The organism is Loktanella sp. 3ANDIMAR09 (assembly GCF_001420005.1).
GTDB lineage: Bacteria > Pseudomonadota > Alphaproteobacteria > Rhodobacterales > Rhodobacteraceae > Loktanella.
Genome location: NZ_LJAK01000013.1, coordinates 1 through 93,208 on the forward strand (window position 1 = coordinate 1; position 93,208 = coordinate 93,208).

Consider the following 93,208-nt stretch of genomic DNA (forward strand, 5'->3'; position numbering starts at 1 on the left):
CGGGCTGATCACCATGGGCTGACACCCACGCTGAGGCCTCGTAGTTTCGGAATTGGTCAAATATTTGGCAATTTGTAATCAATATGGACATATGCCAAAGCGCCGCCAGCGGCTGATCTTGCGGGCAATAACCGAAAAATCGCCGATTTGACCTGCGCTCTGCGATACTTTTTCGCCTGTGCTGAGGCTGAACAGCACGCAGGGTGACAATCTATTTGTGAACCTGCGTCACATTGGTCCGGCACATCGAATGGGTTTCCATGCGCGTGCCTCCGGTCAACCACCCACGCCCCCAACGACAACTCAACTTTAACAAAAGCATATTTCACCAAGCGCTGCGCCGGTTCCGAGGGCGGTTTCATGCACGCAGCTGCTTCTGTGACGCGGTGCACCCAATGTCCGGTTTGCCAAGGCCGAGGGCCGTCATTCCCACGGACGCTGTCACGTCATCAAATTGAATGACCCGCCATGCACGGGCGCCCGGCAACAGCGCTCAGGACGATCGTCGTGCCCACACGCGTGACCGGCTGGACCGGATTGATCTGGGTTTCGATGATGTGGTTCAGCTCATCAATCCCCGACGCAGGGATCTTGAGCAGGTAGCAATCGTCTCCCGCGATCTTGTGCAGCTCCTCCAACCCAGTCACGCCGGACAGGGCAGCGGCAGCGTCAAAACCGAGGCTTGGCTTGGCGTCCGTGACCAAGACAAACGCCAGCAGTGGTTTCCCAAGCGCATGGGCGTTCAGCCGCACTTCGTAACCCCGGATGACGCCGTCAGCTTCCAGCCTGCGCACGCGTTCTGAAATCGCCGAGGGGGCCAGACCGACCTGTCGGGCGATATCTGCCTTGGAAATCGCGGCATCGTGCAGAAGAAGCGACAGTATTTGTTTATCTCTTGCGTCGATCATGCGGAAATATTGTCATGACACTAACGAAGCATCTGCGATTTAGATCAATTGGATACGAAAAGCCTGTCAGGGGACCAAAAAATGGACTCGGGGACGCTTGATCTGAACTTTGCAGAGGGCACGGTCCATTTGGCCTATCGGCATCGCGCAGGAACCCGGCCGCCATTGGTATGCCTGCACGGCTTCGGCTCGACCAAGGAAGACTACGCCGATCTGTCGATGCGCCCGAATTTCGGGACCGCAGCCTGATCTTTTGGAATGCGCCGGGGTGCGGTGCGTCTCGGGTCAGCTCGCCTCAGGCGCTGTCGATCCCGTTTCTGGTCAAGGTTGCGCTGACTGCCTGCGATACCTCTGGCATCGCACGTTTCCACTTGTCCGGGCATGCGATGGGGGGGCCTCACCGCGCTTTTGCTGACGCATGAACAGCCGGATCGGATCCTGAGGTCCATTAATATCGAGAGGAATATCGCGCCAGAAGATTGTTTTCTGTCGCGCCAGATCATCGCGCACCCGGCCGACACGCCCGCAGGTTTTGTCAAAGCGTTCATCGACCGGGTGCGCCATCGCGCGGAATATGGCTTTGGCCTTTATGCGGCGGCCTTGCCCGCCAAAGTGCGCGACATGTCGTATCAACCGATCTTTACCTCCATGTTGGGCCTGTCCGGCGATGCACCACTGATGAAGATGTTCACGGGTTTGTCCTGTCCGCGCGCCTTCATCCATGGCGCACAAAACCGCCATCTTTCGTAGCTCGGGGATCTGCCTGCGACAGGTGTCAACGTGATCGCGATCCTGCATTCAGGGCATTTCCCGATGTAGTCCAACCCGCCCGCGCTTTGGACTGCGATGGCGGATTTCCTTGAAAGGCATGATCCCCGCCCATGACCCCAACTGATTTTGCAGCCTTTCCGACGGGCAATCTGTGCAATGCCGATCCGCGCGTGCGCGCCATTGCGTCCGCGATCAGGCCGTTGATCCCCGGCAATCGCATCGCGGGCCGGGCCTGCACCGCGCGGATCACACCGGGCCAGAATGGCGCGATCCGCCGCGCGGTCCATCACGCCGCAGCCGGGGATATCTTCGTCGTGGATGGCGGCGGGGCAGAGCGTTTCGGCCCCTTCGGAGACCTGCTTGCCGATGGCTGTCTGGCCAAGGTCATGGTCGGCGCCGTCTTTGATTGCACGATCCGCAACAGCGCCGTTATCGCGGCGCTGGGTTTCCAGGTGTTCTGCCGGGGTTTTCATCCCGAAGCGACCGCCAAGACGGACCGCGGTGACGCGGCTGGACGGCAATCCGCAAGCACGGCTTTTCGCCGCCATACAGCTTCGCACCACCGATGCACCATACAAAAAGGGCCCCCGCAGGAGGCCCTTTGCGCATCACCCGATCAGGCCGCGTTAGCTGTTGGCGTAGGCGGCCATGACCTCGTCGCTGGCGTCGACGTTGGTGGTGACATTCTGCACGTCGTCGTCGTCTTCCAGTGTCTCGACCAGGCGCATCAGCTTGGTCAGGCCTTCCAGGTCCAACTCGGTCTGCATGTTCGGCTTCCAGATCAGCTTGGTGGATTCCGCATCGCCCAATGCGGCCTCCAATGCCGTGGACACGTCGTTCAGATCGGTCCCTTCGCACAGGATGACGTGGTTTTCGTCGTCCGACTGCACGTCCTCTGCACCCGCTTCGAGTGCGGCCATCATGACCGTGTCCTCGTCACCGACAGACGCGGGATAGACGATCTGACCCTTGCGGTCGAACATGTAGCCGACGCTGCCGGTTTCGCCCAGGTTTCCGCCGCTCTTGGCAAATGTCGAACGGACCGACGACGCGGTGCGGTTGCGGTTGTCGGTCATCGCCTCGACGATGACGGCCACACCGCCGGGGCCGTAGCCTTCGTAGCGGATCTCGTCATAGTTTTCGGCATCGCCGCCCACGGCCTTGTTGATCGCGCGCTCGATCACGTCCTTTGGCACGGATGACGATTTCGCCTCCTTGACGGCCAGACGCAGGCGCGGATTCTTGTCGGGATCAGGGTCGCCCATCTTGGCGGCGACGGTGATTTCCTTGCTCAGCTTGGAAAACAGCTTGGCCCGGATCTTGTCCTGACGACCCTTGCGATGCTGGATGTTCGCCCATTTGGAATGTCCGGCCATGGCGGGAATCCTTTTGCAGAAATTTGTGTCAGCGGGCTATAGCGCAGCCCGCCCCTGCCCCGCAAGCATCACAGCGGGTAGATCATCGGGATCGCGATGGAACAGATGACCGCAAGGCTCAGGTTCAGCGGCACACCGACCCGCAAAAAGTCGGTAAACTTGTACCCGCCGGGACCGTAAACCAGCGTGTTGGTCTGATAGCCGATGGGCGTGGAAAAACTGGCCGAGGCCGCCATCATCACCGCAATCACCAGTGGTCGCGGATCAAGCCCCAGCGCGCTTGCCAGACCGATTGCAATCGGCGTAATGACGACGGCCACGGCGTTGTTCGACACCAGTTCCGTCAACACCATTGACAGCGCGTAGACACAGAAAATCACGACGAACGGCGGCATGGTCTGCAAGGTCGGCGCGATGGCATTGGCAATGATTTCCACCGCGCCCGAGGATTCCAGTGCGGCCCCGACCGCCAGCATCCCGAAAATCAGCGCCAACAGCGGCCCGTCCACGCTGGCAAAGGCCTCGTCCGCGTCGATACAGCCCGTCATCAGCACGATGACGACACCCAGAAACGCCAGATGCAGGATGGGCGCCACACCCAGTGCGGCCAGCACGACGATCCCCAGCATGGTCGCAATGGCGATGGGCGCGTGACTGCGGCGGTAGGCGCGTTCGGACGGTTTGGACACATCCGCCAGCTTCATTTCCAGTGCCAGTCGCTGAATATCCTCTGGCGCGCCTTCCAGCAGCAGGGTGTCACCGACCTTGACCACCACGTCCTGCAACTGGCGAATGTTCTTGTCCCGCCGGTGCACGGCGAGGACATAGACACCGTAACGCCGCCGCAAACGCATCGCCCCCAGCGACCGACCCACCATCTTGCAATCGGGGGAAATCAGCACCTCGACCGTGGTGGTTTCCACCGCCGACAACTGGTCAACGCGGCGCAGCTCCTTGTTTGCCTGCAACGACAGGATTTCCGACATGGCGGTGCGCAACACCACGCGGTCACCGACCTGCAATTCGACGGTCTCCAGATCGTGACGCAGGGACGCATCGCCGCGCACCACGTCGATCAGGCGCACGCCGTCGCGCTTGAACAACTGCACGCCCGAGACCTCGCGCCCGATCAGGTTGCTCTCGGGGGGGATCACGGCCTCGGTGAAAAACCGCATCTTGGACCGGTCCGATAACATGGCGGCCATGCTGGTCCGGTCCGGCAGCAGCCGGTTGCCGAATATCACCAGATACAGCATCGCCCAGACGGCAATTACCAGCCCGATCGGCGTGACCTCGAAAATCCCAAAAGGCTCCATCCCCGACTGGCGCGCGACACCGTCCACAACCAGGTTGGTCGAGGTGCCGATCAGCGTCAGCGTGCCGCCGACGATGGACCCGTAGGACAGCGGGATCAGCAGCTTGGACGCTGCGATTTTCATGGTGCGGGCCATCTGGATGAACACCGGCAGCATGACGACCACGACCGGCGTGTTGTTCACGAAGGCAGAGGCCGAGATCACGAACCCCATCACGCCGCCCATGGCCTGCCGCGGGTTACGCCGCGCCGCGCGTTCGGCGGCCTGCGTGACATAGTTCAGTGCCCCGGTCCGCACCAGCGCGCCCATGACGATGAACATCATCGCAATGGTCCAGGGTGCCGCGTTTGACAAAACGGCAACCGCATCCTCATAGGGCAGGATGCCCGTGAACAGCAGCACCCCTGCCCCGGCCATCGCGACCACCTCGGTCGGGTAAATCTCGCGCAGGAACAGCACGAACATGACGCCCAGAACGCCCAGCGTCACCGCCGCCTGATGGTCATTCAGAAATTCCGCGGGAATCATGGTCATCGCCTTAAAAGTTGCCTCAGCATCATCGCCCGGCCGTCAGTGCTCTGCAATGGGTGGCACGACGGGTCAGACGGGCCCCGATTGTTGCAACCGCCCGCCCTGGCGCACCATATGGGTCTGCGTGGCGCGGCCTGTGCGGTCGTCGGTTTCGACATAGAGCCCCGACAGCGTGGCGTCTTCTTCAGCAGGCTGGAACCGGCCCTTGGGCATCCCCGTAATGAACCGGCGCAGGGGTTCGTCCTTTTGCATGCCGATCACGGAGTTATAGTCGCCGCACATGCCCGCATCCGACAGATAGGCCGTGCCCCCCGGCAGGATCATCGCATCCGCCGTCGGCACATGGGTATGGGTGCCGACCACGATACTGGCACGCCCGTCGCAATAATGGCCCACGGCCATCTTCTCGGATGTCGCCTCGCAGTGAATATCCACCAGCGACGCGGCCAGCTGCCCGCCCATCGGGTATTGTTTCAACACAGCATCAAGCGCCGAAAACGGATCGTCGAACGGGCGTTTCATGAACACCTGCCCCAGCACCTGCGCCACCAGCACCTTGCGACCACGCGCATCGGTGAACACACGCGCACCCACGCCGGGGGCCGACTTGGCAAAGTTGATGGGCCGCAGGACGCGCGGCTCCTTTTCGATGAACGCCATCATGTCGCGCTGGTCAAAGGCGTGATCGCCCAGCGTGACGACATCGGCCCCTGCATCCAGGATCAGCCGCGCATGGTCGGGTGACAGTCCCGCACCATTCGTCGCGTTCTCGCCGTTGACGACGACGAAATCCAATTTCCAGTCGCGGCGCAGACGCGGCAGGTGGTCAGTGATGGCGCGACGGCCGGCGCGTCCCATGACGTCGCCCAAGAACATGATTTTCATAGGCTCGGTGTTAGGCCCCTGCCCGACCTGCCGCAAGGGGAACCGGACGTCGTGTCGTGAACTTACCCGCCCCGGACCTCCAGGATCGCGCGTTCCGTCACGATCAGGTCCAGCGGCTGATCCGTCGGTTCCAGCGGCAGATCCTCTGCCTCTTGCGCCCCATAGGCAAAGCCCACGGCCAGCACCGGTCCATGGGCGCGCAGCTGTTCCAGCGTGCGGTCGTAAAACCCACCGCCATAGCCCAGCCGCCCGCCGCACCTGTCGAATGCGACCAGCGGCACGATGACGATCTGCGGGATGATCCAATCGCCCGCCGCCGGCACCAGCGCGCCAAAGTCACCCGGCACCATCGCACAACCCGGCGTCCAGGCGCGGAATTGCAGCGGTTGATCCTTGGCCATCACCACCGGCATGGCAACCGGTCCGTGCGCGGCTGCCTCCGCAATTGCGGGCAGCGGGTCGATTTCGCTGCGCATCGCGGCATAGCCCGCCAGTGGCACGCCACGGTGGCCTGCCAGGAATTCCGACAGTTTGCCCGCCGGGGCCTTGGTCATCGCATGCGCCGCCGCCCGCCGGGCAAAGGCATCGGCCCGCGCCTGCGCCTTGGTCACAGCAGCCACAGTGCCGCCAGCCCCAGAAAGGCAAAGAAACCGACGATATCCGTCACCGTCGTCACAAATGCACCCGACGCCAGCGCGGGGTCGATGTTCAACCGGTCCAGGATGATCGGCACCCCCGTGCCCGCCAGCCCCGCCACCACGAGGTTGATCACCATCGCCACCGCGATCACGACACCCAGCATGGGTGAGCCAAACCACACAAGCCCGACAACCCCCATCACCACGGCGAACAACAACCCGTTGATCAGGCCCACCAGCACCTCGCGCCGGATGACCCGCCAGACGTTGGACCCGGTCAGATCGCGCGTCGCAAGCGCACGCACCGCCACGGTCAGTGACTGCGTGCCGGCGTTTCCGCCCATCGACGCAACAATCGGCATCAACACGGCGAGTGCCACCAGCGACGAAATCGTGCCCTCGAACAGTGAAATCACCAGTGACGCCAGGATCGCCGTCGCCAGATTCACCGCAAGCCAGGGCGCGCGCTGTTTCGTCGTTTCGATGACCCGGTCCGACAGGCTGCCCTCGCCCACACCAGCCAGACGCAGCAGGTCTTCTTCGGCTTCTTCTTCGAGGAACGCCATGGCGTCGTCGATGGTGATGACCCCCACGATCCGGCCGTCGTCATCCACCACGGGGGCCGTGATCATGTGATAGTGGTTGATCGCCTGCGCGACCTCCTCGACGTCCTGCGACACGTTGAACGTTCGGAACGTGTCCTCGACCAGATCGCGCAAAGGCGTCGCGCGCGGATGCGACAGCACCCGCCCAAGAGTCACATAGCCAACCGCCTTGAGCCGCGGATCAACCAGAATGATGTGATAGAACTGGTCCGGCAGCGTCACGTCCGACCGCAGGAAATCGATCGTATCGCCAACGGTCCAGTGTTCCGGCGCGCGTACCAGTTCGACCTGCATGTGGCGACCGGCGGATTCCTCGGGGTAGGTCAGTGATTTCTCGACCACCACGCGGTCCGTGGGCGACAGGGCATCCAGCACCAGATCCTGCTGTTCGGGATCCAGATATTCGACCAGATCGACGACGTCGTCGCTGTCCAGATCGCGCATCGCCTCGACCAGCTCTGCCGGCTGCATCAGGTCGATGATTTCCTCGCGCAGGTTCTCGTCGAGTTCCGACAGCACCTCGCCGTCGATGCCCTTCCACAGCTCCATCAGCTCGCGCCGGGGACGTGCGTCGATCACCTCGATCAGATGGGCGATGTCGGCGGGGTGCAGCGGTTCCAGCAGCGCCGCGATATCCTCGGCGTTGCGGGCGTCGATCGCCGCAATCACATCGGACACCACCCGGTCGGTGATGCCGAAGGCTTCTTCGTTGTCGTCCTCCGGGACCTCCGGTTCGATCTGCGCGTCTGACATGGCGGTCCCCTTGGCTGGCTTGCCCTCAGCATAGCTTGCGCGGACGTGGCGACAACAGCGCATCGGGGTGATTGTGCCTGCCTGGGCCGCCACATAGGGTGCGGACATGACAGAACATCTTCTTCTGGGGCAAACCCTGCAATTCACCGGTGACGCGCTGGCCGACTGGCAGGCGGCCACCCGGCACCACAGCGCAGGGGCGGTCCTGATCCGCGACGGGCGTATTCGGGATGTGGGCCCCGCCGAATCTCTGCGCGCCGTCCACCCAGATGCCACCGTCACCGACTACGGCGACGCGCTGATCTGCGCGGGGTTCGTTGATGCGCACATGCACTACCCGCAGACCGCCATGATCGCGAGCTGGGGCAAACGCCTGATCGACTGGCTGAACACCTATACCTTCCCAGAGGAAGCCAAGTTCAGCGATCCCACCTATGCCGACATGATCGCAGGCCGGACGCTGGACCTCGCCCTTGCGCATGGCACAACCACGCTGACCAGTTTCTGCACGATCCACCCCGCCTCGGTGAACGCGTGGTTTCAGGCGGCAGCGGCCCGCGGCATGGCCGTCGTCGGCGGCAAGACCTGCATGGACCGCAATGCGCCCGACAACCTGCGCGACACCGCGCAAACGGCCTATGACGACAGCAAGGTTCTGCTGGATCGCTGGCACGGACAGGGCCGCGCCACCTATGCCATTACGCCACGGTTTTCACCCACCTCGACGCCGGATCAAATGTCGGCGCTTGGCGCGCTCTGGGCCGAACACCCCGATTGCCTGATGCAGACCCACCTGTCCGAACAAGTGGACGAGATCGCATGGGTCCGCGACCTCTACCCCGACGCCCGCGACTACCTTGATACCTACGAGGCGCACGGCCTGCTCGGCGCGCGCGGCCTATACGGCCACGCAATCCATCTTGAACCACGCGAGGTTGACCGCCTGGCAGAGGTCGGCGCCGCCGTCATCCATTGCCCGACCTCCAACACGTTTATCGGGTCCGGGCTGTTCGACATGATGGGGCTGGCAAGGGCGGGCCTACGCATCGGGCTGGCCACGGACACCGGCGGCGGGTCCAGTTTTTCCATGCTGCGCGTCATGGCCGCCACCTATGAGATCGGCCAGTTGCGCGGCACGCCATTGCACCCGGCCCAACTGATGTGGCTGGCGACCGAAGGGGCCGCGCGGGCGCTGCACATGGGCGGCCAGATCGGTCACCTGGGTGCCGGGGCCATGGCCGACCTCTGCGTGATCGACCTCGCCTCGACCCCCGCCATCGCCCAGCGCCACGCCTGCGCCGACGACATCTGGGAGGCGCTCTTTCCCACGATCATGATGGGTGACGACCGCGCCATCCGCGACGTCTGGGTGGCCGGGCGGCGGGTTGCCGCAGGGTAGGAACTGAACAGATCGCCTCGTCCGACTACGCCGATCAGCTCTTACCGCCAACCGAAACAGCCACACTCTAGCAGGGCAGCAGCATTACCATGACCCAATAGCCGTCGGCGGTGCCGATCCCGTAGTTAGTATAGGTCGCGTTCAGCATGTTGCGGCGATGCGCAGGTGAGGCCATCCAACCCGCAAAGGCCTGATCGGAGGTGCCGTAGCCCTGTGCGATATTTTCGCCGACACCGCAGGCCGCAACCCCGGCACGACGCGCGCGGGCCATGGCGTTGCCGCCGTTCCTGTCGCGGTGCGTGAGCGCCCGACGCGCCGCCAGCTCACCGGCAAAATCCGCCGCCACCCGGTCCAGTGCCGCATTGGACACCAACGGCGCACGCCCGGCCTGCGTGCGTGCCGCGTTCAGCTGACGGTCAAATCCGGCAAAGGCGGGTGGGTTGCCAGCCAATGCCTGCCGTGGCGCACCGTCCGACACGGTGATGACAGGCACCGGAACGGGCACGCAGGCGGACACCGCAAGGGCCAGGAGCAGGGCGAATATTTTCATGGCGGTTCAATTGCCACGAAGCAGGCGTTCCGCATAGCCCTGCCGCGATCTTGCGCTGATTTTTGCCAGCCGCGGACAGGTTTGCGCCGATCAAGCCCTTTCGGCCAACCTTGCCGCGAGCGCGTTCTGCCGCGCGATCACGGCCGCGCTATCGACCGTCGTGACACGTCCGTCGCGCACCAAGGCGCGGCCCTCGACAAACAGATCCCGCACGCGTGTTGGTCCCGCGAGGACCAGCGCCGCCGCATCCCAACTGCCAGCGGCCGCGATCCCGGAAACATCCCAGACCGCAAGGTCGGCCCGCATGCCGGGCACGATCTGGCCCACGTCATCGCGGCCCAATACCGCTGCGCCGCCACGGGTCGCCAGCCGCAGGGCTGTGCGTGCGCTCATTGCATCGGCACCGCGGCTGACGCGCTGCAACAGCATCGCCTGTCGCGCCTCGCCGATCAGATTGGCCGCGTCGTTGCTGGCCGATCCGTCCACACCCAGCCCCACGTTCACGCCCGCATCCAGCATCGCGCGCACCGGCGCGATCCCGGACCCCAGGCGGCAGTTGGAACAGGGACAATGTGCAACGCCGGTCCCGGTACGGGCGAACAAGTCAATCTCGGTTGCGTCCAGCTTTACGCAATGTGCGTGCCAGACATCGGGACCGGTCCAGCCCAGATCCTGCGCGTATTCCCCGGGGCGACACCCGAACTTTGCCAGCGAATAGGCCACATCTTCGTCGTTTTCGGCCAGATGCGTGTGCAGCATCACGCCCTTGTCCCGCGCCAGCAGCGCCGCATCCCGCATCAGGTCACGACTGACCGAAAACGGCGAACAAGGTGCCACGCCCACCCGCACCATGGCCCCCGGCCTGGGGTCGTGAAAGGCGTCGATGACGCGGATGCAATCCTCCAGGATCGCAGCCTCGCGTTCCACCAGCACATCGGGCGGCAACCCGCCATCACTGACACCAATGCTCATGGCGCCGCGCGTGGGATGAAACCGCAAACCGACCTCTGCGGCGGCGGCAATGGTGTCATCCAGCCGCGCCCCGTTGGGAAACAGATACAGGTGATCCGCCGTCGTGGTGCAGCCCGACAATGCCAGCTCGATCAGCCCGGTCTGGGTGGAGACGAACATGTCCTCGGGCCCGAACCGCGCCCAGATGGGATAGAGCGTCTGCAACCAGCCGAACAACAGCGCATCCTGTCCCCCCGGCACGGCACGCGTCAGCGATTGATACAGGTGATGGTGCGTGTTGATCAGCCCCGGCGTGACCACGCATCCCGTCACGTCCACCACGTCACCACGGGTCGTCAGGCCCCGCCCGATCCCGGCAATCACGCCGTCACGGATCAGTATGTCACATGCCGCGTGTTCACTGCCCTTGTCATCCATCGTCACGACGCATTGCGCGCCGCGCAACAGACGTTCAGTCATGCAGCGCATCCTGCAGGATCGAAAGCGCGACCGCATGCACATCGGCATTGGCCGCCGCAATGACCTGACCACCGCTGTAGGCCGCACCACCCTGCCAGTTGGACACGATGCCGCCGGCGGCCTGGATCACGCTGATCGGGGCCTGAATGTCATAGGCATTCAACCCGGCCTCGACGACCAGATCTACCTGCCCTGCCGCCAGCAGCGCATAACCATAGCAATCCATCCCGTAGCGCGTCAGCCGCACCCGTTCGGACAGGGCACGAAACGCGCGATATTCCGTCTTGGTCCCGACCTCGGGAAAGGTGCTGAGCAGCGTCGCTGCTTCGAGCGCGCGGCTCGACCGGGTGCGCAGGGGATGGGTGCCATGCGGTCCGCGCACCTCGGCCACGCCGAAGCCGCCGATGAACCGTTCCTTGATGAACGGTTGGTCGATGATACCGAAAACCGGTCCGCCGATGGTGGCCACCGAAATCAGCGTCCCCCAGGTCGGGGTGCCGCTGATGAACCCGCGCGTGCCGTCGATCGGGTCCAGCACCCAGATCAACCCGCTACGCCCCGTGACGGTCGGCAATTCCTCTCCCAGTATGCCGTCGTCCGGGCGCGCCTGCTGAATCACGGCACGCATCGCCAGTTCGGCCTCGCGGTCCGCGCGGGTCACGGGATCGAACCCGTCGGCGTCCTTGTTTTCAGCCTCAAGCGTCGGGGACCGGAAATAGGACAGTGTCACGTCACGCGCGGCATCGGCGGCCGCAAGGGCAACCTTTTGCAGGTCGGATTTCAGTTCGTCAGTCAGCAGTATCATGAAGCCTCGACAGCATAATTCTTGGCTGTGGACCTACTTCGCTTGCCGCTGACTTGCCATCGCGAACCGCAAAAGGTCTCAAACCCGGCTCAGGCTGCGTCGCTCAGGACACGCGCAAGGTCGAACAGGCGGCGGCGCTGGTTTTCGGGGATCGCGTAATAGGACCGCAGCAGGTCCAGCGCTTCCTTGTCGGACAACAGGTCGCCGGGCGTCCCTTTCTGGTTGTCCTGCTCCTCCAGGTCGATCCCCTCGAAAAAGAATGCAACCGGCACCTCGAGCACCTTGGAGATATCCCACAGGCGCGAGGCGCTGACACGGTTCATGCCGGTCTCGTATTTCTGGATCTGCTGGAACTTGATCCCAACAGCCTCGGCCAGCTGCTGCTGCGTCGTGCCCAGCATCCAGCGCCGGTGGCGAATACGTTTTCCCACATGCACATCAACTTCGTGTTTCATTCTCTTCCCTCAATCGTCAATAAAATGACCCGGCCAATTCGCGCTGGACCATCCGCAAAGCCCGGGCCTGGCACACAAACCCCTGGCCACACCAAACAAGTCATGGTTGCAGCCAGCGACGACAGATTACCCGCGCACAACCATGGGGCAAGTTGGCTAAAAGGTCATGTCACCCATCCAAACGGATAGGTGCCCGCATATTGACACCAAACCGAATAGGCGGTCCGCTGGCCGCAACAGCAGACCAAAAGGTGACCTTGTGCGCGCATTCCAGATCCAGACCTTTGACGCCCCGCCAGCCCTGGCAGAGGTCGAAACCCCCTCTCCCGCCGCGGGTGAGGTCGCAGTCAAGATTGCCGCCTGCGGTCTGAATTTCGCGGATATGCTGATGGCCAAGGGCACCTATCAGGACACGCCGGAACCGCCCTTTATCCTCGGGATGGAGGTTTGCGGCACCGTGATCGCCCATGGTCCGGGCGTGGACGGCCCCGCCATCGGCACCCGCGTGGCCGTGTTCGGCGGTCAGGGCGGCCTTGCTGACGTTGCGACCTTTCCGGCCGCCCTGTGCCGCCCGGTGCCGGACGCGATGCCAGATACTGTCGCCGCCGGGTTTCAGGTGGCCTATGGCACGTCGCATCTGGCGCTGACGCGCCGCGCGCGCCTGCAACCGGGGGAAACCCTGCTGGTGCTGGGTGCCGCAGGCGGTGTGGGCCTGACGGCGGTGGAAATCGGCAAGGCGCTGGGCGCGCGGGTCATCGCCGTCGCACGCGGCGCGGACAAGCTGGCGGTCGCCCGCGAGGCCGGCGCCGATCACCTGATCGACAGCACCGACGGCGACCTGAAATCGCAGATCAGGGCGCTGGGCGGTGTCGATGTGGTCTATGACCCCGTGGGCGGCGACGCCTTCAAGGCGGCCCTGTCGGCCTGCAACCGCGAGGCGCGGGTCATCGCCATCGGCTTTGCCAGCGGTGACGTGCCGCAGATCCCCGCGAACATCCTGCTGGTGAAAAACATCACCGTCATCGGATTCTACTGGGGCGGCTATCTGAAATTTGCGCCCGACGCGCTGACTGACAGCCTGTCGGACCTGATGGACCTCTATGCGCAGGGCAAACTGCGTCCGCACATCAGCCATACATTGCCGCTGGACCGCGCGGGCGAGGGCCTGGACCTGCTGGCCAGCCGTCAGGCCACCGGCAAGGTCGTGATCACGCCATAGCCAGTTCGCGCTGGCCGTAGGCCGCGCGCACCAGTTCCGACAGGCGCGTCAGCACCGGCGCGTCACCCCCTTGGGCATACATCGCGATCTTGGTCCGGCCCAGATCGGGCAAGGCCCCGCCGTGGGCGATTTCCTCGTGCTGGCGGGAAATGTCGGTCCTGATGACCGCCTGCACCGCCAGATCGGCACTGACAGCGGCGTTGACCGCGCTGTCACCGTCCGATTCGACGACCAGTTCCCATGCGATTTCGGCCTGTTCCAGCGCCCGGATCACCCCGGGCCGAAAGACGCAATTGCTGCAATAGGCCAACCGCAGGGGCCGCGTGCGCCAGGCCGTACCCCCGATCGCCCCGACCCAGGCCAAGGGGATCTCGGTCAGGGTTTCGGCCTCGGGACCGGGGGTGGCCTCGGTTGTGATGATCACGTCACATGCGCCCCGGTCGAACATGTCGCGCAACTGCAAGGTGGGGGCCGATATCAACTGCACCCGCACCCGCGGAAATTCAGTCGAAAACGCCCGCAAGACCCGCGGCACATAGGGATCAACGATGTCATGCGGCACGCCCAGACGGATTTCGCCGGAAAATTCCTGCGCGGTCAGCCGGGCGAACACCTCGTCGTTCAGCGCCAGCATCCGGTGCCCGTATCCCAGCAGTTGTTCGCCCGCCGCCGTCAATCCGATGGTCCGCCCCGACCGGTCCATCAGGGTCAGACCCAGCGAATCCTCCAGCCGGCGCAACTGCATCGACACCGCCGATTGCGTCAGGTTCAGGATGCCCGCCGCGCGGGTGACGCCACCGCAATCCGCCACCGCGACAAAGGATCGCAAGGCCGTCATGTCGATGTTTCGGGGCATATCACAATCCTTGATACAACAGTTCAGACATATTCGTTTGAACTATGGATAAACCGCGCCCAGATATCAAGCATCCAGATAGATTGACCAATTCACTTCACACAGGATGATATCATGACGACCCTGACCCAACGGCATCTGCACGCCGAAACGCCGCGACCTGGCCTGTTTGCGCGCCTGATTGCCGCCGACCGGGCATTTCGCCAGCGCCGCGCGATGCACCGGCTGACCGACGCGCAGTTGCGCGACATCGGATTGACCCGCGCCCAGATCGCAGCCGACACTGCACGCCCCGTCTGGGACTCTCCGCGTCACTGGCGCACCTGAGGGTTTCGGGCTTGCCGATCACTCCGATTTCAGGTCCATACCACTTGAAATAAGGGGGCAACCTGCCAATATCGGGCACGAGCGTCGAAAAATCCGGCGCAACGTTTTTGCAGGAGGTCTCAATGGCACAATACCAGACGATCCCCCGCGCGGGCACCTCCCGCACGGCTATGATCGACGAAGGGCTGCGCGCCCACATGAACAAGGTCTACGGCATCATGTCCGTCGGCATGCTGATCACCGCACTTGCCGCCTGGGCCATTTCGGGTCTGGCGATTTCGACCGAACCGACAGCCTACCAGATCGGGTCCAGCACCTATCTGACCGAATTCGGCGCGACGCTGTGGGCCAGCCCGCTGAAATGGGTCGTGATGTTTGCCCCCCTCGTCATGGTGTTCGCCTTTGGCGCGATGATCAACAAACTGTCGGCCGCCGGCGCGCAGACGTTCTTTTACGCCTTTGCCGCGCTGATGGGTATTTCGCTGTCGTGGATCTTTGCGGTCTACACCGGCGTGTCGATCATTCAGGTGTTCCTGATCACCGCGATCGCATTCGCGTCGCTGTCGATGTATGGCTACACGACCAAGCGTGACATCTCGGCCTGGGGCAGCTTCCTCATCATGGGTGTTGTGGGCCTGATCATCGCCAGCATCGTGAACATCTTCCTCGGGTCTGGCGTTGTCCAGCTGGCGATTTCCGTTCTGGGTGTCCTGATCTTTGCGGGCCTCACCGCCTATGACACGCAAAAGATCAAGAACGACTACATCGCACACGCACAGCATGGCGACAGCGAGTGGCTGGCGAAATCGGCGATCATGGGTGCGCTGAACCTGTATCTCGATTTCATCAACATGTTCATGTTCCTGCTGCAGTTGTTCGGCAACCGCGAATAAACAGCACGACAGATCCATGACCAAAGGCCGGTCCGCGTGACCGGCCTTTTTTGTTGCCCGGTCGCAGGCTAGGCTGATCCTGCCCCGCATCAGGATCGCCCCATGACAGCCATTGCCACCGCCCGCCGTGCCGACCTGATCGGCAGCGCCTACATGGTCTGCGCGATGGCGTTCTTTGCGGTCGAGGATGCGTTCATCAAGGCTGCGGCCACCACCCTGCCGCTGGGTCAGATCCTCATCATCTTTGGGGTGGGCGGTGCCGCCGTCTTTGCCCTGCGGGCGCGACGGATGGGCCAACCGCTGTTCGTGCCGGACGTGCTGTCGCGACCCATGCGTATCCGCGTCCTGTTCGAAATCACGGGCCGGTTGTTCTACGGGTTGGCGATCGCGCTGATCCCGCTGTCTGCCGCCACGGTCATATTGCAAGCCACCCCGCTGGTCGTCGTCGCGGGGGCTGCGCTGTTGTTTGGCGAAACCGTCGGCTGGCGGCGCTGGACCGCGATTTTCATCGGCCTGATCGGCGTCGTCATCATCATCCGGCCCGGCACGGACGGGTTCAGCGCCCTGTCGCTGCTGGCGGTCATCGGCATGGCCGGGTTTGCCGGGCGCGATCTGGCAAGCCGTGCCGCCCCGCTGACGGTCAGCACCACGCTGCTGGGGTTCTACGGGTTCTCTGCCCTGGTCATCGCGGGCGCGCTTTACACGGTCTGGGATGGCTTTGCGTTGCGTGCGGTGACGGCACCAACAGCCCTGTGGCTGGCGGGCACCATCGCAGCCGGAGTTGTCGCCTATAGCTGCCTGATGCGCGCGATGCGCACGGGTGACGTGTCGGCGGTGACGCCATTCCGCTACAGCCGCCTGCTGTTCGGGATCGCACTTGGCGTTGTCCTGTTCGGGGAACGCCCGGATGCAGCCACATGGATCGGGTCCGGTCTGATCGTGCTGGCGGGTCTGTTCATCATGTGGCGGGGCAAGGGTGCCTGAAACGCAAAAGGCCCCGCAATTGCGAGGCCCAGCGTAACCGTCAGAGGCGGATCAATTACTTGATCTTGCCTTCCTTGTATTCCACGTGCTTGCGCACAACGGGGTCGTACTTCTTGATGACCATCTTTTCGGTCATCGTACGGGCGTTTTTCTTGGTGACGTAGAAATGGCCTGTGCCCGCGGTGGAGTTCAGGCGGATCTTGATCGTGGTTGGCTTCGCCATGGTGTCTCTCCTGTTCGCGGCGCAGACGCTTCGCGCGCGCGGATCATATCTCTTGAAGTCCGCCTTCTAACTGGCGCGGGGGCCGAGTCAACCGCAAAAGCTGCGGATTACAGATCAAACCCGACACGGAACATGGTTCCCCCCTCGGGAATGGCGACCCAGTCCAGTGCGCCGCCGATCTTGGCCGCCATGGATTGCACCACCATCATGCCCATGCCCGCGCCGTCCGGCGTGAAATCCGCCGCCAGACCGCAGCCGTTGTCGCGCACGCACAGCGCAAGGCTGTTGTCGGACGGCTGTAGCAGATCGACACCGATCAGACCGTCAAGCCCCAGTTCGGCATGGCGCAAGGCATTGCCGGTCAGTTCCGCCACGATCAATCCCAGGGCAAGGCTGACCTCGGACTTTACCCGCAGGTCCGGGCCCAGCCCCGCATAGTCCAGCCTGACGGTTCCGCCGATGCTCTGCTGGATATCCGCACAGAGCGATGACAGATATTCGTCCAGCCCCACCTCGTCCGACATGGCGCGGTGCAGCTTGTCATGCACCGACGCGATAGTGCGCACCCGCATGGCGGCGTCAGCCAGTGCTTCACGCACATTTTCATCGTCGGACGCGCGGGCCCGCATGTTCAGCATGCTCGACACCAGGCTCAGGCTGTTCTTGACGCGATGATCGACCTCGCGGCGCAACATCTCGCTTTCGGCAAGGGCCGCCTCCAACGCGGTCTGACGATCCACAAGGGTCGTCACATCCCGCGACACCGCCAGCACCCTGCCGACCGTGCCATCCGCCTCGAGAACCGGTGACACCGTCACCGCCCACCAGCGCGGCGTGCCCTTGGCCGTGGGGCAGAACGATACGAATTCCGACGTCTCACCGCCTGCCGCCGCCTGCACTGCGTCCCGCAGTCGGTCGGTTTCGGCCTCGGGCCAGAGGGCCCACCAGTCCTGTCCCAGAATCACATCGACGTCGTCGATTTCCATCGCACCCTGTCCGGCGTAGCTCATGAATATGAGGTTGCCGTCCAGGTTCAGCAATTTCACGCAGTCGGGTGAACTGGCAAGCAGTGACAGTGTCAGGGACTGATTTTGCGGCATGACACCGGTCAAGGCCGCATCATCGCGGTCGATTGCGTCAGCGGTGCACCCTGTCCGAGTCGTTTGGCCGAGACGCGTCATACTTAGCCCCCCAAAGACAAGTTTGACCCTTAAATTACCTGCACCCTGACCATCGGTCAATTCTGCTTTGGTTTAGGGTGGGCGCATGGCGCGCAATGACACGGATGGCCTATAAGCCGGATTTTGTCCCCCGCATTACTGCGGTTGGATGATCATTCGTCTAAAGCCGTCGTTACCGACGACCCTCTGGCTGCCAACCCGGGCCTCTCGGGTCAGGCGTCCCTGCCGGATCGCTCCGGCACGAGGCCCCTATTTGGCATTGCTCCCGGTGGGGCTTGCCGTGCCGCTTCTGTTGCCAGTCGCGCGGTGGGCTCTTACCCCACCGTTTCACCGTGACCACGCATGCGTGGCCGTCTGTTCTCTGTGGCGCTTTCCCTGGGGTTGCCCCCGCCGGGCGTTACCCGGCACCGTGCCTTGTGGAGTCCGGACTTTCCTCGACCGCTTGCGCGGCCGCGATCACCCGGCCATCCGTGTCGGGTTTGCGTTACTGGGGCGAACCCCTTGCGTCAACGCCAAACCGCGCCGCCAGATCGGCGGCAAGCGCGCGGTCGGTGTCGTCCAGCGGCCCGGTGTGGCGCGGTCTGAACCGCAGGCGGAACGCCGCCAGCAGCGTGTCGTCGTCCACATCCGCCGTATAGCCGAACCGCGAGAGGTCCGCGCGGAAATCCCCCGGCGTGGCCAGCGCGGGCCAGACCGACACCCCCTCGCGCGCCAGTCTGCGCCAGTCGAACCGCGCGCCGGGGTCGATCTTGCGCCCCGGGGCCATGTCCGAATGGCCGATGACGCGGTGTGCGGGGATATGCCAGCGGGCCATGATGCTGGCCACCAGATCACACAGCGCATCCATCTGCGCCGCGGCAAAGGGACAGGTGCCGATGTTGGACAGCTCGATCCCGATGGACCGGCTGTTCACATCCGTCACACAGCCCCAGCGCCCGGCACCCGCGTGCCAGGCACGCTGGTCCTCTGGCACGAGGGCAAGAACCTCGCCGTCGGTGCCGATCAGGTAATGGGCCGACACCTCTCGTGCGGGGTCGCACAGGACGCGGGCGGCGGCGGCGTGGTCTGCCATCGCGGTGTAATGCAGCACGATGATATCGGGCACAGCCCCATCACGCCGCGGCCCGCAGTTGGGGGACGGATGCCGGATCGGGGTCAGTTGCCGGTCGCCACAAGGCGGAACGGTGCCGGGTCCCAGCCACAGGCAAAACCGTCGCCGTCGGGATCAAGCCCGCGCGCATTGCGCTCAGGCCCGCCACGCGCCAGAAAATCACGCTGCGCCGCATCGGGCGAGTTATATTCGGCGCAATTGCGTTCAAAGGTGCGCTGGCTGGCAAAGATCGACCGCGAATACCATTCCTGACCTTTGCGATTGGGCGCAGACAGGGCGTATTCGACGATATTCGGCCCGGTATCGGCTGGCCGCTGCGGCACTGCGGTCGGCATCACGATCTGGCGCTGTGCGGCCAGCTGCGCCCGGCGCTGCGCGTCGGATTCGATCGTCTCGCGCGAGGCGACGGCGTCAAAGTTGTTTTCATCCGAAATGCCGGGGTTGCTGGTGGCCACGGGGGCCGCGGCGATCGCCGACAATGGCGGGCCGACAGGGTCCGCCGTCCCTGCCCCGCCGATGCCCAGCGCCGCAAGTTCAGAGGATGCCACCACCTGATTGTCAGCGCCCAAGGGGGCAGCGGCCACCGGGGCCGGTGCACCAAAGCTGACAGGAGCCTGCGCCGCAGCAGCCTGCTGAGCGGCACGCTGGCTTGCCATCACGGCAGCAGCACCGCTGTCGGGCACACGCGGCGCACAGGCGGCAGTAGCAACCAGGGCCGTCAGACACAGAACAGAACGGATCACGTCACGCCTCCTTGAACGAATGACCCAGCCTACCACCACTTGGCGGGCTTGGCGTTGAAACCTGCGCTGCGTTCCAGCGCATAGGCGACATTCAGCAGATCGCCCTCTTCCCACGGACGACCGATCAGTTGCAGACCCAGCGGCAGACCCTTGGCGTCCAGCCCGGCCGGCACGCTGATGCCCGGCAGACCCGCAAGGTTGACCGTCACGGTGAACACGTCGTTGAGGTACATCTGAATAGGGTCGGCGTTCTTCATCTCGCCCAGACCAAACGCGGCAGACGGCGTCGCAGGCGTCAGGATCGCATCGACACCATCCGCAAACACCTGATCAAAGTCACGCTTGATCAGCGCGCGAACCCGGCGCGCACGGTTGTAATAGGCATCGTAGAAACCCGCGGACAGCACATAGGTGCCGACCATGACACGGCGCTGCACCTCTGCCCCGAAGCCTTCGGCGCGGGTCTTTTCGTACATCTCGGTGATGCCGTCGCCCGCGTCCAGCTTGGCCCGGTGGCCGAACCGCACACCGTCGTAGCGGGCCAGATTCGATGACGCCTCGGCGGGGGCGATCACATAATAGGCGGGCAGCGCGTATTTCGTATGCGGCAGGCTGATGTCACGCACCTCTGCGCCCGCATCACGCAGCATAGCGGTGCCGTCTTCCCACAGCTTTTGGATCTCGGCGGGCATGCCGTCCATCCGGTATTCCTTTGGAATACCGATGACCTTGCCGCGGATATCACCGGTCAGCGCGGCCTCGAAATCGGGCACGGGAATATTGGCCGACGTGCTGTCCTTGGCGTCGAAACCCGACATGGCCTGCAGCATGATGGCGCTGTCGCGCACGTCCTTGGTCATCGGACCCGCCTGATCCAGCGACGAGGCAAAGGCCACGACGCCCCAGCGGCTGACGCGTCCGTAGGTCGGCTTGATCCCCGTGATGCCGGTAAAGGCGGCAGGCTGGCGGATCGACCCGCCGGTATCGGTGCCGGTGGCCCCGAGGCACAGATCGGCGGCAACAGCAGCAGCAGACCCGCCGGATGACCCGCCCGGCGTCAACTGACGGTCGTCGACCTTCCACGGGTTGACGGCATCGCCGTAGACGGATGTTTCGTTGCTGCTGCCCATGGCGAATTCGTCCATGTTCAGCTTGCCCAGCATCACCGCGCCTGCGTCGAACAGCTGGGTCGTGACGGTGGATTCGTATTCCGGCTTGAACCCTTCGAGGATGCGACTGGCCGCCTGAGAGGCCACGCCCTTGGTGCAAAACAGGTCCTTGATCCCCAGCGGGATACCGCACAAATCTGGCGCCTCACCCGCCTGGATGCGCTGATCCGCGCTCTTGGCTTGGCTTTCTGCAACTTCCGGCGTTTTGTGGACAAAGGCGTTCAGCGTGTCGGCCGCGTCGATCGCCGTCAGGCAGGCGCTGGTCAGTTCGACACTGGTCACCTCGCCCTTGCGCAGGGCGTCACGGGCGGCGGCGATGGTCAGTTTGGTCAGATCGGACATTATTCCACCACCTTGGGTACGGCAAAGAAACCTTCGCGGGCGTCGGGCGCATTGGCCAGGACACGGTCCTGCTGACCGCCATCGGTCACCACGTCATCGCGGCGATACAGGCGCTGCGGCGTGACGGATGTCATCGGTTCCACCCCGTCCACATCAACCTCGTTGAGCTGCTCGATAAAGCCCAGGATCGCGCTGAATTCCTGCGCAAGCGCGGGCAATGCGTCGTCTTCGACCTTGATGCGCGCCAGTTTGGCCACGCGGCGGGCGGTGTCGGTATCGATGGACATCGGGGCCTCGTTTTTACGGTTCAGCCTGCGTTTACCCGCCCCGGCGATGCGCTGCAAGCGTGGCTACATTGCCAGGCGGGGTGCGCAGGCTACCATGAGGGCATCGCACAAGAAGGATTGACCAAGATGAATATCACATGGCTGGGCCACGCCAGTTTTCGCATCGAAATCGCGGGGGCGGTGCTCCTGATCGACCCCTGGCTGAACGGCAACCCGTCGTTTCCCGATGACCAGCGCGACGCCGCCATCGCAGGAACGACACATATTCTGCTGACCCACGGACACGGCGACCACGCAAGCGAGGTCCAACAGATCGCACGGGACACGGGCGCACCGGTTTACGGCATCGTGGAACTGATGGGCGCCATCGCGGACAACGGCATCGAAACGGTGGGTTTCAACAAGGGCGGCACCGTCGATCTGAACGGCGCGCATGTCACGATGGTCAACGCGGTGCATTCATCGTCCTTTGACGGGCCGGACGGCACGCGGGTCGCGGGCACCGAATGCGGCTTCATGATCGCAGGCGAAGGCAAAACGATCTATTTCAGCGGCGACACGGATATCATGGCCGACATGGACTGGATGGGCGACTTGCACAAACCCGACATCGGCATCCTCTGCGCGGGTGGATTTTACACGATGGACATGGGCCGCGCCGCCTACGCCGCGAAACGGTATTTCAATTTTTCAACCGTGATCCCCTGCCACTATGGCACATTCGATGCACTGGCCCAGGATGCGCAGGTGATGCGCGACGCCCTGCCCGGCGTCGATGTTCTGACCCCTGCCGTCATGGAAACCACCACGCTCTAGCCCTGCCCCACCCCGATTGCCAATTGGCAATCGGGGTGAAAAGCGCCCCGGGTCAGATGGTTCGATCTGCGGGCGGTGGGGTTTCTTATTGGTGAATTTTCAGCCCGCGCGACGCATCTTTTGCGGGATGTCGTGACACGGTGACACAATCGTGATTACCCTGCGCGCGATCAGCAAAAGGGAGATCACACATGGGACTTTTCAGCTTTGTCAAAGATGCCGGCAAGAAACTGTTCGGCAAGGACGACGCCCCTGAATCCACGCAAGAGGCACTGAACGCCGAACTGAAGGATCTGGGTCTGGACGCATCCGACGTGCAGGTCACGGTCGCTGGCGACAAGGTCATGATCAAGGGCAAGGCCCCGACGCAGGAACAGCGCGAAAAGATCATCCTGGCGGCAGGCAACGTCGATGGCGTGGCCGAAGTCGAAGAAGAAATCGAAGTTGCGGACGCGGCCGCAGAGCCGGTTTTCTACACCGTCAAAAAGGGCGACACCCTGTCGGCCATCGCCCAGGCGACCATGGGCAAAGCCAGCAAATACCACGCCATTTTCGAGGCGAACAAGCCGATGCTGTCCCACCCCGACAAGATCTACCCCGGTCAGAACCTGCGCATCCCGCAGGAATGACCTAGCGTTTCGACGCGAAAAAGCGGCGCAGCAGGTCTTCGGATTGCTGCGCCGCGATGCCGTCATAGACCTGTGGCGCGTGATGGCATTGCGGGTGGCTGAACACCCGCGGCCCCTGGGCCACACCCCCCGATTTCGGATCAGACGCCCCGTAATAGAGCCGCGCCAGCCGCGCGTTGCTGATGGCGGCGGCGCACATCGGGCAAGGTTCCAGCGTCACATATAGATCGTATCCCGCCAGCCGTTCCTGCCCCAGGGCCGCACAGGCCGCGCGGATCGCCAGCACCTCGGCGTGGGCGGTGGGGTCGTTCAGTTCCCGCGTGCGGTTTCCGGCCTGCGCCAGCACGCCCTGCGGCCCCGCGATCACGGCCCCCACCGGCACCTCGTCCCGGTCGGCCGCGGCGCGGGCCTCGGTCAATGCCAGGTCCATGTAGCTGCGAAATGTCATGCCCTGTCATGCCCGCAGGTGGGACACTCTGGCAAGCCCCACGGATTCGAGGTATCGCGGATGGATGACAGAGAATACTCCAGACGGCGACCGCATCGCCAAGGTCCTTTCGCGCAGCGGCGTGGCGTCGCGCCGCGAGGCCGAGCGCATGATCGAGGCCGGGCGCGTCAGCGTCAACGGCAAGACGATCACCAGCCCCGCGCTGAACGTGACCGACCGCGACCGCATCGTGGTCGACGGCAAGCCCGTGGGCAAGCCAGAGGCCCCGCGGCTGTGGCTGTATCACAAGCCCGCAGGCCTTGTGACCACGGCGAGCGACGATCAGGGTCGGGAAACGGTGTTCGACAAACTGCCAGAGGATCTGCCGCGCGTCATGAGCGTGGGCCGTCTGGACATCAATTCCGAAGGTCTGCTGCTGCTGACCAACGACGGCGGCATCAAGCGCCGGCTGGAACTGCCCAGCACCGGCTGGCTGCGCCGCTACCGCGTGCGCATCAAGGGATCGGTGTCAGAGGCGAAACTGGACGAATTGCGCGCGGGCATCACCGTCGAAGGCGTCAGCTATCAACCGATGATCGTGACCTTCGACCGCCAGCAGGGTGCAAACGCCTGGCTGACGATCAGCATCCGCGAAGGCAAGAACCGCGAGATTCGCCGCGCGATGGAGGCCGTGGGCACCATCGTGAACCGACTGATCCGTGTCAGCTATGGCCCGTTCCAACTGGGCAATCTGGCCGCCGGAGCTGTCGAAGAAGTCAAGGGGCGCGTGCTGCGCGACCAGCTGGGCATGGCCGCCCCCGAACCCGCGACCCGCGCGCGCAAACCGGTGCAGCGGCCACGCAAACCCGGCAGTGATGGTCCCAGACCGCAGCGCGGCACCCCAAAGCGCAGATAGGGTGCAAAAATCCTCGCAAATCGGCCGGCCCACCACTACCTAAGTGTCCTATGACCCTAACCGGACCGGTCGCTGATGCTGCGTATTGTCCTCATTTTGCTGCTGATTGCGGGCGCGGCCTTTGCCGTGGGGACCGTGGCGTCGGCAGTGCGCGCCATGACCAGTGATCCCCTCACGTCGGAGTCCCCGATGCCGAAACCCTTTCGCCTGATTTCTTTTGTTCTGCTGTTTCTGCTGCTGCTGGGCGTCAGCACCGGCTGGCTGGGGGCTGCCTGATGGCCCAGCGGTTCGGCGGAAAATTCAGCCCCGGTGGCGGGACCGCAGCCCCGGTGGACCGGGTGGCGGTGCATCCGGTGGGGGCGCGCGCGAACCTGATGTTCGCGCCCCCCATCGCACTGGTGTTTGCCTCGCTCAACAACGGGCCATTCGTAATGGTGACCGCATTGATCGCGGCGGGGCTGATGACGGCGGGGGCCTGGCTGCTGCGCGACGGTCTGCGGGCGCAGGCCGCCTATGATGCGCGCGAGGTGGCCCGCCGCCCCGCCCTGCCGCGCAAGATCATCGCGGCCATCCTGGCGGGGGTTGGTCTGGGCCTTGCGGCCGTGACCGGCGACACGGGCGTGGCCGGGTCCGTCGTCTACGGCATTGCCGCGACCGGCCTGCACCTGGCGGCCTTTGGCATTGATCCGCTGCGCGACAAACGCCTGTCGGGCGTCGATACGTTCCAGCAGGACCGTGTCGCCCGCGTGGTAGACGAGGCCGAGGCCTATCTGACCGACATGACCGACCAGATCGCGCGTCTGCGTGACCGCGCACTGACAGCGCGGGTGGCGGCGTTCCAGACCAGCGCGCGGCGCATGATCCGGGCCGTCGAACAGGACCCGCGCGACCTGACGGCGGCGCGCAAGTATCTGGGTGTCTATCTGCTGGGCGCACGTGATGCGACGGCGCAGTTCGCGGACCTTGCCGCGCGCGGCCCGCAACCTGCGGCGCAGGCGGATTACACCGCGCTGCTGGATGATCTGGAACAGAATTTCACCAGCCGCACCGAGAAATTGTTAGCCGACGATCGCAATGCTATGGATATCGAGATCAAGGTGCTGCGCGACCGGCTGTCGCGCGAAAGATAGGAAAAGACCATGTCAGACAACACCCGCACGGCGGCGACCGCCCGCACCTCGGACATCGAAAAAGTCACGGCCGTCGTCCTGCCGGAACCCGCAGGCGCGCTGGTGCCGCTGGAACAGGCGGACCCCGTGACCTCTGACGCGATCCGGTCGCGCATGGATGAAATCGACCTGAACGATACCGGGTCGATCGTGTCGTTCGGATCGGCCGCACAGGCCGAACTGCAGGCGATCAGCCAGTCGATGCTGGCCGGGGTGCGCAACAAGGACGTGGGTCCGGCAGGTGATTCCTTACGTGAAATCGTCAGCACGATCCGCGGTTTTTCGGTCAGCGAACTGGATGTGGGCCGCAAGCAATCATGGTGGGACCGGTTGCTGGGCCGCGCGACGCCGATGGCGAAATTCGTGGCCCGGTTCGAGGATGTGCAGACCCAGATCGACCGCGTCACCGAGGACCTGCTGCGTCACGAGACGACGCTGCTCAAGGATATCGAATCGCTCGATCAGCTCTATGAGAAAACGCTCGCCTTTTATGACGAGCTGGGCCTGTACATCACCGCAGGCGAGGCCCGTCTGGCACAGATCGACAGTGACGAAATTCCCGCCAAGGAGGCAGACGTCAAGGGCGCCCCCGACGAACAGGGTGTCATGGCCGCACAGGAATTGCGCGATCTGCGCGCCGCGCGTGACGATCTGGAACGCCGGGTGCATGACCTGAAACTGACGCGGCAGGTGACGATGCAATCGCTGCCGTCAATCCGTCTGGTGCAGGAAAACGACAAAAGCCTCGTGACCAAGATCAATTCGACGCTCGTGAACACGGTGCCGCTGTGGGAAACGCAGCTGGCGCAGGCGGTGACGATCCAGCGGTCGTCGCAAGCGGCACAGGCCGTGCGCGAGGCAAACGACCTGACCAATGAATTGCTGACCGCCAATGCCAAGAACCTGCGCGACGCCAACAAGGTGATCCGCACCGAGATGGAACGCGGCGTGTTCGATATCGAGGCCGTCAAACAGGCCAACACCGACCTGATCGCCACCATCGAGGAAAGCCTGCAGATCGCGGACGAAGGCAAGGCTCGTCGCGCCACCGCCGAAGCCGACCTGCAAAAGATGGAAGGCGATCTGAAAAACACGCTCGCCTCGGCCAGTGCCATGCGGCCCCGCGCAACCGGCGCTGCGGAGGCCTGAATGATCCCACTGCGCAATCTGGCAGCGGCGGTGGTGCTGGGTGGGCTTGGCGCCTGTGCGGCACCGGTCGAGACGGCCGCCCCCGATCAGGTTGCGCGCCCGGTCGAACGTGTGCCGCCGGTCGTGCCGGAACCCGCACCGCCTGCCCCCGCAGTCAGCCCCGAGAGCATGGCGCTGGCGACCTACTACCGGCGTTTGCAGAACGATCTGCTGGCGCAGGGGTTGTTGCGGGGCGACGGTGGCGGGGCGGATACGCCGTTCACCGATACGATGCTGGCGCGCAATTTCATCCGGATTGCGCTGTACGATGAATATGTCACCGACGGCGAGGTGCTGCGCGCGCAGGCCACGCAATCGCGCCTGCGGCGCTGGGATCAGCCGATCCGCATGAGCGTGGAATTCGGACCATCCGTCCCCGACGGTCAGCGCGCGCGCGACCGCACCGGGGTGGCGGCCTATGCGGCGCGGCTGTCGCGGGTCAGTGGCGTGCCGATCCGGATGACCGAAACCGACCCGAATTTTCACGTGCTGTTTTTGTCAGAGGACGACCGTGCCGGCTATGCGGATCGTCTGCGCCAGATCGTGCCGGGGATCGGGCCCGGCAGCCTGCGTGCGATCATGAACCTGCCGCGTGATCAGCTGTGCATCGTCATCGCGTTTTCCGAAGGCGGGTCCAGCAGCTATGCCAAGGCGGTTGCCGTGATCCGCGCCGAACACCCCGAACTGTTGCGCACGTCTTGCGTGCACGAAGAGGTGGCGCAGGGTCTGGGGCTGGCCAACGACAGCCCGCAGGCGCGCCCGTCGATTTTCAACGACGACGAGGAATTCGGGTTGCTGACGACCCATGACGAGTTGCTGCTGAAAATGCTGTATGACCCCCGTTTCACCACCGGCATGTCCATCATGGAAGCCGCCCCCATCGCCCGCCAGATCGCCACCGAATTGACTGGCAGCGGTGGCAGCTAAGGAGACCGCAGATGTCCATTTTTGATTTTCTCTCGGGTCAGTTCATTGATGTCATTCACTGGACCGACGACACCCGTGACACGATGGTGTCCCGGTTCGAACGGCAGGGTCACGAGATCAAATACGGGGCCAAGCTGACGGTCCGCGAAGGACAGGCGGCGGTGTTCGTGCACGAGGGGCAGCTGGCGGATGTGTTTACGCCCGGTCTCTACATGCTTGAAACCAACAACATGCCGATCATGACGACGCTCCAGCACTGGGACCACGGGTTCCGGTCGCCGTTCAAGTCCGAGATCTACTTCGTCAACACAACGCGGTTTACCGACCTCAAGTGGGGCACGAAAAACCCGATCATGCTGCGCGACCCGGAGTTCGGGCCGATCCGGCTGCGCGCATTCGGCACCTATACGATCAAGGTGGCGGACCCTGCGCTGTTCCTGCGCGAGATCGTGGGTACCGACGGCGATTTCACCGCCGATGAGGTGACGTTCCAGATCCGCAACATCATCGTGCAGGAGGTCAGCCGCGCGCTGGCCGCCAGCGGTATCCCCGCCCTCGACATGGCGGCGAACACCAAGGATCTGGGCGATCTGGTCGCCAAGGCGATCGACGGCACTGTGGCGCAATACGGCCTGACCATCCCAGAGCTGTACATCGAGAACATCAGCCTGCCGCCCGCGGTGGAAAAGGCGCTGGACGAACGCACCAGCCGCGGGATCGCGGGCAACCTGGACGACCACATGAAATGGAAGGCCGCAGAGGCCATGTCACAGCCCGGATCGGCCGCGGGCCAAGCGATGGGTATGGGCATGGGGGCCGGTCTGGGGATGCAGATGGGCAACATGATGCAGACGGGCCCATGGGGTGCAGCGCCCCAGCCCGCCGCCGCTGCGCCGCCACCCCCGCCCCCGCCGCCCGTCGAACACGTCTGGCACATCGCGCAGGCAGGCCAGACCAGCGGCCCGTTTTCGAAGGCCGCGATGGGACGCAAGGTGACCGAAGGCGCGCTGACGCGGGAAACCATGGTCTGGACTCAGGGCCAGGACGGCTGGATGACCGCCGAGGATACGGAACTGGCGCAATTGTTCACCGTGATGCCGCCGCCCCCACCGGGGGCGTGAGGACGAAACTTTTGCGCGACGGGCACCGTGGCTGAGGCATGAGTGTTGCACCTGATCCTAGCCCGGCCCGGCCCGACTGGCCTGCCCGCATCCGCGCGGCCATGCCGGTGCGGCGTACCTTGGTGAAATGGACGCATCTGGCGATGATCCCGATGTTCGTCTGGTTCCTGTTCGTCACCCCGGCCGTGGTGGTGCCCTTTGGTCCGGCGGCATTTCAGGCCCATTCGACGCTGGCGCTGGTGTTCGTGACCCTGACGCTGGTCTGGTATGCGGATTATCTGCGGCGCGGGTTGGTCGGACGACCCGGCCCCAAACTGTCGCCACGCGCCAAGGTCATCCACCAATGGCTGCACAAGACGCTGATCTGGGGCCTGTTTGGCGTGGCGCTGACCGGGTTTCTGCTGGGCCTGACCTCTGACAGGTTGCTCAAGGCCGGTGGTTTTCTGCCCTTTGCGCCGCCACTCGACATGAAGGCCGCGAACGAGATCATCGGCAAGATCCATATCTACGAATACTATCTGCTGGCGGTCATCGCGGTCGGGCATGCGGGGTTCCACATCTGGCGCCATGTCAAGCTGCGCGACAACGCGCTGCGCATCATGGCCCCGAAACGCTGGCACCGTTATCTGTGAATTCGCACTGGCAACGCCGGGAATTCATGCCATCTTGGCCCCCAGATGACCGGAGCCAGCATGCCCCCCGAAACCGCGCCAATCACCGCCCACCGTTTTCCCTGTGATGCCTGCGGGTCCGACCTGAGGTTCGACCCCGCCAGCGGCGATCTGGTCTGCGATCATTGCGGCAACGTGCAGGCCATCGGCAGCAGCGCCAGCCCCTTTGTGCAGGTCCGCGAACTGGATTTCGCAGCCGCCCTCAACGCGCAATTGCCCGAGGCCGAAATCGAGGAAACCCGCGTGTCGCAATGCCCCAATTGCGGGGCACAGGTCGAATTCGACCCCGATATCCACGCCACCGAATGCCCGTTCTGCGCCACCCCCGTGGTCACGGGCACAGGCACCCATCGCCACATCAAACCCCGCGGCCTGCTGCCGTTTTCCGTGGATGACAGCCAGGTGCATCAGGCGATGATGGACTGGCTGGGCGGGCTGTGGTTCGCCCCCAACGGGCTCAAGGACTACGCCCGCAAGGGCCGGCGCATGGACGGCATCTATGTCCCCTACTGGACCTTTGATGCGCAGACCCAGTCCGACTATGTCGGGCAGCGCGGCGACGATTACTTTGTCAGCAAACGCGTGATGCGCGACGGCAAGATGCAGACCGTTCAGGTACGCAAAACGCGCTGGCGGCGGGCCACGGGCCGGGTCGCACGGTTTTTCGATGATGTGCTGGTGCTGGCCTCGACGTCATTGCCCAAGACCCACACCGATGCGCTGGAACCCTGGGATCTGTCGGGGCTGGAACCCTATCAGCCTGATTATCTCGCCGGATTTCGCGCCGAGGCCTATCAGGTGGAATTGCAGGACGGCTTTGCGCAGGCGCGCAGCTACATGGATGCGATGATCCTGCGGGACGTGAAATTCGACATCGGCGGCGACCGTCAGCAGGTCTCGGACGTGCAGACCCGGATTTCGGACGTCACGTTCAAGCATATCCTGCTGCCGGTCTGGGTTGCGGCCTACAAATACAACGGCCAGTCCTACCGGTTTGTCGTGAACGGCAGGACCGGACGGGTGCAGGGCGAACGGCCCTATTCCGCGTGGAAGATCGCCTTTGCCGTGATCGTCGGGCTGGTGGTGGCGCTAACAGTCGGCTACCTATACGCGATGAACGCGTAAAAAGGACCGACCGATGATCCTCTGTTGTGGCGAAGCCCTGATCGACATGCTGCCCCGAGACACCACTGGCGGCGAGGCCGCATTCGCGCCCTATGCAGGCGGTGCGGTGTTCAATACCGCGATTGCGCTGGGACGGCTGGGATCGCAGGTGCAGTTCTTTTCGGGCCTGTCATCGGACCTGTTCGGCCAGCAATTGGTGAATGTGCTGCACGAGTCCCGCGTTGATACGGCACCCTGCCACATCAGCGACCGGCCCACGACGCTGGCCTTTGTCCGGCTGGTGGACGGCCATGCGACCTATGCGTTCTACGACGAAAACACCGCCGGTCGGATGCTGACGGCGGATGTGCTGCCGCAGGTGACGGCGGATGCGCTGTTTTTTGGCGGAATCTCGCTGGTGGTCGAACCCTGCGGCGATGCCTATCGCACCCTGATGCAGCGCAACGCGGATCAAAAGCTGATCATGATCGACCCCAACATCCGCCCCGGTTTCATCACCGATGAGGCCGCCTATCGTGCGCGGTTGGCCGATATGCTGGGCATGTCCGACATCATCAAGATCTCGGACGAGGATCTGGCGTGGTTGCAGGGCAAGACCGATCCTGCCGCCCTGCTGACAGACGGCGGCCCGCAGGTCGTCTTGTTGACGCGGGGGGCCGACGGGGTGACGATCTACACGCGCTACGGGGCCTTTGACGTTGCAGCCCAGCGCGCCGAGGTGGTCGACACCGTGGGGGCGGGTGACACGTTCAACGCCGGGTTCCTGGCTGGCCTCGACCGGGCCGGGCTGCTGTCCAAGGACGGCGTGCGCCAGGCCAGCGCCGATGACCTGCGGGCCGCAGCCACGCTGGGGGCACAGGCGGCGGCGATCACGGTCAGCCGCGCGGGTGCGAACCCGCCCTGGTCACACGAACTTTGATCCATGCGCGCACTGATCCAACGGGTAAGCGAGGCGGCGGTCCGCGTTGACGGTGACGTGATCGGGGCCACAGGTCCGGGCCTGCTGATCCTGATCTGCGCGATGGAAGGCGACACGCCCGACGCGCCGGACCGGATGGCGGCCAAGATCGCGAAACTGCGCATCTTCAAGGATGACACGGGCAAGATGAACCGGTCCTTGCTGGACACCGGCGGGTCTGCCCTGATCGTCAGCCAGTTCACGCTTGCCGGCGACACCAGCCGTGGCAACAGGCCCGGATTTTCAACCGCGGCGCGCCCCGATGCGGGCCGGGCTGCCTATCTGCGTTTCATCGATGCCGTGCAGGCCCTGGGCATTCCCACCGCGACCGGCACATTCGGCGCGGACATGGCGGTCAGCCTGACCAACGACGGTCCCGTCACGCTGTGGATCGATCTCTGACGCGGATTGCAAACCGCCCGGACACGCCCTTAGACTGCAACGGAATATCTGGGGGGCCACATGACGACAATCACGACAATCGACGACCTCAAGGCGATCTACAAACGTCGTGTGCCGCGCATGTTCTACGACTACACCGAAAGCGGCAGCTGGACCGAACAGACGTTCCGCGACAACACGTCGGATTTCGACCTGATCCGCCTGCGTCAGCGCATTGCCGTGGACATGTCGGACCGCAGGCTGTCCAGCACCATGGCAGGCCAGGAGGTGGCGATGCCGGTGGCCCTGGCCCCCGTCGGGTTTACCGGCATGCAATCGGCCGACGGTGAAATCAAGGCCGCCCGCGCGGCAGAAGCCTTTGGCGTGCCCTATACCCTGTCCACCATGTCGATCTGTTCGATCGAGGATGTTGCAGCCCACACCAGCGAACCGTTCTGGTTCCAGCTCTATGTCATGCGCGACGAGGAATTCGTCGACAACATCATCGCGCGGGCGAAAAATGCGGGCGTATCCGCGCTGGTGCTGACGCTGGACCTGCAGGTGCTGGGCCAACGGCACAAGGACCTGAAAAACGGTTTGTCCGCGCCGCCGAAACTGACGCCTTCCACGATCGCCAATCTGGCGACGAAATGGCGCTGGGGGTTCGAGATGCTGCAAACCAGACGGCACAGTTTCGGCAATATCGTGGGCCATGCGAAAAACGTCGAAAACATGGGGTCGCTGTCGTCCTGGACGGCGGAACAATTCGACCCCAAGCTTGACTGGGACACCATTGCCCGGCTCAAGGAAAAATGGGGCGGCAAACTGATCCTCAAGGGTATTCTGGACCCCGACGACGCCGTGCGGGCCGCCGATCTGGGCTGTGACGCCATCGTTGTCAGCAACCACGGCGGTCGCCAGCTGGACGGGGCCCTGTCGTCGATCCGCATGTTGCCCAGCATCCTGGCGGCCGTCGGCGACCGGGTCGAGGTCTGGCTCGACAGCGGCATCCGGTCCGGTCAGGACGTGCTCAAGGCGCGGGCGATGGGGGCGCATGGCGTGATGATCGGGCGGGCCTACATCTATGGTCTGGGTGCCATGGGTCAGGCCGGTGTGACCAAATCCCTCGAGGTCATCATGCGCGAACTCGACCTGACCATGGCGCTGTGCGGCAAGCGCGACATCAACACGGTCGATCGCGATATCCTGCTGATCCCCAAGGATTTCGAGGGCGAGTGGGCCTAGCATCATCTTGCCAGAAATACTCCCGCCGGAGGCATCCGTCACCGGCCAACATCACACCACCCCGAACGGAGCGTCCCCATGTCAGCCACACCGCGTCGCGGCGTCACGAATGACGAAATCTTTGCGCTGCGCTGGGACCGTGGTCAGCGAGACCTGATCGGGCCGCTGCACCGGCTTTACGGTGGCGATACGCTGGCGTTGATGGACCGCCTGCGGGATCTGCTGAAAAAACACTGGCGCGCCCGGCCCGGCGATCTGCGCCGTCTGGATCTGGTGCGCGATCTGAACCCCGACTGGTTCCTGTCCGAGGACATGGTCGCCTATGTGTTCTACATCGACCGGTTTGCGGGTGATCTGAAACACCTGCCGTCGCGGATTCCCTACCTGCAGGACATGGGTGTCACCTATGCCCATATGATGCCATGCCTGATGCCGCGCCCCGGTGCCAATGACGGCGGCTATGCGGTCATGGATTACACCGCGATCAATCCAGACCTCGGCACGATGGCGGATTTCCAGCAGTCGAACCTGCAACTGCGCGCCGCGGGCATCAGTCCCGTCATCGACATGGTGCTGAACCACACCGCCAAGGAACACGCATGGGCCGCCCGGGCGCGGGCGGGTGATCCGTTCTATCAGGCGTTCTACCGGATGTTCGATGATGACACCCTGCCGAAACAATACGAGGAAACACTGGTCGAAATCTTTCCCGATCAGGCCCCCGGAAATTTCACCTATTACGACGATATGGGCAAATGGGTCTGGACGACCTTCAACGAATACCAGTGGGACCTGAACTGGGAAAACCCGGAGGTGTTTCTGGCTGTCCTCGACACGATCCTGTTTCTCGCCAACCGCGGGGTCGAGGTGTTCCGGCTGGATGCGGTGGCGTTCATGTGGAAACAGATGGGCACGTCCTGCCAGAACCTGCCCCAGGTGCACGACATCCTGCAGGCGCTGACGCAGGCCACGCGCGTCTGCGCACCAGCCGTCATCCACAAGGCCGAGGCCATCGTCGGACCGCAGGATCTGGTGCCCTATCTGGGCACCGGCAGTCACGCGGGCCGCGAGAGCCAGCTTGCCTATCACAACAATCTGATGGTGCAATTCTGGTCCACATTGGCCAGCGGCGACAGCCGGCTGATAACATACGTGTTGAAAACGCATTTCCCCGAAAGTTTTCGACGTGCGTCATTCGCCCCCTATATCCGCTGCCATGACGACATCGGCTGGGCGATCACGCCAGAGGACACGGTGCATATCCCCCATATGGACGCCAAGGCGCACCGCAATTTCCTGTCCGATTTCTACAACGGCAGTCACCCCGGCAGTTTCGCGCGCGGGGCCGATTTCCAGGTGAACGCGGAAACCGGCGACCGGCGCACCAACGGCACCTTTGCCAGCCTCGCGGGGCTGGAGGCCGCGTCGACCCCGGCCGAGGTCGACACGGCGATCGCCCGCATCAAACTGGGCCATGCGCTGATTGCCAGCTATGGCGGGATTCCCCTGATCTACATGGGCGATGAAATCGGGATGCTGAACGATCATTCCTATCTGGACGATCCCGCCCGCGCTGACGACGGCCGCTGGATGCAGCGCCCCATGATGGATTGGGACGCCGCGGCGCAAACCGATGGGCCATCCGCCCGGATCAGGGCGGATCTGCGCCACATCATCCAGACCCGCAAGGCCACGCCGCAATTCGCAGGCACGGTGCCGACACGGGTGCTGGATACCGGACATCGCGCCCTGTTCGTCTATCAGCGCCTGGGCGATGACCGCGAGGTGACATGCATCGTCAATTTCACCGGTGACACGCAAAACCTCTGGGCCGAGGATGCGATGCTGCGTGACCTGCCCCATGCCGATTTGCTGACCGGAACACCGCTGACGCCGACCCACGGGCAAATCACGCTGGCCCCCTATCAGTCGATGTGGCTGCGACCGGTCTGAAACCCACGCTGGCTGTGCAGAATCCACCTTTTCAAGCGGGACGCGACATCCTATAGGGGCGGCTCACCCGGCGCCATGCACCCTTGGAGGATGGCGCCCCTTTATTATTTGGAGATACCACATGGCTGACAAGATCCCTGATCTGCACGCCGAGGTTCGCGCGGGGACAGGCAAGGGGGCCGCCCGCCAAGCTCGTCGCGACGGACAAGTTCCCGGAATCGTTTATGGTGGCGGCGCTGACCCGTTGTCGATCAACCTCGATTTCAACAAGCTGCTGACGCGCCTGCGCAAGGGCCGTTTCATGTCCACGCTGTTCAACCTCAAGGTTGAAGGCCACGACGACGTCCGCGTCATCTGCCGCGGTGTCCAGCGCCATGTGGTCAAGGATCTGCCGATCCACATCGACCTGATGCGCCTCAAGCGCACCAGCCGCGTCAACATCTTTATTCCGGTCACCTTCCTGAACGAAGACACCAGCCGCGGCCTGAAGGCTGGCGGTGTGCTGGGCGTGGTCCGCAACGAAGTCGAGATGAACGTGCTGGCCGGTGATATCCCCGACGAGCTGACGGTCGATCTGGCTGACGCACAGATCGGTGACACCATCCACTTTAGCGATCTGACCGTCCCCGAGGGCGCAAACCCGGTCATCAGCGACCGCGATTTCGTCATCGCAACCATCAGCGCACCGCGCGCGCTGGCCGCCGATGACGGCGACGACGATGTCGCAGCGGACGAGGTCCCCGCGACCGAAATGGGCGACGCTGAATAAGCAAGCCTGCTGAAGCAGTCTGAAACGGGGCCCATTGCGGGCCCCGTTTTGCATTTGACGCCTCTTTTCGTTTCTGCACACGACACCTATGGTGACCCCATGAAACTGATCACCGGCCTTGGCAATCCTGGCGCGCAATACGCGGGCCATCGACACAACATCGGCTTTATGGCGCTGGACCGTATTGCTGACGATCACGGGTTTTCGCCCTGGCGGTCGAAATTCAACGGGCTGGTGTCCGAAGGACGGTTCGGACCCGACAAGGTCGTGCTGCTGAAACCGCAGACCTTCATGAACGATTCAGGCCGGTCCGTGCAGGCCGCAAGCGCGTTCCACAAGATCGACGTGGCCGATGTGATCGTGTTCCACGACGAACTGGACCTGGCCCCCGGCAAGGTGCGGCTGAAAACCGGTGGCGGTCACGCAGGGCACAACGGGTTGCGGTCGATCCACGCGCATCTGTCGCCCGAATACGACCGCGTGCGGTTGGGGATCGGCCATCCCGGCCACAAGGACCGGGTGGCCGGATACGTGCTGCATGATTTCGCCAAGGCCGATCAGGACTGGCTGGACGACGTGCTGCGCGGCATTTCCGACGGTATCGCAGAGCTGGTTGCAGGCCACGGCGACCGGTTCCTGAACGCGATCGCACAGCGGGTGGCCCCGCCGCGATCCTCGACCACGGCACCCAAACCGAAACCCGCCCCGACACCACCGGATAACGCCGAGGACACCCGCAGCGCGATGCAAAAGCTGATGGACCGTTTCAAGTGATGCCTGCGCGCATCAGGGAGGCCTTTGTCACACAGGCCGCCCATTGCGCAGCACTTGGGTCACCTTTCATGGAACGGTTGTGCGGGCTGCTGGCGGTGCGCGACTGGCCCGAGGGTGACATCCGGGATCGCATTTTCGATTGGCCGGGCGATCCGTCGAGCGGCGGGAGTTCCGTACCATTGCGATTGGCCGGGGCGTTGCATGCGCTGAAACTGACCGGCGATCCGGTGCTGACACCCGCCTACCCGCCGCATCAGGTCAGCGATGACGCATTATGGGATGCGGTCTGCGCCAGTCTGGTGGGTCAGGCGACGTTTATTGACGATTTCATCGACAGCCCGCCACAGACAAACGAGGTGCGCCGCGCGGCTGCGATCATTGCCGCCGCCCATTACGTCGGTGCGTTGCACCCCCTCCCCCTGCGGGTGTCGGAACTGGGGGCCAGCGGCGGGTTGAACCTGATGTTCGACCGCTTTGCGCTGGCCTTGCCCGGGGCGACCCTTGGACCACCGGCGCCCGCGCTGACGCTGACCCCGGATTGGTCAGGGGCCTTGCCGCCGCTGGATGCGCCGCAGGTGGTGGCGCGCGGCGGCGTCGATCTGCGCCCCGTTGATCCGCACACAAGCGCGGGATCAGCGCGGTTGCAGGCCTACCTCTGGGCGGACCAGCCCGACCGGTTGACGCTGACGCAGGCTGCGATTGTCGCAGCGGGCCCCGCCCCGGCGCAGGGGGATGCAATCGACTGGCTGGCCCCACGACTGGCCCATGTGCCGGGACAGACGCATCTGATCTATCACACGATTGCCTGGCAGTATTTTCCCACGCCCGTGCAGGATCGTGGCCGGTCCCTGATCGAGGCCGCTGGCGCGCTGGCGACGCAACACAACCCGCTGGCCTGGGTCGCGATGGAGGCCGACACCAACGCAGGCGGTGCCGCGCTGACATTGCGGCTGTGGCCCGGTGAGCTGACCATTCCGCTGGGCCGCGTCGATTTTCACGGGCGCTGGATCGACTGGACGGCACCGGTGCCTGTGCTACTTTAATCCCATGCAAAAAGATCCCTCATTCAACGTCCTTGGTGGCCCACTTGCGCCCTGTTCAACCGACCCCATGACCGGATTTTTCCGCACCGGGTCCTGCGATACCTGTGCGCAGGATCAGGGCAGCCACACCGTCTGTGCTGTGCTGACGGCGGAATTTCTGGCCTATTCGAAATATGTCGGCAACGATCTGTCCACGCCGCGCCCGGAATACGGGTTTCCGGGGCTGAAACCCGGCGACAGCTGGTGTCTTTGTGCGGGACGGTTCATGCAGGCCCACGCCGAAGGCTGCGCGCCACAGGTCGATCTGGCCGCAACCCACGTCCGGGCGACCGAAATCGTTCCGGTGGACGTGCTGCGTTTGTACGACAAGGACGCATGATGCTGCGGAATGCGGTCTGCCTTGCGCTGCTGGCCTCGCCCCTTGCGGCACAGGACATGGTACGCCCTGCCGATCAGGTGCGGCTGGACGCGCTGGATGCGGCCGCAGGATCAGCACTGCTGACGGCACTGGCGGGCGGCGGGCGCGGCGACGTGGACCTGCTGCAAGAGGTGATGGAAGGTGCGCCACTGGCCCCGATCCAGACCACATTGCCCGGTGACTGGCAGTGCCGCACGCTGAAACTGGGCGGTGATGCCGCATTGGTCGTCTATGCGCCATTCGATTGCACGATCACGGCTGACGGCGACGGTTTCATCCTGACCAAGACCACGGGATCGCAACGCCTGACGGGGCGCATCACACTGGCACCCGAGGGCATGGTGCTGACCGCGACAGGCCATGTCGCAGAGGTCGCACCGGTTCCCTATGCCGATCTGGCGGATGATTTCGAAACCGACGGCACCCTGTGGCCCATCGTGGGGCGTGTGGAACAACCCGCGCCCGACCGCGCGCGCATCCTGATGCCATTACCCGCGCTCGAGTCCGAGTTCGACGTGCTCTCCTTGCGGCGGTGACGGCGCGGCGGTGCCCAGCGGCCCGGACATCAGGTCGTCGATAAACAGGCTCAGCAGCTGGGGCCGCCCGCTGACCCCGGCCTTGCGATAGATCGCGTTGGTCTGTGCCTTCACCGTGCCCTCGCTGGTCTGGCGCAGGGTAGCGATTTCATTGGTGGACATGCCCTTGATCGCGAACAGCGCCACGTCGCGTTCCGCCGGGGTCAGTCCCCAATCGGCAAAACGATCCTCGAGCAATTCCATGAAGGCCCCCGATGCGATGCGCAACTGATCCTCGATCCGGTGGGTGCGCTGCATGACCCGCACGAACACGACGGCCCCCAGAACAACCCCCAAGAGCAAGCCCACGGCCGCACCCAGTTCGATCAGTTCGTGCACCATCCATGTGAACGCGAACAAACCCGTCACCGTCGAGATGATGTTGATGACGAAAAGCACAGCGCTGATGGCCTGAAAGACCACCACTGCGAAAATCAGGATGCTGCGCTTTTTCATCGGCTCATGCGGGTCCGGTTTCAGTCGTCATCATCGTCGTCATCATCGTCGTCATCGCCACCACGGCCCCGTCCCCGACCGCGTCCCCGTCCCTTGTCGTCATCGTCATCGTCATCGTCACGGTCGGCAGATCGTTTGCGGTCGTCGTCGCGGTCGTCAGATCGTTTGCGATCATCATCACGGTCGTCGTCGCGATCCCGGTCATCATCGTCATCGTCGCGGTCCCGGTTGGAAAAGGGCTGTGCGACGCGCGGCACGGTGGTCCCGCTTGACCGGCGGGTCCAGCTGTCACGCAGGATTTCACCCGTCGCGGGGTTAAAGATCATTTCACGGTCCAGCGTCGGCGACAGCGCCCGCAACTGGACGCGGCCCAGCAGGGTCCTGTTCATCTCGATCTGGGTGAACCCCTGTGCCCGAAGCTGCGTGACGATCTGATCCTCGACCGATTGCGCCGACACCCATGCGGGGGCGCAGATCAGGGCCAGTATGAGCAGCAGTCGTTTCATTGCGGCATTTCCAATCATCATGCGCCCCCGCAACGGGACGGGGGCGCTTTCAACTCTATCGTTCCGGCTGATCCTGTGAAGGAAAATCAGTCGTCATCATCGTCGTCGTCGTCGCGGTCGCGGCGGTCGTCGTCGCGGTCACGGCGGTCGTCGTCGCGGTCGCGTTTCTTGCGATCATCATCGTCGTCATCGTCATCACGCCCGCCACGACCACGGCCACGGCCCCGGTCATCATCATCGTCATCGTCATGGGCCCCATCACGACCGCCACGGCCGCGACCGCGCCCGCGGTCATCATCGTCGTCATCGTCGGACATCCGGCGCCCATTGCCGCCCAGACCACGATCATCATCGTCGTTGTTGCGGGCCGACACGAAATCACGGCGTTCGTCGCGCACTTCGATGCCCGTAGCGTTCCGGTCGCGGCTGTCCGCGACGTTGACCTCTTGCTTGAGGATGGCGCCCGTGCGCTTGTCATAGACCACTTCCAGCTCTCGGTTGCCGCGGATGGCTTCGACCTTGACCTGGCTGATGCCGTTCTTGACCTCGATCCGGCTGTAGCCCTGATCGCGCAGCGACGAGATCACCTGATCGGAAATGGATTGCGCCATGGCCGTCGATCCGACCGTTGTCGTTCCCAACGCCAGAACCGCCGTCATCCAAAAATGTTTCATGTCTTGTTCCTTTCACCAGTCTGCACGTCCCGTCATGGTGACGTGTCTGGTGACGACAAAGACCCACATCGGCCACCCCCTGCTATTCGCACGGGGTTTAGGAGCCGTGCCATAAACCATCAGTCGAGGACACTAAACTTTGGTTTAGGCGGTCTGAAACGACAAACGCCGCCCGGTTGGGGGCGGCGTTTGCGCGTCTTTTCAGGGTGTTGGGGTCAGCCCGGGACCTTCATCTCGAAACCAAGGTGTTTGGCCACGGTAAAGATATCCTTGTCGCCGCGACCGCACATATTCATCACCAGCAGGTGGTCCTTTGGCAGCGTAGGCGCGATTTTCATCACATGGGCCAGCGCGTGGGAGGGTTCGAGCGCGGGAATGATTCCCTCCAGCGCGCAGGACAGCTGGAACGCCTCAAGCGCCTCTTTGTCCGTGATCGACACATATTGCGCGCGACCGATATCGTGCAGCCAGGCGTGTTCGGGGCCAATGCCGGGATAATCGAGACCCGCCGAGATGCTGAACCCTTCGAGGATCTGGCCGTCGTCGTCCTGCAACAGGTAGGTGCGGTTGCCATGCAGCACGCCGGGACGCCCGCCGGTCAGCGAGGCGCAGTGTTCCATTTTCTGATCGACACCCTTGCCGCCGGCCTCGACCCCGATGATGTTGACGTCCTTATCGTCAAGGAACGGGTAGAACAGGCCCATGGCGTTGGACCCGCCGCCGATGGCCGCGATCAGCGTGTCGGGCAGGCGCCCCTCGGCCGCCTGCATCTGTTCGCGGGTTTCCTTGCCGATGATCGACTGGAAATCGCGGACCATCGCAGGATAGGGGTGCGGCCCGGCCACGGTGCCGATGCAATAGAATGTGTCGCGCACGTTGGTCACCCAATCGCGCAGCGCGTCGTTCATCGCGTCCTTGAGCGTGCCACGGCCAGAGGTGACGGGCACGACCTCTGCGCCCAAAAGGCGCATCCGGAACACATTGGGGGCCTGACGTTCCACGTCATGCGCGCCCATGTAGACAACGCATTTCAGTCCGAATTTCGCACAGACCGTCGCCGTGGCGACCCCGTGCTGGCCCGCGCCGGTTTCGGCGATGATGCGCGATTTGCCCATGCGACGTGCGAGGATGATCTGACCCAACACGTTGTTGATCTTGTGCGCGCCGGTGTGGTTCAGCTCGTCACGCTTGAGATAGATCTTGGCGCCGCCCAGATGGTCCGTCAGACGTTCTGCAAAATACAGCGGGCTGGGGCGGCCCACGTAATGCGTCCACAGATCGTGCATTTCGGCCCAGAAACTGTCGTCAGTCTTGGCGTTTTCATACTGTTCCTCGAGTTCGAGGATCAGCGGCATCAGCGTTTCAGACACGAAACGCCCTCCAAATTCGCCAAAGCGGCCCTTTTCGTCAGGGCCGTTCATGAAGCTGTTGAAAAGATCGTCCGGCATGGGCCCATCCTTGCGTAAAATTGCCTGTCAGCAGTATCGCCCCCGCGCCCCATGGGCAAGCGGTCGCAGTGTCGCGTCAAATGCCACGCACCGCCGCGCAAAAGTCGCGTATGGCGTCGGGGTTCTTGACCCCGGGTGCACGTTCGACGCCCGATGACACATCCACCATCGGCGCGCCGGTCTGGCGGATCGCGTCAGCCACGTTGGACGGGCGCAAACCGCCCGCCAGCATCCAGGGCACCGTCCAGTTGACGCAGCCCAACACCGACCAGTCGAAGGTGTGGCCGTTGCCGCCGGGCAGGTCCGCATCCTTGGGGGCCTTGGCGTCCACGAGGATCTGTTCGCAGACAGCCATGTATTCATCGAGCCCGGCAAGGTCATCCGCCGTGGCCACGCCGATGGCCTTCATCACGGGCAGGCCGCTGCGGGCGCGGATGTCGGCCACGCGTTCAGGTGTTTCCGATCCATGCAGTTGCAGCATGTCCAGCGGCACCCGGGCCAGCAGATCATCAAGGGCTGCGTCATCCATGTTGACCACCAGCCCGACCTTGCGCACGCCCAAGGGCACTGTCAGGGCCAGTTCGGCGGCCGCGTCCAAGTCAAGATTGCGGGGCGATTTCGGGAAAAACACCAGTCCGATATCATCAGCACCGCAGGCCACGGCGGCAGCGACGTCCTGCGCGGTGCGCAGGCCGCATATCTTGATTCTGGTCGCCATCAGCCTGCTTTTTTGCGGGGTGCATCCAGCAGCGCGATGACGTCATCGCCCTGTTCGGGATGACCGGTTGTCATGCGCAGGTCGGCCACTTCCTTGCGCAGGCGTGTCAGTTCCTTTTCCTTGGCGCGGGCGTCAAGGCGTTCGGGATATTCGCGGATCCATTCCCAGATCAGTCCGACCAGCAGGCCGATCCCGGCGGCCAGAAAGATCACGACGAACAGGGGCAGCGTGATGTTGGGGGAAATGCCCAGCAGGTCGGCAAAGGGCGTCGGCATGGCCTGAAGCGTCGTGGCATCACGATTGGCCAGACCAACGAGGATCAGCACGACGGCAACGATCGCCCAAAAGACGTATTTCAGTGTTTTCATCGTGTCGGTCCCTTTGATTTTCGCCCGAGGGTCAGGCCCCGTTCAGGCGGTCACGCAGCAGTTTGCCTGTCTTGAAGAATGGCACATGCTTCTCTGAGACTTCAACCGCTTCTCCGGTGCGTGGGTTCCGTCCAATACGACCATCACGCTTTTTCACCGAGAACGCGCCGAAACCGCGCAGTTCCACCCGTTCGCCCCGCACGAGGGCATCGGTGATCTGATCAAAGATGGTGGTGACAATTCGTTCGACGTCGCGCTGATAGAGATGAGGGTTTTCATCGGCAATTTTCTGAATCAGCTCCGAACGGATCATCATGTCCTCCACAACATATTATGAACGCCAGAGCAGACTGACGCCGCGGTTGGCGCAACCCTATTACTTTCGTCTGTCTCAAGGGAACAGTTCACACGCATTCAGGTGCCGAAAATCGCCGCTGTGCACGGTTTGGGCACAGTTCGGGGGTGAGTTGTCTCGGAATATGAAACAAACAGAGGGGTTTGGGCGAAAATTGGCGCAAACCGGCAAAGCGATTCGCCGCTGAAACGAAAACGGCCCCGCCAGATGTTTCTGGCGGGGCCGCGTGTCAGTCGATCAAATCTGGATCAATCGTCGCCCTTGAGCGCCGCACCCAGGATGTCGCCCAGCGATGCGCCAGAGTCGGAAGAACCATACTGTTCGACGGCTTCTTTTTCTTCTGCGATCTCGCGGGCCTTGATGGACAGACCCAGCTTGCGGGTCTTGGAGTCGATGTTGGTCACGCGCACGTCAACCTTGTCACCGACGCCGAAACGCTCGGGGCGCTGTTCGGCACGGTCACGCGACAGGTCGGAACGACGGATGAAGGATTTCATGCCTTCATAGTCGACCTCGATGCCGCCGTCTTCGATCTTGGTCACCTCGACGGTGATGATCGAACCGCGCTTGGTGCCGCCGATGGTTTCAGCAAAGGGATCGCCTTCCATCGCCTTGATCGAGAGCGAAATGCGCTCTTTCTCGACGTCGACTTCTGCAACCTTGGCCTTGACCATGTCGCCCTTGCGGAAATCGCCGATGACGTCTTCGCCACGGCCATCCCATGTCAGGTCAGACAGGTGGACCATGCCGTCGATGTCGCCCTCGAGGCCAACGAACAGACCGAATTCGGTGATGTTCTTGACTTCGCCTTCGACTTCGGTGCCCTCGGGGTGCGTTTCAGCAAACACTTCCCACGGGTTGCGCTGCGTCTGCTTCAGACCCAGGGACACGCGACGCTTGGCGCTGTCGATTTCCAGCACCATGACTTCGACTTCCTGAGAGGTCGAAACGATCTTGCCGGGGTGCACGTTCTTCTTGGTCCAGGACATCTCGGAGACGTGGACCAGACCTTCGACGCCGGGCTCGAGTTCAACGAATGCACCGTAGTCGGTGATGTTGGTCACGCGGCCGGTGTGGACGGATTCCAGCGAGTATTTCGCCTCGACCGCATCCCAAGGATCGTCCTGAAGCTGCTTCATGCCGAGGCTGATGCGGTGGGTTTCCTTGTTGATCTTGATGACCTGCACCTTGATCGTCTCGCCGATCGTCAGGATCTCGGACGGGTGGTTCACACGGCGCCACGCCATGTCGGTCACGTGCAGCAGGCCGTCAACACCGCCCAGGTCAACGAACGCACCGTATTCGGTGATGTTCTTGACGACGCCGTCGACTTCCTGGCCTTCGTGCAGGTTGCCGATGACTTCGGCGCGCTGCTCGGCACGGGATTCTTCGAGGATGGCACGACGGGACACAACGATGTTGCCACGGCGACGGTCCATTTTCAGGATCTGGAACGGCTGCTTCAGACCCATCAGCGGGCCGGCGTCGCGCACGGGGCGCACGTCAACCTGGCTACCGGGCAGGAACGCAACAGCGCCACCCAGATCGACGGTGAAACCGCCTTTGACGCGGCCAAAGATGGCACCATCGACGCGCAGTTCGTCGGCATATGCCTTTTCCAGACGGTCCCAGGCTTCTTCGCGGCGGGCCATTTCGCGGCTGATGACGGCTTCGCCACGCGCGTTTTCGACCTGACGCAGGAACACTTCAACCTCGTCACCGACGGACAGGTTGGGCTCTTCACCGGGTTCTGCAAATTCCTTGAGATCGATGCGGCCTTCCATCTTGTAGCCGACGTCGATGATGGCCTGGCCTGCTTCGATTGCGATGACCTTGCCTTTGACGACCGAACCCTCGGAGGGGGTGTCGATCTCGAAGCTCTCGTTCAACAGGGCTTCGAATTCTTCCATGCTTGTGTTGCTTGCCATGTGGCGTTTGTTTCCTAATCTGACGTTTTATACGGGCCGTGCGGTTGTCTCCGCCGGTCTTTGGGTTGCAGTTGGCCGGACACCGATACGAACATAAAACAACAGGGCCGGTACAATACCGACCCTGCTCGAGTCTCATGCCCGCACCTGTCTCGATGCTTCGGCCCGCGTGTCATACAGCGCGGACCGATTTATCGCAAGCCCCGAGGGGTCAGTCGATGCGTGTAAACAGGATGTCGCGGTCGCGGCGCACCTTTGGCGCATTCACCAGCCAGTCGTTTTCCGCGTCACGGTAGCCCAGCGGCAGGATAACACAGGTTTTCAGACCTTTTTCACGCAGGCCGAGGATCTCGTCGAACTTGGCGGGATCGAATCCTTCCATCGGGGTGGCGTCGACCTCTTGTTCGGCTGCGGCCAGCATGGCGACGCCCAGCGCGATATAGGCCTGTTTCGCGGCGTGCTGGAAATTCACATCAGCGTCGCGACCGACCAGCATCCCCTTGAGGTTTTCATAATAGTCGCGGACCTGGTCCGTCACACCGCCACGGGCGTTTCCGGTTTCGTCGCGTACCATGTCAATGCGTTCGTCGGTATAGTCATCCCAGGCCGCAAACACGAGCACATGGCTGCCGTCCACCAGCTGCTGCTGGCCGAATGCGGCCTCTGACAGTTTGGCGCGGATGTCCTTGTTGGTGACGACCATCACCTCGAACGGCTGCGTCCCGCTGGAGGTCGGCGCAAGCCGCAGCGCGTCGAGGATCGCGGTGACTTTTTCTTCGGGGACGGATTTGGTCGGGTCCATCTTCTTGGTGGCGTAGCGCCAGTTCAGCAGATCGTTCAGCATGGTCTATCACTTTCAATCGGGAGGCATCCCGCCGCGGGATGTTCCGCCAAGAGATAGTCAAAACGCAGCAGCGCAAAACCGTGCAAATTGCACAAGCGATTGTGCGGTCCTGCGCGGATCAGTTCAGCAGCGTCTCGATCCGCGCGGTCAGTTGCCGCGATGTGGGGCGTGTCTGCGCACGCCATGTCCCGGCGATCTGCCCCTGCCCGTCCAGAAGCACCTTGTTGAAATTCCAGTTCGGGACGAACCCGGTTTCGGTTTCCACCCATTTGTAGAACGGATGCGCCTGCGCGCCCCGCACGCGGGTGATCGTGGTCATCGGCAGGTTCAGGCCATAGGTCATTTCGCAGTATTCCCGGGCCTCCTGGGCGGTGTCCAGTTCCTGGTTGAAATCATCCGACGGCACCGCCACGACCACCAGCCCCGCATCAAGGTAGGTTTCGTGCAGCGTCTGCATTTCGGTCAATTGACCTGCAAAACCACACAGCGAGGCGGTGTTGACCACCAGAACCGGTTGTCCTGCAAAATCGTCCAGCGCCAGATCGCCCCCGTCGATCGACGCAAAGGTCATGCGCGGATCGGCGGCCTGCGCGATCGTGGCGGTCAGGGTCAACAACAGGGCAAGGAGGTATCGCATGAGTCTGATCCGGTGGCTGTGCATGTGTTAAGTAACACGCACGGGCGGTCAGACCAGTTTCAGCCCTGCGGCATTCTTTCGCTGATGATGGCGATGGCGCGGGCGCGGGCCTGATCGGCCGTCAGGTCGGATGTATCCAGCAAAACCGCATCATCGGCCGGGCGCAGCGGGGCGGTGGCGCGATTTGCATCGCGGTCGTCGCGGGCGCGCACCTCTGACAGAATGGCCGCACGGTCGGCGGCTTGCCCTGCATTCACCAGTTCCAGATAGCGGCGTTCGGCGCGGGTTTCGGCGCTGGCGGTGACGAAGAGTTTCACCGTCGCATCCGGGCAGATCACCGTGCCGATATCGCGCCCGTCCAGCACGGCACCGCCGTCGCGCGCGGCGAAATCCCGCTGGAAATCGACCAGCGCCTGCCGCACCTCGGCGATGACGGCGATCTGGCTTGCGGCCTCTGCCACGGCCTGCGTGCGCAGGGCCGGGTTGTCCAGCGCCGCAGGTTCCAGCGTTTGGGCGACAGTGATCGGATCGCCCCCGGCCAGCACCCCCGCCCCGACGGCACGGTAGAGCAGCCCGGTATCAAGGTGCGCAAAGCCGAAATGCGCCGCAAGCGCCTTGGACAGCGTGCCCTTGCCTGCGGCGGCCGGACCGTCGACGGCGACCGTCATTTTCATGCGTTCGACCGCACGATCTGCGCACCCAGTTCGGCCATCAGCGGCTCGAATATCGGAAATGACGTTGTGATTGGACGGCCATCGTCAACGCTGACCGGCTTTTGCGCCGCCATGCCCATCACGATGAAGGCCATTGCGATCCGGTGGTCCAGACGGCTTGCCACGGTGGCGCCGCCGGGCACATTGCCAGCGCCCAGACCTATAACCTGCCACCAGTCGTCACCCTCGGCCACGTCAACACCACAGGCGCGCAGCCCTTGGGCCATGGCGTCGATGCGGTCGCTTTCCTTGACCCGCAACTCCTTGACCCCCTGCATGTCGGTGACACCGGTGGCAAAGGCCGCGACGACCGACAGCACCGGGTATTCGTCGATCATGCTGGCCGCACGGGCGGGTGGCACGGCGATGCCATGCATGTCCGGCGAATAGCGGGCGCGCAGGTCGGCCACGGGCTCGCCGCCCTCGATCCGTTCGTTTTCGTAGGTCAGATCGGCCCCCATTTCGCGCAGCGTCGTGAACAGGCCCGCGCGGGTCGGGTTCAGCCCGATCCCCGGCACCAGCACGTCGGACCCCGGCACGATCAGCGCCGCACAGACCGGAAAGGCGGCAGAGCTGGGATCGCGCGGCACGACGATATCCTGTGCTGTCAGCTCCGGCTGGCCCTGCAGGGTGATGACCCGGCCTTCGTCGGTGTCCTCGACCTCGATGTCTGCACCAAAGCCCGCAAGCATCCGTTCGGTGTGATCGCGGGTCGCTTCCTGCTCAATCACGACGGTTTCGCCCGGCGCATTCAGCGCGGCCAGCAGGACGGCGGATTTGACCTGCGCGGATGGCACGGGGACGGTGTAGCGGACAGGCAGCGGGTCACGCGCGCCTGCGATCGTCATGGGCAGGCGCCCCCCCGCGCGGCCGGTGGCACGCGCGCCGAACAGGGCCAGCGGGTCGGTGACGCGTCCCATGGGACGACCGTTCAGAGAGGCATCCCCGGTGAATGTCGCGGTGATCGGGCTGGTGGCCATGGCCCCCATGATCAGCCGCACGCCGGTGCCGGAATTGCCGCAGTCGATGACGTTTTCCGGTTCTGCAAAACCGCCGACGCCGACGCCCTGCACCGACCAGTTGCCCTCGCCGTGATCGGTGACCGTCGCGCCAAAGGCGCGCATCGCCCGCGCGGTGTCCAGCACGTCGTCACCTTCGAGCAGGCCGGTCACGCGGGTGGTACCCACGCTCAGCGCACCCAGGATCAGGGAACGGTGCGAAATCGATTTGTCGCCCGGAACATGCGCGGACCCTGTCAGGGGGCCACAGGGGCGGGATGTCATCGGGATCGGGGTGCCGTGGCCGGACATAGCGGTCTTCCTTTGCTGCGCGCCAGATCCCTACCCCACTGCGCGGCAGGGGAAAAGCCCACACGGGTCGGTGGGCGGGGCGATCCGCGGCGTCAGCCCGCGGGAGCGGCGTCCCCGTCCCGCCGGAACGTCAGATAATGCGGGGTGCGATCCTCGCGGATCGCCTTTTGTTCATAGCGGGTACTGATCCAGTCATCCCACGGCTGTCGCCAGTCTGCCGGGCGTTCTGCCGTCCAGGTAAACCCGGCCTTTGGGACCTCTTCCAGCGTCTGGCGCACATAGCTTTCGATATCTGTCGCCACGCGGAACTCGGCCCCCGGCTTCATCACCCGCGCCAGCGGCAGCAGGTGTTCGGGCGTGACAAACCGCCTGCGGTGATGCCGCGCTTTGGGCCAGGGGTCGGGATAGTTCAAAAACGCCTTGGACACGCAGGCATCGGGCAACACGTCGAACAGATCGCGCACGTCGCCGGGATGGACGGCCAGATTATCCACATCCGCCTGACGCACCTTGCCCAGCAGCATCGCCACCCCGTTGATGAACGGCTCGCAGCCGATGATCCCGATCTGCGGGTTGGCCTGTGCCATGCCGATCAGATGTTCGCCGCCACCGAACCCGATTTCCAGCCACAGCGGTCTGCCATCGAAAATGGCCTGCGGATCCAGCGGGTTGCGGTCGGGGTTCACGTCCCAGCCGATAGGTCCGGGCGATAGATCATCCAGATCGTTTTCCAGATAGTCCTTCTGGCTCGCGCGGATGGTCTTGCCCTTGAAGCGGCCGTAAAAATTGCGCCACGGGGCGCCGGAGGGGTGTCGATCTTGGCTCATGCCGGTCCTTTAGACCGATGACACCCCCCGGCGCAAGTTTACAGCTGTTCGGACAAAAAGGCGCGCAGCCCTTCCCATGATCCCTGATCCGCCGTCAGATCATAGTCGTCCGATCCGAACACGGTAAAGCTGTGCAGCGCACCGCCAAAGACCTGCGCGCCATGTGTGACGCCGGCCGCGTTCAGGTCGGTCAGCAGGGCTGCCAGTTCATCCATGCCGGACACCGGGTCGGCCGATCCGTGAAACAGCATCACGGGTGCCTGCACATTGCTGTAATCCTGCCCCTCGGGCAGGCCCAACCCGCCGTGAAAGCTGACAAAGCCGTCAATCTCGGCACCGGCGCGCGCAGCCTCCAGTGCCGCGGCACCGCCAAAGCAGTAGCCCATCATCACGATGTTTTCGGTCCCGCCGGTGATGTTCGGCACCTCGGCGATAGCCCCCAGCAGGCGCGCGCGGAACGTGTCGCGGTCGGCATACATGGCACCGGACAGGGCGCGGTATTCCTCGAACCCCTGCGGGTCGGTATCGGCCCCGTAAACGTCGATGGCAAAAGCGGTATAGCCCTGTGCCGCCAGCATGTCGGCGCGGCGTTCCTCGTAGTCGGTCATGCCGTCCCAGTCGTGCACGATCAGCACGGTGCCGCGCGGCGTGTCCAGATCGGTGTTGGTCGCGACGTAGCCTTCGAAGGTGACGCCGTCGATGTCATAGCTGTGATATTCGCCCACGATTTCGGCCTGTGCGGCACTGGCGATCATGGCGGCGGCAGCGGTCATTGCGATGGTTTTCATGGTTGTCTCCCTGCGGTGGTCTGATGTGAGGGATGTAGGGCGACGCAGGGTAAAGTCGCCTGACGAAAGGATGCATGATTTCGCGGCAAGTTGCCGCAGCGCACAGGACAGGACGTCGGCCACGTTTCTGTCTGTGCGCCACGATCGGGGATGGTCCCCACCAGCGCAGGGATGGGCCGCGCGCAACACCCGTCGGTGTGACCGTGACTGCCTGTTGCGGCGGCAGGCCGTGACCCCGCCGATCCACGGTGTCCACTACCGGAAACGCGCATCGCGCGTGGCGCGTATCTCTTCCTTGACGACGATCAATTCGGCGGCGAGGCGGCGAAATTCGGCGGCGGTGGGTGACGACCGGCGCCAGTGCAACGCGATCGGATGAACGGCCTCCGGGTGGACCAGCTTGCGCACCTTGAAACCGGGATCGCGGACCGCTTCTCCCAAGGCATAGAGCGAGGGCAGGATGGCCACCCCCGCGCCCATGACCGCCATCTGCCGCACGGCATCCAGGCTGCCGCCCTGATAGTCGCGACTGAGGTATGTGCCTGCCGCGCGCGCCAGGCGTTCGACGATATCATGCATGCTGAACCCCGCGCTGAGCGACAACAGCGGACTGTTCGCCAGATCCGCGAGGGTAACGGGACCATCCCCCCGAGAGATCGGATCATCGCTGGCCGCGCAAACCCAAAGTGCCTCTTCAAACAGGAATGCACTGTCAAAGTCGGGTTCGTTCGTTGGTGACCCGATGACCGCATCGACCGTGCCGACCTTGAGCAGGTCAAGCAGCTGGCGCGTCGTGCCTTCCTGAACAAACAGGCGAAGTTCGGGAAAGAGATCGTGCAGCCTTCGGTTCGCGATGGGCATGAAATAGGCCCCCACCGACGGAAGCACGCCAATCGATAGTCGTCCTGCAAACAGGCCCATGGCGCCGCGCGCAACGGCCTTGAAATCACGCACCTCATGCAGGATCAGTCTGGCCCGCGCCAGAACGGCCCGGCCGGTCGGTGTCAGCGCCACGCGCCGCGAGGTGCGTTCAAAAAGACGGACCCCCAGCTCTTCTTCCATGGTGCTAAGCTGTTTGGACAGGCTGGGCTGACTGACGGCCAGCGCCTCTGCGGCGGTGCCGAATGCGCCGTGATCGGCGACGGCCACGAAATATTCGATCTGCCTCAACGTCGGTCGCATGACATCCCCTCGCATCCATTCCCTGTAGCTATTGAAAGCCGGAAAACATTCAATTGGTAGTATGAAAATAGCTGCCCATATCTCGGTCACCACCCCAACCAACCACGCAAAGGAAGACTGACATGACACATCCCAGAACGCTTGCAGCAGCTACGGTCATTGCGTTTGCCGCCTCCAGCGGCACCGTTTTTGCGGCCGACCAGTCCGGTTTGACGCTTGAACAGATCACCGCCGCCCAGACGGCATGGGGCGAGGGCATCGTGAACATCGGCCAGATCCACACCGACGGCGGCGACTACCGTGCGGCGGCGACGGATCACATCAATACCTTCTACGCCTACGAAGAAGGTGAGGTGCTGTTCAAACCGACACTTGCCGCCGAGGACCAGTTCCGCGGTTCATTCGACGAGGCGCTGTCCTATTTTGTCGGCGGTGACATCGCCGAGGACGGTGGATTCGCGATTGCGCCCTACACCAATGTCCGCTGGGAAAACGAAGGCACGATCATCAGCGGCGATACCGCCATGGCGATGGGCAATTATTTCTTTACCACGACCGACGGATCAGAAGTGAAGGTTGAATACACCTTCGGCTACGAGCTGATGGAAAACGGCGAGCCAAAGATCGTGCTGCACCACTCATCCCTGCCGTATTCGCCCAGCTAAGTACTGATCTGGGCCAGGGTTCGGCCCGGCCCGGTTTCCAGTCCCATGGAACCTGAGGTGCCAGCGGCCAGACAGCAAAAAGGGCGGACAATTGTCCGCCCTTTTCACCATGATCGAGGCAGATCAGACCGCGCGCTTCAGCGCCTCGGCCAGATCAGTGCGTTCCCAGCTGAAACCGCCATCGTCCTGGGGCGCACGACCGAAATGGCCGTAGGCCGCCGTGCGGGCATAGATCGCGCGGTTCAGGCCCAGATGCGTGCGGATCCCCTGCGGGGTCAGGTCCATCACCTGCGGAATGATCCGTTCGATCGCAGCCTCGTCGACCTCGCCCGTGCCGTGCAGATCGACGTAGATCGACAGCGGTTTCGCGATACCGATGGCATAGGACAATTGCAGGGTGCAGCGCGACGCCATGCCGGCCGCCACGATGTTTTTCGCCAGATAGCGCGCTGCATAGGCGGCTGAACGGTCAACCTTGGTCGGGTCCTTGCCGGAAAACGCGCCGCCGCCGTGGGGGGCCGCACCGCCGTAGGTGTCCACGATGATCTTGCGGCCCGTCAGGCCCGCATCGCCGTCGGGTCCGCCGATGACGAATGTGCCGGTGGGGTTCACCCACCATTCGGTCGCATCGGTGATGAAACCCTCGGGCAGCGTTTCGCGGATATAGGGTTCCACGATGGCGCGAATGTCGGCCTGGCTTTGCGCCTCGCTCTCGTGCTGGGTGGACAGCACGATCTGGGTGACCTCGACGGGTTTCCCGTTTGCGTAACGCAGGCTGATCTGGCTCTTGGCGTCGGGACGCAGCAGCGGTTCAGCACCGGATTTGCGCACCTCGGCCAGACGGCGCAGGATCGCATGGGCATACTGGATCGGTGCGGGCATCAGATCGGGCGTTTCCGTGCAGGCGTAGCCGAACATGATGCCCTGATCGCCGGCACCCTCGTCCTTGCCTTCGGCGCTGTCGACACCTTGGGCGATATGCGCGGACTGGTTGTGCAGCAGGTTCGTGATTTCCACCGTTTCATGGTGGAACTTGTCCTGCTCGTAGCCGATGTCCTTGATGCAGGCGCGGGCGATCTCGGGCACGCTGTCCTTGAATGTCGCGAGACGCGATTTGTCGGACAGGCCAACCTCGCCGCCGATGACGACGCGGTTGGTCGTGGCAAAGGTTTCACAGGCAACGCGCGCCTCTGGTTCTTCGGCGAGAAAGGCGTCGAGGACGGCATCGGAAATGCGGTCGCAGACCTTGTCAGGGTGACCCTCAGAGACGGACTCCGAGGTGAAAATGTAGTCTTGACGTGCCATGAAAGTGCTCCGGTATGTTGATCCCACCCCGTCAGGAAGCCGTTGGAATGGTGAATGGATGCGGCCTATGCGCTGGCCCTAAGGGGGTCAAGCGTCAAGATTATGGCGGCGCTTTGTTGTGATGAGTGTGACCGCAAGACCGAGCAGGACCAACAGCAGCACAGGCCAGTCTCCGGCGCGGGCATAGACCGTGACGGGATCTGCTGGCGGCAGGGGGGCGTCGATATGTCCCGCCTCGCCCAGCGGCAGCGATGCAAGCACCCTGCCCTGCGCGTCGATCATCGCGCTGATACCCGTGTTGGCCGACCGCACCATCGGCAGGCCCTGTTCGATCGCCCGCAGGCGGGCCTGCGCCAGATGCTGTTGCGGTCCCGCCGCACGGCCAAACCAGGCGTCGTTGGTAATCATCACCAGCAGGCGGGGCCGCGCACCGGGAACCGCCACCTCTTCGGCAAATATGCCCTCGTAGCAGATCAGGGCGCGCGCCGCGCCAATGCCGGGCAGGTCGATCAGGGATTGGCGCGGCACCCCCTTGGCAAAGCCGCCACCGTCGGACGGGGCCAGCCCGCGCACCCCCATGGATTTGAGCAGATCGCCAAAGGGGACATATTCACCAAAGGGCACGAGATGGGATTTATCGTAAATATCCATGACCTGCGCACCGCGCCCCAGCACGATCAGGCTGTTGTAATACTGATCGTCCTGCACCCGGTTGATACCGGTGATCAAAGGCGCGCCGCGTGCGGCCTCTGACATGATTTCCAGCTCGGGCCAGGCGAAATCCAGCCGGACGGGGATCGCGGTTTCCGGCCAGACGATCAGGTCCGGCACCGGGTCAACACGGGTCGCAGCCATCATCCGGTCAAAGAACACGGCGTTGCGTGCGGGGTCCCATTTTTCGTCCTGTGGCGCATTGGGCTGGACGATGCGCACCAGCGGACCATCCGTTGCAGGTGCGGGGCCCGGTGCCAGCAGTGGCCATGCGCAGGCGGCAACGATGAACGGCACGCCTCCCCACCAGCGGCGCTGGCTCAGGCAAACAAGGCCCGCCGCCACGGTCAGGATGACCAAGGTCAGCAAATGCGGCCCGCCCAGCGCGGCAAGCTGTGCCATCGGCGTCGGGATCAGCGCGTGACCGATCAGGCCCCAGGGAAAACCGGTGAACAGATAGCCGCGCAACGCCTCAGTCAGGGTCAGGCAAAGCACCAGCGCAGGCAACCGCCCGGCCCCGATCCAGCGTGCGACCGCGACGCCTGCGACCCAGAAAAGCGTCTCGCGCAGGGCCATGAGGCTGACGCCAAAGGGTGCGGCCCAGCCCCATGTGGCCGCGTCCACCAGAAACGGTTCGATCAACCAGCGCAGCGTGAACCCGAAATAGCCCAGCCCCACGGCCAGCACGGCCGTCAGTGCAAGTCGCAGTGTCGGGGCGCACGACAGCACCCAGAGGATCGCAGCCCAGCCGATCACCGCGGCAGGCCACAGATCGAACGGCGCATGGGTCAGCGCGGTGAAAACACCCAGCCCCGCCAGCGCCCCGAACCGCAAAAGCCCGTGGACGGACCAAAGGCGTGCGCCGGTCATGGCGGATCAGTCCTTGGGCATCCGCACACGCAGGCGCTTGATGCGGCGCGGATCGGCGTCGACCACCTCGAATTCGGGACCGTCAGGATGCTGGATGACCTCGCCGCGCACGGGGACATGACCGGTCAGCATGAAGACCAGACCGCCAAGGCTGTCGATTTCCTCTTCGTCGATCTCTTCGTGTTCGGTCAGGTTCATGCCGATTTCGGCTTCGAATTCCTCGAGCCCGGTTTTCGCCTGCACGAGGTAGACACCCGGTGCCTCTTCGGTCCAGCTTTCGGCCTCGTCGACGTCGTGTTCGTCCTCGATCGCACCGACGACCTGTTCGATCAGATCCTCGATCGTCACCAGACCATCCGTGCCGCCGTATTCGTCGATCACCAGCGCCATATGGATGCGTTCGGTCTGCATTTTCGCAAGCAGGATGCCCAGATGCATCGACGGCGGCACATAGAGAAGCGGACGCAGCAAGGCGCGCAGATCGAATGCGGACGCTTCACCATTGAAACCATATTGCAGGGCAAAATCCTTGAGGTTCACAAACCCCATCGGTGTATCCAGCGTGCCGTCGAACACAGGCAGGCGCGTCAGACCGCTTTGGCGGAACACCTCGACCAGTTCATCCTTGGACGTGGTGACGGGCGTGGCCTTGATGTCGGCCTTGGGCACGGCGACGTCCTCGACCTTGAGCCTGCGCAAGTTGAGCATCCCCAGCATCGGTGCTGCGGCCCCGGTGGCCCGCAGGTTTTCCGGGGTCAGGTCGCTGGTGTCATCGTTCGGGCTGAGAGCCTCGAACAGGCGTGCAAAAAATCCGCGACTGGCGTCGTCGCTCTGGTCATCGCGGTCGGCATGACTGCCAGACCTGTCATCGTTGTCGTTCATTGGCCCTCTGCCTGATCCCGCCCCGTGGCGTCATCGCTATATGGGTCTGCATGCCCCATGGATACAAGTATCTGCGACTCGAGTCCTTGCATCAAGTCCGCATCCGCGTCGCGTTCGTGGTCGAACCCCAGCAGATGCAGCGTGGCATGGACCAGCAGATGGGTGGCATGTGCAGTGATGGTTTTACCTGCCGCCGCAGCCTCGCGGGCGCAGGTATCATAGGCGATGGCGATGTCACCCAGCTCGGGGTCCACCGGATCGGGCGGCAGCGGCATTTCGCCGTCGATCCCCGCAGCGCGTTCATCCGATGGCCAGGACAGCACGTTGGTCGGCGCAGGCTTGCCCCGGAAATCGGCGTTCAGGGCCGCGATGCGGGCGTCATCGCACCCCAGCAGGCTGATGTCCCATTGCGCGGGGTCCAGCCCCAGCTCGGCCAGGGCTGCCGCCGTTGCGGCCTCGGCCAGTGCCGCAAGGTCCAGCGCATCCCAGCGTGGGTCCTCTGTATTGAGGTCGACCGTCACGGCATCACCCTTTTGCAGCGTCCTCGGCCTCGTAGGCCTCGATGATGGCGGCGACCAGCGGGTGACGCACCACGTCCTTGGACGTAAAATAGTTAAAGCTGATCTTGGGGATGTTTTTCAGCAGGCGTTCTGCGTCCCACAGACCCGAACTGACGCCGCGCGGCAGGTCGATCTGGGTGCGGTCACCGGTGATGGTCATGCGCGACCCCTCGCCCAGACGGGTCAGAAACATTTTCATCTGCATCGACGTGGCGTTCTGCGCCTCGTCCAGAACGACGGCTGCACGGGCCAGCGTGCGCCCCCGCATAAAGGCCAGCGGCGCGATCTCGATCCGCTTTTCTTCGATCAGTTTGGCGACTTGCTTGGCCGGGAAAAAGTCGTTCAGCGCATCATAGAGGGGCTGCATGTAGGGATCGACCTTGTCCTTCATGTCGCCGGGCAGATAGCCCAGTTTTTCGCCCGCTTCGACGGCGGGGCGTGACAGGATGATCTTGTCCACGTTGCCGCTGATGAAATGGTTCACCGCGACAGCCACGGCCAGATAGGTCTTGCCCGTGCCCGCAGGGCCGATGCCGAACGACAGTTCGTTTTCGAACAGCGACCGCACATAGGCCTTTTGCGCCTCGGTGCGGGGTTCGACCAGTTTCTTGCGCGTCTTGATTTCCACGCGGTCCGCTGGCGTCCCTTTGAACATTTCCTTTTGGTCACCGGGTTCGGGCGGGCCGGGATCAATGCCCAGCCGCATCGCGCTGGTCACATCCCCCGGTTCCAGACTGCGACCGGACTCGAGCCGTTCATAAAGGCCGATCAGCACCTTGCGGGCGTTCTGACGCGCATCCTCGTCGCCCATCACCTCGAGCTGGTTGCCACGGCGCAGGATCTGCACGCCCAGCGTGCTTTCGATTGCGGCGAGGTTGCTGTCGTATTCGCCGCACAGGTCGATCAGCAGAAAGTTGTCGGGGAATTCCAGCGGTGCGTCTGGTGCTGCGGTCAGGGTGCTATCGGGCAATCAAGCCTCCGGTGTTCAAGCGTGTCCTATGATGGTGGCCGCCGCGTGTGACAAGTTCAAGTCACGAGATGCAAACGAGCGCAATTGACGCAAAGAAAAAAGGCCGCAGATGGGATCTGCGACCTTTTTGGTCATTAGCGAAAGTTGCTTGCGCGAACCGGATCCGGGATTGCGCCACCGGACTTGAACGGTCCCACCGCCGTAGATGGCGGGGCAACACCGGAACAGACCGGGCGTCCGTCGGGGGTCATACGTTCCGACAAATACCCTTCGACGCCGTCATCGATGATCCAGTGGTCGCAGCCGTTCGGATCGACCCAGATGCCGGCAACCAGTGTCGACAGGTGTTTGGAGTCGATGCCACGGTCGACGCTCTTGTCACCGGGTGTTGCCGCCAGATCGAGGTCGGCGCAGGCCGTCAGCGCCGCACCAGCGAGGATCAGGCCAATCAGTTTCATGCTCTTCATGTCCATTCCCCTTTAGCGGATGCAGTAAATTTCGACGCGGCGGTTTTGCTGCATGCCAGCGTGGGTGTCGTTCGTGGCGCGCGGCTGACGTTCGCCGAAACCCTTGACGTCGACGACGCGTGCACCCAGGCCCTGCGCCACGGAAGCAACCGCGCCGGCGCGGTTGTTGGACAGGCGGATGTTGTATTCATCTGACGCGCGGCTGTCGGTGTGACCGTAGATCATGAAACCGAATGCATTGGCCGTGCGAAAGAATTCCTCGAGCTGGGCACGGGCATGTGCCGTGATGTGCCAGCGGTCGGTTGCGAACAGCGTGTCCGTCGGGATCACGCCGCAGATTTCAGACCGGTGACAGACCGGACGTCCGTCACGCGTGCGATGCGGTGACATGTAACCTTCTGCGCCGTCATCCATGGCCCAGTGTTCGCACCCGTCGGGGTCGATCCAGATCGTGGGCTGATAAATCTCGCCGCGCTGCTGGGCGGCAGCACTGCTGCCGATCATGGTCGCCGCCAATGCGGCAGCCATCCCGACCTTCAGAATTTCGTTAAATTTGAATGCCACGTCGGAATCCCCTCAAAAATCGCCACCCACAACCAAATGTAGGACAAGGCAGCATTAACACATAATCGCCACGATTCTAGCAAGTATGGTGAGTTCGCCAAGCATTTTTTCCACATATTGTGTCGCAAACGGCAACAATGGTGGAGTTTTGTGCAGATTTGAGATAGTTCAGGCGGGACGTGTGGTGTCAGTCCACCAGCACGCCCCCCAAGGAATTCGGACCAGCCGTTTCGATCCTGACTCGGCGAACCTGACCGATGGCCGTCTCTGGCGCATCCGCATAGACCGCATGCAGATAGTCGGATTTGCCGATCAGCTGACCGTCGATGCGGCCTTTCTTTTCGAACAGAACCCCCACCTCGCGGCCAACCATGGTGTTTTGGATCGCGCGTTGCTGTTCGGTCAGCAGCGCCTGAAGCCGTTGCAGGCGGTCGTTCATCACGTCCTCTGGCAGTTGCGGTTTTTCGGCCGCCGGCGTGCCCGGACGGGTGGAATATTTGAACGAATAGGCCTGCCCGTAGTTCACGGTCCGGATCAGGTCCATCGTCGCCTCGAAATCGTCTTCGGTCTCGCCGGGGAAACCGACGATGAAATCACCCGACAACAGGATGTCGGGGCGCGCGGCACGGATGCGCTCGATCAGGCGGATATAGCCCTGGGCCGTGTGCTTGCGGTTCATCGCCTTGAGGATCCGGTCCGACCCGGACTGCACCGGCAGGTGCAGATAGGGCATCAGCTTGGCGCATTCCCCGTGGGCGGCGATCAGGGCGTCGTCCATGTCATTGGGATGGCTGGTGGTGAACCTGATGCGTTCCAGCCCGTCGATTTCGGCCAGATCCCAGATCAACCCCGCCAGACCGCCGTCATGGCCGTGATAGGCATTCACGTTCTGACCCAGCAACGTCAGTTCGGCCACACCGGAATCGACCAGTTCGCGTGCCTCCTGGATGACGCGGGACGCGGGGCGGCTGACCTCTGCGCCGCGGGTATAGGGCACCACGCAGAAGGCGCAGAATTTGTCGCAGCCTTCTTGTACGGTCAGGAACGCGGACGGGGCGCGCTTTGCCTTGCTGCGCGATTTCAGCGTGTCGAATTTGTCGTCATCGGGAAAATCGGTGTCCAGCGCGCGCTGACCACTGCGGACCGCGTCGTCCATCGCAGGCAGGCGGTGATAGCTTTGCGGCCCGACGACCAGATCTACGACCGGTGCGCGGCGCATGATCTCTTCGCCCTCGGCCTGTGCCACGCAGCCTGCCACCCCGATTTTCAGATCCGGGTTCGCATCCTTGAGAGGCCGCAGGCGGCCCAGTTCGGAATACACCTTTTCCGCCGCCTTTTCGCGAATGTGGCAGGTGTTCAGCAGGATCATGTCCGCATCTTCGGGGGTGTCGGTCGTGACATAGCCCTGCCCGCCCAGCTGTTCGGCCATGCGTTCGCTGTCATAGACGTTCATCTGACAGCCGTAGGTTTTCACAAAAAGCTTGCGGGGTGCGGACATCGGGTTCACTCGCTTGCAGGGGTCGGGGCGCACGATCCCTAACGCCTGCTGCTGTGTCTTGCAATGCGGTGCAAATTCACCGAGTCTGCGCCCAGTCCCAAAAGACCGTGATGCCAGCCATGATTTATGACAGCCTGTCCGCCTTTCTGACCGCCAGCAAGGGCGGCCTCGGCAAGGGACCGATCGCGCTGATCCTGCTGGAGGACGACACAGAGGTCGACAGCACCCTGCGCCACCATCTGGAATGCGGGTTCCGCAAGGTCGTGGCATTCGGCATGCCCGATATCGTGGTGGCCGAAGATGTGGCCGACAAGGTAACGCGCGTGCACATGGACGTGCTTGCCAAAGGGGCCCTTGAAACCATCGTCAACGCGGTGATCGGCATCGCGGACGGGGCATGGATTTTCTACTGCTACAATGCGGAATACCTGTTTTTCCCGTTCTGCGAGACACGCAGCGTCGGCGAGATGATCGCCTTTTCGCTGGAGGAACGCCGCCACACGATCCTGACCTTTGTCGTGGATATCTACGCCGACGATCTGACCGCGCACCCCGATGCCGTCAGCATGGAAAATGCCCATCTGGATCGGTCCGGCTATTATGCGCTGGCGCGACAGGATGCGTGGAACAACGACATCGACCGCCAATACGATTTTTACGGCGGCCTGCGCTGGAGGTTCGAGGAACATGTGCCCAAGCCGCGTCGCCGGATCGACCGCACATCGCTGTTCATGGCGAAAAGAGGTCTGGCGCTGCGGGACGATCACACCACGAACGACCCCGAATACAACACCTATGCCTGCCCCTGGCACAACAGCCTGACCGCGACGGTGGTGTCGTTCCGCACGGCCAAGGCATTGGTCCGCAATCCGGGATCCGCCCCGCATATCCAGACCTTTCGCTGGCACAACTCTGCCCCGTTCAAATGGCATTCCCAGCAGTTGCTTGAACTGGGGCTGATGGAACCGGGGCAATGGTTCTGACCGGCTGACAGCCCCCACAACAGCCATCAGCGATATTCTGACGCGCCTGCGTGATGCGGGGCGGCACCGCGTTGACATGCCGATCGAACTGCGCAAACGTCCGACCACGCCAGGGGCGCCGCAAGGCTGAGATGCACCCTTTGAACCTGAACCAGATAATGCTGGCGGAGGGAGGTCGTGACCGAACCACGGGGTTCGGCCCGTCTCTTTGTCCGTCCGCAGACGGAGAGACCGAATGAAACCAAGTGTAGCCTGTCAGGCGATGCGGGACCGCGTGCCACTGGTGCATTGCATCACCAACTACGTCGCAATGAACATCGCCGCGAATGTGACGCTGGCTGCAGGTGCGTCCCCGGCCATGCTGCACACCCCCGAAGAGGTGGCCGATTTCACGCCCCTCGCAGGGGCATTGACCATCAATATTGGCACCTTGTCGCCACATTGGGTCACGGGCATGCTTGCGGCCGCCGCGGCTGCGAAATCGCACGGCGTGCCCTGGGTTCTGGACCCGGTCGCACATTTCATCACCCCCTACCGGGCCAATGCGACCAATGATCTGCTGGCGCAGCAACCGGACATCATACGTGGCAATGCGTCAGAGGTCATTGCGCTGTCAGGCCAGGCCGCGTCGGGCAAGGGTGCGGACAGCGGCGATGAGGTGGCGCAGGCGCAGGATATTGCCATCCGCATGGCAAGCCAGCGCAGCTGCGTCGTGGCCGTCACTGGCCCGGTGGATTTCGTCACCGATGGCACGCGCCACCTGATGGTGCATGGCGGGTCCGACCTGATGCCCAAGGTGACCGCGATGGGGTGTTCCCTGACGGCCGTCATCGGGGCCTATGCAGCGGTTGCACCCGCCTTTGACGCGACGGTCGCCGCCCTGTCGCATTTTGCCGTGGCAGGGGCGCGTGCAGGCGCGGACTGCCCCGGGCCGGGTCATTTCCAAGTCCGGTTTCTGGACCAGTTGCATGCCCTGCAACCGGCCGATCTGGACGCGGCGCGGCTGACATGGCTCTGATCCGCGCGCAATTGCGCCTCTATCTCGTGACCGATCCGCTGCTGTGTGCGCGGATGGGGCTGATCGAAACCGTCACGGCAGCCGTGCGGGGGGGCGTCACCTGTGTGCAGCTGCGCGACAAGTCGGCCACCACCCACGCGCGCATCGACGCAGCCCGCGCGGTGAAATCCGCGCTTGCAGGTTCGGGTGTGCCGCTGCTCATCAACGATGACTTGGATGCGGCTGTCGCCGCCGGGGTTGACGGTGTGCATCTGGGTCAGGATGACGTGCAGGTCGCCACGGCGCGGGCCCGTCTGGGCCCAGAGGCGATCATCGGGCTGTCATGCGAAACCCCGCAGGATGTGCGTGCCGCCGATATCGCAACCGTCGATTACCTCGGCCTTGGTACGGTGTTTCCCACGGCAACCAAGGACGACCACAAACCCAGTATCGGTCTGGACGGACTAGCCAGGCTGGCAGGTCTGACCGACCTGCCCTGCGTGGCGATCGGCGGCCTGAAACACGCGCATGCCGGGGCGGTGCTGGCCGCAGGCTGCGACGGCATTGCCGTCGTTTCGGCCATTTGCGGCCAGCCTGACCCGGAAACCGCAGCCCGCATACTCAGACAAGCCATGACCCCCACCGCAGGAGAAAACACATGATCCACAACGTCCTGAGCATTGCAGGGTCCGACCCGTCAGGTGGTGCGGGAATACAGGCCGATCTGAAAACCTTTGCGGCGAACGGCACCTATGGCATGGCCGTTCTGACCGCGCTCACCGCGCAGAACACCCGCGGCGTCAGCGGCGTCGAGACGGTTTCGCCCGCATTTGTGCAGGCGCAGATTGCCGCCGTTTTCGACGACATCCGGGTCGATGCGGTCAAGATCGGGATGATCGCGACCGCCGATATCGCGATCGCCGTGGCAGAGGTTTTGTCGCGCCACCCCGGCGTGCCCATCGTCCTGGACCCGGTCATGGTTGCCAAGGGCGGTGCCACCCTGCTGGCCGAGGATGCCATTGCCGCCGTCAGATCCGCCCTGCTGCCGCTCGCGGCCGTCGTGACGCCGAACCTGGCCGAGGCTGCCAGATTACTGGACCAGCCGCAGGCAACCGATCGCAGCGGCATGGCAAGACAGGCCGCCGCCCTGGTCGAGCTCGGCCCGCGTGCCGCATTGGTCAAGGGTGGCCATCTGGATGGATCGGACAGTCCGGACGTGCTGCACAGCATGGGTGATGTTCACTGGCTGGAGGCCATTCGGACGCCCGGTCGCAACACGCATGGCACCGGATGCACCCTGTCGTCCGCGCTGGCCGCACATTTGGCACGGGGTGCCTCCCCCCATGACGCGGCAATTTCTGCGAAACGCTATGTCACCGGGGCCATTGCGGCGGCGGACACCCTGTCTGTCGGCCACGGCCACGGCCCCGTGCATCATTTTCACGCCCTCTGGAGAGACTGACATGACCACAGCCATCAACGCACAAACCGTTCTCGTGACGGGCGCAGGACGCGGCCTGGGGGCCGCGATCGCCACGGCCTTTGCCCGCGAGGGCGCACAGGTCATCATCAACTATCGCAACAGCCGCACGGCGGCCGAGGCATTGGCAGACAGGCTGGGCGAGCGCGCCGTCGCATTGCAGGCCGATGTGACAGACGCTGATGCAGTCGCCCGGATGGTCGATATTGCCACCGCCCGGTTTGGCCCGATCACGACGGTCGTGCACAACGCGCTGGCTGATTTCAGCTTTAACGGCGATGCGCGGGAGGATCTGACCACCCTTGCTCCGGCGCACATCACGGCACAGCACGACACCGCCGTACGGGGTGCGCTGCATGTGGTTCAGGCAACGATACCAGCCATGAAGACAGCGAGTTTTGGTCGGATCATCACGATCGGTTCAAACCTTCTTCAAAACCCGGTGGTGCCTTATCACGCCTATATCATGTCAAAGGGTTCGTTGTTGGGTCTGACGCGCAGTTTTGGCCGCGAATTGGGGGAATTCGGCATCACCGCGAACATGGTTTCGGGTGGATTGCTGCGTCAGACAGATGCGAGTTCTGCCACACCGGAAGCGGTTTTCGACCTGATTGCGCAAAGCACGGCATTGGGGTCGGTGACGACACCGGCAGAGGTTGCGGATGCGGTTTTGTTTTTCGCAAGTCCATGGTCGCGCGCGGTGACGGGTCAGAACCTGATCGTCGATGGTGGTCTCGTTTACGGATAAGACGGGGCCACCGCGCGATGCGTCTTTCGGCCATTGGGCCCGGTTCGCAACCGGGCGATGGCCGCACAGAACACAGGTCCAATGATGACCCGCTGCGACGGTGGATATTGTGGGGGCCGTCATGTCTTGGCCCCTTTTAGCCGTGCGTGCTGTTTTGGCTGCGGGGTATTGGCGCGTTGGTCGGAGGTCACAATAGAACCTACAGCCCGCACGCAATTTGCCATCCCGAGGCAGCTGCTAACGTTCAGATATTTCTGTATTATTTTGGTTTCGGGAGGGCGATTTGGACACTGTTTACAAGATATTGCTCACGCTACGATCCGACGATGAAAGTGCTCGCCACCATCGGCCCAATGCCGCCGTTCGCCGCCCGGTTCATCGCTGCGGCGCGGCTTCAGCGAAGCAGACCTTCGCGCTACGCGAAGTCAGACCGCCTGGACACCTTGATAGACCGGCGATCTTTTGAGACGCTTCCAGCTTCCTCAAGTTTGATTTTCGCGCAGCGCCTGAGGAGTCACGCCTGTCCATTTCCGGAAAGCGCGCTGGAAGGCAGTCGGATCGCGATATCCGACCAGGTGCGCGATCTGCTGGTTGTTGAGGTTGCTCTTGACCAGATAGCGGATCGCCAGGTCCTTTCGCGTCTCGTCCAGCAGGGACTGGAACGTGACGCCTTCGTCACCCAGACGGCGCAGAAGTGTGCTTCGGCTGAGTTTCAGGCGCCCGCAGACATGGGCGATGGTCGGTTCGGTGATTGAAAACGCCTCGAGCATGGTCGCCCGGACCCGGTCCGACAGGGGCAGACCCTTGGACTGGATCATCGCCTGGGCCTGAAGGTCCGCCTCGGTGGCCCGCCAAAGCTCGGGGTTGTCCGAAATGAAAGGTGTGTCCGCATCGGCGCGGGAATAAGTGAGCGCAGCGTCACCATGTTCAGGGATCAGGCCGAAGGTGTCTTCCAGACGCGCGCGTTCGTCCTGCGGCAGCGGCAGGCATACCCGCAGCGGGCGGATCGCATGGCGCGCCAGCGCATTGGCCTGTGCGTGCAGATAGATGATCTGGGGGCTGCTGAACGATGCAGGCAGCGGTGCGGTAGCAACATCCGGCGCGACGCGGACGGTGAACGCGGTCGCACTGCGCGACAGGATGAACTGCATCGGCCCGAACAGGCTCTTGAACGCGGCCATGCGCGTGACGCCCGTCTCAAAGTCAGGGGCTGTGGAAAGTGCAAAAAGAACCGGAATCGCGGGACCGCCCGCCATCCGAAGCCCCAGCAGTTTCGAGACATCCTGCGCGCCGGACAGGTCAATCAGCGCCGACCAGAGGCGCAGGTATTCGTCGGCCGAAACCAGAAATGCGTGGTCATTGCGTTCGGTTGCGACGATCCCCGCGCGGATCAAAGCCTCGCTCCAATCGACGCCAAGCATCCTGCAGATCGGACCCGACAGGACCGCAGAGGTGTAGATCGGGTTATGCGGTGACGTCTGCATGACGGCGGCCTTTCCAGAGAGCTTTGCCTTGCCTCGCACCAGACCTTTTTTCTGCATTCGCCGCAATGAGGCTGAGCCGATCTGCAAGTCGATGGAACAATCGGCAAGTCCTATCTTGTGGAATCCGGGCCGCGACCGGGCTTAACCTTTCTGCAAGACACGCCACATGCCGGGGTCCTCGGGTCCGGTTGCGGCATGTTCTGCACATGGAGGAGCCAGCGCAATGCCATCCGATCCTTATCGCGACCGTGTCAACGCGCTGGCCGTCGTCACCTCTGCTGCGTTCTTCGGGGCCAATGCATTCATCGGGCTGTCGATGGGGGCTTTCTGGCTGGGCTTGCCTGCGACCGATTTCGTCGCTCAGTTCTTTCCGCAGTTCAGCACTTTTCTCTACACGATCATGCCGCTGTTCCTGGCCATGCTGGTGGGCTTGTTCCTTTCGGCGCGACTGGACCGCGATATGCCGGAGGCACGGCGCAACTGGCGGATTGCGCTATGGCTGTATCTTGTCCTGTCGCTGATCACGGTCCTGTTCCACATGCCGCTTAACGTGCGGCTGGCGGCGGCGGTCGGGTCGCCTGTCGGCGATGCGCTGGATTTCTACAAAGCCATCGCTGTGGTCGGCCCGGTGACAGAGGAAAACGCGGCAACGATCCGCGCGGTCTGGCTGCTGGGTCACATCCCGCGGGTTCTGATCACCTTTGCCATTCCCGTCTATGCGCTGCGCGCCATGGCCGTCGGACCCGCCCATTCAAACTGATTTGCCCCAACCTGAAAAAGGCTGCCAACGATGCAACACGATAAAACCCACCTTCTGTCGCTTGCAGTTACCGCCGTCGTTCTGATGTCGACGTTTGGCCTGCCAGCCCTGGCACAACAGGCGCAGGAACCCGACGCACAGGTCCGTGTTCCGGCCGATCAGGTCGCTTTCGCCCCATTCCCGGCCCCTGGCGTTCGCAGTGTTGCACTTTTTGGCGGCGTCGGGACCGGGGAGCCCACGGCGATGACATCGCTGCTTGACCCGGCCACCTACGCCGTGCTGCCGCATACCCACACGCACGGCTATTGGGCGATGGTCGTCAAGGGCCGGATGCAGCATTGGCAACTGTCCGAGCCGGACCGGGGGCCAGATCTGCTGCCAGGCGCCTACTGGTTCCAGCCCGGCGGCGTGCCCCATGCGGAGGATTGTCTGGGGCCAGAGGTCTGCCAGGTCTTCGTCGTCTTCGGCGCGTCCGCAGATTTCACGCCGGTTCAATAGGCCATGACCGATGCCACAGGAGTTCTTATGACACCGCGCATCCGATGGGCCATCGCCGTGCTGATGGGGGTCACGATCTTTCGCGCCCAAACGATCCTATTCCTGCCGCAGCTGGAAATGTTCGGCGGCCCCGCACCCGATGGCTGGTTTGGCCCCTGGCTGAGCGACACGATCATCGGCTTTGCCCTGCCCGTGATGCTTTATCTGTTCTGGACCCGGCGTAGTGCGGCGATCTGGGGCGTGCTTGTCGCCTATAACGCCGTCGGGGCCTTCGATTATTCGCAAGGCCTGATCACCCAGGTGATCAGCCCGATGCCGGCCGAAATGGCCTCGGCCACCACGGTCTATCTGGGGATCGGCCTGTTCATGACGGCCCAGATCGCGGCACTGGGGCTGTTGTTCCGCCGCGACGTCATCGCCGCATTCACGGGGCGGGGCTGATACCCATGCGCCCCTGTCACGCGTCTAACCGATACCCTCTGCCCGAAAGATTTTCTCATGACCACTGAACCGCAAGCAGACGTAACAATCGCAGTGTTCGGCGCGACCGGCCAGACCGGACGGCATGTCCTGAACCATGCCCTTGCGCAAGGTCATGCAGTTCGGGCCTTGGTGCGCGACCCTAGCAAGCTGCGCATCGCGGCAGAAGGGCTGACGGTTATCGCAGGCGATTTCGACAATGTCGCGGCCCTGCAGGAAACGGTCAGCGGCGCCACCCATGTGATCTGCTGCGCGGGCGGAACCTACGGCAAAGGCTACGACAAGGGCATGATGACGCGCTTCATCGCGCGGCTTTGGCCTATCCTCAATGCAGAGGCATCAGTCAGAACCTTCCTGTTCCAATCGGTTTTCTTTGCGCCTGAACCCGACGGGTCCAATCCCCTGATCCTCAAGCTGCTTGCGCCCGTGGCTGCCTATTTTACGGGTGCGACCGAAATGTTGCGGGATAACACGGCTGTCACAACATTCATCGCAGCACATCGCGATGTTTCATTCGACACCATCGTCACCCGCCCCGGCAAGATCGTGGACAAGCCGCGCGGCACCCCGCTGGTCGCCAGCCGGACGCCCAGCTTCGCCGCCATCACCTTTGCCGATCTCGGTGCCTTCACAGTGGGCGCGGTGCAGGACGCAACGCTGCATGGCACCTATCCCTTTGTTGCCCCCAAGTCTTGAGAATGCACCCATGACTGACGTCACTCTCGAAATCGCATCACTCTTGGAACGTAAACGAACCTTCATCGACGAAACAGAAACAAACTGCGGAGGACTACACCGATGACACTCGAAGCCCTGAGTATCGTCATTTATGCCATTCTGATCTTTGGTGCCGTTGCGGTGCAAGCAAGCTATGCCGCGCTCACGGCAGGTTTGGCCTTCGGGTTCTCCAATCGTGAAACCACGCAGCCGGGCCTTGGCCCTGCTGGCGCACGGATCGACAAGGCCTTGGGCAATCTCAAGGAGGGGGCGGTCATGTATTTGCCGCTCGCGCTTTTGGCTGTCAGCCTTGATATTTCGAACAGTTGGACGTGGGGCGCGGCACTTGTCACAATTCTGTCCCGGTTGGTCTATGTGCCTGTCTTCTATTTTGGCATACCGGTTATGCGCACCTTGGTCTGGGTTCCGAGCTTTGCTGCTATTCCGGCGCTTGCGGTCGGAATTGTGATGGGGGCGCCCTGATGAGATGCCGCTGCAACTTTTCAGGCAGGCGTGCCTCTGGCTACCATACCCCGGGGCAAACCCCAGTTGGAGACCCTGCGCCACACTTCCCCCGACATCTAGCCGGCCTTTCCCCTCTGTCGCATCAATGCCTCTCGAAAGACGAGGGGCGCTTGTCCCGTCCACCGCCGGAAGCTGCGCGAAAAGCTGTTGGCGTCACGGTAGCCGAGGACCTTGGCGATCGCATCGGCGCGCAGGGTCGTCTTGGTCAGATACCGGATCGCGATGTCGCGCCGCGTGGCATCCAGCACGTCCTGATACGACGTGCCTTCGGCGCGCAAACGTCGTTGCAAGGTGCTGCGGCTGATGTCGAGCGCGAGGGCCACATCCTCGGCACCCGTGCGCCCTGCGGGCATCAGATCGACCAACGCGCCCCGCACCCGGTCCACCACGGGCCATCGATCATTTTGCGCGACCAGCTGAAGCTTCAGGTCGGCCTCGATATCGGCCCACAGCGCCGGGTTTTCGGAAATGAACGGGCGCCTGGCATCCTCGGGCGAGAAGGTCACATAGGCCGCATGCGACCGCTCCGGCATGACGCCAAGATGTCCCGCGACCATGCGCCGGTCTTCCTGGGATCCGTCGAAACCGGCGGCTACGGCGCAGACCGGATGGGCGGTGGCACCGCGCATGTTCTCGACCGCGACCACAAGTTGCAGGGCACCAAGGCTGGGTGGCATGGGAACGCGGGGATCGACGCTGTCGTATTCCAATCGCAACAATCCGTCGTCCCGGAACACCCGCATCACCGTCGGGCCAAGCAGCGATTTGAACTGCGCCAGACGCATCAGCCCGGTTTCCATGTCGGGCGCGCAGGACAGCGTGAAAAAGACCGGAATGACCGGCCCGCGCGAGATCGCGACACCAAGGTGAGGCACGTAGTCGGGGCGCGGCGACAACACCTCCATCGTGTTCCAGCAGTCGAAATACTGCTGGGCCGTCCCGCGCAAGTCGGTTTGCCCCTGAGCCAGCGTGCCAAGACCCGCGGTCTTGAGCATCAGTTGCGAATCGACGCCAAGGATACGGCACGCCACGTCGGTCGCCATGAACAGGGAATATGTCTGTGATCTGTCCACGCTTGCATCCTTTGGTGACACTGCCTCTCTGCCACGCGCGGTTTGGCCGGACCAGCCTTGGGATACCCGCTGACCCGATCTGCATCCATCTGACCGGATATGCATATCGCTGCACCATCTTGGTGCGCCTAACCTAGTAACATCGGCAGCCAAAGGCCCTGCCCACCAGCCCACCCGGAGAAAGTCATGAACCTTACGATAAACGGCACCAGCCACACCGTGAACCTGCCAGACGACATGCCCCTGCTGTGGGTGCTGCGGGACGGCCTGAACATCACCGGCGTCAAATACGGCTGCGGCATCGCGCAATGCGGGGCCTGCACCGTGCATATCGACGGCGTGGCGGTGCGGTCCTGTCAGGTGGCGCTGGCGGATGTCTGGGGCGAGATCACGACGATCGAGGGGCTGGGCGCGCCCGACGCCCTGCACGCAGTGCAAACGGCCTGGATCGAACACCAGGTGGCGCAATGCGGCTACTGCCAGTCCGGCCAGATCATGCAGGCGGCCGACCTTCTGGCCCGCAACCCGGAGCCTACGGATGCGGACGTCGATGCCGCGATGTCAGGCAACCTGTGCCGCTGCGGGACCTATCCCCGCATTCGTGCCGCCGTCCACGCTGCCGCCAGCGCGATGAAGGAGGCGTAAGATGAGCCGTTTGGGAACATACACGCGACGCGGCTTCCTCGTCGCTTCGGCTGCGGTGGCGGGCGGCGTGGTTTTCGGGGTCCGCGCCTACAACGCAAGGCTGGAAAATCCCCTGACCGCAGGGCTTGCCCCCGGTGAGGCAGCGCTGACGCCTTACGTCAAGATCAACGGCGACGGCATCACGATCATAACCCCGCGCGCCGAGATGGGTCAGGGCATCCACACGACGCTGGCAGCGCTGGTGGCGGAGGAGCTGGACGTGGATCTGGACCAGATCGGGATCGAACACGGGCCGCCATCGTCGGCCTATTTCAACGGCGGCGTGGTCGAGGAAGGCTATCCCTTCCCCGCCACCGACAACGGGGCCATCGCAGAGTTTGCCCGCGCGCAACGCGACATTCCGGCGGTGTTCCTGAGCTACCAGATCACGGGCGGATCGACGTCGACCCATGACGCCTACGACAAGATGCGCCGCGCGGGGGCCGTGGCCCGCGAAACCCTCAAAGCTGCCGCTGCCGCCCGGACAGGTATCCCGGCCACGCAGTTGGCGACGCAAGCGGGTGCGGTCGTGCTGCCGGACGGCACCCACATTCCCTATACCGATCTGGCGGCAGAGGCCGCTGCCACCGACCTTGCCGATGCCCCCGCGCTGCGGCCCCGCAGCGCATGGCGCATCCTGGGCAAGTCGCAGGACCGGCTTGACGTCGTCGACAAATCGACGGGCCGCGCGGTCTATGCCAGCGACATCAGGCTTCCCGGTATGCGCTTTGGCGCGCTGCGGCGCAGCCCCCATCCGGGTGGCACGCTTGCGGGCTTCGATGCAAGCGATGCCCTTGCCATGCCGGGCGTCGATGCGGTGATTGATGTCGGGACCGGCGTCGTGGCCGTGGCACGGGACACTTGGACGGCGATGCGCGCGCTTGATGCCGTGACCTGCGACTGGGCACCGCCCGCCTATCCCGTGGACACCGCCGGACACTTTGACGCCATCGCTGCCGCGTTCAACCCGGATCAGCGCGACAGCCGCCAGCGCGATGACGGCGACGTGGAAACGGCGCTATCAGGTGGCACAGTCATCAGTGGGGAATACCGCGCCCCATACCTCGCACATGCCACGATGGAACCGATGAGCGCCGCCGCGCTGATGCAGGATGGCAAACTGCAAGTCTGGGCAGGCACGCAAGGCCCGACCGTGGCCCGGCGCGAAGCCGCCCTCGCGGCGGGCATCGCACAGGACGCGGTGACGATCACCACCACCCTTCTGGGCGGCGCGTTCGGGCGGCGCGGCGAAATGGACTTTGTCCAGATCGCGGCGCGGGTCGCGGTCCAGATGCAGGGCACGCCGGTCCTGCTGACCTATTCGCGCGAAGAAGACATGTCGCGCGGCCCCTATCGCCCCGCCGCGATCGGCCGGTTCCGTGCAACGGTCGCCGACGGCGTGCCGGTCGCCGTCGACATCGAAACCGCTTCGCCCTCAATCATGGCCGGCATCGACGCACGGGGCGGCTCTCCCGCGCCAATCCCCGGTTTCGTGTCGGATTTCACGCTGAACCAGGCGTTATGGGATCAGCCCTACGGGATCGAAAACTACCGTGTGAGCGGATACAAGACCACGCCGCTGCTGCCGGTCGGCTTCTGGCGCTCTGTCGGTGCGTCGCAGAACAGCTTTTTCCACGAATGCATGATGGACGAACTGGCCCTTGCCGCAGACCGCGACCCGGTCGAGATGCGCCTTGCGATCATGACCGACGCGCCAAGCCGCGCCGTGCTCGAGGCGGTGGCCGAGATGGCAGGCTGGGGGGCTGCGCCCGCAGCCGGGCGGGCGCGGGGCGTGGCCTTTGCGCTGGCCTTCGGCGTGCCGACGGCCCAGATCGTCGAAATCGAACAGACCGACGGCGGCATCATGGTGCGCGATGTCTGGGTCGCCGCCGATGTCGGCGTGGCGCTCGACCCGCGCAACCTCGATGCGCAGCTTATCTCGGGCGTGAACTATGGCCTCAGCGCCGCCATCGGTGAGGAGATCACCCTGACGGGTGCTGCGGTGGACCAGTCCAACTTCCACGACTACCCGGTGTTGCGGATGTATCAGTCCCCGCGGATTCACACCCGCATCCTCGAAAACCAGCGGCACATCCGCGGCATCGGCGAGCCGGGCACACCGGCCGCCGCGCCGGCACTCGCGAACGCAGTCTTCGCCCTGACCGGGCAACGCCTGCGAGAGCTTCCCCTTGGCAAGAAGGTCGCATTCGCATGACAAGCAGCATTCGCATCGCCGTCATCGCTGCGGCCTGTTTCGGTCTCGCGTCATTAACCTTTGCCGAAGGTGAGCATGCCCTTGATCTGTCCGCCCTGCCGGAGGCTGGCAGTATCGCGCCCGCAGAAGGACTGGCGGCCTGGGACAGCATCCATGCCGTCCTGTCCCACCCGCGCTGCCTGAATTGCCATGTGGGCGACGACAACGTGCCGCTGTGGGGCACGGTCGCGGCCCCCGACCGCATTCACGGCATGGCGATCAATGCCGGCGCCAGCCGGATCGGTGCCGAAGGCCTGTCCTGCAATGCTTGTCACCAGACCTCGACGCGGCCCAATACGGTGCCGCACGCACCGCCGCACACCGGCATGGATTGGCGGCTTGCCCCGGTCGCATTCCAGTGGACGGACCGCACGAGCGCCGAAATCTGCGCCCAACTGCGCGACCCCGACCGCAACGGCGGCCGCGACGCGGCCGGACTGATCGACCACATCCTGCACGATGCGGAGTTGATCGGTTTCATCACATGGAGCTTCGATCCCGGCGCAGGCCGCGATCCGGCACCCGGCAACATGCAGGCACATCTGGAGGATATGGCGATCTGGACGGCGGCAGGCATGCCGTGCCCGGAACCATGACGACCGCAGGTGCCACCCCGGACCATGCGCCGTCTTCCGATCTGGCGCAGCCTTCTTTCCTCAACCCACCTGAAAGGACGGACCAATGACCGCGACCACCTACCCCCAGGGCGCAACCGCGCTTTTGTGCATCGACCCCTACAATGACTTTCTCGCCGAAGGCGGCAAGATGTGGTCGGCTTTGAGCGAGGTCGCCACATCGGTCGGCCTTCATGACAACCTCGCCAGGATAAGGGCGACAGCGCGCGGGGCGGGCCTGCCGATCTTCATCCTGCCGCACCACCGGCACGAGGCCACGGATTTCGCGGGATGGGCGCACCTGACACCTTCGCAGGCCGCCGCACATGAATACCAGTTGTTTGCCGAAGGCAGTTGGGGCGGCGAATGGTATGACGGCTTCGGCCCGGATGAAGGCGACATCATCGTCAAGGAACACTGGGGGGCGTCCAGCTTTGCCAATACCGACCTTGACGTGCAACTGCGCCAGCGCGGGATCACGCATGTGATCTTCATCGGACTGATCGCCAATACCTGTGTGGAAACGTCGGCGCGTCAGGCCGCCGAACTTGGCTATCACGTGACACTGGTCCGCGATGCGACGGCGGCCATGTCGGCTGAGGCGATGCACGCCGCCCACGAGATCAACGGCCCGACCTATGCCCACGCCATCCTGACAACGGCGGAGGTAATGGCGCAACTTGGCACACAGGACGCGGCATGATCCTCGGGCATGCGGCGACGACGCTGGTCGCAAAGCGCGCGGCACCCGACATGCCTTGGTGGCTTCTCTTGGTCAGTGCCTTCCTGATCGACATCGCAATGTTCACTTTCGTCGGGCTCGGCATCGAAACGATGGAGCCGACGGGCGGAAGACCGAGCCTGTCAAACGCCATCGTCGACATGACGTTCAGCCACGATCTTGTCCCCCAGATCGGCTGGACGCTGCTGGCGGGGGCAATCGCCTTCGTGGTTTCGGGGCGGCGCCTGTTCGCGCTGATCGCCATGGCTTTGTCATTGGGCCACTGGCTGGGCGACCTCGTGGCGGGCTACGGTCATTTCGTGTTCGGCCCCGACAGTCATCCGATCGGGACGGACTGGTACCACCTGAACCTGGCCGCGGCACTGACATTCGAGGCTGCCCTCGGTGTCCTTTGCGTCTTTCTTTTCACGCGCGGTAAATCCTACTCGCCAAGCGCGCAGATAGGGCTCTACGGGCTTTTCGGGGTCTTGCCCTTTGCTTTCCTTGTCATCTGACTGCAACGCTTGCACCATTCAGCGCAGCATCGGCGGGTCTGACCGTATCACCCGCGAGGTCCGCCGTTCGCAACTTACCGGACCAGATCGCACGAAAAATGACCGGAGACCCCATGACCGAAGCCCGCGCCGTTTTCCTCGAGGGCAACCTCTTTCGCCACATCACGGTGATGGCGCTGACCTCGTCAGTGGGACTGATGGCGGTCTTCGCGGTCGACTTCATCGACATGGTCTTCATCGCGATGCTGGGGAATGCGGAACTGGCCGCGGCGGTCGGCTATGCGGGCGCGATCCTGTTTTTTACCACATCTTTCGGTATCGGCATGGCGATTGCGGCGGGCGCACTGGTGGCCCGGGCGCTGGGACAGGGCGACGGGGACCTGGCCCGCGCACAGGCCGCAGCAGCGCTTGTCTGGGGTGTCGTCTTTGGCAGCATCTTCGCGGCTGCCGTCTGGTTCAACCTTGTGCCGCTTGCGGCGCTCATGGGGGCCACGGGCGAGACTTTGGACCTTGCAGTGCGCTACCTGCAGATCATCGTGCCCAGCCTGCCCTTCCTGATCGTCGGGATGGTGGGTGGCGCAATCCTGCGCGCGCACGGCGACGCACGCCGCGCAATGATGGCGACGGTCTGGGGCGCGCTGGTCAACGCAATCCTCGACCCGATCCTGATCTTCGGACTGGGACTCGACCTCACGGGTGCGGCACTGGCCAGCGTGGCGGCGCGGCTGGTGATCGCGGGCACGGCGCTGATCCCGATTTTCCGCCACCACGGCGGGCTGGTGCGGCCAGGAGTGTCAGAAATGCGGGTCGCCTTCGTGCCCATCCTGACCATCGCCGGGCCCGCGATCCTGACCCAACTGGCCACACCGTTGGGACAGGCCGTCGTGACCCGCGCCATGGCCGGTTTCGGCGAGGCGGCGGTTGCGGGCATGGCCATTGTCAGCCGGATGACACCGGTGGCCTTCGGCGTCATCTTCGCCCTTTCGGGGGCCATCGGACCGGTCATCGGCCAGAACTTCGGCGCGGGGCGCATGGACCGGGTCCGGCAAGCATACCGCGACGGCCTGATCTTCTGCGGGCTGTTCACCGTGGCAATGACCGCGATCCTCTTTGTCCTGCGGGGGCCCATCATCGCGTTGTTCGGGGCCGAGGGGGTGACGCGCGACCTGATCGTGCTGTTCTGCGGTCCACTGGCGCTGGCGTTCTTCTTCAACGGCGTGATTTTCGTCGCCAACGCGGCCTTCAACAACATGGGCCATCCTTTCAGGTCTACCTGGATCAATTGGGGGCGGCATACGCTGGGAACCGTGCCGTTCGTTCTGGCGGGCGGCGCGATGTTCGGTGCGGCTGGGGTGCTGATCGGGCAAGCGGCGGGCGGCGTGATCTTTGCCGGCGTCGCCGCCGTGATGGTGCGGCGCATGATGAATGGTGATACCGGCGCGCCCGTTCAGGAGGGGCCATTCGACCGCCAGGCGCGGCTGATGAGCCTGATGCACCGTCGCCGCTGATCCGGCCTACAAGGCGTCGAACGGCCGATCTCTGCCGTGACAGCGTCCTGTTTGAACTCGTCCGTAAACCGTATTTCCTTACTCATATCCGTCTCTCCTTGGTTCCGAAATTACCAAGCAAAACGTCTACAAATCCAGGGGCACCTCACTCGGCAATTATGCTGGGGCGATCAACAAACACGAGCTTGATTGGCGATATCGGTAGGTGTTTTTGTTGAGGCGGCTTCAGAAATCTGTCTGAGAACGTCTCTCAATTTCGTGGATGGCCTCATTCCTTCACCCTCGCTCCATACTGGCACAGGATCATTGTCCGACAGAACAAATTCAAATAGCTTGATGTGAAGGGGAGGACATCATGAATATCACACGACGCAGCATCTTAAAGGCCGCCGCCTGCATGCCGATCTCGGCCTTAGCTTGGCCGAATTCAGCGATCGCACAGATTCAAATCGGTCAGGCAACTTTAACGACGGCAAGTGACGGACATCTGATCCTCCCGAGAGGTTTTGTCTTTGACGCGATGCCACAGGAAAATCTGGCAGAGGTGCTTTCGGATTTCAGCCTTGGTGCCGAGCAGCTGGAACCTGAGTGCAATCTGACCCTCTATCAAGACGGCACCAGAACGGTCCTGTTCGATGCGGGCTCCGGGCCCGATTTCATGCCGACCGCAGGAACGATCCAAAATAGCCTGTCAGCAATGGGGATCGCGCCAGAGGATATCACGCATCTGGTTTTCACCCATGCACACCCTGACCATATCTGGGGGACATTGGATGATTTTGGCGACCCACTCTTTGCCAATGCCTCACACATGATGGGTCGGGCGGAATGGGATTATTGGTGGGACCCGCAAACCGTGGATACCATCGGGACAGCGCGCCAGACCTTTGCCGTTGGTGCGAAAAACCGGATGTCCGTCTTGCAGGATCGGTTTGAGTTCTTTGAGGATGGTCAAGAAATCTTGCCGGGTATTCAGGCTGTCTCGAGTCCCGGTCATACACCGGGACACATGAGTTTCGAGATCCGTCAGGGCACGCAGGCCGTCCTCGTGACCGGCGATGCCATCGGCAATCATCATGTCGCATTTCGCAGGCCGATGTGGCCCAGCGGATCGGACCAGGATGCAAAACTGGCGATCGCGACCCGCCAGCGGCTGTTTGACCGGATTATGACAGACGATCTGGCCATCGCAGGATTTCATCTGCCAAATGGCGGCATGGGCCGGGTCGATGTCATAGGCGACGGTTACGAATTCGTGCAGGATCCGACATGAAACGGTTTTTCGCACTCGCGCTGATCGCGTCGCCGGCGTTTGCCAGCGAGGATATCGCAGACCAATATCCCGCATCGCCGCTGTATTCCAAACCGGTCGAGGTCATCCCGAACGTCTGGTCGGCAATCGGGGCCACCGCACCGCCCACCTACGACAACGCTGGCCACAACAATAACCTCAGCTTTGTTGTGACCGGCGATGGCGTGATCGTGGTGAATGGCGGCGCGTCTTATCAATTGGCAGAGGCGTTGCACGCCGAAATCCGCGTGGTCACAGACCAGCCTGTCAAGCTGGTGATCAACGAGAACGGTCAGGGCCATGCCATGCTGGGCAATGCCTATTGGGCGACGCAAGACGTGCCGATTCTCGCCCATGTTGACGCGGCCGCCCATTTTGAACGCGACGGCGCACAAACACTTCAGCAGCATCAGACGGTGCTGAAAGAGCGTGCAGACGGAACCGTCCTGACGCCACCGACAGAGACCTTTGACAACAACCGCACCATCGAGATGGGCGATATGACGATCGAGGTCCTGCACCTTGGTCCAGCGCACGGTCCAGGTGATACGCAGGTTTGGCTACCGGATCAGGGCCTTGTCATTGCTGGGGACATTGCTTTCCACGAACGCATGCTGCCGATCTTTGCCGATACGAATACGCGCGACTGGGTCGAAACCTGGGAAACCGCGTTCGAGCCGTTGGGGGCAACCTATGTCATCCCGGGCCACGGGCATCCCACAAACATGGATCAGGTCCGGCGATATACGCATGACTACCTTGTCTATCTGCGCGCCCGTATCGCGGAACATATCGACGCGGGCGGTGATCTGGCGGGTGCATACTATGTCGATCAGTCGCCTTACGTTGGACTGGATACGTTCGAGGAATTGGCAACCAAGAACGCTGGTCGGGTTTACGAACAGATGGAGTTTGAATTTTGAGGCGCATCGCGGCGTTGCTGGCTTGCGCCTGTCCCGTCTCGGTCGCTGCAGACGCGCTGCAAGAGGCACTGCAGGACTATTCGGAATTTGCCCCGTATGACGCCGGTATCATCTTGCCATAGCAGTTGACCAAAGACGTCTGGGCGGACGTTCATTTCATCGACGTGCGCCGGGCCGAGGATTTCGCGACCGCCACGATCCCCAGCGCAACCCACATTGAATGGCGCGACATTTTCGGACAGGCGGCCCGACTGGCGACGAATGAAAAAGTCGTGCTGTTCTGCAATACCGGTGCGCTGTCAGCACAGGCGGCTTTTGGGCTGCGGGCCTTGGGGCAGATAACGTGCTGGTGTCGCAGACAGGGTTTGATGGCTGGCAGCAGACAGCTGCATACCGACCATAGGTTATTGCGCGGCGACGCTGACCCGCGCCAGATTGCACTGTGTCCACAAATCCTCCAGCGCGTCCACAAGGCGGTCAATATCGCCCGGCGTGTGAACCGGTGACGGTGTGATCCGCAGACGCTCTGTGCCTTTTGGCACGGTCGGGTAATTGATCGGCTGGATATAGATTCCGTGGTCGTGCATCAGCAGATCGCTGATGTATTTGCACTTGTTCGCATCACCGACCATGACCGGGATGATATGGCTGGGGTTGTCGATATGCGGCAGACCAATCGCGTCCAACCGTGCCCGCACCTCGGCGACATTGGCCTGATGCCGGGCACGTTCCACACCACTGACCTTGAGGTGTTTGATGGACGCCGTGGCGCCCGCCGCGACGGCAGGTGGCAGGGCTGTCGTAAAGATAAAGCCGCTGGCAAAGGACCGGACGAAATCACATAGTTCTGCACTGGCGGCGATATAGCCGCCCATCACGCCGAATGCCTTGCCCAAGGTGCCTTCGATCACCGTGATCCGGTCCATCAGACCTTCACGTTCGGCCACACCGCCGCCGCGTGGACCATAAAGCCCGACGCCATGCACCTCATCCAGATAGGTCATGGCACCATAGCGGTCGGCAAGGTCACAGATGTCGGCGATGGGTGCGATGTCGCCGTCCATCGAATAGACGGATTCAAAGGCAATCAGCTTTGGCGTGTCCGCCGGAAGTGCTGCGAGTTTCTGTTCCAGATCAGCGACATCATTGTGCTTCCAGATCATCTTGGCCGCGCCGGAATGACGAATGCCCTCGATCATCGACGCATGGTTCAGCGCATCCGATAGCACCACGCAGCCGGGAATGCGCGCGGCAAGGGTGCCAAGGGCCGCCCAATTTGACACATAACCAGACGTGAACAGCAACGCGTCCGCCTTGCCGTGCAGATCGGCAAGCTCGGCCTCCAGCGCCACATGGGCGTGGGTGGTGCCCGAAATATTGCGCGTGCCCCCTGCCCCTGCGCCGGTGCTATCAAGGGTGTCATGCATGGCGGCAAGCACCTTGGGGTGCTGCCCCATGCCAAGGTAGTCATTGGAACACCAGATGGTCACCTGCTCCGGGCCGGTATGACAGCGTGCTTGCGGGAAATTGCCCCGCTGACGTTCCAGTTCGGCAAACGTGCGATAGTTGCCCTGATCGCGCAGACGGTCGAGTTCGGATCGAAAGTAGCCGTCGTAATCCATCAGAAAGCCGTCGCCTCGGTCACGATCTCGGACAAAAGGGTCTGCACCGCCTGCATCGGACCCTCGGGATAGCTGCGGTGCCCGATGGTCACGTCACCGCCCTGATCCGCGACAAAGATGCCGTAGGGACAATGGACGATATTCATCGGGTCCGCTTCCATCACCTGACGACTGACCACGGCAGAGCAAAAGACAAAGATCTCGGCCGCGTCAAAGATCATCGTGTCGCTGCCAACGTCACCACCGGTGCGGTTCAGCATCTCACCCACATGACTGACGTAGTCGATTACAAGACCCTTGTTCACGATGGCATTTTCAACGGCAAATGTGGCGTCGTCGAAACTGCCGTCGAAAGGCGTCGTCACGACCTCTTGCGCTGTTGCGACGCTCGCCAACGGCAAAGCCGCCGCGACCGATAATATTTTCAGGATACGCATGATGTATCTTCCGTTTTAAGCGGATGCCCCGGCCCATGATTGGGCCGAGGCAGATCAGTCAGGCTTGGCCGAACATGTCTTCGGTGATGGCCTGATACCAGCCAACGGATTCGTCATAGGTTTCTTCGCGCACCTCTGCCGTCTCATTCGTCTGACTGACAAAGGTGTCGAGTGCGACGATTTCCGTCTCACCTGCCTCGTAGGTCGCGCCGACCTTGACGCCATCGTCGGTATCGATCAGCGACCAACAGGTGTTCGAGAAGCGCGCCGGGAACACGGTCGACCCCGTCAGGGCACCGCGCACCGCATTGGCACAGACCTTGGCCTGGCTGTTGGCGGCAAAGCCCGATTTCGGCATGGCACCCTGTGCGGCCGCGTCGCCCAGAACGTGAATGTTTTCGTCCATGGTCGACGACAGATCCGTCGGGTTGACCGGTGCCCAGTTCCCCTCTGTCAGGCCCGCAGCTTCTGCGATCAGACCTGCTTTTTGGGCGGGGATGACGTTGCAGACATCGACTTTTTGCACATCGCCGTCGATATCGACCGTCATTTCATCGGGGTTGACGCTGACGTTGCCGCCACCGAAATCAGGCCCGATCCGTTCGATCATGCCGGGGTAATGCTTTTGCCAACCTTCGACAAACAGCGCCTGCTTGGAAAACCCTTCCTTGGGATCAAGGATCAGGATCTTGGCTGTCGGGTTTTCCGCTTTCAGCTTGTGCGCCACCATCGACACCCGTTCATACGGGCCCGGCGGACAGCGATACGGGTTCGGCGGGGCGATCATGGCAAACGTCCCGCCCTGCGGCATCGCTTCGACCTGGGCCTTGAGCAATTCGGTCTGGCTGCCGCCCTTGTAGGCGTGCGGCATGGCATTCTGGGACGCGACCGACCAGCCAGGAACGGCGTCGTCGATAAAGTCGATGCCGGGCGACAGGATCAAACGGTCGTAGGGCAACGATCCACCTGACGCGAGCGCCACCGTCTTGGCATCGCGGTCCACACCGATCACCCAATCATGGACGACATTGATACCGAATGCAGAGGCCAGCGTGCCGTAGCTGTGTGCGATGCTTTGCAGATCGCGGAGCCCGCCGATGTAGAGGTTCGAGAAAAAGCACGTGTAGTAGGTCCGCGAAGGTTCGATCAGCGTGACGTCAATGGCGCCATCACTGTCCTTGGCGATATAGCGCGCGGCGGTTGCACCGCCTGCGCCGCCGCCGACCACGACGACCCGCGGTTTGCCTTGTGCGCGCACCATGGGGGCTGCCAGGGCCCCTGCCGCCGCGATGGATGAGCCCAGAAACAGGCGTCTGTTAAGTGTCATCTCTCTCTCCCTTTGGTATGCATTGGTTACTCAGCATTCTCGAAATAGGCGGCCAAGGCAGCGATCTCTTCGTTCGAGAGGCGACTGGCCATCATGGTCATGACGGGATGGGTAATGGCCCCTTGCTTGTAGGCCTGCATGACGGTGACAAAGGCGTCACGCGAACGTCCCGTGATCGCAGGTATGCCCTCCCCCGCGTCACGCGCGTGGCACGCGGTGCAATCACCCGACAGATATTCGCCGTAGGCCGGATCACCCTTTAGCGCGAGTATTTCGGCGTCGACGGCAAACCCGACATTTGCGGACTGGCTTGTCAGAAAAGCGATCAACGTCGCCCGTTCCTGCGGATCCGCCATCCCGCCATATCCCATGGATGTGCGCGGGACTGTGCCGGACGGATCGGTCAAAAACGCATCGAGCGTTTCCGTGGTCCAGACCAACCCGTCCGCGCCCGCAGCGTCCATCGCAGGCGAATAGAGGTAGCCATCCAGCCCCGCCGCCTGCCGCCCGATCAAATCGTTCAGATGTGGGCCCACGAGATTGTCCGCGTCGGGTCCCAACTGGTGGCAGGCAATGCATTGCTGATACAGCCCCTCGCCATCCGATTCCTGGGCCAGGACGGGTTCGGCCAGCAATGAACCAGCCAGAACCGTAAGTGGGATCGCCTTATTCGGCACTCGCATCCTCCAAATACGCAATGACAGCATCGATATCCGCGGGATCCTGAATGCCGCGATAGCTCATCTTGGTACCGGGCATCGCCTCGCGCGGGTTGGCAAGGAACGCCGTCAGGGCCTCCATCGTCCAGACCTCTCCTGCCGTATGCGCCTCGTCAAAGATGCGCGAATAGCGGAAGCCTTCGACGCTGCCGATCGGCCGGTCGAGGATGTTGTTGAGCTGCGGCCCGGACTTGTTTGCGGCCCCGTCGCCGACGGCATGACAGGCCTTGCAGGCGCGGAAAACACCCTCACCCGCCGCGATCAGTTCGGGATCGGCGGCGGCCACGACAGCCGCGTCCTCTACGGCGGTCTCTTGGGCCATGCCGGCATCGGCGACCTGCGCTGGCATGTCATCATTTGCCCCTGCAGTCCCGTCGGCCATCCCGGCCTCTGTCACGTCGCCATCGGACAGCGCGATCTCCGCCGCCGCTTCAGCGACCGCTTCGGTCGGCTCTGCTTCATCGCTGTCCGGGGTGACATCCAGCACCGCGGCACGCATCACGATTTCGACGCTGTCCTTGCAGTTTTCCATGCAGACGTCGCCGGAAAAGACCGCCAGTTCCGTTTCGGGCCGATCATCGGGCATGAACCCACCGGCATTTGGCATCTCGACATCGAGAAACGTTTCGTTCGAGAGTTCAAAGTCATCTTCGACGATGTTGTTGAGATACAGAAGGTAGGCCGTGATCGCGTAGATTTCGTCGGGTTCAAGTGACTGCGCGTTGCCAAACGGCATGGCGCGGTTGATGTAGTCGTAGACCGTCGACAGATAAGGCCAATATGACCCGATCGTTTTGACGGGGTCCTCGCGCTCGAGGGTGTTCCAGCCGCCTGCCAGCACCGGCCAACGGCCAACGGCTTCACCGAAATCACCGTGGCACATCGCGCAGTTTTCGACATAGACTTCTTCGCCAGTCCAGACATCGCCGGACCCGACGGGCAGCCCCTGCCCATCGGGACGGATGTCGATGTCCCACGCCGCTACTTCCGCCTCGAGTGCCGGGCGGCCCAGACCAAATCTCGTTCCCGCTGCGGGCGTGGATGCAGCCATTTCCTCGGCACTCGCCATCTGAACGGATGCGTCATTCGTGGCAGGGGCCTGCGCCGTTGCCTCATCAGCGGGGGCTTCGGTCGTTGTCTGCGCCTGCGCCGTGCCGATCGCAAAGGTGTCACGGACCGGGGCCGGCATATCGATGACCAACTGGTCGGCCAACACATAGGCCATTGTCAGCATCCCGGCGGTCCCGCCCAGCGCGGGTGCCAATATTTTAAGATACTTCGACATTTTCGGCGCTCCCGTCTTCGGCGACATACCAGGTCTGGATGCCATTATTGTGGTAGATTGAATTTTCGCCGCGCACTTCGCGCAGCATGTCCTTGGTCGGCTGCACGTAGCCGGTGCTGTCGTGCGCGCGGCTTTGCAACAGCAGCGGTGAGCCGTCCCAATCGAATTCATAGTAGAAACGGTGCATGGATTTATCCATCGACGGGCCAGACATGCGGGCCTGATGCCAGGTCATGCCGCCATCAATAGTCACGTCCACGCGTGGGATCGTGCCGCGACCGGACCAGGCCACACCAGTCAGGACAGTTGGTCCGGGGCCGTGCGTGATCGGGGCCTGCGGGCTGGGGTTGGTGATGACCGATTTTGCGTCCATCTCCCAGGTAAACCGGCGGGCCTGACCGTTTTCCAACAAGTCGGTGTATTTGCTGGTCTCTTCGCGGTGATGCCAAGGCTGATCGCCGACCTCGATCCGGCGGAGCCATTTGACCCACATGTTGCCTTCCCAACCGGGCACAACCAGTCGCACCGGATAGCCCTGTTCGGGACGCAGTGCTTCGCCGTTCATCTTGAACGCGACAAGGCAATCATCCATCGCTTTTTCCATCGGGATCGACCGGGTCATGCCCGACGCATCAGCGCCTTCTGGCAAGATCCATGTCCCCGCCGTCTTGACCCCGGCCTCTTCGAGGATCAGGCGCAGCGGCACGCCCGTATACATGACATTGTGGATCATGCCGTGGGTATACTGGCAGCCGTTCAGCTGTGCGCCCGCCCATTCCATCCCTGAGTTCGCGGCACATTCGAGAAAGTAGACGTGGTTTTCACGGGGAAACCGCATCAGGTCTTCCATGGTGAAGACAATCGGGTTGTCGACCAGACCGTTGATCATCAGGCGATGTTCGGCTGGATCGACCTCTGCGATACCTGCGTGGTGACGTTCAAAGCACAATCCATTGGGCGTGATGATCCCGTCCAGTTCGTGCAGAGGGGTAAAGTTCACCGAAGACACAGGATCAGCCGTCAGCCACGGCACGTCGCGACGCACGACGTCGGCTTCGAACTTTGACGGCATCCCATAGGGGCGCGCGTCCACACCGTCGCCCAGATACTGGTTCCACGGCTGTTTGTTGACGATCGCCGGATCGGCGTCCTGCGCGAAAGCGCGGCTTCCGGCGGCGGCGGCCAATGGTGCGGCAGCGGCGGCTTTTAGAAAATTTCGGCGGTTTGGCTTGGTGCCTTTGACTTGAATGACCATTCTGCCCTCCTATTCAGCAACGACGGCGATTGTTGTATTTTCAGGGGCTGTAACGGTGCCCTGATTGCGAATGTGCGCCTCTACGACATCCCAGATGGGGGGGCCTTCGGTGCCTTCGTTGACACTGGCCCAGCCTGCGACCGTGTAGGACTTGTCTGCCGCGATCAGCTCTCCGGTTTTCAGCAGCGTCATCTCGGTGATCCGGCTGCCCTGTGGCTGGTTGATATCGATGCGGTAGCCCAGGCCACCCACGCGGACCATGTCACCGCCCTGCTGGTAATAGGGGTCCGGATTGAACAGGTTGTCGGCGACGTCCTCGAGGATCAGATGCAGCGTCTCGCCTGTCATCTCAGAGCGATAGGCGTTCGGATAGCTCATGGCGGTGGCGTTAAAGACATCCTCGCGGGTGATGTCCTGACCCGGCATGACACTGGCCCCCCAGCGGAAACCCGGCGACAGGGCGATATCCGCCTCGCGCTCTGAAATAAGCGCCTCGCAGATCAGGTCATCCCAAGTCCCGTTGAAGTTGCCACGGCGATACAAGAGGTCTTCGGTCTGGCCCAGAACCTCTGCCATTTCGTCCTTGAACGGTGCGCGGGTTTCCTCGACCAAAGCTGCCATTTCAGGATCAGGCGCGATCACGTCGGAAAAGATCGGGATCAGGCGGTGTTCTATCCCTTGCATCCCTCCGTCGCGGATATCCAGATCGACGCGGCTGACGAATTTGCCGTGTGATCCACTGGCAATCAGGAACGTGTCGTTGACCTGCACCGGTTCGGGAATGGCGTCGTGCGTGTGGCCCGTCAGGATCACGTCGATCCCCGTGACATTCTGTGCGACCTTGCGGTCCACATCGAAACCATTGTGCGACAACAGGACAACGCATTCCGCACCCGCTGCGCGTGCCTCGTCCACCACCTGCTGGATACGCTCTTGGCGCACACCAAAGGACAGATCGGGAAACATGTAACTGGGGTTCGCAATGGGCAGGTAGGGAAACGCCTGACCGATGACCGCAACTTTGGTTCCGCCGCGTTCAAACATCTTTGTGCTCTCGTAGGCCGGTTCGTCCCACATCGCGTCAAAGATGTTCGCCCCAAGAAAGGCGCCGTTCAGTTCGTTCTCGATAATGTCCGTTACGCGGTCAATTCCCAGCGTGAATTCCCAGTGCGACGTCATCGCATCGGTTCCCAGCGCGTTGAACAGACGCACCATGTCTGCGCCGTTCGTGCGCAGCGCAGGCAATGATCCCTGCCATGTGTCGCCACCGTCCAACACGATGGCATCATCGCGGTCGCCCTTGATGTGCTTTACCACTGTTGCGATGCGGTCAAGGCCGCCCATTTTGCCATAGGTCTGGCCCAGCGCCACGAAATCATCGTAGGTGAGCGCATAATCCAGCGGACTGCCCTGCGTGATCCCGAACATATCGCGAAACGCAGCGCCGGTGACGTGCGGCGGCTTGCCTCGGGCGTCACCCACACCAAGGTTGATTTCCGGCTCGCGGAACCAGATCGGCTGCGTTTGCGCATGAATGTCGGTGATGTGGATCAGCGTGACGTTGCCGGTGGTGGGCTGGTCCAACAGGTCTGACTGGCTCAGCCGTTGCTGTGCGGCCAGACGTCCCCAATTGCCAAATCCACTTGCACCCACCAGGGCAGCGGCGGACAGGCTGGCCTGCAAAAAATGGCGTTTGGAGATCATCCGAGCCTCTTACATTCAAGAAATTGCATATCATTTTCGACAAAAAGGCCCGCCGTGCATGCTGCAAGACGGGCCTTTCAGGTCAATTTCGGACAGACGGGCCTTCGACGCCAAGTCCGTTTCCGCGCGACGCAACATAAAGTTCCAGTGCGACGAATTCAGCGCTACCGGGGCTGAAAGTCTCGGCGCGGGTATCCCGCACGCAGCCCTTGAACCGGTCCTGGACCGTGTTCAGCTTCGCATTCTTCAGCCGGTAGGTTGGAAAGCCGTTTGTCTGGCCTTGGGACAGATGGTCCGCACGGATGTTGTTGCCGTAGTTATCTTCGTGGCAATTGGCGCAAGACAGCTCCAACTGACCATAACGGGTGTAATAGATCTCTTCACCCATTGCCCATGTGTCGGCAACCGGGCCGTCGATGGCGACGTTGACAGGCAATCCGCGCGACACCGACGCCAACAAAGCTTCCATGTTGGCCATCTTGCCAGAGGTGTAGCCCCATGGCTCTGCCTGCATCCGCGTCTCGCGGCAGTCATTGACCTGCATGGCCAGCGTGCGGACCTCGCCCGCCTCTTCGTTCCACTTTGGATAGACCGGACGGACCCCCGCCATGCTTTCGGGATCGTTATGGCAGGACTGACAGGATTCACCTGCAGCACCTTCCACGGACGCCCATGTTTCACGGGCGTCATCGACAAAGATCATACCGGGATTGTCGAAATCATCCGTTTGAAGTGCCTGGGTTTCATCTGACCGGAACAACCAGCCAGACAAAACTTCGGGCAAGTTGACATGGTCAGGCGCTGGGGCCCGAACGGCAATTTCCAGATCGCCGTTCACAACCAGATCGGCATCTTCATCTGCGAGCGCCGATGTCACCGAAACCGCCCCGATCAAAGCTGCAAGTGCGTAGGTTTTCATGCGGATGTCCCTCCCTTGACCTCCCATGTCGCTGAACCATTTGGGTCAGGCGACGGTGACTTCCTTGGCGTCTTCGTAGACGGAACCGTCGTCGTCGTACCAAGTGAAGTTGAACGTGCCGCTTTCGGGTACAGTCGCCCGGAATTCGAAAAACGGATTTGTCGAAATCGCAGGGGCCAGTGCGACGTCAATGACGTTCTCGCCGTTAAAATCGACGACAAAGCGATTGATGATCGAACGCGGGATGACGTTGCCGTCGGAATCCTTGCGCTGGCCGCTTTCCATCACGTGACTGATCAGCGTCTTGATGGTGATTTCCTCGCCGGCGGTTGCCGAGCTGGGGACGCGGACGCGGGGTGTTACGTTTTCTGCCATGTTATGTTCCTCTATCCCTGCCTCAGCCGCCGCAGCCGCCGATGGTGACTTTTACTTCCTGACGGGCCTCGACAAAGCTGCCGTCAGCCAATTTCGCCACTGCGACGACATCCTGTGTGCCAGCCAGGCGAATACGCGTAGATGCCATCTGAGCCGCGGCAAGCGGTCCGAACATAAAGGTCGCAACATCAGGCGTCGGGTTTCCTGCCGCGTATACGCGGATCTCGGTGGCACCTGGCGCGGACACTTCGATTGGAACGGTGTTGCCGTTTTCCGCGATTTCCGGTGCGGTCAGCGTAATGCCCTCGCCACCCGGCGTGGTCCCGCCCGTGAATTCCGCAATCGCGTCTTCCGTCGTAGCGGCGGCACGCATGGGTAGCATCGCAACAAATGCGGTGCCCATGGCGGCCAAAATGGTGTCTCGTCTCGTCAGTTTCATATTTCTCTCCCTCGCGGACTGGCTAAGGCCGCGCTTAGTTGGATTCGTTCAAAGTCATGAGATAGGCGACGACATCTTCGACTTCTTGCGCCGTCAGGATCGGTGCCAGCGGTTCCGATCCCGCCTTGCCGGTGTAGTCGTCACCCGGGCGGATGTAGCCTTCGGTCTTGTAGAATGCCGGCATCATCGTGCCCGGGAAAGCCATCTTGGCGTTCGCGACGATCCCGCGCAGGTCATCTTCGGTCCAACGATCAGCCACCCCGTCAAGGGATGGGCCGACTTCACCGTGGAACGGGAATTCCTCGAGCGCAGTCACCTGATGACAGGCAATGCAGTTCCCCTTGCCGCGGTTGGTCATCACCATCACGCCGTTTGCCTGATCGCCGGGTGCACCGGTCAAGGATGTCGCCACCTCACCGTATTCACCATAGGCCACAGCGGTCGGCACAATCGTTTCGGCGCAGACTGCCGTCGCCAGACACCCCGCGGTCACAGCCGCAAATATCTTTGAATAGCTCATGGCACCTCCCAACGCCGCTTGCTCCCTTATGCATACCGTAGCGCACAATTGTCGCACCTCGCAACAACGTATTCATATTTTTGATTATGTTGCAGTGCAGCATTTCAGTTGCCCAAACGGGCAGCCCCAAAGTCGCTGAGGCTCAGACCTTCAGCGGCAGCATCGCTCTGCGCCCAAAGCAGCAGGCTCAACGTATCATCAACATCCAGCGCGCCTGGAATGACGGTCAGTGCTGCTTGCGGCGCGGTCACATCAGGCGTTTCTGCAGCTGCAAAAACCATGATCGTGGGCGTAAATCGATAACCCCATTCCTTAACCATATCAGCTTCGGTCCGCGTCACGCCGTCAAAATCGGTGACTTCGGTGCCCCCAAACATGTCGATCTGAACCGCAAAATAGTCATCCATGAGAATCGCATTCACCTCTGGGTCGGTGAAAACCTCCTCGTGCATCCGCTTGCAGTAGATGCAGCCGCGCTGCTCGATCAGCACGATCAGGTTGCGACCGTCCCCGCGCGCCTCTTCGAAATCCTCGGTCAGATCCTTGAAAGTTGTCCGCAGAAAAGGCGCGTCATGCAGTCCGTCGTCACCGACCTCGGCAAGGACGGGCATGGCCATGGCAATTATCGAAAGAAAGGGCATCAAAACACGAAACATGGTCGTCTCCTTTGGTTAACCCACCGTCTGGAACCACGGCACGTGCTCCAGCATCCATTGGGCAATGGCATTGACGGAATTGGTGGCGATCAGCAGGCCAAACACGATCAAGAGCAGGCCCATGACCTTTTCCATGACACCCAGATGCCTGCGAAAACGGGACACGAACCGCATGAATGGACCGATGAAAAAGGCAGCGACGATGAACGGCAGGGTCATGCCCGCGCCATAGACAAACAAGAGCCAGACACCGTTCCACACCGTATCCTGACCGGCTGCGGTAAAAAGAATGGCTGTCAGAACGGGTCCCACGCAAGGCGTCCAACCAAAGGCAAACGCCAGCCCGATGACGTAGGCTCCCGCAAATGTTGCGGCCTGCGTCTGCCCCACATCGGCGCGCAGTTGACGATAAAGGATCGGTATTCTGATCACGCCCAGAAAGTGCAGGCCCATGGCGATGATAAGGGCTGCGGCTACCCAGCGCAGCACATCGAACCAGTCCCTGACCAACTGGCCAAAGAGCGTCGCGCTCGCCCCGAGCCCCATGAAAACGGTGATGACCCCAAGTGCGAAGAAACAGGCCGATATCACGGCCCGCTGCCGCACGGCTGGCGTGATCTGCGCATCGGCGCTGATCTGGTTCATCCCGACGCCGGCCAGATAGCTAAGGTAAAAGGGCACGATCGGCAGGATACAAGGCGACAGGAACGATAGCAGTCCAGCCAGCAGAGCGCCTATAAAGGTCACGTCAAACACGCTTCGCTCCACTTTCCTTGTCACATTCAATAATAAGATTATGTTTACACTCATCGTTGCGTCAATCGGAGTTATCCATGCGCTTGTCGTTCGTAGCCGCAGCCTTGTGCCTGCTCCCCGCTTTCTCGTGGGCAGAGGTGCGTTTGATCATGGCCGAAGAACGCGGCTGCATTTACTGCGCCCGCTGGAATGCGGAAATCGCCGACATTTACCCAAAGACGCCAGAAGGCCGTACAGCGCCGCTTCTGCGATATGATATCCAGCGCGACGTTGCGCCCATTGAGCTTGCGTCACGCGTCGTGTTCACCCCAACCTTTGTTCTGGTAAAGGACGGGATGGAAATCGATCGCCTTGAAGGCTATCCGGGTGAGGATTTTTTTTGGGGCATATTAGGTATGATGCTGAACAGGGCTGACATACCTCTCAAGGCCGAGGACGATACGCGATGACCCAGACGACTCTCCCGGTCTTTGATGAGACAACCACCACCGAAGACATGGACCGCATGGTCCGCAACGCCGAGCGGGCCTGCAATTTTCTGAAATCAATCGCCCACGAGGGGCGGATGATGATCCTGTGCCACCTTGCGACAGGCGAAAAGTCGGTCACCGAGCTCGAGGATCTGCTGTCCGCACGCCAGGCTGCGGTATCACAACAGTTGGGTCGGCTCCGGATGGAAGGTCTCGTGCAGCCGCGGCGCGATGGCAAGACAATTTACTATAGTCTGACCGACGACCGACCCAAAAAAATCATGGAAGTTGTATACGATCTGTTTTGTAATGATGACTGATCGCCCCTGATCGGGGAGGATCGGGAGGACACAATGATCGACACACTGGGAGAAGCGAACGCGGCTGCGGTTGTGGGTTTGCTGGGCGGACTGGTCCTTGGCCTGGCGGCACGCATCGGGCGTTTCTGCACGTTGGGAGCCATCGAAGACTATCTGTATTCATCTGACGACCGTCGATTGCGCATGTGGGGCCTGGCCATCGGGACCGCCATCATCGGCGCGCATCTGGCCATGGCAAATGGCAGCCTGATCGGGACGGACACGGCTTACCTTGGGCAGGCCTGGAATCCGATCGCCACGATCCTGGGCGGTCTGATGTTCGGCTACGGCATGGCGCTGAGTGGTAACTGCGGCTATGGCGCATTGGCCCGGCTTGGTGGTGGTGACATGCGCTCGTTTGTCATCGTGGTCGTGATGGGGCTGTCCGCCTATTTCGTGATGTCCGGCCCCCTCGCAACCGCACGCCTGTGGATGTTTCCGATCAACCCGGCGGGCACAGCACCACAAGGCATTAGTCAATTACTGGAACCCACGGGGATCGGGCTGGCGACATCCGGCGTTCTGATCGGGGCCGCGATCCTCGTCCTTTCACTCTTGAGCCGCGCAATGCTGCGATCTCCGTCGCAGATCATCTGGGGTATTGTCGTTGGGCTGGCCATCGTATCCGGCTGGCTCGGCACCGCCTGGATCGCGCGGACAGGATTTGCAGCGACCTCGCTGCAGACCCATACTTTTGCCGCACCTATCGGGGAAACCCTGCTATGGGGCATGACCGCTTCGGGGACAGCGCTTTCATTCAGCGTCGGGTCCGTCGCTGGCGTGTTGCTCGGCGCATGCCTTGGCAGCTTTTCAAAGGGCCATTTTCGCTGGGAAGCTTGCGAAGACCCCCGCGAATTACGCCGCCAGATTTTTGGTGCGGCCCTGATGGGTCCCGGTGCCGTGCTTGCGGTTGGATGTAGTATTGGTCAGGGCATTTCTGCTTTTTCGCTTCTCGCATTCAGCGCCCCGGTGGCATTTGTCGCGATATTTGCCGGAGCGGCGATCGGCCTAAACCAACTTATCGTCGGCTTCGCGACAATTGACTGATCCAGTTGCGACTAGGGAAGATGATATCTCATCAGTAGCCATTCATCTTCAGCTCCCATTGAACTGCGCCGGGTTTGCCGGCGGCTCCAAGTCATGAGTAGGATGGAGCATGATGACAAAGACAACGAACAAGTATTCACCAGAAGTGCGCGAGCGCGCCGTGCGGATGGTAATGGATGGCACCGGGCAGCATGGAAGCCGTTGGGCGGCGGTTGTGTTGATCTCATCGCAGATAGGTTGCGCGCCGCAAACGCTGAATGAATGGGTCAAGAAGGTTGAGGTTGATACGGGCCTGCGCGGCGGTATCACCACGGAACAGGCCGAGAAGATGAAGGCTCTGGAACGCGAAGCGCGCGAACTGAAGCAGGCCAACGAGATCCTTTGCAAGGCGTCCGCATATTTTGCCCAGGCGGGGCTCGACCGCCCATTCAAACGATGATCCGGTTCATAGAAGATCACCGCGCGGATCATGGGGTCGAGCCAATCTGCCCCGTCCTGCCGATTGCCCCAGCCACGTTTTATGACCATCTGGCCAAGCGCGCTGCCCCGCCACGCCTTTCGGATCGCGCCAAGCGTGACGAAGACCTCAAGCTTGAGATCGAGCGTGTCTTTGAGGAAAGCCTCAGCGTCTATGGTGTTCGCAAGGTGTGGCATCAGATGCGCCGGGAAGGACTTGATATCGCGCGCTGCACTGTCGCACGGTTGATGAAGGATTTGGGCCTTGAGGGGGTTGAGGCCGTTGAATACGCCAATCTCGAATGGGTGGATTGGTTCAACAACCGCCGCCTGCTGGAGCCGATCGGGAACATCCCACCGGCAGAGGCCGAGGCAAACTTCTACGCAGCTCTAGAAAGATCAGACATGGCTGCGTAACTAGGACAAATCAGCCTCCGGCATACCCGGCGCGGTTCACAGCCTTGCCCGCAACGCTTACTCTTCCACGGCAGTAGCGTT

At 62.7% G+C, this 93,208-nt stretch carries 105 protein-coding genes, 1 other RNA gene, 2 pseudogenes, 2 riboswitches and 1 other annotated feature; of the genes and pseudogenes, 51 read left to right on the plus strand and 57 right to left on the minus strand.

All coding sequences use genetic code 11. The annotated features are described in order from the left end of the window. Positions 1-449 precede the first annotated feature (449 nt). Entirely contained in the window at positions 450-908 is a 459-nt protein-coding gene (locus tag AN189_RS15415; protein WP_056037858.1) for an Lrp/AsnC family transcriptional regulator, read from the minus strand. A gap of 81 nt (positions 909-989) precedes the next feature. On the opposite strand from AN189_RS15415, the gene AN189_RS19505 reads away from it, so the two are divergent. The 3 genes and pseudogenes from AN189_RS19505 to AN189_RS19740 form a co-directional block, all read left to right on the plus strand. Then, positions 990-1,157: a hypothetical protein gene (locus AN189_RS19505; RefSeq protein WP_216597754.1), complete on the plus strand. Its 168-nt coding sequence runs from the start codon at positions 990-992 to the stop codon at positions 1,155-1,157. Positions 1,158-1,289: 132 nt separating this feature from the next. Next, on the plus strand, positions 1,290-1,658 hold the full coding sequence (locus AN189_RS19510; RefSeq protein WP_216597755.1) for a hypothetical protein: 369 nt from the start codon (positions 1,290-1,292) through the stop codon (positions 1,656-1,658). 131 nt (positions 1,659-1,789) lie between these two features. After that, positions 1,790-2,173, plus strand: a pseudogene (locus AN189_RS19740) (RraA family protein); the annotation flags it as partial. 132 nt (positions 2,174-2,305) lie between these two features. Here the strand turns inward: AN189_RS19740 and AN189_RS15425 are convergent. From AN189_RS15425 to mgtE, 5 genes are all read right to left on the minus strand, one after another. Then, entirely contained in the window at positions 2,306-3,055 is a 750-nt protein-coding gene (locus AN189_RS15425) for a YebC/PmpR family DNA-binding transcriptional regulator (protein WP_056037861.1), read from the minus strand. A gap of 68 nt (positions 3,056-3,123) precedes the next feature. Continuing rightward, positions 3,124-4,899, minus strand: coding sequence for an SLC13 family permease (locus tag AN189_RS15430; protein ID WP_056038119.1), 1,776 nt, complete (start codon positions 4,897-4,899; stop codon positions 3,124-3,126). 72 nt (positions 4,900-4,971) lie between these two features. Beyond that, positions 4,972-5,787 (minus strand): TIGR00282 family metallophosphoesterase, encoded by an 816-nt coding sequence (locus AN189_RS15435; protein ID WP_056037864.1) that lies wholly within the window; start codon positions 5,785-5,787, stop codon positions 4,972-4,974. Positions 5,788-5,849: 62 nt separating this feature from the next. Next, positions 5,850-6,407, minus strand: a complete 558-nt coding sequence (locus AN189_RS15440) for a 5-formyltetrahydrofolate cyclo-ligase (protein ID WP_301281463.1) — start codon at positions 6,405-6,407, stop codon at positions 5,850-5,852. Then, complete coding sequence (gene mgtE / locus AN189_RS15445; RefSeq protein ID WP_056038126.1) at positions 6,395-7,783, minus strand: magnesium transporter; 1,389 nt, start codon at positions 7,781-7,783, stop codon at positions 6,395-6,397. Before mgtE ends, AN189_RS15440 begins: the two co-directional genes overlap by 13 nt. A gap of 106 nt (positions 7,784-7,889) precedes the next feature. Here mgtE and guaD point away from each other — a divergent pair, with 106 nt between their 5' ends. Continuing rightward, complete coding sequence (guaD, locus tag AN189_RS15450) at positions 7,890-9,182, plus strand: guanine deaminase (protein ID WP_056037867.1); 1,293 nt, start codon at positions 7,890-7,892, stop codon at positions 9,180-9,182. A 67-nt stretch (positions 9,183-9,249) separates the two neighbouring features. Here guaD and AN189_RS15455 read toward each other — a convergent pair whose 3' ends face one another. The 4 genes from AN189_RS15455 to AN189_RS15470 all read right to left on the minus strand — a co-directional run bounded on the left by AN189_RS15455 (position 9,250) and on the right by AN189_RS15470 (position 12,423). After that, positions 9,250-9,732, minus strand: a complete 483-nt coding sequence (locus AN189_RS15455; protein ID WP_056037870.1) for a CAP domain-containing protein — start codon at positions 9,730-9,732, stop codon at positions 9,250-9,252. Between the two features lie 90 nt (positions 9,733-9,822). Next, positions 9,823-11,163: an 8-oxoguanine deaminase gene (locus AN189_RS15460; protein ID WP_056038129.1), complete on the minus strand. Its 1,341-nt coding sequence runs from the start codon at positions 11,161-11,163 to the stop codon at positions 9,823-9,825. Continuing rightward, entirely contained in the window at positions 11,156-11,968 is an 813-nt protein-coding gene (locus AN189_RS15465; protein WP_056037872.1) for an inositol monophosphatase family protein, read from the minus strand. Before AN189_RS15465 ends, AN189_RS15460 begins: the two co-directional genes overlap by 8 nt. Before the next feature lie 89 nt (positions 11,969-12,057). After that, positions 12,058-12,423, minus strand: coding sequence for a helix-turn-helix domain-containing protein (locus AN189_RS15470; protein WP_056037875.1), 366 nt, complete (start codon positions 12,421-12,423; stop codon positions 12,058-12,060). A 259-nt stretch (positions 12,424-12,682) separates the two neighbouring features. Between AN189_RS15470 and AN189_RS15475 the strand changes: the two genes are divergently transcribed. Next, positions 12,683-13,642: an NADPH:quinone oxidoreductase family protein gene (locus AN189_RS15475; RefSeq protein WP_056037879.1), complete on the plus strand. Its 960-nt coding sequence runs from the start codon at positions 12,683-12,685 to the stop codon at positions 13,640-13,642. On the opposite strand, the gene AN189_RS15480 is transcribed toward AN189_RS15475, so the two are convergent. After that, complete coding sequence (locus tag AN189_RS15480; protein WP_056037880.1) at positions 13,632-14,498, minus strand: LysR family transcriptional regulator; 867 nt, start codon at positions 14,496-14,498, stop codon at positions 13,632-13,634. The genes AN189_RS15475 and AN189_RS15480 overlap by 11 nt on opposite strands. Positions 14,499-14,612: 114 nt before the next feature. Between AN189_RS15480 and AN189_RS15485 the strand changes: the two genes are divergently transcribed. From AN189_RS15485 to AN189_RS15495, 3 genes are all read left to right on the plus strand, one after another. Beyond that, positions 14,613-14,825, plus strand: a complete 213-nt coding sequence (locus tag AN189_RS15485) for a DUF1127 domain-containing protein (RefSeq protein WP_056037885.1) — start codon at positions 14,613-14,615, stop codon at positions 14,823-14,825. 122 nt (positions 14,826-14,947) lie between these two features. Then, positions 14,948-15,718 carry a Bax inhibitor-1/YccA family protein gene (locus AN189_RS15490; protein WP_056037888.1) on the plus strand — a complete coding sequence of 257 codons (771 nt, stop codon included), beginning with the start codon at positions 14,948-14,950 and terminating at the stop codon, positions 15,716-15,718. Positions 15,719-15,820: 102 nt separating this feature from the next. Then, a complete protein-coding gene (locus AN189_RS15495) occupies positions 15,821-16,702 on the plus strand; it encodes a DMT family transporter (protein WP_056037890.1) in 882 nt (293 codons plus the stop codon). A gap of 55 nt (positions 16,703-16,757) precedes the next feature. Here the strand turns inward: AN189_RS15495 and rpmG are convergent, their stop codons facing one another. The 7 genes from rpmG to gatC form a co-directional block, all read right to left on the minus strand. Then, a complete protein-coding gene (rpmG, locus tag AN189_RS15500) occupies positions 16,758-16,925 on the minus strand; it encodes a 50S ribosomal protein L33 (RefSeq protein ID WP_008233681.1) in 168 nt (55 codons plus the stop codon). Positions 16,926-17,032: 107 nt separating this feature from the next. Next, positions 17,033-18,106, minus strand: coding sequence for a sensor histidine kinase (locus AN189_RS15505; RefSeq protein WP_056037894.1), 1,074 nt, complete (start codon positions 18,104-18,106; stop codon positions 17,033-17,035). A 96-nt stretch (positions 18,107-18,202) separates the two neighbouring features. After that, positions 18,203-18,578, minus strand: an RNA gene (gene rnpB, locus AN189_RS15940) — RNase P RNA component class A. 12 nt (positions 18,579-18,590) lie between these two features. Continuing rightward, entirely contained in the window at positions 18,591-19,202 is a 612-nt protein-coding gene (locus AN189_RS15510; protein ID WP_056038134.1) for an N-acetylmuramoyl-L-alanine amidase, read from the minus strand. Positions 19,203-19,261: 59 nt separating this feature from the next. Next, complete coding sequence (locus AN189_RS15515; protein ID WP_367379450.1) at positions 19,262-19,960, minus strand: hypothetical protein; 699 nt, start codon at positions 19,958-19,960, stop codon at positions 19,262-19,264. A 29-nt stretch (positions 19,961-19,989) separates the two neighbouring features. Continuing rightward, positions 19,990-21,471 (minus strand): Asp-tRNA(Asn)/Glu-tRNA(Gln) amidotransferase subunit GatA, encoded by a 1,482-nt coding sequence (gene gatA / locus AN189_RS15520; protein WP_056037896.1) that lies wholly within the window; start codon positions 21,469-21,471, stop codon positions 19,990-19,992. Then, on the minus strand, positions 21,471-21,758 hold the full coding sequence (gatC, locus tag AN189_RS15525) for an Asp-tRNA(Asn)/Glu-tRNA(Gln) amidotransferase subunit GatC (protein WP_056038139.1): 288 nt from the start codon (positions 21,756-21,758) through the stop codon (positions 21,471-21,473). Before gatC ends, gatA begins: the two co-directional genes overlap by 1 nt. 126 nt (positions 21,759-21,884) lie before the next feature. On the opposite strand from gatC, the gene AN189_RS15530 reads away from it, so the two are divergent. Beyond that, entirely contained in the window at positions 21,885-22,574 is a 690-nt protein-coding gene (locus AN189_RS15530) for a metal-dependent hydrolase (RefSeq protein ID WP_056037898.1), read from the plus strand. Between the two features lie 191 nt (positions 22,575-22,765). Beyond that, on the plus strand, positions 22,766-23,203 hold the full coding sequence (gene lysM / locus AN189_RS15535; RefSeq protein ID WP_056037901.1) for a peptidoglycan-binding protein LysM: 438 nt from the start codon (positions 22,766-22,768) through the stop codon (positions 23,201-23,203). A gap of 1 nt (position 23,204) precedes the next feature. Here lysM and AN189_RS15540 read toward each other — a convergent pair whose 3' ends face one another. After that, the gene (locus tag AN189_RS15540) at positions 23,205-23,651 is read right to left on the minus strand and encodes a nucleoside deaminase (RefSeq protein ID WP_056037904.1); all 447 of its coding nucleotides are present in this window, start codon (positions 23,649-23,651) and stop codon (positions 23,205-23,207) included. Positions 23,652-23,715: 64 nt separating this feature from the next. On the opposite strand from AN189_RS15540, the gene AN189_RS15545 reads away from it, so the two are divergent. The 17 genes from AN189_RS15545 (at position 23,716) to AN189_RS15625 (ending at position 38,824) form a co-directional block, all read left to right on the plus strand. Then, positions 23,716-24,546 (plus strand): pseudouridine synthase, encoded by an 831-nt coding sequence (locus AN189_RS15545; protein ID WP_056037908.1) that lies wholly within the window; start codon positions 23,716-23,718, stop codon positions 24,544-24,546. A gap of 75 nt (positions 24,547-24,621) precedes the next feature. After that, a complete protein-coding gene (locus tag AN189_RS15550; RefSeq protein ID WP_056037913.1) occupies positions 24,622-24,822 on the plus strand; it encodes a hypothetical protein in 201 nt (66 codons plus the stop codon). Beyond that, positions 24,822-25,676 carry a 5-bromo-4-chloroindolyl phosphate hydrolysis family protein gene (locus tag AN189_RS15555; RefSeq protein ID WP_056037915.1) on the plus strand — a complete coding sequence of 285 codons (855 nt, stop codon included), beginning with the start codon at positions 24,822-24,824 and terminating at the stop codon, positions 25,674-25,676. The genes AN189_RS15550 and AN189_RS15555 overlap by 1 nt, the downstream gene beginning before the upstream one ends. A 9-nt stretch (positions 25,677-25,685) precedes the next feature. Continuing rightward, positions 25,686-26,864 (plus strand): toxic anion resistance protein, encoded by a 1,179-nt coding sequence (locus AN189_RS15560; protein ID WP_056037917.1) that lies wholly within the window; start codon positions 25,686-25,688, stop codon positions 26,862-26,864. After that, positions 26,865-27,830 carry a DUF2927 domain-containing protein gene (locus tag AN189_RS15565; protein ID WP_056037920.1) on the plus strand — a complete coding sequence of 322 codons (966 nt, stop codon included), beginning with the start codon at positions 26,865-26,867 and terminating at the stop codon, positions 27,828-27,830. An 11-nt stretch (positions 27,831-27,841) separates the two neighbouring features. Continuing rightward, positions 27,842-28,951 (plus strand): SPFH domain-containing protein, encoded by a 1,110-nt coding sequence (locus tag AN189_RS15570; protein WP_056037923.1) that lies wholly within the window; start codon positions 27,842-27,844, stop codon positions 28,949-28,951. A gap of 38 nt (positions 28,952-28,989) precedes the next feature. Continuing rightward, a complete protein-coding gene (locus tag AN189_RS15575) occupies positions 28,990-29,583 on the plus strand; it encodes a cytochrome B (protein WP_253279651.1) in 594 nt (197 codons plus the stop codon). 60 nt (positions 29,584-29,643) lie between these two features. Then, positions 29,644-30,747, plus strand: coding sequence for a TFIIB-type zinc finger domain-containing protein (locus AN189_RS15580; protein ID WP_056037926.1), 1,104 nt, complete (start codon positions 29,644-29,646; stop codon positions 30,745-30,747). 13 nt (positions 30,748-30,760) lie between these two features. Continuing rightward, on the plus strand, positions 30,761-31,666 hold the full coding sequence (locus tag AN189_RS15585; protein ID WP_056037930.1) for a carbohydrate kinase: 906 nt from the start codon (positions 30,761-30,763) through the stop codon (positions 31,664-31,666). A 3-nt stretch (positions 31,667-31,669) separates the two neighbouring features. Continuing rightward, the gene (dtd, locus tag AN189_RS15590; protein WP_056037933.1) at positions 31,670-32,107 is read left to right on the plus strand and encodes a D-aminoacyl-tRNA deacylase; all 438 of its coding nucleotides are present in this window, start codon (positions 31,670-31,672) and stop codon (positions 32,105-32,107) included. Positions 32,108-32,167: 60 nt separating this feature from the next. Continuing rightward, on the plus strand, positions 32,168-33,331 hold the full coding sequence (locus AN189_RS15595) for an alpha-hydroxy acid oxidase (RefSeq protein ID WP_056037936.1): 1,164 nt from the start codon (positions 32,168-32,170) through the stop codon (positions 33,329-33,331). 78 nt (positions 33,332-33,409) lie between these two features. After that, the gene (locus tag AN189_RS15600; RefSeq protein ID WP_056037939.1) at positions 33,410-35,284 is read left to right on the plus strand and encodes an amylosucrase; all 1,875 of its coding nucleotides are present in this window, start codon (positions 33,410-33,412) and stop codon (positions 35,282-35,284) included. A 121-nt stretch (positions 35,285-35,405) separates the two neighbouring features. Further along, positions 35,406-36,053 carry a 50S ribosomal protein L25/general stress protein Ctc gene (locus tag AN189_RS15605; RefSeq protein WP_056037943.1) on the plus strand — a complete coding sequence of 216 codons (648 nt, stop codon included), beginning with the start codon at positions 35,406-35,408 and terminating at the stop codon, positions 36,051-36,053. 99 nt (positions 36,054-36,152) lie between these two features. Continuing rightward, the gene (gene pth, locus AN189_RS15610) at positions 36,153-36,827 is read left to right on the plus strand and encodes an aminoacyl-tRNA hydrolase (RefSeq protein WP_056037948.1); all 675 of its coding nucleotides are present in this window, start codon (positions 36,153-36,155) and stop codon (positions 36,825-36,827) included. Next, entirely contained in the window at positions 36,827-37,870 is a 1,044-nt protein-coding gene (locus AN189_RS15615; RefSeq protein ID WP_056037952.1) for a DUF2332 domain-containing protein, read from the plus strand. The genes pth and AN189_RS15615 overlap by 1 nt, the downstream gene beginning before the upstream one ends. 4 nt (positions 37,871-37,874) lie before the next feature. Continuing rightward, positions 37,875-38,249 carry a DUF2237 family protein gene (locus tag AN189_RS15620; RefSeq protein ID WP_056037957.1) on the plus strand — a complete coding sequence of 125 codons (375 nt, stop codon included), beginning with the start codon at positions 37,875-37,877 and terminating at the stop codon, positions 38,247-38,249. Beyond that, a complete protein-coding gene (locus tag AN189_RS15625; protein WP_056037962.1) occupies positions 38,246-38,824 on the plus strand; it encodes a DUF4893 domain-containing protein in 579 nt (192 codons plus the stop codon). The genes AN189_RS15620 and AN189_RS15625 overlap by 4 nt, the downstream gene beginning before the upstream one ends. On the opposite strand, the gene AN189_RS15630 is transcribed toward AN189_RS15625, so the two are convergent. The 15 genes from AN189_RS15630 to AN189_RS15700 all read right to left on the minus strand — a co-directional run bounded on the left by AN189_RS15630 (position 38,777) and on the right by AN189_RS15700 (position 51,617). Further along, positions 38,777-39,319 (minus strand): helix-turn-helix transcriptional regulator, encoded by a 543-nt coding sequence (locus AN189_RS15630; RefSeq protein ID WP_056037966.1) that lies wholly within the window; start codon positions 39,317-39,319, stop codon positions 38,777-38,779. The two genes, AN189_RS15625 and AN189_RS15630, sit on opposite strands and share 48 nt — an antisense overlap. A gap of 20 nt (positions 39,320-39,339) precedes the next feature. Continuing rightward, the gene (locus tag AN189_RS19515) at positions 39,340-39,825 is read right to left on the minus strand and encodes a hypothetical protein (protein WP_157057523.1); all 486 of its coding nucleotides are present in this window, start codon (positions 39,823-39,825) and stop codon (positions 39,340-39,342) included. Between the two features lie 86 nt (positions 39,826-39,911). Further along, positions 39,912-40,499 carry a PepSY domain-containing protein gene (locus tag AN189_RS19225; protein ID WP_056037970.1) on the minus strand — a complete coding sequence of 196 codons (588 nt, stop codon included), beginning with the start codon at positions 40,497-40,499 and terminating at the stop codon, positions 39,912-39,914. Positions 40,500-40,714: 215 nt separating this feature from the next. Further along, on the minus strand, positions 40,715-41,947 hold the full coding sequence (gene trpB, locus AN189_RS15645; protein ID WP_056037973.1) for a tryptophan synthase subunit beta: 1,233 nt from the start codon (positions 41,945-41,947) through the stop codon (positions 40,715-40,717). A 76-nt stretch (positions 41,948-42,023) separates the two neighbouring features. Then, positions 42,024-42,665 (minus strand): phosphoribosylanthranilate isomerase, encoded by a 642-nt coding sequence (locus AN189_RS15650; protein WP_056037976.1) that lies wholly within the window; start codon positions 42,663-42,665, stop codon positions 42,024-42,026. Continuing rightward, the gene (locus AN189_RS15655; RefSeq protein WP_056037980.1) at positions 42,665-43,033 is read right to left on the minus strand and encodes a lipopolysaccharide assembly protein LapA domain-containing protein; all 369 of its coding nucleotides are present in this window, start codon (positions 43,031-43,033) and stop codon (positions 42,665-42,667) included. The genes AN189_RS15650 and AN189_RS15655 overlap by 1 nt, the downstream gene beginning before the upstream one ends. 31 nt (positions 43,034-43,064) lie before the next feature. Beyond that, positions 43,065-43,346: an integration host factor subunit beta gene (gene ihfB, locus AN189_RS15660; RefSeq protein WP_056038152.1), complete on the minus strand. Its 282-nt coding sequence runs from the start codon at positions 43,344-43,346 to the stop codon at positions 43,065-43,067. 290 nt (positions 43,347-43,636) lie between these two features. Then, on the minus strand, positions 43,637-45,316 hold the full coding sequence (gene rpsA, locus AN189_RS15665; RefSeq protein WP_083484450.1) for a 30S ribosomal protein S1: 1,680 nt from the start codon (positions 45,314-45,316) through the stop codon (positions 43,637-43,639). A gap of 211 nt (positions 45,317-45,527) precedes the next feature. Continuing rightward, complete coding sequence (locus AN189_RS15670) at positions 45,528-46,160, minus strand: NAD(P)H-dependent oxidoreductase (RefSeq protein ID WP_056037985.1); 633 nt, start codon at positions 46,158-46,160, stop codon at positions 45,528-45,530. Between the two features lie 118 nt (positions 46,161-46,278). Continuing rightward, positions 46,279-46,797 carry a glutathione peroxidase gene (locus tag AN189_RS15675; protein ID WP_157057524.1) on the minus strand — a complete coding sequence of 173 codons (519 nt, stop codon included), beginning with the start codon at positions 46,795-46,797 and terminating at the stop codon, positions 46,279-46,281. 59 nt (positions 46,798-46,856) lie between these two features. Beyond that, entirely contained in the window at positions 46,857-47,471 is a 615-nt protein-coding gene (locus AN189_RS15680; protein WP_056037993.1) for a d(CMP) kinase, read from the minus strand. Continuing rightward, on the minus strand, positions 47,468-48,820 hold the full coding sequence (gene aroA / locus AN189_RS15685) for a 3-phosphoshikimate 1-carboxyvinyltransferase (RefSeq protein WP_056037996.1): 1,353 nt from the start codon (positions 48,818-48,820) through the stop codon (positions 47,468-47,470). The genes AN189_RS15680 and aroA overlap by 4 nt, the downstream gene beginning before the upstream one ends. Before the next feature lie 92 nt (positions 48,821-48,912). Continuing rightward, positions 48,913-49,647 (minus strand): tRNA (guanosine(46)-N7)-methyltransferase TrmB, encoded by a 735-nt coding sequence (gene trmB / locus AN189_RS15690; RefSeq protein WP_056037999.1) that lies wholly within the window; start codon positions 49,645-49,647, stop codon positions 48,913-48,915. Between the two features lie 38 nt (positions 49,648-49,685). Next, positions 49,686-50,435 carry a dienelactone hydrolase family protein gene (locus AN189_RS15695; RefSeq protein ID WP_056038002.1) on the minus strand — a complete coding sequence of 250 codons (750 nt, stop codon included), beginning with the start codon at positions 50,433-50,435 and terminating at the stop codon, positions 49,686-49,688. Between the two features lie 255 nt (positions 50,436-50,690). Next, complete coding sequence (locus AN189_RS15700) at positions 50,691-51,617, minus strand: LysR substrate-binding domain-containing protein (protein ID WP_056038005.1); 927 nt, start codon at positions 51,615-51,617, stop codon at positions 50,691-50,693. 122 nt (positions 51,618-51,739) lie between these two features. Here AN189_RS15700 and AN189_RS15705 point away from each other — a divergent pair, with 122 nt between their 5' ends. Then, a complete protein-coding gene (locus AN189_RS15705) occupies positions 51,740-52,282 on the plus strand; it encodes a hypothetical protein (RefSeq protein WP_056038008.1) in 543 nt (180 codons plus the stop codon). 123 nt (positions 52,283-52,405) lie between these two features. Here the strand turns inward: AN189_RS15705 and metK are convergent, their stop codons facing one another. The 8 genes from metK to miaB all read right to left on the minus strand — a co-directional run bounded on the left by metK (position 52,406) and on the right by miaB (position 60,109). Further along, on the minus strand, positions 52,406-53,587 hold the full coding sequence (gene metK / locus AN189_RS15710; RefSeq protein WP_056038010.1) for a methionine adenosyltransferase: 1,182 nt from the start codon (positions 53,585-53,587) through the stop codon (positions 52,406-52,408). Between the two features lie 5 nt (positions 53,588-53,592). Further along, a riboswitch (SAM-SAH riboswitch) is annotated at positions 53,593-53,641 on the minus strand. A gap of 33 nt (positions 53,642-53,674) precedes the next feature. After that, on the minus strand, positions 53,675-55,168 hold the full coding sequence (gene lnt / locus AN189_RS15715) for an apolipoprotein N-acyltransferase (RefSeq protein ID WP_056038014.1): 1,494 nt from the start codon (positions 55,166-55,168) through the stop codon (positions 53,675-53,677). 6 nt (positions 55,169-55,174) lie between these two features. Next, positions 55,175-56,050 carry a transporter associated domain-containing protein gene (locus AN189_RS15720; RefSeq protein ID WP_056038017.1) on the minus strand — a complete coding sequence of 292 codons (876 nt, stop codon included), beginning with the start codon at positions 56,048-56,050 and terminating at the stop codon, positions 55,175-55,177. Next, positions 56,047-56,571, minus strand: coding sequence for an rRNA maturation RNase YbeY (gene ybeY, locus AN189_RS15725; protein ID WP_056038019.1), 525 nt, complete (start codon positions 56,569-56,571; stop codon positions 56,047-56,049). The genes AN189_RS15720 and ybeY overlap by 4 nt, the downstream gene beginning before the upstream one ends. A gap of 4 nt (positions 56,572-56,575) precedes the next feature. Further along, the gene (locus AN189_RS15730) at positions 56,576-57,580 is read right to left on the minus strand and encodes a PhoH family protein (protein WP_056038023.1); all 1,005 of its coding nucleotides are present in this window, start codon (positions 57,578-57,580) and stop codon (positions 56,576-56,578) included. Between the two features lie 134 nt (positions 57,581-57,714). Next, on the minus strand, positions 57,715-58,047 hold the full coding sequence (locus tag AN189_RS15735) for a hypothetical protein (protein WP_056038156.1): 333 nt from the start codon (positions 58,045-58,047) through the stop codon (positions 57,715-57,717). 12 nt (positions 58,048-58,059) lie between these two features. Continuing rightward, positions 58,060-58,551, minus strand: coding sequence for an OmpA family protein (locus AN189_RS15740; RefSeq protein ID WP_253279654.1), 492 nt, complete (start codon positions 58,549-58,551; stop codon positions 58,060-58,062). 247 nt (positions 58,552-58,798) lie between these two features. Next, the gene (gene miaB, locus AN189_RS15745; RefSeq protein ID WP_056038026.1) at positions 58,799-60,109 is read right to left on the minus strand and encodes a tRNA (N6-isopentenyl adenosine(37)-C2)-methylthiotransferase MiaB; all 1,311 of its coding nucleotides are present in this window, start codon (positions 60,107-60,109) and stop codon (positions 58,799-58,801) included. Between the two features lie 119 nt (positions 60,110-60,228). Between miaB and AN189_RS15750 the strand changes: the two genes are divergently transcribed. The 5 genes from AN189_RS15750 (at position 60,229) to AN189_RS15770 (ending at position 64,317) form a co-directional block, all read left to right on the plus strand. Further along, a complete protein-coding gene (locus AN189_RS15750; protein WP_056038162.1) occupies positions 60,229-61,092 on the plus strand; it encodes a hypothetical protein in 864 nt (287 codons plus the stop codon). 101 nt (positions 61,093-61,193) lie between these two features. Next, a riboswitch (TPP riboswitch) is annotated at positions 61,194-61,283 on the plus strand. Positions 61,284-61,327: 44 nt separating this feature from the next. Continuing rightward, positions 61,328-62,110, plus strand: a complete 783-nt coding sequence (thiM, locus tag AN189_RS15755; protein ID WP_056038029.1) for a hydroxyethylthiazole kinase — start codon at positions 61,328-61,330, stop codon at positions 62,108-62,110. Then, positions 62,101-62,751: a thiamine phosphate synthase gene (gene thiE / locus AN189_RS15760; RefSeq protein ID WP_056038031.1), complete on the plus strand. Its 651-nt coding sequence runs from the start codon at positions 62,101-62,103 to the stop codon at positions 62,749-62,751. Before thiM ends, thiE begins: the two co-directional genes overlap by 10 nt. Next, positions 62,748-63,551 (plus strand): bifunctional hydroxymethylpyrimidine kinase/phosphomethylpyrimidine kinase, encoded by an 804-nt coding sequence (gene thiD / locus AN189_RS15765; RefSeq protein ID WP_056038034.1) that lies wholly within the window; start codon positions 62,748-62,750, stop codon positions 63,549-63,551. Before thiE ends, thiD begins: the two co-directional genes overlap by 4 nt. A gap of 1 nt (position 63,552) precedes the next feature. After that, positions 63,553-64,317: a 3-oxoacyl-ACP reductase gene (locus tag AN189_RS15770; protein ID WP_056038037.1), complete on the plus strand. Its 765-nt coding sequence runs from the start codon at positions 63,553-63,555 to the stop codon at positions 64,315-64,317. A gap of 482 nt (positions 64,318-64,799) precedes the next feature. On the opposite strand, the gene AN189_RS15775 is transcribed toward AN189_RS15770, so the two are convergent. Further along, positions 64,800-65,801: an AraC family transcriptional regulator gene (locus tag AN189_RS15775; protein ID WP_056038165.1), complete on the minus strand. Its 1,002-nt coding sequence runs from the start codon at positions 65,799-65,801 to the stop codon at positions 64,800-64,802. 223 nt (positions 65,802-66,024) lie between these two features. On the opposite strand from AN189_RS15775, the gene AN189_RS15780 reads away from it, so the two are divergent. From AN189_RS15780 to AN189_RS15800, 5 genes are all read left to right on the plus strand, one after another. Further along, positions 66,025-66,561, plus strand: a complete 537-nt coding sequence (locus tag AN189_RS15780) for a hypothetical protein (RefSeq protein ID WP_056038040.1) — start codon at positions 66,025-66,027, stop codon at positions 66,559-66,561. 30 nt (positions 66,562-66,591) lie between these two features. Then, positions 66,592-67,059 (plus strand): hypothetical protein, encoded by a 468-nt coding sequence (locus AN189_RS15785; RefSeq protein ID WP_056038043.1) that lies wholly within the window; start codon positions 66,592-66,594, stop codon positions 67,057-67,059. Between the two features lie 27 nt (positions 67,060-67,086). Next, positions 67,087-67,500, plus strand: a complete 414-nt coding sequence (locus AN189_RS15790) for a hypothetical protein (RefSeq protein WP_056038168.1) — start codon at positions 67,087-67,089, stop codon at positions 67,498-67,500. Positions 67,501-67,557: 57 nt separating this feature from the next. After that, positions 67,558-68,235, plus strand: coding sequence for an NAD(P)-dependent oxidoreductase (locus AN189_RS15795; RefSeq protein WP_056038046.1), 678 nt, complete (start codon positions 67,558-67,560; stop codon positions 68,233-68,235). 102 nt (positions 68,236-68,337) lie between these two features. Further along, entirely contained in the window at positions 68,338-68,739 is a 402-nt protein-coding gene (locus tag AN189_RS15800) for an MAPEG family protein (RefSeq protein WP_056038049.1), read from the plus strand. Between the two features lie 98 nt (positions 68,740-68,837). Here the strand turns inward: AN189_RS15800 and AN189_RS15805 are convergent, their stop codons facing one another. Next, entirely contained in the window at positions 68,838-69,854 is a 1,017-nt protein-coding gene (locus tag AN189_RS15805) for an AraC family transcriptional regulator (protein WP_056038052.1), read from the minus strand. Between the two features lie 186 nt (positions 69,855-70,040). On the opposite strand from AN189_RS15805, the gene AN189_RS15810 reads away from it, so the two are divergent. The 9 genes from AN189_RS15810 to AN189_RS19745 all read left to right on the plus strand — a co-directional run bounded on the left by AN189_RS15810 (position 70,041) and on the right by AN189_RS19745 (position 78,870). Continuing rightward, the gene (locus AN189_RS15810; RefSeq protein WP_056038054.1) at positions 70,041-70,499 is read left to right on the plus strand and encodes a (2Fe-2S)-binding protein; all 459 of its coding nucleotides are present in this window, start codon (positions 70,041-70,043) and stop codon (positions 70,497-70,499) included. Between the two features lies 1 nt (position 70,500). Continuing rightward, positions 70,501-72,753, plus strand: a complete 2,253-nt coding sequence (locus tag AN189_RS15815; RefSeq protein ID WP_056038057.1) for a xanthine dehydrogenase family protein molybdopterin-binding subunit — start codon at positions 70,501-70,503, stop codon at positions 72,751-72,753. Then, positions 72,750-73,388 carry a hypothetical protein gene (locus tag AN189_RS15820; RefSeq protein ID WP_056038060.1) on the plus strand — a complete coding sequence of 213 codons (639 nt, stop codon included), beginning with the start codon at positions 72,750-72,752 and terminating at the stop codon, positions 73,386-73,388. The genes AN189_RS15815 and AN189_RS15820 overlap by 4 nt, the downstream gene beginning before the upstream one ends. Before the next feature lie 85 nt (positions 73,389-73,473). Further along, positions 73,474-74,109 carry an isochorismatase family cysteine hydrolase gene (locus AN189_RS15825; protein ID WP_056038063.1) on the plus strand — a complete coding sequence of 212 codons (636 nt, stop codon included), beginning with the start codon at positions 73,474-73,476 and terminating at the stop codon, positions 74,107-74,109. Then, positions 74,106-74,642, plus strand: a complete 537-nt coding sequence (locus tag AN189_RS15830; RefSeq protein ID WP_056038064.1) for a hypothetical protein — start codon at positions 74,106-74,108, stop codon at positions 74,640-74,642. Before AN189_RS15825 ends, AN189_RS15830 begins: the two co-directional genes overlap by 4 nt. A gap of 113 nt (positions 74,643-74,755) precedes the next feature. Continuing rightward, on the plus strand, positions 74,756-76,150 hold the full coding sequence (locus AN189_RS15835) for an MATE family efflux transporter (RefSeq protein WP_056038067.1): 1,395 nt from the start codon (positions 74,756-74,758) through the stop codon (positions 76,148-76,150). A gap of 520 nt (positions 76,151-76,670) precedes the next feature. Further along, a complete protein-coding gene (locus tag AN189_RS15840; RefSeq protein ID WP_367379452.1) occupies positions 76,671-77,423 on the plus strand; it encodes an MBL fold metallo-hydrolase in 753 nt (250 codons plus the stop codon). After that, on the plus strand, positions 77,420-78,364 hold the full coding sequence (locus tag AN189_RS15845) for an MBL fold metallo-hydrolase (protein WP_056038073.1): 945 nt from the start codon (positions 77,420-77,422) through the stop codon (positions 78,362-78,364). The genes AN189_RS15840 and AN189_RS15845 overlap by 4 nt, the downstream gene beginning before the upstream one ends. Positions 78,365-78,489: 125 nt before the next feature. Further along, a complete protein-coding gene (locus tag AN189_RS19745; protein WP_083484453.1) occupies positions 78,490-78,870 on the plus strand; it encodes a rhodanese-like domain-containing protein in 381 nt (126 codons plus the stop codon). On the opposite strand, the gene hemA is transcribed toward AN189_RS19745, so the two are convergent. From hemA to AN189_RS15910, 13 genes are all read right to left on the minus strand, one after another. Further along, positions 78,769-79,986 (minus strand): 5-aminolevulinate synthase, encoded by a 1,218-nt coding sequence (hemA, locus tag AN189_RS15850; RefSeq protein ID WP_056038076.1) that lies wholly within the window; start codon positions 79,984-79,986, stop codon positions 78,769-78,771. The two genes, AN189_RS19745 and hemA, sit on opposite strands and share 102 nt — an antisense overlap. Continuing rightward, positions 79,986-80,423: a DUF302 domain-containing protein gene (locus AN189_RS15855; protein WP_172794929.1), complete on the minus strand. Its 438-nt coding sequence runs from the start codon at positions 80,421-80,423 to the stop codon at positions 79,986-79,988. The genes hemA and AN189_RS15855 overlap by 1 nt, the downstream gene beginning before the upstream one ends. Positions 80,424-80,481: 58 nt before the next feature. Beyond that, a complete protein-coding gene (locus AN189_RS15860) occupies positions 80,482-81,750 on the minus strand; it encodes an NAD(P)/FAD-dependent oxidoreductase (protein WP_056038077.1) in 1,269 nt (422 codons plus the stop codon). A 26-nt stretch (positions 81,751-81,776) separates the two neighbouring features. Next, a complete protein-coding gene (locus AN189_RS15865; RefSeq protein ID WP_253279652.1) occupies positions 81,777-82,427 on the minus strand; it encodes a c-type cytochrome in 651 nt (216 codons plus the stop codon). Continuing rightward, on the minus strand, positions 82,417-83,754 hold the full coding sequence (locus AN189_RS15870) for a c-type cytochrome (RefSeq protein ID WP_083484455.1): 1,338 nt from the start codon (positions 83,752-83,754) through the stop codon (positions 82,417-82,419). The genes AN189_RS15865 and AN189_RS15870 overlap by 11 nt, the downstream gene beginning before the upstream one ends. After that, complete coding sequence (gene soxC, locus AN189_RS15875) at positions 83,738-85,009, minus strand: sulfite dehydrogenase (protein ID WP_083484456.1); 1,272 nt, start codon at positions 85,007-85,009, stop codon at positions 83,738-83,740. The genes AN189_RS15870 and soxC overlap by 17 nt, the downstream gene beginning before the upstream one ends. Before the next feature lie 9 nt (positions 85,010-85,018). Beyond that, entirely contained in the window at positions 85,019-86,713 is a 1,695-nt protein-coding gene (gene soxB, locus AN189_RS15880; RefSeq protein ID WP_056038083.1) for a thiosulfohydrolase SoxB, read from the minus strand. A gap of 82 nt (positions 86,714-86,795) precedes the next feature. Then, positions 86,796-87,632 carry a sulfur oxidation c-type cytochrome SoxA gene (gene soxA / locus AN189_RS15885; protein ID WP_056038086.1) on the minus strand — a complete coding sequence of 279 codons (837 nt, stop codon included), beginning with the start codon at positions 87,630-87,632 and terminating at the stop codon, positions 86,796-86,798. Between the two features lie 45 nt (positions 87,633-87,677). Then, positions 87,678-88,007 carry a thiosulfate oxidation carrier complex protein SoxZ gene (gene soxZ, locus AN189_RS15890; protein WP_056038089.1) on the minus strand — a complete coding sequence of 110 codons (330 nt, stop codon included), beginning with the start codon at positions 88,005-88,007 and terminating at the stop codon, positions 87,678-87,680. A gap of 22 nt (positions 88,008-88,029) precedes the next feature. Further along, positions 88,030-88,446 (minus strand): thiosulfate oxidation carrier protein SoxY, encoded by a 417-nt coding sequence (soxY, locus tag AN189_RS15895; protein ID WP_056038092.1) that lies wholly within the window; start codon positions 88,444-88,446, stop codon positions 88,030-88,032. 34 nt (positions 88,447-88,480) lie between these two features. Continuing rightward, on the minus strand, positions 88,481-88,966 hold the full coding sequence (gene soxX, locus AN189_RS15900) for a sulfur oxidation c-type cytochrome SoxX (RefSeq protein WP_056038095.1): 486 nt from the start codon (positions 88,964-88,966) through the stop codon (positions 88,481-88,483). Between the two features lie 104 nt (positions 88,967-89,070). Beyond that, positions 89,071-89,622, minus strand: a complete 552-nt coding sequence (locus tag AN189_RS15905; protein ID WP_083484457.1) for a thioredoxin family protein — start codon at positions 89,620-89,622, stop codon at positions 89,071-89,073. 15 nt (positions 89,623-89,637) lie between these two features. Then, positions 89,638-90,378 (minus strand): cytochrome c biogenesis CcdA family protein, encoded by a 741-nt coding sequence (locus tag AN189_RS15910; protein WP_056038101.1) that lies wholly within the window; start codon positions 90,376-90,378, stop codon positions 89,638-89,640. Between the two features lie 149 nt (positions 90,379-90,527). On the opposite strand from AN189_RS15910, the gene AN189_RS15915 reads away from it, so the two are divergent. From AN189_RS15915 to AN189_RS18895, 4 genes and pseudogenes are all read left to right on the plus strand, one after another. After that, the gene (locus AN189_RS15915; RefSeq protein ID WP_367379453.1) at positions 90,528-90,827 is read left to right on the plus strand and encodes a hypothetical protein; all 300 of its coding nucleotides are present in this window, start codon (positions 90,528-90,530) and stop codon (positions 90,825-90,827) included. Next, entirely contained in the window at positions 90,824-91,168 is a 345-nt protein-coding gene (locus AN189_RS15920; protein WP_056038107.1) for a helix-turn-helix transcriptional regulator, read from the plus strand. The genes AN189_RS15915 and AN189_RS15920 overlap by 4 nt, the downstream gene beginning before the upstream one ends. A gap of 33 nt (positions 91,169-91,201) precedes the next feature. Next, positions 91,202-92,254: a YeeE/YedE family protein gene (locus AN189_RS15925; protein WP_056038110.1), complete on the plus strand. Its 1,053-nt coding sequence runs from the start codon at positions 91,202-91,204 to the stop codon at positions 92,252-92,254. A 112-nt stretch (positions 92,255-92,366) separates the two neighbouring features. Further along, positions 92,367-93,127: pseudogene (locus tag AN189_RS18895) on the plus strand (IS3 family transposase). Further along, positions 92,648-92,764: a sequence feature (AL1L pseudoknot), on the plus strand. It overlaps the preceding pseudogene by 117 nt. Positions 93,128-93,208 lie beyond the last annotated feature (81 nt).

Excerpts from the sequence above, each read along its gene's own strand:
- lysM (WP_056037901.1), top strand. The coding sequence starts at position 22,766 with ATGGGACTTTTCAGCTTTGTCAAAGATGCCGGCAAGAAACTGTTCGGC.
- metK (WP_056038010.1), bottom strand. The coding sequence starts at position 53,587 with ATGGCACGTCAAGACTACATTTTCACCTCGGAGTCCGTCTCTGAGGGT.
- AN189_RS15740 (WP_253279654.1), bottom strand. The coding sequence starts at position 58,551 with ATGATCGGCAGCAGTGCTGCCGCCCAGCAGCGCGGCGAGATTTATCAG.
- AN189_RS15600 (WP_056037939.1), top strand. The coding sequence starts at position 33,410 with ATGTCAGCCACACCGCGTCGCGGCGTCACGAATGACGAAATCTTTGCG.
- AN189_RS15700 (WP_056038005.1), bottom strand. The coding sequence starts at position 51,617 with ATGCGACCGACGTTGAGGCAGATCGAATATTTCGTGGCCGTCGCCGAT.
- AN189_RS15465 (WP_056037872.1), bottom strand. The coding sequence starts at position 11,968 with ATGATACTGCTGACTGACGAACTGAAATCCGACCTGCAAAAGGTTGCC.
- AN189_RS15585 (WP_056037930.1), top strand. The coding sequence starts at position 30,761 with ATGATCCTCTGTTGTGGCGAAGCCCTGATCGACATGCTGCCCCGAGAC.
- thiE (WP_056038031.1), top strand. The coding sequence starts at position 62,101 with ATGGCTCTGATCCGCGCGCAATTGCGCCTCTATCTCGTGACCGATCCG.
- AN189_RS15825 (WP_056038063.1), top strand. The coding sequence starts at position 73,474 with ATGACCGCGACCACCTACCCCCAGGGCGCAACCGCGCTTTTGTGCATC.
- ihfB (WP_056038152.1), bottom strand. The coding sequence starts at position 43,346 with ATGATCCGTTCGGAGCTGATTCAGAAAATTGCCGATGAAAACCCTCAT.
- AN189_RS15540 (WP_056037904.1), bottom strand. The coding sequence starts at position 23,651 with ATGACATTTCGCAGCTACATGGACCTGGCATTGACCGAGGCCCGCGCC.
- AN189_RS15695 (WP_056038002.1), bottom strand. The coding sequence starts at position 50,435 with ATGAAAACCATCGCAATGACCGCTGCCGCCGCCATGATCGCCAGTGCC.
- AN189_RS15455 (WP_056037870.1), bottom strand. The coding sequence starts at position 9,732 with ATGAAAATATTCGCCCTGCTCCTGGCCCTTGCGGTGTCCGCCTGCGTG.
- AN189_RS15555 (WP_056037915.1), top strand. The coding sequence starts at position 24,822 with ATGGCCCAGCGGTTCGGCGGAAAATTCAGCCCCGGTGGCGGGACCGCA.
- AN189_RS15820 (WP_056038060.1), top strand. The coding sequence starts at position 72,750 with ATGACAAGCAGCATTCGCATCGCCGTCATCGCTGCGGCCTGTTTCGGT.
- AN189_RS15605 (WP_056037943.1), top strand. The coding sequence starts at position 35,406 with ATGGCTGACAAGATCCCTGATCTGCACGCCGAGGTTCGCGCGGGGACA.
- trmB (WP_056037999.1), bottom strand. The coding sequence starts at position 49,647 with ATGAGCCAAGATCGACACCCCTCCGGCGCCCCGTGGCGCAATTTTTAC.
- AN189_RS15625 (WP_056037962.1), top strand. The coding sequence starts at position 38,246 with ATGATGCTGCGGAATGCGGTCTGCCTTGCGCTGCTGGCCTCGCCCCTT.
- thiD (WP_056038034.1), top strand. The coding sequence starts at position 62,748 with ATGATCCACAACGTCCTGAGCATTGCAGGGTCCGACCCGTCAGGTGGT.
- AN189_RS15770 (WP_056038037.1), top strand. The coding sequence starts at position 63,553 with ATGACCACAGCCATCAACGCACAAACCGTTCTCGTGACGGGCGCAGGA.
- AN189_RS15430 (WP_056038119.1), bottom strand. The coding sequence starts at position 4,899 with ATGATTCCCGCGGAATTTCTGAATGACCATCAGGCGGCGGTGACGCTG.
- AN189_RS15775 (WP_056038165.1), bottom strand. The coding sequence starts at position 65,801 with ATGCAGACGTCACCGCATAACCCGATCTACACCTCTGCGGTCCTGTCG.
- AN189_RS15855 (WP_172794929.1), bottom strand. The coding sequence starts at position 80,423 with ATGCGTATCCTGAAAATATTATCGGTCGCGGCGGCTTTGCCGTTGGCG.
- AN189_RS15630 (WP_056037966.1), bottom strand. The coding sequence starts at position 39,319 with ATGAAAAAGCGCAGCATCCTGATTTTCGCAGTGGTGGTCTTTCAGGCC.
- AN189_RS19515 (WP_157057523.1), bottom strand. The coding sequence starts at position 39,825 with ATGAAACGACTGCTGCTCATACTGGCCCTGATCTGCGCCCCCGCATGG.
- AN189_RS15545 (WP_056037908.1), top strand. The coding sequence starts at position 23,716 with ATGACAGAGAATACTCCAGACGGCGACCGCATCGCCAAGGTCCTTTCG.
- AN189_RS15830 (WP_056038064.1), top strand. The coding sequence starts at position 74,106 with ATGATCCTCGGGCATGCGGCGACGACGCTGGTCGCAAAGCGCGCGGCA.
- AN189_RS19510 (WP_216597755.1), top strand. The coding sequence starts at position 1,290 with ATGCGATGGGGGGGCCTCACCGCGCTTTTGCTGACGCATGAACAGCCG.
- AN189_RS15530 (WP_056037898.1), top strand. The coding sequence starts at position 21,885 with ATGAATATCACATGGCTGGGCCACGCCAGTTTTCGCATCGAAATCGCG.
- AN189_RS15785 (WP_056038043.1), top strand. The coding sequence starts at position 66,592 with ATGCAACACGATAAAACCCACCTTCTGTCGCTTGCAGTTACCGCCGTC.
- AN189_RS15565 (WP_056037920.1), top strand. The coding sequence starts at position 26,865 with ATGATCCCACTGCGCAATCTGGCAGCGGCGGTGGTGCTGGGTGGGCTT.
- soxA (WP_056038086.1), bottom strand. The coding sequence starts at position 87,632 with ATGAAAACCTACGCACTTGCAGCTTTGATCGGGGCGGTTTCGGTGACA.
- rpsA (WP_083484450.1), bottom strand. The coding sequence starts at position 45,316 with ATGGCAAGCAACACAAGCATGGAAGAATTCGAAGCCCTGTTGAACGAG.
- AN189_RS15490 (WP_056037888.1), top strand. The coding sequence starts at position 14,948 with ATGGCACAATACCAGACGATCCCCCGCGCGGGCACCTCCCGCACGGCT.
- AN189_RS15495 (WP_056037890.1), top strand. The coding sequence starts at position 15,821 with ATGACAGCCATTGCCACCGCCCGCCGTGCCGACCTGATCGGCAGCGCC.
- AN189_RS15620 (WP_056037957.1), top strand. The coding sequence starts at position 37,875 with ATGCAAAAAGATCCCTCATTCAACGTCCTTGGTGGCCCACTTGCGCCC.
- AN189_RS15860 (WP_056038077.1), bottom strand. The coding sequence starts at position 81,750 with ATGACACTTAACAGACGCCTGTTTCTGGGCTCATCCATCGCGGCGGCA.
- AN189_RS15415 (WP_056037858.1), bottom strand. The coding sequence starts at position 908 with ATGATCGACGCAAGAGATAAACAAATACTGTCGCTTCTTCTGCACGAT.
- AN189_RS15795 (WP_056038046.1), top strand. The coding sequence starts at position 67,558 with ATGACCACTGAACCGCAAGCAGACGTAACAATCGCAGTGTTCGGCGCG.
- AN189_RS15460 (WP_056038129.1), bottom strand. The coding sequence starts at position 11,163 with ATGACTGAACGTCTGTTGCGCGGCGCGCAATGCGTCGTGACGATGGAT.
- AN189_RS15675 (WP_157057524.1), bottom strand. The coding sequence starts at position 46,797 with ATGCGATACCTCCTTGCCCTGTTGTTGACCCTGACCGCCACGATCGCG.
- trpB (WP_056037973.1), bottom strand. The coding sequence starts at position 41,947 with ATGCCGGACGATCTTTTCAACAGCTTCATGAACGGCCCTGACGAAAAG.
- AN189_RS15810 (WP_056038054.1), top strand. The coding sequence starts at position 70,041 with ATGAACCTTACGATAAACGGCACCAGCCACACCGTGAACCTGCCAGAC.
- soxZ (WP_056038089.1), bottom strand. The coding sequence starts at position 88,007 with ATGGCAGAAAACGTAACACCCCGCGTCCGCGTCCCCAGCTCGGCAACC.
- guaD (WP_056037867.1), top strand. The coding sequence starts at position 7,890 with ATGACAGAACATCTTCTTCTGGGGCAAACCCTGCAATTCACCGGTGAC.
- AN189_RS15485 (WP_056037885.1), top strand. The coding sequence starts at position 14,613 with ATGACGACCCTGACCCAACGGCATCTGCACGCCGAAACGCCGCGACCT.
- AN189_RS15800 (WP_056038049.1), top strand. The coding sequence starts at position 68,338 with ATGACACTCGAAGCCCTGAGTATCGTCATTTATGCCATTCTGATCTTT.
- thiM (WP_056038029.1), top strand. The coding sequence starts at position 61,328 with ATGAAACCAAGTGTAGCCTGTCAGGCGATGCGGGACCGCGTGCCACTG.
- dtd (WP_056037933.1), top strand. The coding sequence starts at position 31,670 with ATGCGCGCACTGATCCAACGGGTAAGCGAGGCGGCGGTCCGCGTTGAC.
- miaB (WP_056038026.1), bottom strand. The coding sequence starts at position 60,109 with ATGTCCGCACCCCGCAAGCTTTTTGTGAAAACCTACGGCTGTCAGATG.
- AN189_RS15750 (WP_056038162.1), top strand. The coding sequence starts at position 60,229 with ATGATTTATGACAGCCTGTCCGCCTTTCTGACCGCCAGCAAGGGCGGC.
- gatA (WP_056037896.1), bottom strand. The coding sequence starts at position 21,471 with ATGTCCGATCTGACCAAACTGACCATCGCCGCCGCCCGTGACGCCCTG.
- soxX (WP_056038095.1), bottom strand. The coding sequence starts at position 88,966 with ATGAGCTATTCAAAGATATTTGCGGCTGTGACCGCGGGGTGTCTGGCG.
- AN189_RS15680 (WP_056037993.1), bottom strand. The coding sequence starts at position 47,471 with ATGAAAATGACGGTCGCCGTCGACGGTCCGGCCGCCGCAGGCAAGGGC.
- gatC (WP_056038139.1), bottom strand. The coding sequence starts at position 21,758 with ATGTCCATCGATACCGACACCGCCCGCCGCGTGGCCAAACTGGCGCGC.
- rpmG (WP_008233681.1), bottom strand. The coding sequence starts at position 16,925 with ATGGCGAAGCCAACCACGATCAAGATCCGCCTGAACTCCACCGCGGGC.
- AN189_RS15470 (WP_056037875.1), bottom strand. The coding sequence starts at position 12,423 with ATGAAACACGAAGTTGATGTGCATGTGGGAAAACGTATTCGCCACCGG.
- AN189_RS15790 (WP_056038168.1), top strand. The coding sequence starts at position 67,087 with ATGACACCGCGCATCCGATGGGCCATCGCCGTGCTGATGGGGGTCACG.
- AN189_RS15905 (WP_083484457.1), bottom strand. The coding sequence starts at position 89,622 with ATGTTTCGTGTTTTGATGCCCTTTCTTTCGATAATTGCCATGGCCATG.
- AN189_RS19225 (WP_056037970.1), bottom strand. The coding sequence starts at position 40,499 with ATGAAACATTTTTGGATGACGGCGGTTCTGGCGTTGGGAACGACAACG.
- mgtE (WP_056038126.1), bottom strand. The coding sequence starts at position 7,783 with ATGTCAGACGCGCAGATCGAACCGGAGGTCCCGGAGGACGACAACGAA.
- AN189_RS15505 (WP_056037894.1), bottom strand. The coding sequence starts at position 18,106 with ATGACGCGTCTCGGCCAAACGACTCGGACAGGGTGCACCGCTGACGCA.
- aroA (WP_056037996.1), bottom strand. The coding sequence starts at position 48,820 with ATGTCCGGCCACGGCACCCCGATCCCGATGACATCCCGCCCCTGTGGC.
- pth (WP_056037948.1), top strand. The coding sequence starts at position 36,153 with ATGAAACTGATCACCGGCCTTGGCAATCCTGGCGCGCAATACGCGGGC.
- AN189_RS15570 (WP_056037923.1), top strand. The coding sequence starts at position 27,842 with ATGTCCATTTTTGATTTTCTCTCGGGTCAGTTCATTGATGTCATTCAC.
- soxB (WP_056038083.1), bottom strand. The coding sequence starts at position 86,713 with ATGATCTCCAAACGCCATTTTTTGCAGGCCAGCCTGTCCGCCGCTGCC.
- AN189_RS15655 (WP_056037980.1), bottom strand. The coding sequence starts at position 43,033 with ATGAAAACACTGAAATACGTCTTTTGGGCGATCGTTGCCGTCGTGCTG.
- AN189_RS15920 (WP_056038107.1), top strand. The coding sequence starts at position 90,824 with ATGACCCAGACGACTCTCCCGGTCTTTGATGAGACAACCACCACCGAA.
- AN189_RS15835 (WP_056038067.1), top strand. The coding sequence starts at position 74,756 with ATGACCGAAGCCCGCGCCGTTTTCCTCGAGGGCAACCTCTTTCGCCAC.
- AN189_RS15595 (WP_056037936.1), top strand. The coding sequence starts at position 32,168 with ATGACGACAATCACGACAATCGACGACCTCAAGGCGATCTACAAACGT.
- AN189_RS19505 (WP_216597754.1), top strand. The coding sequence starts at position 990 with ATGGACTCGGGGACGCTTGATCTGAACTTTGCAGAGGGCACGGTCCAT.
- AN189_RS15925 (WP_056038110.1), top strand. The coding sequence starts at position 91,202 with ATGATCGACACACTGGGAGAAGCGAACGCGGCTGCGGTTGTGGGTTTG.
- AN189_RS15915 (WP_367379453.1), top strand. The coding sequence starts at position 90,528 with ATGGCCGAAGAACGCGGCTGCATTTACTGCGCCCGCTGGAATGCGGAA.
- AN189_RS15815 (WP_056038057.1), top strand. The coding sequence starts at position 70,501 with ATGAGCCGTTTGGGAACATACACGCGACGCGGCTTCCTCGTCGCTTCG.
- AN189_RS15425 (WP_056037861.1), bottom strand. The coding sequence starts at position 3,055 with ATGGCCGGACATTCCAAATGGGCGAACATCCAGCATCGCAAGGGTCGT.
- AN189_RS15870 (WP_083484455.1), bottom strand. The coding sequence starts at position 83,754 with ATGTCGAAGTATCTTAAAATATTGGCACCCGCGCTGGGCGGGACCGCC.
- AN189_RS15650 (WP_056037976.1), bottom strand. The coding sequence starts at position 42,665 with ATGGCGACCAGAATCAAGATATGCGGCCTGCGCACCGCGCAGGACGTC.
- hemA (WP_056038076.1), bottom strand. The coding sequence starts at position 79,986 with ATGGATTACGACGGCTACTTTCGATCCGAACTCGACCGTCTGCGCGAT.
- AN189_RS15735 (WP_056038156.1), bottom strand. The coding sequence starts at position 58,047 with ATGAAGAGCATGAAACTGATTGGCCTGATCCTCGCTGGTGCGGCGCTG.
- AN189_RS15575 (WP_253279651.1), top strand. The coding sequence starts at position 28,990 with ATGAGTGTTGCACCTGATCCTAGCCCGGCCCGGCCCGACTGGCCTGCC.
- AN189_RS15780 (WP_056038040.1), top strand. The coding sequence starts at position 66,025 with ATGCCATCCGATCCTTATCGCGACCGTGTCAACGCGCTGGCCGTCGTC.
- AN189_RS15720 (WP_056038017.1), bottom strand. The coding sequence starts at position 56,050 with ATGAACGACAACGATGACAGGTCTGGCAGTCATGCCGACCGCGATGAC.
- AN189_RS15480 (WP_056037880.1), bottom strand. The coding sequence starts at position 14,498 with ATGCCCCGAAACATCGACATGACGGCCTTGCGATCCTTTGTCGCGGTG.
- lnt (WP_056038014.1), bottom strand. The coding sequence starts at position 55,168 with ATGACCGGCGCACGCCTTTGGTCCGTCCACGGGCTTTTGCGGTTCGGG.
- soxC (WP_083484456.1), bottom strand. The coding sequence starts at position 85,009 with ATGGTCATTCAAGTCAAAGGCACCAAGCCAAACCGCCGAAATTTTCTA.
- AN189_RS15845 (WP_056038073.1), top strand. The coding sequence starts at position 77,420 with ATGAAACGGTTTTTCGCACTCGCGCTGATCGCGTCGCCGGCGTTTGCC.
- soxY (WP_056038092.1), bottom strand. The coding sequence starts at position 88,446 with ATGAAACTGACGAGACGAGACACCATTTTGGCCGCCATGGGCACCGCA.
- AN189_RS15670 (WP_056037985.1), bottom strand. The coding sequence starts at position 46,160 with ATGCTGAACGATCTGCTGAACTGGCGCTACGCCACCAAGAAGATGGAC.
- AN189_RS15705 (WP_056038008.1), top strand. The coding sequence starts at position 51,740 with ATGACACATCCCAGAACGCTTGCAGCAGCTACGGTCATTGCGTTTGCC.
- AN189_RS15560 (WP_056037917.1), top strand. The coding sequence starts at position 25,686 with ATGTCAGACAACACCCGCACGGCGGCGACCGCCCGCACCTCGGACATC.
- AN189_RS15435 (WP_056037864.1), bottom strand. The coding sequence starts at position 5,787 with ATGAAAATCATGTTCTTGGGCGACGTCATGGGACGCGCCGGCCGTCGC.
- AN189_RS15615 (WP_056037952.1), top strand. The coding sequence starts at position 36,827 with ATGCCTGCGCGCATCAGGGAGGCCTTTGTCACACAGGCCGCCCATTGC.
- AN189_RS15840 (WP_367379452.1), top strand. The coding sequence starts at position 76,671 with ATGCCACAGGAAAATCTGGCAGAGGTGCTTTCGGATTTCAGCCTTGGT.
- AN189_RS15550 (WP_056037913.1), top strand. The coding sequence starts at position 24,622 with ATGCTGCGTATTGTCCTCATTTTGCTGCTGATTGCGGGCGCGGCCTTT.
- AN189_RS15580 (WP_056037926.1), top strand. The coding sequence starts at position 29,644 with ATGCCCCCCGAAACCGCGCCAATCACCGCCCACCGTTTTCCCTGTGAT.